Origin of the sequence: Paenibacillus sp. BJ-4, assembly GCF_020404765.1 — a bacterium.
Lineage (GTDB): Bacteria > Bacillota > Bacilli > Paenibacillales > Paenibacillaceae > Paenibacillus.
In genome coordinates this window covers 1-96,515 of record NZ_JAIVEM010000091.1, presented here as the reverse complement: position 1 = coordinate 96,515, position 96,515 = coordinate 1, and the positions used below count along the sequence as shown (strand labels likewise).

Below are 96,515 nucleotides of genomic sequence, written 5' to 3'. Positions count from 1 at the left end.
ATTTCTGTCCTTTTTTAGCCATACAAATATCCCCTTCAAGTTCACTCAATCCTCATGATACCATGCGGACTTTTTTGAGTGTCTACTTGAAGGGGATAATACCATCCTAATGGCTGAGGGACACCTTTTTTTATTCTAGAAATCCGGGGGCGGTGGCGATGGCGATGGGAAGGACCATCCGACTGCGCAGTGGAGCTAAAAGTAACTTTTACATACAGCTTATATAGCTGAAAGTCATGTAAACTTTCCTGTGACGTGAAAAAAATGTATAATCACTCCAATTGAGTACGTAGGGAGTGAGCTTTATGACATGGCAAAACAAGAGAGAGCATCGGCAATTCGCAGAACAGACACGAACCGACGCTTCGCGGGCAGCGTATGAACGGGATTACTCCCGATTAATCCATTCACCAACCTTTCGTCGGCTACAGGGCAAATCACAGGTATTTGGTGCAGGCACGGGTGATTATTACCGCACACGACTGACGCATTCTCTGGAGGTAGCACAAATTGCGCGCGAAGCAGCCCGTAGCTTGCTGCGCCGCCATCCTGAGGTAGAGTTGGAGCAGGCGGATAACGCCGGACTGATCATTGACCCCGAAGTGGTGGAATGCGCTTCGATTGCGCATGATTTTGGACATCCACCCTTCGGGCATAAGGGCGAAGAGGTGCTAGACGGGATTTTGGATCAGCTCATTGAGACGAAGGTGGAAAAAATATCCGCCGCAGGAGGCTTCGCACCGGAGTCCAAGCAGGGGCTGCAGGCATATGCACGCGAGCGTCAAATCTATGAACATTTTGAAGGGAACGCGCACAATTTTCGCCTAATTATGTTTTTGGAGAAGCGGGAGAATGTGGACGGTCTGAATTTGTCGGACGCTGTATTATTGGGGATTAACAAGTACCCGTATCCGGGGATATTGAATAAAAAAGGGATGTACCTGCATGAGTGGGAATACATTCGTTCCATTCGCCAGGATTGGGGAATCCCGGACGGTAAAAAAACGCTGGAAGCCCAGCTGATGGACCTGTGTGACGATATTGCTTATTCCGCGCATGATCTGGAGGATGGGATTAAGGCAGGCAAAATTGAGGTGCACGAGCATTTTTTATATGATCCGTATTTGATTCGTCTGATTACGGAAAAAATCACTACCCTGGAGGATAGCTTCTGGCAAGGCTGGCAGCTGGCTGAGATTGAGCAGAAGGTGGCAGTAGTGCTGAGCGAGTTTTTGAAGGTATGGAATGGCAAAATGCCGATATGTGAACACGATTATTCCCGTACCCGTCGAGAAGTAAAGGCATATTGGGTCAGCTTGTTTGTTAGCAGTCTGGGTGTAATAGATGACGGGACTTGGAAAAAGGTGACCTTTGTACGGGAAGGAAGCGAGGATTTGGATATGCTCCGCACGGTGAGTGTGTTAAAAAGCTTTGCCTGGGTTACGATGATTCGCGATCTGCGCGTACAGCGGCTGCAAAAACGAAGTGAATGGATGCTCAGACGGCTATGGTTGGCTTTTCTGGACCCTGAGACGTCCAAGTCCATTATTCCGACCGACTGGCTCCAGCGCTATGAGCGTGACCAGGCCAAGACGAAACCGATCTGGACATGGGAGCATATGGTCATAGACTATATTGCAGGCATGACCGACGCTTTTGCTGAAAAAATCTATAATGAGTTATATGGCCTGAAGGTGGGTTCCATTTACGATCTGGACTGACCTTTAATTTACCCCTATATAGTAGAAGGAACTGGTTTGTAATTGATAGCAGGGAGGGAGGAATGTCTATGCAATCTCAAACTTTATCTATAAAATCGTTGAATCTCGGTGTGCTCGATATGGTGCCGTTGCTACCTGGCAACCGTCCCGAGCAAGCGGTTCAACGAGCTGGTAAACTAGCGAGACAGGCAGAAGCTTGGGGGGATACACGCTATTGGACCTCGGAGCACCATGATATAGAGGGGCTGGCTTCCTCCAGCCCAGAAGTGCTGCTGTCGCATATCGGGGCGGTGACGAACACAATCAAACTGGGTGCAGGTGCTATTTTGCTCCCGCATTATAGTCCGGTCAAGGTAGCGGAATGGTTCCACCTGCTGGCTGCTCTATATCCGGGCAGGATCGAGCTGGGCCTTGGGAGAGCGCCGGGTGGAGGACCTCATGCTTCGATGGCATTGAGCGGCAACTTTCTTCAGCATGTGGCTGAACTGCCACAGAAGATGGAAGCTCTGCTAGCTTTGCTGGAAGGTACCTATGCGTATGAGCAGGTGCCTGTGTTTGCCCGGCCGATGCCTGAGCAGCCGCCAGCACTGTGGATGCTGGGTACGAACCGTAAAAGCGCCGAATATGCCGCCCGTTATTCAACGGGCTATGTATTCGGTCAATTTATGAGTGAGCAGCAAACGGTAGACATGCTGAACATTTACCGTTCCGGCTTTCAGCCGTCCAAACGTATGGACAAGCCATGTCATGGTTGCTGTAGGGGCGGTATGTGCCTCGACGAATGAGCAGGCGCAGCAATGGGCTTCCCAGATTTCATTGGGTGATCCAGCGATGCGAGCGAGTTGGCTGGTGGGAACGTCATCGGATATTGTCGAACGCCTGCATAGTCTGCAGGTTGAATACGATAATGATGCGTTCCTGTTGGTCACACCGATTCCCGATTATGAACAACGGCTTGAATCCTACCGACTTATAGCAGAGGCCGTACATGCTAGTTGTCATTCTAAATGAAAAGAGATCTTACATGAACAAATATGAAATGAACACGAACGAAACGAAACCAAAGTACATATACACCTATGCTTGTCATGAAACGGAGCGAGAGCTTTGTCTTCTGGAATTAAAATGCTTGTTCGGTCAGCCGCCTATGCATGACTCCATTCTGTTGTCAGAGCGGCGGCTGGAGCCGGGGACCAGCCCATTTATCCATCTTCGGCTGGATATAGCCGTGGATGCAGGTACGCTGGAAGAGCTATGCGAAGCAGCCTCCACGCTGCAGCTTGAAGAGGGAAAAACCTTCAAGGTACTGTGTCTCAAGGAAGGCGACAACGAAGCCGACTATGACGAGCGGCGCAGGATAGAACGCCGGATTGGCGCACGTATTCAGGGACAGGCGCAAATGAAGGAACCGGATATTACTATGGGTGTGATAAGGACAGGACAACGGTGGCTCCTGGGCCAATGCGTGTATAGTGACCGTTCCTGGCTGGAGCGCCGCCAGAAACCGCAGAACTATTCTACGGGATTGCCGGTGTTCGTAGCCAAAGCACTTGTTAATTTGGCAGTTGGTCATGCAGCTGTGCATAAGGCAGATGCTGGCAGACTGAAGCTGCTGGACCCGTGTTGCGGTATGGGCAATGTGATGATTGAAGCATTAAGCATGGGGAAACATATTCATGGTTATGATATCAACCCGTTGGCGGTACGTGGAGCACGCGTCAATTTACGTCATTTTGGCTACGAAGAGGAGCTGGTGAAGCTCGGGGATATGAATATGCTGGAGGGCACATACGATGCGGCTATATTAGATATGCCCTATAATCTGTGCTCCGTGCTCCCTGCTGATGATCAAAAGCAGATGCTGCGCAGCTTAAGACGCCTGGCCGCAAGAGCGGTGATTGTGAGCACGGAGCCGATGGAAGCATTGCTATCCGAGTCAGGTTGGACCCTTACGGAGCAATGCCGCATACACAAGACAAGTATGAGCCGAGAAATATGGGTCTGTGAGTAAGTTGTTTTGTTAATACTGAGCTTTGTAGTTTACCAGATTCAGCGGCAGCTCCTGCTTAGCAGCATAGGCTTTCAAGTTGGTAAGAAATATATCTACCGCTCGTTCAGCATACCGATCTGTGTCGCCTGCAATATGCGGTGTGATCAGGACATGCTCCAGACTCCATAATGGATGCGACGCAGGCAGCGGTTCTTCCTCAAATACGTCCAGTCCGGCAAAGGCAATATGCTTTTGCTCTAGTGAGTGTACAAGCGCATCCGTATGGACGGTGCCGCCACGGCCTACATTAATGAAGAAAGCGCCCTTACGCATGGCTGCAAATGCTTTTTCGTCAAAGAAGTGACGGGTTTCCTCCGTGAGTGGCAAAATGTTCACCACGATATCCGCAGCTCCCAACGCATCATGTAATTGTTCATTTGTGTACATGCGCTCTACATGGGGAGCTTCCTTGCCGGAACGTCGAACCCCGATCACCCGCATGCCAAAGGCTTGTGCAAGCCGGGCTGTTTCACGGCCAATTTCGCCAACACCTGTAATCAGCAGTGTTTTACCACGTAATTCCGTCAGTTGACCTTCCGGTGGCTGCCATGTTTTCTGACGCTGCAAGATAGCTGCTTGCTGTAAATAACGTGTATGCGACAGCAGCATGCCGAAAATCTGCTCTGTTATCGGAATTGCATGTACACCACTTGTATTCGTAAGTAAAATATTGCGCTTTTCCAGCTCGGTAAGAGGCAGCTTGTCAATTCCTGCCGACCAGGTTTGTATCCACTTCAGCTTGCTGTCCGGATGCAGTGCCTCCTCGGCAATATGCTTGGACCAGCCTAAAATAATCTCGGCCTCCCGGATTTGATCAGCCCCTAATTCCTGGGCTTTGCCAATGACCAATTCATAGCCCGGAGCTGCTGTACGAACTTGTTTTTCTTGTTCTTCAGTTAGCTGGTGTAAACTTAAGATGTTTCCCATGACTCATAGCCTCCTCGACTTTTGATTGAGCTTGAAGCTTCCAATATCTTCTGCGAACCATCCTTTCAAGGATAACAGATTGTCGGAAAAATTGCATAAAGCGGGGTAGAAACCGACTTTCCGTGTCACTATAAATATCAACGTCACTATAAATAACAACAAATGGCTTTACCCAAATGTAGGACGTTCCAAACAGCAACTTGTCGGGGGACATACAGGAAAGGAGTCGCAAGTAGATGGAGAACGATAAATTATCAAATAGACCTATATCATCAAAAACGCAGGCGCAAAGACTTTTTACGGCTATTGCCCTTCCAGATGGGCATAAGCAGAAGCTGCGTCAATGGGCGGAGCAGGATTTGAAGGAACTGTCCTTTCGAAAATGGAGTGATTACAGAGACTACCATGTGACACTTCAGTTTTTGGGTGATGTAGCGACTTCGGATATACCCAAGCTGGAGCAGGCCTTAGTTCAAGCAACAGCTGAGCATGCCCCGTTCACGCTTGGGATTGGAGAAGCAGGCTTTTTTGGCCGAGAACAATTTCCACGTGTATTGTGGAGGGGAGTTACCGGGCAGCGAGAGTCACTGGATCAGTTGTTTCATTCCATACTTCGAGCTACCGAACCACTCGGCTTTAAACCCGAGGAACGACCTTATCGGCCCCATATTACCGTAGCGCGTTCATACACAGGGCAACAGCCTGCTCCGTCGTCAGTTTGGCAGCCCAATGATCGAATTGCCGAGCCGTGGGAAGTGGGGGAATTTGTTTTATACGCAACCCGATTGGGGCAAAAACCGATGTACCAAATAATACAAACCTTCCCATTATTAAGGTGAAACCCTTGATCTATCAGCGAATTTAGTGATATAGTGTTTCAGCGTTATTCAAAAAGCGCATTTTAGGTTACATATCTGAGGAATGTGCTTAAAGTTAACGGGAGGAACATTATGGAAATTGTTAAAGAATATCGTTGGTTTGCACCTCTTTTGAGTGTGCTGCTTGTTTGTATATTGGGGATAGGCCTCTACGCTGAGGTTCAGCAAACACAGAAAAATCATAAAAATGCACCTATGCAATCTCTGAGCTGGTCAGGGAACTCTTCGACTCCTTCACATGGCGACAGGATGGGGACCCATTACGGGTCAAACAGGACAAGCCCCGTCTTTGTCACGGCTCATGGGCAGCCAAGCTGGAAAGATATCATGCCGACTCCGTTGCCCGCTTCTCAGATGAAGCAGATGGAACAAGCACGGAATAATGTTGCCGCAGGCTTGAAAAAGCCTGAAGTCCAGCACAGCAAGTCCGCAATCCTAACCCCTCCTACAACCATCTACTTTACGAAGACAAAAATGCTCACTCAGGATGACAAGGCGTTGTCTACCTGGAGCTATCCTGTCTCCGCTAAAGAAGTGCTCCTGCTGCAAAAAATAGTGATGGCAGAAGCAGAAGGCGAACCGTACGAAGGCAAAGTGGCAGTTGCCAACGTTGTCTTAAACCGGCTGCGGTCAGCCTCATTTCCCGATACGATTCAGGCAGTCATTTATCAAAAAGCGCAATTTAGTCCGGTCGCGAACGGGCGTCTTCGTCGTGTCCAACCGAACCAGGACAGCATCCGTGCGGTTAACGCTGCTTTGAACGGCCATAAAGCTGTACCTGACAATACCTGTTTTTTCCTGTCGCTTACGTTGGCCCAGGACCTTACGGTTCATCATTCGCGGACTAAGGTGAAAACAATTGGTCATCATACCTTTTATAAATAAAAGCGGCTTTCTACAAATAACAGTCCTTTCTAAACAACAGGGTCCAGCTTTGTGAGCGTATTTTACATACAGGTGAAGCTTGCATGAAAAAAGTGGTATAATGGATAAAGGAAAGTAACCTAAATAATGAAAGTGACAATGGAGGCGCAGACGATATGAAAATCACCTATTACGGACATTCAGTTGTGCTGGTGGAAGAAGAGGGAAAACGCATTATTATCGATCCTTTTTTGACCGGTAATCCTAAAGCAACCGTACAAGCTGAGGATATTCAGGTGGATGCGGTGCTATTGACACACGGTCATGCCGATCATTTTGGAGATGCTGTTGAAATTGCCAAGCGCAATGATTGCCCTGTGATTGCAGTGGCGGAACTGGCTGACTATTGTTCATCCCTGGGGGCCAAGGCTCACGGTATGAACCTTGGCGGTGGTCACCAATTTGACGGCTTCCATGTAAAATTCACACTTGCGTTCCACAGCTCCTCTTTAACGGTGGACGGACAAACGATATACATGGGAGAGCCAGCAGGGATTTTATTGACCATGGGAGGCAAAACATTTTTCCATGCAGGGGATACTGGCTTGTTTGGCGATATGCGTCTCATTGGAGAAACCAACTCCATCGATGCTGCAGTATTGCCTATTGGAGATGGGTATACGATGGGACCGGAGGACGCATTGCTGGCAGCAAAATGGTTGCGTGCAAGCCGCGTGATACCGGTGCATTACAATACATTCCCGGGGATTGAGCAGGACGGAGACGCCTTCTGTGACCGTCTGCACAAAGAAGGAATTGAAGGGAAAGCCTTAAAGCCCGGTGAAAGTCTTGAATTTTAATTCGCATCGACTGAGTTCCTAGTATACGCCTGATCGTCAGCATCTCTATCAGATATCCTTTGTCAGCCTTTTCTGTTCCCTGGTGGGAATGGAAGAGGCTGATTTTTTTAAAAAAATGAATATTTATACATAAAAATGATATCTTTTTGCATTGATACGTTGATGCTGTGATGTAAAAGATTTATTATCACAATTATAAAAACTTTGAATTGCTAACATGGTAGGTCAATGATAAAATGATAGAACTAATTAGATTCATCAGTGGAATCGACGTATTTTTCAAGTCAAGCCATTGCATAATTATTGAAAAACATGTGCATTCGGCGGACCGTACCGCCTTGAATACGTCATATGTTTTATCCCCCATTCCTCGTTGTTGTTCTTTGATTTACCTCTTGTTGCCACTGTCTTCTATTCGGCCGCCTGTATTTCAGGCCAGCATGACTTTATAACAGAAAGGTTGCGTTCCATGAGACAGACAGGTTTACCACCCAAACAGGGACTATATGATCCCCAATTCGAAAAAGACGCCTGCGGCATGGGCTTTGTTGCCCACATCAAGGGAAAACCATCGCACGATATTGTAAGTCAGGCTTTGACCATGCTCGTCAATATGGAGCATCGGGGCGGTCAGGGAAGTGAACCAAACTCCGGTGACGGAGCGGGGATTATGATTCAGGTGCCCCATCTGTTTTTTCAAGAGGAAGCGGAGCGATTGGGTTTCAAGCTGCCTAAGGCCGGACATTACGGTGTAGGTATGCTTTTTGTATCCAATGATCCAGAGGTACGTGAGGCACATGAGCAGAAGCTAAGAGAGATCATTGTGGACGAAGGTCAAAATTGTTTGGGCTTCCGCGATGTTCCAACTTATGACGAAATGCTAGGCAAATCGGCAAAAGCGGCTAAACCGGGCGTGCGTCAGGTGTTCATCGGCCGCAGTAGCGATTTGAAGGAAGAGCTGGACTTTGAACGGAAGCTGTATATCATTCGTAAACGTGCAGAGCTAGCTATTCGTTATAACCAAGAGGAGCAGAACGGCGAATCGTTCTATATTCCGAGCTTGTCATGCCGCAAGGTTGTATACAAGGGAATGCTGACAACCGAGCAGGTGGGCAAATTTTACTTGGATTTGCAGGATGAGCGGGTGACATCGGCGATTGCGCTGGTCCATTCCCGTTTTAGTACGAATACGTTCCCGAGCTGGGATCGTGCGCATCCATACCGTTTTATGATTCACAACGGTGAAATTAACACCATGCGCGGCAACGTGAACTGGATGCATGCGCGTCAGGCGCAATTTGAAAGTGAAGCGTTTGGCGTAGATATCGCGAAGGTAAAACCAGTCATTAACCCGGATGGTTCAGATACAGCCATGTTTGATAACACGCTGGAATTTCTGTATCTGAGCGGACGTTCCTTGCCGCATGTAGCTATGATGATGGTGCCGGAGCCTTGGAACAAGCATGAGACGATGGACCCGAAAAAGCGGGCATTCTATGAATATCACAGTACCATGATGGAGCCGTGGGACGGCCCGGCTGCGATGGCGTTTACGGACGGTATTCAAATCGGGGCGATTCTCGACCGTAACGGCCTGCGTCCTGCGCGTTACTATGTGACCAAAGATGATCTGATCGCACTGTCTTCTGAGGCAGGTGTACTGGATATCGCTCCTGAAAATGTGCTGTATAAGGATCGTCTACGTCCGGGCCGGATGCTGCTGGTGGATACCCAGGAAGGACGCATCGTTTCTGACGAAGAGCTGAAAGAACGCATCGCTTCCGAGGAGCCTTACCAGCAATGGCTGGATGAGCACTTGGTTGATCTGGATGAACTGCCGGAGGCATTGGAGCAGCCGGAGCCGAAACACGAAAATGTTAACCAGCTTCAGCTCGCTTTTGGATATACGTTTGAAGAACTGCGCAAGATTCTGGAGCCGATGGCACTCACAGGTGCGGAGCCGATTGGCTCGATGGGGTACGATGCTCCACTCGCGGTGCTGTCTGATCGTCCGCAACGTCTGTACAATTATTTTAAACAAATGTTCGCGCAAGTTACCAATCCACCGATTGATGCCATTCGTGAGGAGATTGTAACATCTACGGCAACTACGATTGGACCAGAGCGCAACTTGCTGTATCCGGAGCCGGAAAGCTGTCGTCAGATTCGTTTGGACTCACCGGTGCTGTCCAATGAGGAATTTGCTAAAATCCGCCATGTACACCGTCCAGGCTTCAAGTCGATGACGATTCCGATCTTCTTTGAAGCAAAGGAAGGCGCAGAAGGCTTGCGTAAGGCACTGGAAGGACTGTTTGAAGCGGCTGACCGTGTCATTGAAAAGGGCCATAACATCCTGATTCTGTCCGACCGTGGGGTGGATGCAGACAATGCGGCCATTCCGGCGTTGCTGGCTGTTTCCAGCCTGCATCACCATCTGATTAAACAGGGTACACGCACACGTGTAAGCATTTTGCTGGAGTCCGGAGAGCCAAGGGATGTTCACCATTATGCGGTGCTGCTTGGCTACGGCGTGAGCGCGGTTAACCCGTATCTGGCTTTCGAAACGCTGGATGTGATGATTCAGCAGGGCTTGCTGCGTGGCATCTCGCATGAAAAAGCAGTTAAAAATTATATTAAGGCAGCCACCAAGGGTGTCGTAAAAATATTGTCCAAAATGGGTATTTCCACGATTCAGTCGTACCGTGGGGCCCAAATTTTCGAGGCCGTAGGTCTGAAGCAGGATTTTGTTGACCGTTACTTTACCTGGACGCCTTCCCGTATTGGCGGTATTGGTCTGGAGGAAGTGACTACGGAAGCACTGGCCCACCACAACCGTGCTTTTACCGACAAGGATGGCAACGACAAGGTGCTGGATTCGGGCGGTGAATACCAATGGCGTAACGACGGGGAAGAGCATTTGTTTAACCCGCAAACGGTGCATTTGCTCCAGCAGTCGGTTCGCTCGGGAGACTACCAGCTTTACAAGAAATACACCAAGCTGGTGCAGGGTGAATCTGAACAGCATTTGACAATCCGCTCCATGCTTCAATTGAAGCCTGCCGGTGAGCCTGTGCCGCTGGACGAAGTGGAATCTGCTGCATCGATTATGCGCCGCTTTAAAACAGGAGCTATGTCTTTCGGCTCGATCAGTCAGGAAGCGCATGAAGATATGGCGATCGCGATGAACCGTATCGGTGGCAAGAGCAACACGGGTGAGGGTGGGGAGAACCCTGCACGTTTCATACCGGATGCCAATGGTGATTCGCGTCGTAGTTCGATCAAGCAGGTGGCATCTGGCCGATTCGGTGTAACGTCAAATTACTTGGTGAATGCCGACGAAATTCAGATCAAAATGGCGCAAGGCGCGAAGCCGGGCGAAGGCGGACAGTTGCCAGGACGTAAGGTGTATCCTTGGGTCGCTGAGGTACGCGGTTCTACGCCAGGTGTAGGCTTGATTTCGCCACCGCCGCATCACGATATTTATTCGATCGAGGATTTGGCAGAGCTGATCTATGATCTCAAAAACGCCAACCCGCGTGCTGATATTAACGTGAAGCTGGTGTCAGAGGTAGGTGTAGGCACGATTGCTACGGGGGTAGCGAAGGGCCGTGCTGACATTATTCTGGTCAGCGGCTACGACGGCGGTACAGGTGCTTCTCCGCAAGGCTCCATCCGTCATGCGGGTATGCCTTGGGAGCTGGGTCTGGCCGAGACGCATCAGACGCTGATGCTGAACAACCTGCGCGACCGTGTGGTACTGGAGACAGACGGCAAGATGCTGTCTGGCCGTGATTTGGTGGTAGCTGCCCTGCTGGGTGCAGAAGAATACGGTTTCTCTACAGCGCCACTCGTGGCACTGGGCTGTATTATGATGCGGGTATGCCAAATGGATACATGTCCGGTTGGTGTGGCTACGCAGAATCCGGAGCTGCGCAAAAATTATATGGGTGATCCTGCCCATGTGGTGAATTTTATGCGTTTTATCGCAGAAGATGTCCGTGAAATTATGGCGGAGCTTGGCTTCCGCACGATTCAGGAAATGATCGGACGCACGGATTGTCTGGATACCGTGAACGCCGATTCACACTGGAAGAAGAAGGGCATAGATCTAAGCCTGCTGCTGCATGTTCCTGAGCTGGAAGATGGAAGCGTGCGTTACCGTGTACAACGCCAAAATCACGGTCTGGAAGAAACGCTTGATATGCAGAAGCTCGTACCGATGGCTGTGGAGGCGCTGGAGAACGGAACGCCTGTAGAAGGTACCCTGCCTATAACGAACGTGAATCGGGCGGTAGGTACAATTCTGGGCAGCGAGGTCACCCGTAAGTATGGCGCAGCGGGTCTGCCTGAAGATACGATTCGCTTTAACTTCATTGGATCGGCAGGTCAGAGCTTCGGGGCCTTTATTCCGAAAGGCATTACGCTGAGTGTGGAAGGCGACAGCAATGACTATGTCGGTAAAGGGCTATCTGGCGGTAAGGTCATTGTGAGAAAATCTCACCAAGCGACCTTTAAGGCAGAAGAGAATATTATCATTGGAAATACAGCCTTGTATGGAGCGACCAGCGGGGAAGCTTATATTAGCGGAATTGCTGGAGAGCGCTTTGCCGTTCGGAATTCCGGAGCACGTATTGTTGTCGAGGGTGTCGGCGATCATGGCTGCGAATATATGACGGGCGGACGTGTAGTTGTACTGGGCGGAACCGGACGGAATTTTGGAGCCGGGATGTCTGGAGGAATTGCATATGTCTATGACCCTGAGGGGACATTCCTGAACCGTTGTAATCTGGAAATGGTGTTGCTGGAAGGCGTGGAAGACCCTGCGGAAGCAGCGGAGCTTCGTGGCTTGATTCAGCGCCATGTCACTTATACGGGCAGTGAGGCGGGACAGCGTATTTTGGATGACTGGCAGACTGCGGTTCAGCAGTTTGTGCGGGTAATTCCAAAGGACTACAAGCGTATGATTGAACAGATACAAAAAGAAGAAGCAACTGGTTTGAGCGGGGATGAAGCTCTGCTGGCAGCGTTTGAAGCCAATATGCGTGAATTGGCGCGTGCCGGAGGTTAATGAAGCTCCCAGTTTATTGAAAAAGGACTTGTTGAATACCGCTGTTATAATTACGGTGGTACCAGCAAGTCCCTTTTTTAGTTTAATCAAAAATGTGATTTATTCCCTTGACAAACGTCATAAATTCTGACATTACCCCGAAAATGTTTTCCTGAAACGGTAAGTATGTTATAAATAGTACCAAATTTTTTAGAATGTAACCGTTTACGTTAGAGTTTATGTCTTGTTATTTATTTTTGGATTGGTTATGATTTTTTTATAGTGCACAAATCAAACCCAATACGCCCATCGTCCCTTCAAAACACAGAATAGGGTGACAGGATGAAGTTGAAGAAGTCAGCAGAAGACAAAATGATTTTTTTGTACCGTTATGTATCATTATCTTTAACGTCACTTGTTTTTCTGTTCGAACAATCCAGATTAATCGTGTGGCAGAAGTTATTACTGATTGTGTTTCTATTTTTTTCTGTTACATTATTTACGTGGATTTACCGCAAGTTCAGGCTTCATAATATGGTCTTGAAGTGCAGTATTGCGTTAGAAACCGCAGGGATCATTTTGTTGCTGTTTCCGACGGGAGGGATGGGTAGTCCATTCAAATGGTATGTTATTACCCCTATGTTGGTGGCTTGCGCCCACCTATCTATGAGGTATAGTTGGACCCTTCTCCTTTCTTATATCGGCTTGGTGCTCACATTTTGTTATATCTTTTTTACGCCAGGTCAATATTTTTTATGGGATCTTGTACTGCAAAACATCAATTTGTTTTTAGTACTGATTGTGACTATGATGGCCATGCAGGTTGTCGGTGTCATGAAAGACGAACTGAAGGTGGCAAAGGAACAAGCCAATGAGACGATGGATCATATCAAGTCGATTTACCACATCATGGAGACGACCAGTCACAATGAGGCATTGAATCTGGGGCAAGTCATCTCGGACTATACCGTTAAGCTGACGAAGCAGAGCCGTGCCTTCTTCTGGTTAGATAGTCAGGAGGAGGATGCGCCGGAAAGCAGCCAGACTGGCTGGACGGTAGAGGAAGAGGAGCAGCTGTTCGAGGTGCTGGGGAATTATCGGGAGGAATTCAGGGAAGAGCGTGAACCATTTTTCAAACACTTGCCGGAATGGGGCGATTTTCTGATGATCACAGTACCGATGACGACCCGTTTTGTGGCAACGATTGGTCTCCAGCTGGGTCCGGATCAAAGTCTGACAGGAAGACGCTGGCTTGTGCAGCAACTGATTTTCTTGGCCGAGCTGAGTGCTGTGTTTCTGGAGCGCTACGAGCTGGAGCGTATTGAAAATCAGCTGATTGTGACGAACGAGCAAAACCGGATTGCGAATGAGATGCATGATAATGTGTCACAAAGTCTGTTTGGCATTGTGTACGCAACGCATTCTCTCCGGCAAACCTGGTGTCATCAGCCTAAGGAACAGGTGGAGGAGCAAATCGAGCTAATTCAGCAATCGGCCAATCAAGCGGTCAGGGAGCTGAAGGGGGCAATTCATAGCCTAAGCTCGAAAAAAAGCGGAGGCTCAACTTGGTTAGGGACGGTGAAAAGCCATCTGCATACGCTCTCCAAGCTGAACCATGTACAAATCGACTTTGATATTCATGGTGATCATTATTCTCTTCCTTACTTGTACCAAAAGGCTTTGTTCCGCATCATTTCCGAGGCGGCGGGGAACGCAATCCGGCATGGATTAGCCAAACGAATTGATGTGAAGTTAAAATTGACGCCCCAAGTGATTAGGCTGTCTATTCATGACGACGGAGTAGGGTTTGAGACGGCGAGAATGGTAGCAGGAGGTGAGGCTGTCAGTACAGGCGGGGGCCTGGGCATGATGAATATGGAATATTTAGCTCAATCGATGGGAGGCGAATTTGATATTTCTAGTCGAATCGGAGAGGGAACACAAATCCGATTGTCCATTCCGGTAAATGCTTATGAATAGGGATTTTGCAAAATCCTTGAATAAAATAGTGTGAACATTCTGCAATACACAATCTGCGGTAACAATCGGATACATAGGGATTATGCAAATCCTGAACTGTAGACAGGAGGCCGAATCATGAAAATTGTCATTGTCGATGATCATCCTTTAGTACGGAAAGGACTGGCTGCGGTTATATCCATGCAGCCCAATGTTCAGTTTGCGGGAGAGGCCCAGAATCAACAGGAAGCGCTTGTAGTGATTGAGGAAACAGATCCGGACCTGGTGCTGCTGGATTTAAAGCTAGCGGACGAATCAGGTCTGGATATTATCAAGGTCGCGCGCGGGCGCGGGTTCAAAAGCAAATTTATTTTGCTGACTTCTTCTGCAACACGTGAAGATTTTCTGAAAGCGGAGGAAGCTTCCGTGGACGGTTATGTGCTTAAGGAGGCTTTGCCTGAGGAACTAATTTACGCGATTCACCTTGTCAACAAAGGACGCAAATATTATGATCCGGCTATTCTCGAAAACAAGCTGCGCGAGGATGCGGGCAATCTAACGGACGACCTGACACCGAAGGAGAAGGAAGTGTTGGTGGAGCTGGGGCAGGGTGCCTGCAATCGCGAAATTGCATCCCGGTTATTTATCAGTGAGTTTACTGTCAAAAAACATGTCAGTCAGATTCTGGCCAAGCTGCGGCTGGCGGATCGTACGCAAGCAGCGTTGTATGCCAATGCAATTGGTCTGGCGAAGTACGAGCCAACCAATATGATGATGCGCTGACTTCATAAGCTGCGCTGCACTTCCATGTGCGAGTAGCAGAAAAAAGCCTCAAAATCACCAACTCCGGTGGTTTTGAGGCTTTTTTTCGATTTCTTTTTTCGTAATCGACAAAGCATGGTACAAAAGTATACCATGCCGTAGCCAAAAGTATACAATCCCCTTCCCCTGTAGTGAGGGAGAAAGTGCCATTCGGTTCCATGTCGTCCACAAAGCAAATTGTTACAATAAAGTCATACTTAAAATAAGAAGAGAAATTGTATAGGAGGGAGGATTTTTGTGGAGAAAACCATTTTGGATTATCTGGTCCTGATCAAAAAAAGATTGTGGCTGATAGCGATTTTTGTCATCCTCTCATGCGTAACGACTTATATTGTGAGCGACAATATCGTGAAGCCAGTCTACTCTGCTTCAAGCCAGCTGCTGGTTAATCATATTTCCGGCAAGCAAGGAAGCAACAATCTGAATGACGTCAACACAAGTCTTAATTTGGTGGAAAGCTACAAGCAAATTCTCACTTCACCTAAAATTATGGAGGCTGTCGTAGCGACTCATCCTGAGTTCGATTTGACGCAGGAAAAGCTGGCAGAGAAGCTCCAGATTAAATCCTCGGATAAAAGTCAGGTTATCGGCTTGACGTTTGAGGCAGGGAGCTATCCACAGGCCGCGGCTATTGTCAACGCGGTAGCCCAGAAATTCGTGCAGACGGTTCCGGGATTGATGGAATTGAATAATGTGAAAATTCTGAATGAAGCGGACCCGCAGGCCAATCCTGACCCGATTAATGGAAGTCCGCTCATGAATATTGCGATTAGTTTTCTCGTATCGCTGATGATTGCACTGGGTACGATTGTGTTCCTGGAAAGCATTAACGGTACGCTGCGGTCGGAAAAAGAGGCAGATGCAGACATCGGCCTTCCGGTGATTGCATCTATACCTGTCATCCGCAAGAAGGACACCGACGGGGCCATCGGAAACTCTAAAGAACGGGTAGGGGAGCGTAAATATGCTGCGATTGAATGACATGTTGATTACAGAAAGCAATCCTTCATCGTATATCTCTGAATCATTTCGTTCCCTCCGTACATATATCCGGCAGCAGGTAATTGGGCATAAGGACCGTGGAACGGTTCTACTGCTGACCTCGCCGGAAAGCGGAGCGGGTAAAACAACGCTGCTCGCTAACATCGGAGTCACTTTTGCACAAGAAGGCAAGAAAGTGGCTTTGGTGGATTGCAATCTGCACAAACCGGCGTTGCACGAGATATTCGGAATGGAGAATACCGGAGGATTATCGGCTTATTTGCGCGGCGGCGCTTCTTCCAAATCCATCGTTAGACATGGCGGACTGGAGCTATCGATTATTCCCGGTGGAGACACCTTGTATAACGCAGCAGATCTGCTGGGTAGCGAACGCATGACAGATCTGCTGGAAGAGCTTAAACGTGAATACGACATGATCCTGCTCGATTCGGCTCCAGCGTTGAACTACACGGATGCCCGCCTGATTGCAGGCATGACGGATGGTGTGATTCTCGTTGCTAAACATGGCAGGACCAAACGTGATGATCTACGCAAAACAAAGCAACTCATGGAGCAGGCCAGTGCGACACTGGTTGGAATTGTGATGAATCAGGTGAAGTAAGCAACACCAAAATTCAAATGAAGCAAGGAGAATGAGTGCGATGATGAAGAGAGTGAAAAAAGCTATTATTCCAGCAGCAGGGTTGGGTACACGCTTCCTCCCTGCCACAAAAGCAATGCCAAAGGAAATGCTTCCGATCATCAATAAACCCACGATTCAATATATCGTTGAAGAAGCGATTGCTTCTGGTATTGAGGACATTATCATTGTTACGGGTAAAGGCAAACGTGCCATTGAGGATCATTTTGACAACGCATTTGAGCTGGAATCGAAGCTTTTGGAGGACGGCAAGCTGAAGCTTCTGGAGGAAGTACAGCGCTCTTCGGGAGTGGAAATTCACTACATTCGCCAGAAGGAACCCAAAGGTCTTGGACATGCGGTATGGTGCGCAAGACGTTTTATCGGGGACGAGCCGTTCGGTGTATTGCTGGGCGATGATATCGTAACAGGTCAGAAGCCTTGCCTGCGCCAATTGATGGATCAGTATGAGGAAACGCAAAATTCCGTGATCGGTGTGCAGCGGGTTCCGCAGGAATTCACGAACCGCTACGGCATCATTGAACCGGATCAGCAGGACGGACGGTTGTACCGAGTGAATAATTTTATAGAAAAACCGGCTCCAGGCACAGCACCATCCGACTTGGCTATTATGGGTCGCTATGTGTTCTCGCCGAAAATTTTTAAATATCTCGATCTTCAGGAAAAAGGAGCTGGCGGCGAAATTCAGTTGACGGATGCGATCCAAAAGCTGAATCAGAGCGAGCGCGTGTACGCCTATGATTTTGAAGGCACACGTTACGACGTAGGTGAGCGACTCGGATATATTCTGACCACACTTGAATTTGCACTCGCCAGCGATGATCTGAAGTATCCGGTTATGGAGGCCATGAATGAATGGTTAAAAAAGACCGAGAAAGCAACTACAGCAGGTTGAGAGGAGGTACGTCAGCATGAGCATGGAAAATTTACCGGAGGATGGCGAGGCTGTCATGTCAGGTAAAGCGTTTTACATGCCATACGGAAATACACAAATTCAGGATAAAACGTCTTACCTGGTCACAAAGCGTCTCCTTGATATGCTGCTGTCTTTCGTGGGCTTGATCATCTTGCTTCCGCTTTTTGTGGTGGTGGGCGTACTAATTAAGCTCGAAGATCCAAAGGGAAGCGTGTTTTTCAAGCAAATTCGGGTGGGCAAGAATGAGAAGTTATTCAACATGTATAAATTCCGTTCCATGGTGTCCAATGCCGAGGAACTGAAAAAGGACTTAATGGAGCTGAATGAAGTGAGCGGCGCCATGTTCAAAATTAAAAACGACCCTCGGATTACGAAGATTGGCAGCTTTTTGCGCAAGACGAGTATTGATGAGATCCCGCAGCTGTGGAATGTATTGGTCGGGGACATGACGTTGGTGGGTCCTCGTCCCCCACTGCCCAGCGAGGTTGAGCAATACTCCGATTACGACAAACAACGCCTGATTGTAACGCCGGGATGTACCGGCTACTGGCAGGTGAGCGCACGTAACAGCGTAGGCTTCGAAGAAATGGTGCAAATGGATTTGAAGTATATTCATGCTCGCAATACGTGGCTCGATCTTAAAATTATCATGAAAACAGGCGTTAAAATGCTGTTCTCCAAGGATGCTTACTGATGGATGCATTCAAGCGATGTCCCGCAGTGTCCGTCGTTATTTGCACCTATAACCGGGCGGACCTGCTGGAAAAAACGTTAATGTCCCTGTTGGAGCTGGAGGACCTTGCACTGGCTGAGATCATTGTGGTTGATAATCGATCCACTGATCATACAGCGGCAACGATCAAACGATTTGGTGTTGCACATGGTCAGGATATTCACCTCCGATATCATTATGAGCGCGAACAAGGATTGTCGGCTGCTCGTAATGCAGGCATTACGTTATCGAGAGCAGAAGTCATTGCTTTTCTGGATGATGATGCGATCCCGTGTGTTACATGGCTGCAAACAATTATGTCGGCCTTCGGGAACAATCCCGAGCTGACGGCTATGGGTGGAAAAATTGAGCCTATGTTTGAGACGGAACGACCGGGTTGGCTAACAGGTCCGCTTGAACTTCCCTACACGATTATTGATCTGGGGAAAGCGGTTCGCGAATATCCGGTGGGACTGAATCCATTTGGAGCCAATATGGCTATGCGCAAAACGGCCTTTGCTGCGGTCATGTTCCCGCTTCACTTGGGCAGAAAGGGAGATATCCTTTTGTCTGGTGAAGAATCGTGGGTATTTGAGCAAATTCGTAAAAATGGTGGGACGATCATGTACCATCCTCACATGGCTGTAAAGCATTTTGTTCCGGCTACACGGTTAACGAAGGAATGGATCATGAACCGCTACTACTGTCAGGGCATGTCTAACGCTGCTCAGGCTGTGGGCGTGCTCGGCAACGTCGTGCTGATGGCAAAGACGGCAGCCAAAGTGTTATACATCACGGTGGATTCCCTGCTGGCACGTACTGAGGGCAGGAAGCTGTTGAACCGGTGCAGATTTGAAAGTATTCGTGGGACGCTGGATACATTGCGCAACCGGAAAAGCGAGTCAGCTGCGGGGTGAAAGATTGAACATGAGTAATTATCCTTGGACTTCCAGAATAAACACCATACAGCATGTTTTTATTTTTCTGCTGGGCGCTCTAGCAGTAGGAGTTGCGGCTACTTATCAGCCGGTAGTCAGTATTGCTGCGGTATGCTTGCTGCTTCTACTGGTCGTTTCGATCCATCACCCGGAGCGCATCAGCTATGCGGTTTTATTGAGTACAGCGGTATCGGTAGATTCCCTGTATCAGGGCGGCGTGTTCGGCATCGAGATTTTGTCATTGTATAAATTGGGCATTTTGGCTTTGCTGGTGCCTTGTATGCTCGTATACGGCATACGTCTTAAGTTCAGCTATCCGGTCTGGGCATTGGTAATCATGCTGGGGATTACATTTGGATTTTCAGTATGGCTGCCTTTGCTGACGACCTCGATTGCAGTGAAGGCGTTCGTTGGATTATCACTCCCCTTCATTTTTCTATTGATTCAGTGGAAAAAGGATGTGGCGGATAAACATATCCGGCTGATCAGTCTACTGCCAATCATCAGTGTGATCATTGGATTGGGCTTACAGACCGTAGGGCTGCATTCCTTTACCGATGTGGAATTTACGGGCGCGGTGAGAATACAAGGAGCGAACATACCGCCGCATCTGGCGATGCTCTCCTTTCTCGGAATTGCCGTCTCTCTGATTGAGGTCAAGCGCAAACCGAAGCAGGCTGCCTTTTATTACACTGTACTGGCATTGAATTTTCTGATCTTGATCGCCACCGGTACACGTGGACCGATTCTGGCATTGCTGTTGATGTTTGCTGTGTATCTGTTTGATATTGCCCGTCAGTACCTCAAGGGTAGAGTCAATTATTTGCTACCGCTGGCCGGATCGTTTTTGGTTGCTCTGGGGGCGGTGGCCCTGCAATGGAACAATTTAAAAAAACGCTCCTTCGAGCGGGAGACCGATACAGGCATTGACCTGTCGGGGCGCTCGGAGGCATGGGAATATTTTTTGAACAAAGTACATGATTACCCGTGGTCAGGCAGAGGGCTTGGTGCCGTAACGGTCGCGAACGACGGGACGCTATTCAATGGCTTTGTTGTACCGCATAACGAGTATATACGCTTTTATTTTGACACGGGATATATCGGCTGCGGGCTATTAATGCTTTCATTGCTGGTCGTGTTCGTTCTCATTTACCGGTCGCTTGCCAAATCGATCAAACCTTATTTTGCAAGCTTAATTGCGGGCTTTCTGATCTATTCGTTTTCAGATAACACGTTGTCGACGGTTCAGATGATTATTCCGTTTTGCTGGTATTTGAACGCGTTATACCAGACATCTACTCAAACCGATTTTCGCAAAGAGAAGTGATACGATGAGCAGAGTGAACATGTTCGATGTCAACTTTGATAATTATGATTTTAACGATCTACTCGAATTTATAGATACTTCGATTGTGCATCAGCGTCATTCCTACATTTTGACCTGTAATGTCGATCATGTAATCAAGCTTCGCAAAGACGATGAATTCCGCAAGGTATATTCGGACGCAGGAGCTGTAGTGGCCGATGGAATGCCTATCATATGGGCGTCCAAGCTGCTGAAAAAGCCCCTCAAGCAAAAGGTGTCGGGATCGGATTTGTTCACCCGGCTGGGAGAGGCATTTGAGGATCGCGGCTATCGACTGTTTTTTCTGGGGGCAGCTGACGGTATACCGGAGAAGGCTATGCGCAATCTCCAAGAATCATATCCGAATATGAATGTGGTGGGCTGCTACTCTCCTTCCTATGGCTTTGAGAAAAATGAGGAAGAGAACAGACACATTGTCCGTTTGCTTCAAGAAGCTCGCCCGGACATCGTTTTTGTAGGCGTAGGTGCACCTAAACAGGAAAAATGGATTTACAGATATTATGAGACTTACCGCGCTCCGATTTCGATTGGGGTGGGGGCGACCTTTGATTTTCTGTCTGGAAATGTGAAGAGGGCACCGAGGCTGATGCAGAAGACGGGATTTGAATGGTTTTGGCGGTTGGCTCAGGAGCCTAGACGTTTGTGGAAAAGATATTTGATTGAGGATTCCCAGTTTCTTGTTCTGCTGTTTAAGGAAATGTTCAAGCAGGAGCGGATGAAGGGAGGTCAGGGGTGAGAAATATGAGTCGGTTGGCAGATCAGCAGATTTCCATGTTGTTGGGGAATCGGCGTGGAATCGGAATGATCGGCGTGGGGCTGCTGGCTTGCATGCTGCCACTCGCCATCGGATTTGTCAGCGCCAAGCTGAATCCCACCATGAGCCAGCAGGGAGCCATATTGCTAGCACTCGTTTTTCCAGCCTTCCTGCTGGCGATCTTTCAATCGCGGTTACTGATTCCTTACACATTGCTGGTGTGGGCGGTGGGTCCGGAAATCCGTCGCATTGTGGACTGGATGGAAGGGACGTATCATTCGGTTTCCTTGTTGAGCCTGGCACCACTGCTGGTGAGCAGTATGTTGATTATTCCCGTGCTGCGGGGCCTTCATGAGGTGGAAAAACCCCTGACCCGGATTGCTGTGTTCTTTGGCCTAGAATTGGGCTATGGAAGTGTGGTCGGGTTATTCAAAAATGGTATTGTTTTTGCTTATGATTTAGCCAACTATGTGATTCCTTTGCTCCTGCTGCCTTATCTTGCGATTAAGCCTATGAAGGCGAAGGAGCTGGACCGACTGCTGTATTCATATGCCAATATTGCTGTTCTTGTGGCGATTTACGGTATTATTCAGTATTTGACGGTTCCTCCCTGGGATGCCTTCTGGATGAATCATGTAGAAATGAATTCCATTGGTTTACCGGAGCCGCTTCAAATTAGAGTTTTCTCTTCCATGAACTCGCCTGGTCCCTGCGCTATTTTCCTGGCGATGGCCCTTGTACCGATGCTGATGGAAAAACGGTGGCGCGGCACTTTGGGATGGATTGGCGTCCTGCTGACGGTCGTGTGTCTCTTGGTCACGCTGGTACGCTCGGCCTGGCTGATTGCATTCGTCATGCTGCTGGCTTATATTCTCAGTTCATCCTCCAAAGGAAAGTGGAAGACCTTAGTTCAACTAGCTGTCGTCGGTCTTCTTCTCTATATTATTGTTCCCAAACTCCCGGGAGCAGAGGGTCTGGTGGCCCGCATGCAGACATTGACGGATATTCAAGAGGATCATTCGTACAATGAGCGCTTGGATCTGCTAAATACGATGATTCCGGCAATTGTGGGCAACCCGGTTGGACAGGGGATCGGGAGTGTAGGAATTGGAACCAAGCTGGATAACGGCGGCGATCTCGGCGAACTTGGGATTATGGATAATGGCTATATTGCCATTTTCCTCACCTTCGGTATTTGCGGAGCATTCTTTTTCTTCGGTGGCCTGTTCGTTATCATCAAGCGCCTCCTTGTCCGTATTGCCGAGCGAGATTCCACTCAGCCTTACATCAGACTAGCGCTGGCTACGTGGGCCGGAGCTGTAGCCAGTCTGATATCGGATAACGGTTTTCCCGGTATGCGCGGCTATCTGATCTGGATGATGATCGGAATAGGACTGTGGGCGAAAGATGTCATCGCGGAAAGAAGGTAAAGGCTGTGCAAAACTTACAAACATTATCCGCACCTGTCCGGACACTATGGTCTACGGTGATCCGCTTTGCCAAAAGCAAGGATAACAGTTCGGCAGCAGTCAAAACGATGATATTCAGCATGCTGATTCTCGTCGTGAATATGCTGACTGGCGTGCTGACGGCCCGATTCTTGGGGCCTACCGGACGCGGGGAACAGACCGCAATGGTGAACTGGTCCCAGTTCCTCGCCTTCTGCATGAGCTTCGGTGTACCGTCTGCCTTGATCTACAATGCGAAAAGAAAGCCGGAGGAAACGGGCAAGCTGTATGGACTCGCCTTGCTGCTGGCTACGATGTTCGGCGGCTTGGCCACACTCGTCGGGGTGTTTCTGATTCCTTATTGGCTGCGTTCCTTTTCCTCAACGGTCATACTGTTTGCACAATGCTCCATGATGATGTGTCCGCTCATTGCGATTTCACAAATCAATAATGCATTGTTACAAGTTCGATCGGAATACAAGCAGTACAATTTGTTTCGTTATCTCGTACCGCTCTGTACGCTGCTTGGTCTGGTGATCCTGATTCTCACGGGTCATATAAGTCCGTACACCTCAGCACTGGCCTATTTGCTGCCAGGGTTGCCGATTTATATCGGAGTGACGATTCGAATGATCCGGCTGTACAAACCAAAGGTAAAGAACAGCTGGACACAATTCAAAAATCTCTTTACCTACGGTATGGGATCATACGGAAACGATCTGATGGGGCAGGTTTCTACTTATATTGATCAGATTCTGATTGCAGGCCTGCTCAGACCGGCTGATCTCGGTTTATATGCGGTAGCGGTTAGCCTGGCCCGCATGGTAAATGTATTTTCAACCTCGATTATTGTCGTGCTCTTCCCCAAAGCCTCCGGGCTGAATAAGGATGAGGCGGTAGCAATCACGTTTCGGGCATTTCGCGTGACTTCGACAGTAACCGTTCTGGCTGCTGGAATGCTGATGCTGATTGCTCCATTCGTATTTACATTGTTATATGGTCCAGAGTTTAAACAAGCACTTACGGTATTCCGGTTTCTGGTGCTTGAGGTTGCTATCAGTGGAGGAACTATGGTACTGGCACAACAATTTATGGCGCTGGGTAAGCCCAAGCTGGTGACCATTTTACAAGGTGTCGGCTTGGCGCTCGTTATTCCATTGTTGTCCATACTTGTTCCAAGATACGGTTTGACGGGTGCAGGGATAGCTATGCTGTCCTCGGGGATTCTACGGTTCGTTTTCATTTTATGCAATGTTAGATTCGTTCTAAAAATGAAAATTCCAAGACTGGTTATTTCCAAACAAGATTTTCAATGGCTCCGATCAACAATGTCACATTACATCCGGAAAAAGCCAGTTAACGGTTAGATAAAGAAGGAGGCACCCGCTAATGAACCACATGTCTAGCGTTCCCGCGGACAATCGGATATCCGTAGTTATTATCGCTCAGGATGACGGCATTCGCATCTCAGCTGCGATTGAATCCTGCAAGCCCTTTGCGGACGATATCGTCGTCATTGACGGAGGGAGCAAGGACAATACGATTCAGGTAGCAGAATCATTGGGCTGTCGGGTGTTTTCCAACCCGTGGCCAGGCTATGCAAAGCAGCGCATGTTCGGCGTTGATAAAGCGGAATTTGATTGGATTTTTCTGATTGATACGGACGAAGTGGTAGATGCAGAGCTGCTTGGAGATTTGCTGAAGGTGAAGGAAACACTTCATGATCCGGCCAAAGCATATTCCGTGTTTCGGATTGGCGATTTTCTTGGCAAATGGATGAACAAAGGCGAGTACCTCGTTCGTCTGTACAATCGGCGTATTTATGGCATTACGAACAGTCTTGTTCATGAAATGCCGGATGTTGCTTCTTCACAGATCATCAATCTGAACGGGGTGCTATGGCACTACGGCTTCCGCAGCATCAGTGATCATATGACCCGTTTTAACAAATATACGGACCTGGAAGCGGAGACGGCATTTAACAAAGGCAAATCCTTTCGGATTACCAGACTGCTGTTACGGCCTCCTGCCCGCTTTGTGCAGAAGTATTTTGTTCAGGGTTTATACCGCAAGGGGTTGGCAGGTTTTGCCGTAGCGGTCTTCTGGGTGATGTATGAGTTTCTCGTCTGCTTCAAGCATTATGAGCTGACCAAGCGGCGAAAAAAGATAGAGATTGTGGATGACGGACAGACCGACCAGAAAGGAGAAACCAGCTATGTCGTACAATAACGGATTTCGCATTGCGGCAACGGGGCTTAGCTGGCCGTCCCTGCAGCCAGGTGGTCTAAACACGTATTTCAAATCCATCTGTGAGCAGTTGACGGCAGAGCGCAATACGCTGGATGCTTTGATCTGTACTGACGAGCAGCCGCAGGCGCAAGGACGTATCCGAATTCATTCGATTGGGAGCAAGCAGCAATCCATTTGGAAGCGTAGAGACCTGATGCAAAAATATGCAGCAGAGCTGTTCGACAAGCAGCCTGTGGATGTGCTTTATTCCCATTTTGCCCCCTATGGTGTCGGACCGGCACTGGAGGCAAAAAAACGCGGGATTCCCGTAGTTACTACCTTCCACGGCCCGTGGACAGAGGAAATGAAGATCGAAGGGCAGGGCCTTAAGCATCTGCTGAAAACGACATTGGCTAAATCCATTGAGATGAAGGCCTATGGTTTGGCGGACAAATTTATAGTGCTGAGTGAGACGTTTCGGGATATTTTGCATGAGCACTATAAGGTTCCGCTTAGCAAAATCCATATCATTCCCGGTGCGGCGAATGTAGAAAGGTTCCATCCGGCAGAGGATCGGGGAGCGGTGCGGGAACGGCTGAATTTGCCACAAAATGCGACGATTGTGCTGACCGTTCGCCGTCTTGTTAACCGAATGGGCCTGCTACAGCTGCTGGAAGCATGGCGACGGGTAACTGAGCGTCATCCTGATCATCTGCTGCTGATTGGGGGGAAGGGCCCCTTGATGGAGGAATTGGCTTCCAAGGTAGTGGAATACAATCTTCATAACCACGTAAGGCTGCTCGGTTATGTATCAGATGAGGAGCTTCCGTTGTATCATCAGGCTTCAAATCTATTCGTGGTGCCGACACAGGCGCTGGAGGGCTTCGGCCTGATCACGGTGGAGGCGATGGCTTCAGGGCTGCCGGTAATGGCTACTCCTGTGGGCGGCAACAAGGAGATTTTAAGAGGATTCCGTCCCGAGCTATTGTTCCAGGGAACAGACAGCGAGGCCATTACTCAGGGACTACTGCGTGCGCTGGATCATCCTGAGCTGCTTCCGAATGCAAGGGAGTGCCGGGACCATGTGCTGAGCAAATATACGTGGGGACATGTAGCGGAGCAGGTGGAAGATGTGTTCCGGCAGGTCCTTGACAGAAAGGCGGCGGCGAAATGATGAGAGTGGCTTATATTGACCATACGGCAAGATGGAGCGGCGGCGAGGTCGCGTTGTATAACATTTTGACGAATATCGGAGAACATATCGACCCGCTTGTCGTTTTGGCGGAGGAGGGCGATTTGGCAGATCGGCTTCGGCAGCGTGATATTGACGTGCGTATTGTTCCACTGGACGATTCGATTCGTAATCGGGGACGGAACGCCGTGAATCTGGGTGCGCCTGCGGCAGCCTACCGACTGCTTGCTTACGGTAGAAAACTTGCGCCTTTGCTCCGCGAGGAAAAGGTCGTGTGTGTCCACACAAACTCGCTCAAGTCTGCGTTGTATGGTGCAGTGGCTGCCAAGTCGGCAAAGCTTCCGTTGATCTGGCACATCCGTGATCACATTGGTCCGCCTTACCTGAAGCCGATCGTAGCCAAAGGCATTCGGCTGATGTCGCGTTTTTTGCCCAATGGAGTCATTGCCAATTCCAAATCCACGCTAAGTGCGTTGGAGTTGCCCCCGGACAAAAAGACGCTCGTCGTCTACTCCGCTTTTGCCAAAGCCATCACGGCTCGTGATGCGTCTGCAAGCTCACGGAATGATGACTCGTTTAACGTCGTACTGGTCGGCAGGCTGGCGGAATGGAAGGGGCAGCATATTTTACTGGAAGCAGCCCGCTCCTTTTTACCGGATAAGCGGGTGAAATTCTGGCTGGCCGGAGATGCATTGTTCGGTGAAGAGGAATATAAAAGCCGCTTGGAATCCACGATGCGCGAATACGGGCTGGATAATGTCAATCTGCTGGGACACGTCGACGACATTCAAGGTTTGATGCAACGCTGTGATTTGCTGATTCATACCTCTATTACGCCGGAACCATTCGGTCAGGTCATCATTGAGGGCATGGCGGCAGGACTGCCGGTGATTGCCTCAAATGAGGGTGGACCCAAGGAAACCGTGGTACCGGGCGAAACCGGACTACTTATTGAACCGGGTGACCCAGCCAAGCTGGAGACCGCCATCCGCTGGATGCTGGAGCATCCACAGGAGCGTCAGCAAATGGGTGAGAAAGGGATGGAACGGGTCAAGCAGCATTTTGTCATCGAGAACACGGTGAAGGATATAGTTCATTACTATAAGGGTTTGTTGGCAGGAGTCTGACCGACATTCGCGTTAAAGGATGATTCAGATGAAAATAGCGATAGCACACGATTACTTAATCCAAATGGGCGGGGCAGAAAGGGTGGTAGAGGTATTCCACGATATGTATCCGGAGGCTCCGATCTTCACAACGGTGTTCAGCGACGAACGCCTGTCGAGCAACTTGAAGGATGCAGATATTAGAGCCACCTGGCTGCAGAACCTCCCGGGAGTGAAGGCCAATTTCAAAGGAGTGCTGCCGCTGTATCCCATCGCTATCCGTGATTTTGATTTTAGGGATTTCGACATTGTTTTAAGCTCCAGCAGCGCATTTATGAAAAGCATCCAGGTACCTAAACATACGTTTCACATTTGTTACTGTCACACACCGATGCGGTTTGCCTGGGATTACGATACATATATGGCCCGGCAGTCCAAATCCAACCTACTCAAAAGCATGCTAAAGCTGTACATGAATCGGTTGAAAACATGGGATGCCAAAACTTCTCGCAACGTAGACCAGTTTGTCGCCAATTCTTCCGTTGTCAAGCGGAGAATTCTGCACTACTACCAACGGGAGGCGGATGTCATTTTCCCTCCTATTAATACATCCCGTTTCGAACGTGCTACAAGCATCGGTGATTATTACCTGATCGTATCCCGATTGGTGTCCTACAAGCGCATCGATCTGGCGATCGAGGCATTCAAACGCAACGGTCTCAAGCTACGCATTGTCGGTGAAGGACCGGACCGTAAAAGACTGGAGGCCATGGCTTCGCCGAACATTGAGTTTCTCGGCAGGCTTGAGGATCAAGAGGTTAACAAGCTGATGGCAGAATGCCGGGCGCTCGTTTTTCCGGGTGAAGAAGACTTCGGTATTACGCCTTTGGAGGCGAATGCAGCCGGAAGGCCTGTTATCGCTTTTCAGGGCGGAGGCGCGCTGGATACCATTGTCCCTAATGTGAACGGTGTGTTTTTCCGCAAACATCAGGTGGACGATGTGCTAGAGGCAGTCGCTAGGGTCGAGCAGCATGCATGGAATGTGGATGACATCATCTCCCATGCCCGTAAATTTGATGAAAATACGTTCAAGGATCAATTGAAAAAGTATGTAGAGCAAGCCTATGTGAACTTTCTAAAAGGAGGATGAACGGAATGAAGCTGGCTGTAATCGGTACTGGATACGTTGGGCTCGTCTCGGGCGTGTGTTTTGCACATAAAGGTAATGAGGTGATTTGTGTCGATCTGGAGCAGTATAAAATCGACATGCTGAACCGGGCAGAATCTCCGATTTATGAACCTGGCATTGAGGAATTGATCTCGCTAAATCTGGAAGCTGGCCGTTTGGAGTTCACTTCGGATTTGGCCGATGCGGTACGTCGGTCGGATATCGTCATTTTGGCGGTAGGAACGCCTTCTCTGGCTAACGGTGAGGCAAATCTGTCTTACATTGAGCAGGCGGCTGCCGATGTCGGAAAAGCGATGAACGGGTACAAGATTATTATGACCAAGAGTACCGTACCTGTTGGAACGAACGAAAAGATCAAAGGCGTGTTGGCTCAGCATACGAATTTGTCCTTCGACATCGTATCCGCGCCGGAATTTCTGAGAGAGGGCTCTGCCATCAACGATACACTTCACCCGGATCGCGTCATTATAGGTCTGGACAACGCAGGGCTACGTGAAACGATGGTTACGCTGCATCAGGTGTTCACAGATAAAATCTATGTGACGGATATCCGCAGCGCTGAAATGATCAAATATGCATCCAACGCATTTCTGGCAACCAAAATTTCATTCATCAATGAAATTGCCAATATTTGCGAAAAGGTTGGCGCGGACGTTACCTGCGTGGCTGACGGTATGGGGATGGACAAACGGATTGGCTCCTCTTTCCTGCAAGCAGGTATCGGGTACGGAGGCTCTTGCTTCCCGAAAGATACCAATGCGCTTATCCAAATTGCGGGTAATGTAGATTATGAATTTAAATTGTTAAAATCAGTGGTCGAGGTTAACACCGATCAGCGCTTCATGATCGTATCCAAGCTGCGTGAATCGCTGGGTCAGCTGCATGGCGTGCCGATTGGTATTTGGGGCTTGGCTTTCAAACCGAATACAGATGACATTCGTGAAGCACCGGCTTTGGAAATTGTAGAAACGCTTATTCAGGCAGGCGCTATTGTGAAGCTGTATGATCCGATTGCGATGGATAAGTTCAAGGAGCGTGTGGATCACCCGAATATTGTATGGTGCTCATCCCCGCAGCAAGCCGCCGAAGGAAGCGATGCCGTGTGCTTGCTGACAGATTGGGAAGAGTTCAAGAAAGTTGACCTCGTACAACTGGCTTCCCTGTTGCACAAGCCTGTTCTGATTGACGGTCGTAACGTATTCACAGAGGATCAGATTCAAAGCTCCGGGCTGGAATACTACTCTGTGGGTCGTCCGCGGATGAGCGGGTGGAACAGAGATAAGGTTGAGGCTTAAAAAGTGACTTTGGCGGTGTTAGAGGCGCTGCGCGTGCAGATTGTTCTTCCGATTGCTGTTACCCCCGGATTTTCTTGATTGTATAAACATTCAAAGGTTAAAATCCGGGGATAAAGGCAAACGCTGACGCTTCTTCAGAACAATTCTGCCCGCTCCGCTGCTTTCCGCCGTGGGGTCACGATTTTTAACCTCCCACTTTATGTGGGGAGGTAGAAGAGGGTATCGTAAGAAGCGGCACGGCTGAAGGCGCTCCTTACGATCAAGCACGCCATGCAGCTGCTGAGGGCAATCTTGGCGAGGCGTTATAAAAAAACCTTGATTACTTGAAGCTTGCAAGCACGGCAGGCAAGCGCCGAGTTCCCGAATGTCTTTACAGGCTGACCGGACATGAATAGTCCGGTCGTGCCTTTTGCAATAAACGGTATGATCGGCATGATGCATTTTTGAGTAGCGCAGGGATGGATTTGAATCTGGAGAAGCGTAGTGTTCGCCTTTGGGCCGGGATTCAAACCTTTATACGATTTTATACAATCGAATGAATCCCGGTCCAATAGCGATCATAAGATCAAATGCATTCCGTAGCGGGTAGTCAACTCATCATCAGAACGATCATACACACATTATAGAGAGGAAGTGGAGAGTTATGAAGCTCGTACTTTTGTCTGGTGGTTCCGGTAAAAGATTATGGCCTTTGTCCAATGATTCCCGTTCCAAACAATTTTTGAAGGTTCTGGAGAGCCCGGAGGGGGTTTCGGAATCTATGGTACAACGGGTATGGAGACAGTTGGGGGACAACCAATTATCCCATTCCTCGTTTATTGCGACAGGGAGAGCTCAAGTCGAAATGATCCAGAGTCAGGTCGGACAGAATACGCGCATCATCGTTGAGCCTGAACGCAGAGATACCTTTCCTGCCATTGCGCTGACAGCGACTTATCTGTATTCCATCGCTGGTGTTTCGCCTGATGAAGTTATTGCTATATTGCCTGTAGATCCTTATGTAGAGGATGCCTTCTTTGCTACAGTTGCCCAGTTGGAGCACACACTGCAGGAGAGTGAAGGCAAGCTTGCATTAATTGGGGTCGTCCCTTCCTATCCATCTGAGAAATATGGTTATATTATTCCGAAAAATGATGCCGTACAAGGTAGCACAGGCTACCGCGAAGTAAGCCATTTTCAAGAGAAACCCGACCGTGAGCAGGCGGAGCGTCTAATTGAACGCAATGCTCTATGGAACTGCGGGGTTTTTGCATTCAAATTAAGCTATTTGCTTGATATTTTGGCAGCCAAGGGCTTGCCGCTGAACTATGAAGAAATGCAAAAGCAATACGCATCTCTGGAAAAAATCAGCTTTGACTATGAAGTAGTCGAGAAGGAAAAGGACATCGTGGTTCTTCCGTATGATGGATTCTGGAAGGACTTGGGTACCTGGAATACGCTTACTGAGGAAATGTCCCATCAGCAAGTGGGTAGAGGGGTAGTGACGGAGGATTGTGTCAACACAAGTCTCATTAACGAGCTGGACATTCCTGTAGCGATTATCGGGACCAATGATCTCATTGTTGCAGCCAGCCCGGACGGCATTCTTGTCACTAATAAGGCGGAAAGTCCACGCATTAAGGAAGTGCTCAAAGCTCATGATCAGCGGCCGATGTACGAGGAGCGTCGTTGGGGGCAGTATCGGGTTGTGGATTATGTTAAGTATGATGAAGGCAACGAAGTGCTGACCAAACGAATCCGTGTGCGGAAAGGTAAAAACATCAGCTACCAGTTGCATTTCAAACGCAGTGAAATTTGGACCATTATTAGTGGTGAAGCGGAAATTATTTTGAATGAAAAGCTGCACAAAGTGAAGGCTGGTGATGTCGTGCGTATTCCTGAAGGAACGAAGCATAGCATTTTGGCCGTGACCGATGTGGATTTGATTGAAGTGCAGACGGGGTCTGAGCTGGTCGAAGAGGATATTGTACGTTTTTGCATGGATTGGAATGAAATTTCCCGTCACCAATTTATTTCATAAATTTTTTCGTAAAAATGAAAAAAAATACGAATTGACGAACGTTTATAACCCGAAATGTCGAAAATGCGCGAAAACCTGTAAATCCATGAACATGTCCTATTAAATTTTGGCAAAAGAAAGTCGATACTTAGGGTAAGAAGGAATCCAAACTCCTTCCAACGATAAACGCAGCCCTGTCGAAAGGCAGGTACGCAAAGCTAAAGGGCCTTCCGCAGGGATGGCAGCCTGGCTACCGAAAGGAAGAGCAAAAAGTGAGATTCAATTTTATTCCTCTGTATCGACTGATACGTCATGCACTCCCCGTAGTTATGCTTTTTTCTTTGTTGCCCGTCGGTTTTGGTGAATCTCTGTCTGTGGCGAATGCCGCTGCATTACAACCTGTTAATTCGGACGCTTCTACTCAGGCCCGTGAACTATACAGCTATTTACTCAGCATCTCGGGGAAAAAAATAATCACCGGTCAGCATGATTATTTGGAGAGTCCGGATGAATTAAGTAACAAGGTCCAAAAAATCAGTCAGGCGAATGTGGGTGTGCACGGCTATGAGATGGGAGCCATCTCAGGTCAATCTGCCGCTTCGGAAGCAGCACAACGTAAAAATGTTGTCGATAGCGCGATCCGCTGGAGCAGATCCGGCGGTATTGTGACGATGACTTTTCATGAAGCGCTGCCGGGTAGACCACTGACTTGGGCCAATGTGCAGGCGAAAGTAAGCCAGACGGAGTTCAATAAATACGTGACGCCAGGCACTGCGCAGTATAACCTCCTCATTGCCGATCTGGATAAGGTCGCTGTATCGCTAAAGCAGCTTCGTGATGCGGGTGTTCCGGTTTTATGGAGACCTTATCACGAAATGAACGGTGACTGGTTCTGGTGGGGAAACAAAAACAATTTCAATCAGCTATGGAATATCATGTATGACCGTTTTGTAAACACACATCAACTAGACAATCTGCTGTGGGTATGGAGCCCGAATGCTCCTAATTCATATACCTTCCCGTATACCCCTAAATATCCGGGGGATGACAAAGTAGATATTTTGGCTGTAGACATTTACAACAATGATTTTGAACAAAGCCATTATGAAGGTCTGCTCGGGTTGGCAGGAGATAAGCCGATTGCCATTGGGGAACACGGTGAGATGCCCAGCTCTGAGGTATTACAGACTCAGCCCAAATGGGTGTATTCCATGACTTGGGGAAAGATGCTGACCGAGAATAACACAACGGATCAAATTCAGAATTATATGAATGGTTCGAGGAGCTTGACGCGAGATGATGTGAAAAATGGATTGGCAGCAGTTCAACAACCTGGGACGGATGTACCAACCCTACCGGACGAGGGGCAAAGCGAGCCTATCCCGGCTCCGCCAGTAGTGATCGTTCCCCCACCTCCGGCTCCTCCTTCTGTTCCGGATATGGTTTATGCGAATGGGCTGCGGGGTGAATATTTTAACAACATGAATCTGGATGGTAGTGCTGCTTTGACCCGTACAGATAGCAAGCTGGACTATAACTGGCGTGCTGTCGCAGCTGATGCAAGGGTGAACGCTGATCGGTTCTCCGTTCGCTGGACAGGTAAAATGAAGCCACAATATAGTGAGACCTATACGTTTACAACGATATCCGATGATGGAATCCGGGTATGGGTAGACGGCAAGCTGATTATTGATAGCTGGTTTAAGCAAAGCTGGACAGAGCGCAAGGGCAGTATCACCTTGCAAGCAGGTAAAATGGTAGATTTAAAAGTTGAATACTATGATGAATATGGCGACGCGATGGCACGTCTGATGTGGGAAAGTCAGCATGAAGCGAAAGCGGTGGTTCCCGGTAACGCTTTGTTTCTTCCTTAATAGATTCTCTTTCCCGGTCAAAAATTTTGAGGAGAGAGGGTGGATCATATGATGAAAAAATGGTTGACCCACAGGTATACGCCAGTATTATCCGGGCTGCTGGGGGTCGTAGCTATAGCGCTGATCGCTTGGTTGATTTACACGCCTTCAAGGAGCGTAGAACTGCCGACGGATAAAGTAGCGGCAGCCAGTCCAGTATGGAAGCTGGGACAGAGGGATGATTCTTCAGCGGAATTTAGAGGAGTGGTTGGTAGAGACAATATCAACATTCCTACAGCCTCTGCTTCTACCGAGTCGTCGGCTAAAGGGGTATCGTCTGCAACGTCCATAGCAGAGAATACAACGGCCCCAGTATTGCTCAGCAGTGGAGATATTCCTCCCGGCTTGAATGCGTCCACGAATCCTGAACTGTCGCTCCAGTATAAGCTGGATCAAGTTCCTCCCAATGGGGTGATATTCCGTGTACGGATTTTGGATGCGGGCAAAGCTGTTCCACAAATGGCTGTATTTTCAAATTATCAGCTGTCCGGTATCATTCAAATCGCCGGGGTTTCCGGTACGGGCAGTGCATATAATTACAAAAGCAACTACGAACTGTATATCCCCAAAGAGCAATTGCAAAGCGGTGTTAACGTACTCAAGCTAAAGACAGCGCGCTGCCTATACTGCTCCTCTGCAGAAGATAAAAATGTGTGGTGGACTTGGGATGACTTGAGCTTGGAGACGTTAGCTTCACCTGCTACCGAGCCGATACACGGTAAATATATACTGACCGGAACAAATGTGAACAACAAAGAGTTCTATTATGATCAGGGTGCGGTTAAGCATTTACCATACGTTCTTAAATGGCTGGGAATTGCTTATAGCGGCAATGTCATGAGGGTCACCTGTGCCAGTAATGTGGGCAAGGCATGTACAGACGTGGATGATTACTATCAAACGCTGAAGCAGTATAATATGCAATCGTCCGCTTTGTACTTATATACAGGCGATATCAAGCTGCAAAAGGATGGTTCTCTGCCGGAGACGGCCAAGCAAAAATTGCGCGATTATGTAAAAAAATATGGTTCATACCTTCAATATTATGAAGTAGATAACGAACCCGGATTGTTTAATCGCTCGAAGGCAGTCAATCTGGCTGTGGCTCAGTGGTTGAATACGGAAGGCAAGCAATTGGCACCGCATCTCAAAACCGTAGCGCCGGGATGGGCCTATTGGCCTACGTATTCCACAAAGGCGTGCAAAAATCAAGCCGGAGGTACGCTTAAATGCGGTGACCCGGATGGATGGGAACGAGATCCGGCTCAGCGTAAGCAACTGGAAGACGTCACCGACCTGACCAACGGACATGCCTATGGCGAATCCTATAACGAAGAGGGTGGAGGCAGCTTCGTTCAAAATCTGAAAACCTTTGGCGGTTCGAGCAACGGGCTGGCCAAGAAGATGCTGAACACGGAGTTCGGTACGAACGATACGCATCGGGACAACCCGGATTACGGGGCTAGTCAGCCGCAAGCAGCCGCTTTTGACCGGATTATGCGTTCGCAAATCGGATTTGTTGATATGTTTATCCAGCATGCTGCGTTTTATAAGGATTATACGCTCTTTAAAACCGGCTTTGATCTGCAAAACCACAACCCGGCTAGCACCGAAATCTACCCGTTTGGGCAAGGACAGGATAGTCGTGTAAAGATCATGAGACGCTTGAGTCTGGCGTATGCTACCCATGGTAAGCCGCTGACTTATACGGTGCTGAATCCAGAGGATACCAAGGATAAGATGGTCTATGTTCGTGCAGTGGACACGTCCAAGCTTAAACCGCTGGCAGGCAGCGGTGCCACCTCGGACAAATTGCTGGTGAATCTGGTGAATTTTGAAGATTCAGCACAGACCATTCGTGTACGAGTAACGATGCCGAAAGCTGGTGTGTACACCGGTGAACGTTTTGGAGCCGGGGCTACCTACAGCCAGGCACAGCGTTCCATATCAGGACTCAAGGCTTCACCTGCCCTTGATTTTGAAGAAAAGCTGGGTCCTGGTGAATCGGTACAATATATTTTGAAATTAAAGAGTACAGATCAGTCTACAGCTTCAGCCCCAACAGGGGTAGAAGCCGTCCCTGTTCAGGATGGGGCAGTAAAGATTGACTGGCTTCAGGCAGAAGGCGTATCCTCCTATGATGTACTGCGTGCGGATGGGACAGACGGGGCGTATCAGGTAATTGCCTCGCAAGTAGCGGGAAGCACCTATACAGATCGTACGGTGAAAGTCGGTAGCCACTACGCATACAAAGTCCGAGCGACTGGAGGCACCCAGGTTTCCAGGGCTGCCGAGGTCGCTTAATCACCCCCAGGCAGTATAGGACCTTGACTGAGGAATATCTGTTTTGACGTCGCAAAAAAACAAAAAAGAACCTATCAGGAAAAATAGGACCTGACAGGTTCTTTTTTTATTCGTAAATCGTACTGAATTGGCAATACATTACGTATAATGGAGAAAAAAACACGAAAATCCTTTAACATTCTCGCCATAAGACGACAACATTACAGGTATGTATTCATATATAATAGGTTTGTTCATGGCTATACATACATGGTTTGTAGGGAATTCTTTTTCCATTGACCAAGAATAATAAAGTGAGGTTAGTGCTGAATGAACAAGGAGACAGAATCAAGGGGGAACAGCCCTCTTCTTCGAAACAACGCACGGAGAGCAGATAAACCAATCATCCACCTAGACATCCGTGACATCTTGCTCCAATGCGGCATCACGATGCCAGAATGTCTAGAGAGCGACCCAGATAAAATCAAGTGCCGGAAGGACAAGCGCGTGTAAATTCCTTCCGGCTGCAAGCACTATTGAAAAGACATGAAGTGGCGGCAGCCATTCTTATTCCATCATTCGTTCCATACGCACAAACGCGATAAAGCGCTTAGCTTCTTCCTCAGACAAGGTCCGTCCGTCAATTGTCAGGTTGAAACGTCGCAGAATATCCTCATCGGACAGTTCCAGCTGATCCACAAACTCTCTCACATCTGAATCCAATATCGCTGTAGGCTGGCTTGTGCGTCCTACCAAGTAATCAATGGTTACCCCGAAAATATCGGCAAGCTTGTTCAGGATCTCAAAGTCTGGTTTGCGTCTATTTTTTTCATAGTGAGAAAGAGCCGCCCGCGTAATTCCGAGGGATTGTGCTAGTTCCTCTTGTTTTAATCCCTTATGTTCTCGTAATTCAGCGATGCGGGTTCCATAATTCATCTGTTTTTCCTCCTGAATCCAAGGTTAAGAAAGATGCAATTTTACGCTTGACAAGATACGATTTGTATCATAAATTAAGTTATATAAGTTACAAAAGTTACATAATGTATCTATATTTCGTATTTTTAACGTAAATCATGGTTTATATACCTTAACAGGCCACCGACAATTAAGCAGTTGTGCTTATTCGCTGGCTAGACCTTCTGTGCGCTATTATATAACATTTTACTATAGATTAGAGGCTCATGCACCGTTCTTTTCCCCGGTATGCAGAGGATCAGTACAAGCGTTATCACATCGAAAACAAGTCAATCAGGGGAGGTCTGGTCTTGTGCAGTTGAAAGAGTATATCCGTGTGATCCGAAAAAGAATGTGGTTAATTGGTGGTATCGTGCTGCTGGTGTGTGCTGTAATGGGCATAAAAAATGTATATTTTACCCCTCAGGTTTATGAAGCGACCGCAAAGCTCATTATCAACCAGACGCCGCGGCCGGATCGGGCAGGTGTCGTCGATTACAGCGTCGTACAAACGAATATAGCCTTAACGAACTCCTATAAGCAAATTATGATCTCCTCGGCGATTATGGATCAAGTGGTCGCCAGCTTCCCCGATCTTAAGGTTACTCCGTCAGTTCTGGCGCAAAAATTAAGAGTGAACACCGCCGGTGATTCACAGGTCATGGATGTGACAGTCCGCGACTTATCGTATACGAAGGCTGTGAAAACCGTCAATGCGGTAGCCAAAGTATTCAAACGACAAATTCCCTCTATCATGAAAATGGACAATGTCACAATTCTAAGTGAAGCCAGCTTGACTGACCCGGCAATTCCCGTGAACAGTAATCCCGCTGTACAGATGTTTATTGCCTTTGCCACCTCCTTGTTGCTGGGTATAGGCTTGGCGTTTTTGCTGGAGGTATTGGATGACACCTTTAAGAATGAAGAGGATATTGAAAAAGAACTCGGTCTGCCTACCCTGTCTCTGATTACGAAAATGAAAAAAGAAGATAAACGCTCTGACAGCTCCACTACAACTCCAAAACAGGTAGGTGAAGGACAATATGCCGCGATTAATCAATAATCAGCTGGTCACATCCCTGCATGCCCAGTCTTCCGTTTCGGAGGAGTATCGTATGCTTCGCACAAACATCCAGTTTTCCTCTATAGATGAGCCGATTGAGGTTATGATGGTGGCGTCTGCCCAGGCAGGTGAAGGGAGGACGGTCACGATTAGCAATTTGGCTGTAACCTATGCGCAAGAGGGAAAAAAGGTGCTGGTTATGGATATGGATTTGCGTCGCTCCTCCTTGCATCATATGTTTGGCTTGCGCAATCATACGGGGCTGACACGGGTGCTTGCCAATCAACAGGCGTGGCAGGATGTAGTTCAGGAAACCGGGATTGACCAACTATATACAATTACGGCCGGACCGAACCCGCCTAATCCTTCCGAGATGCTCAGTTCCCGCAGAATGAAGGCTCTACTGGTTGAGTTAAAAGAACATTATGATGTGATCCTGATGGATACGCCACCATTACTGTCTTTTCCGGATGGTCTCATTGTTAGCGCCATGTGTGATGGTGTCATTTTGGTAGTGCAGGCAGGGAAGGTCAAAAAGGATGTCGTTAAGAAGGCGAAGGCAAATTTAGAAAGAGTCAAGGCGCGCATTTTGGGCGTAGTACTCAACAATGTGAAACGATCGAATCCCCGCACGCAGCGTGGTATGGAGGAACGCAACCTGACATAACTAAAAAGAGGGAGAATGAGAAGAGTATAAAATTCTTTTAACAATGTATAAATAAAACTTATCAATAAGAGATCGAGGTGATGAGACGTGTCTTCTTCCCGCTCGAACGAGGCCGAAGTTTTGGGCGCGTCAGTGGATGTATATTCAGTCGCTCATGGGCTTGAACGGCGACAGGGATTGGGCCTATACCCGTTCGTGAAGCGCAGCATGGACATTATATTGTCTTTCATCGGCATCATCGTGTTATGCCCGGTATTCCTGCTTGTCATTTTGCTGATTAAGCTAGAAGACCCGAAAGGAAGCGCGTTATTTTATCAAATTCGTATTGGTAAAAATGAGCGTCCGTTTCGCATGATCAAATTTCGTTCCATGGTATCGGATGCTGAGGAAAAATTGTCTGCACTACTGCTGGAAAATGAAATCGAGGGTGCAATGTTCAAAATGCGGAACGATCCCCGAATTACCCGTGTGGGCCGGTTTCTCCGTAGAACGAGCATAGACGAGCTGCCGCAGTTGTTCAATGTGCTGCGCGGGCAGATGAGTCTGGTAGGCCCCAGACCACCGCTGCCAAGAGAAGTCCACGATTATACAGTGAGGGATAAGCTGCGTCTGACGGTTACGCCGGGCTGTACCGGGCTATGGCAAGTCAGCGGTCGCAATCATCTGAGCTTTAACGAGATGGTAGAACTGGATTTGGAGTACATATCCAGACGCAGCTTACGCACGGATATGATCATCATGCTAAAAACATTTCGTGTACTGCTGGGCTCCAAGGATGCGTTTTAAAGTTTTTTAATGAAGAAGGGTAGGGGATAAGTATGGATCTTCATTCCAATATATATGTAGCAGGGCATAACGGACTGGTGGGTTCCGCTATTGTCCGAGCGCTTCAGGGAGCAGGTTATCAACACATCATTACTCGCACCAGTCGTGAGCTGGATTTACGCAACAAGGAGACCGTAGACCACTTTTTTGCAACAGAGCCTGTGGATTATGTATTTCTCGCAGCGGCCAAGGTTGGCGGGATTTTGGCGAACAACGAATATCCGGCCGATTTTATCCGTGACAATCTGCTTATACAAACGAATGTGATTGATGCGGCATACCGGGCCAATGTAAGCAAGCTGTTGTTTCTCGGCTCCACATGCATTTATCCCAAATTTGCTCCGCAGCCCTTGCGGGAGGAGTATCTGCTTACCGGTGAGCTTGAGCCTACCAACGAGGCTTATGCTATTGCTAAAATTGCCGGAATTAAAATGTGTCAATCCTACAATCGTCAGTATGGAACTCGTTTTATTTCGGTGATGCCGACGAATTTATACGGTCCGGGCGACAATTTTGACCTCCAGACCTCTCATGTGCTGCCCGCGCTTATTCGCAAATTTCATGAAGCCAAGCTGAATCAATCTCCAACTGTAGAAGTATGGGGCTCCGGCACGCCGCGTCGGGAATTCCTTCACTCTGATGATTTGGCGGATGCCTGCCTGTTCCTGATGAACAACTATGAAGGAAATGAAATTGTAAACATCGGCGTGGGAGAGGATATTTCTATCCGTGAGCTGGCTGAACGGGTGAAGGATGTGGTCGGTTATGAGGGTGAAATTACCTTTAATACCTCCGCTCCCGATGGAACGCCACGCAAGTTGGTAGATGTGTCTCGAATTTCCGGTTTGGGCTGGTCGGCGCGTATTTCACTGGAAGCGGGATTAAAGTCTGTGTATCAGGCATTTCAAGGTCTAGATCTGGTTGGAAAATAAAAAAATGGTGGAGGAATTGGAATGAAAAAAGCGCTGATCACAGGCATTACCGGACAAGACGGATCCTATTTGGCTGAGTTGCTGCTGTCCAAGGATTATGAGGTGTACGGAGTACGCAGACGCACCAGCACGCCGAATTTTGAAAATGTAGCCCATATCCAAAATGATATCCACTGGATTTCCGGTGATATGACCGATCTGGCTTCCCTGATTGAAGCTGTCCGTCAATCCGACCCGGATGAGGTCTACAACCTGGCTGCTCAATCCTTCGTAGCGGCTTCATGGCCGCAGCCATTGGCTACAGGACAGATCACAGCGCTATCCGTCACCAATGTGCTGGAGGCGGTTCGGATTGCCAAGCCGGAAGCGCGGTTTTATCAGGCGTCGAGCAGTGAGATGTTCGGTAAGGTAGTGGAGACACCACAGACGGAAACAACACCGTTTTATCCGCGCAGTCCTTACGGTGTCGCCAAAGTGTACGGTCATTGGATTACGGTGAACTACCGCGAAAGCTTTGATATGTTTGCTTGCTCCGGTATTTTGTTCAATCATGAATCGCCCCGTCGGGGACTGGAATTTGTAACGCGCAAGGTATCGGATGCTGTAGCCCGTATCAAGCTGGGATTGCAGCAGGAGCTGCGTATGGGGAATTTGGATTCACTGCGGGACTGGGGGTTTGCAGGGGATTATGTAAAGGCCATGTGGCTGATGCTTCAGCAGGATCAACCGGATGATTACGTCATTTCCACAGGAGAGATGCATTCGGTACGCGAGTTGCTGCAAATTGCCTTTTCTCATGTAGGTTTAAATTATGAGGACTACGTCGTTATTGATCCGCAATTTGTCCGGCCGGCGGAGGTAGACCTGCTGCTCGGCGATTGTGCCAAGGCAAAGGAGAAGCTGGACTGGCGATTGGAAGTAGGCTTCGAGCAGCTCATTCATATGATGGTGGATACAGACCTGGAGCGGGTAAAAAGGCAGGCTGCAGTCGAAGCTTCCGTCGTCGTGTAAGACATGGAGGGGCCATCCGTGTAGCCGGGAGGTCTCTTCGTTGTACATGATTGCAGCTCATCGACAAGTAGGCATGCTGTAAAGCCGTACGCAAGGTTATTTTTCAAGATGGAGTAAAACTTATGACATTAGTCAAAAACCGCGCCAAACCGCGCAGAAGTTTGCTGGTGAATACATCCTGGTTGTTCGGTGACAAAATGATTCGCATGGTGTTCGGGCTGGCGGTCAGTATCATCATGGCAAGAGTGCTGGGACCGGAGGAGCTTGGGAAATGGAATTATGCGGAATCCTTTTTTGGGATGTTCCTGATTTTCACGACCCTTGGTTTTGATTCCATATTGGTACGCGATCTCGTTAAAGATCCCAAGGATGAGCACGAGCTGCTGGGTACGGCGGTTCTGTTGAAGCTATTGGGCACTCTGGTAGCCATCGTACTGTCCTATTCCTTTATTTCGCTGCTCAGACCGGAGGACAGCTCGGTGCGGTTGATCAATCTGATCCTGGCCACGGCCTCGGTGTTTCAGCTGTTTGATATTATCGACTACTGGTTCCGGGCGCAGATGTTGTCCAAATACACGGTCATTGCCAAAAATACAGCCTTTGTCCTCAGCTCGACCGCCAAAATCATTTTGTTGTTAACCGGTGTTCCGATTTGGGTGGTGGCGCTGTGTGCTCATGGAGAGTTCCTTCTGGGGAGCCTGCTGCTGCTGTATTTCTTCCGCAAGGAAGGACGGCGTATGAACATGTGGACGTTCCGCCTGACCATAGCCCGGCGGATCATGAGTCATAGCTGGCCGCTTATTTTGTCATCTTCAGCTGTATATGTACAGGCACGGATTGACCAGGTCATTATCGGTGAACTGTTAGGAAATGCGGCAGTCGGACAATACTCTGTTGCGCTCCGACTTATCGAAGTGCTGGGCTTTATTCCGGTCGTTCTTACGACGGCCTATGCACCGGTGGTGACCCGTTCCAAGCTGAAAGGAAACGACGAATACAGACAGACATTGTCTAATGTGTATCGGCTGATGTTTATCTGTTTTCTCGTGACCTCGGTCCCGTTATTTTTTTTATCCCAATGGGTGGTGATTGTGCTCTACGGGAGGGAATTCACCGAAGCAGGCTCACTGCTGTCCCTGTTTGCGATTCGTCTGTTTTTTACCAATTTCAGTGTTGCCAAAAGCTTGTATATTACCAATGAAAATTTGTTCAAATACACGCTGCTGACCTCGCTGGTGGGCGCAGGCACGAATGTAGCTTTTAATTACGCGCTGATCCCGCTGCTCGGTGTGCGGGGGTCGTTGGTGGCGACGATCTTGTCTTTCACAATATCTGTATTTCTATTAGATGTGCTGTTTAAAGAGGTCAAAGCCAATCTGGGTTGGATGATGAAGTCCATTCTAACCTTCTGGCGTGTTCATATTACAGTACCGAAAGTTGGAGAGAACGATCATGATACCCATTAAACCGTTTGTTCGTCATGAAGATCAGTGCCCGCATTGTGGAGGCAAGGTACGCGGTGGAGAGGTGCTGTGGCAGGGAATCCACGTATGTGTCAGCACTTGCTGTGAGGACTGTGGACGTGAGTATATCGAGGATATGCGAGTCGGTCATGCTACATATTCACCTTATCGAGTGGAAATGCCCGATTATATCCTGACCGGTGATGCGAAGTCGAGAAAATGGCTTGGAGAGCCTTTGCGGCAATCGTTGATGAATCCTTCCTATGATTTAACGGTCGGCATGACCGTGCATAAAATGAAGGCTTTCGAGCGCGTCATCATCGTCAACACGGTGGATTATTTGTATGGTCATGCTTTGCTCAAGCTGCTCAATGTGCAACGTGAATACGAACAATCGCCGGAACTGGGGATCATCGTCATTGTGCAAAAGCCGCTGGAGTGGATGGTACCCGCTTATGTGACGGAAATCTGGACGGTCGATGTGCCGTTCAGCAAGGCACGAAACTTTCATCCTGTGCTGCATCATCGGATGATTGAGGAATTGATGCGCTTCGAAGAGGTGTATGTCAGCCCGGCGTATTCACATCCCAATCAGTTTGATATTGAGCAGTTTACGGGTATCCCCCGCTATGACGAGGAGCGTGAGTCAGAGCCACGCATTACCTTCGTATGGAGGGAAGACCGCTTGTGGAGCGGCAGCCATCATATTGCAAGGGCGGTGCAGAAATTTCCGCAGCTCAAGCGTGGATTGAAGCCGCTGATTTATCATCAGCGCAGCAAAATCATCCGTTTGTTCCGCAGACTGCGGGAATCCTTTCCCGATCAACGATTTACAGTCGCCGGACTAGGGCGTACTGGGCGCTTCCCGGCATGGATTGCCGACGAGCGTGTTGCACGTTTTGACCGCGAAAGTGAGCTGCGGATATGCAAGGTATATGCAGCCAGCCGATTGGTCATAGGCATTCATGGCTCCAATATGCTGCTGCCCTCTGCACATGCTGGTATGACGATTGATCTGATGCCCAAGGATCGTTGGGGCAATTATGCACAGGACATTTTATTTCACGAAACGGATCATCGGCTAACAGCCTACAAATACCGCTTTGTGCCGATGGAAGCGAGCGTGACTTTGGTGGCGGATATGGCAGCCGCCCAGCTTAAAGGGGCAGACCACTTCCGAATGCAGATGACAGAGGAAAGACTGCGACAGGGCGAACATTCGGTTTGGAGGGGGGAGACCGCTTCGGGACGGATTTGATCTTCCGATGCTGTTGACGTGGGATTCCTTGGATTAATAGGCTCTGTAGGAGGGCGGAATCCCCCGTCAAAGGCGAACGCTGCCGCTTCTCCAGATTCAAATCCTACCCTCCGCTACGTCCTGCCGCCGCCAAAAAGAATTTCCCCCAGCTTACAAAGTGGGGGAGGGAAGAGCCGTCCGGCGATAGCTGCGCCCTATCGCCGCGAACTTCACGCCGGGCATGCATCCCGCGTAGTTAACGCTTGGTATAGTGCTCTGTCAAGGTGACAGAGCTTGATGAATAGCACTCCCGGTAGGCAACAATCCAGCATAGTTAAGGCCACTTGGTCAGCCCGGTGATAGTATGCCATGCTGGCTTGTGAGCTTGGTACGGGTTATGGCAAGCTCGCAAGCCGTTCGGCGCAGTCAATACCCGCGCACATCTGCCCGCCACCCGCGCAGCGGGGCATTTAATGCCAAAGCTCCCTTTTTAAAAATAGGGTGACTTTATGGATACGGCGGTCAGCAGCGGAGTGAATGGAATCGTTCTGAAGAAGCGATAGCGTTCGCCTTTATCCCCGGATTTTACCCTTTAAAGGGTCTATATAATCAGATGAAATCCGGGGGTAACAGCGATCGGAAGAATGATCCATCCATGTAGCGCCCTCACCCCGCACACCATAACTCACCCAATATGTAATGGCAGGAGCCTGATGATGATTCAAAAAATATTGTATCTTCGCAACTTTGCCAGCAAGGTGAACGGAGCCTCATACAATCTGCAGGAAGTCGGCTTGGGTAAAGCGCTCGTTCGTAAAGGCTACGATTGCGATATTGTCTACTACAACGATCACAAGGAAACCCGTCTGGAACAGGTCTACTGTCATGAAGACTGCACCTTGCGCATCATCTGGCTTCACGGACTTAAGTTCCTGAGCAACAGCATCTACCGGGATGTCCTCAAAGATTCGTTTTTGGCTGCTTATGATTTGGTTATCACCACAGAATACAACCAGATGATGACCTATCTGCTTTCCCGCAAATGTCCCGAGAAGCTGGTGCTGTATCACGGCCCATACCGGGATCATACACATGCGCTGGTCCGCAAGCTGTACGATGCATTACTGCTGCCGAAGGTAGCAAAGTCCGTTCGCTGTACCTACGCCAAATCCGATCTCGCCAAGCGTTATCTGGAGAATAAAGGCTTTGACAACGTGGTTACGATTGGGGTCGGACTGGATCGCAGCAAACTGGATCGCAGCAAAGTAGAGAGAGCATTCAATAGTGCCGACCATGAGAACAGTAACAACGACGGTAGCGACGAACATGATGAAAACCACGAGGTCGCGGATGAGCTGAGACGAATTGGGAATCGCCCTGTGCTGCTGTACGTCGGCGTACTGGAGGAACGAAGAAATATACGTTTTATGCTGAGCATGTTCAAAGAGTTACTCCAAAAGCATCCCGATTGCCTTTTGCTAATCGTCGGGGATGGACGGAAGGCGGATACAGATCGCTACTGGACCTATGCACATGGGCTGGGGCTGACAGACAGCATTTTGCATTTTTCAAGAGTCGAGCAGCGTCATCTGTGGCAGATTTACGGTGCGGCTGACCTCATGCTATTTCCGACGCATTACGACATTTTTGGGATGGTACTGCTGGAAAGCATGCTGTTTCGCGTCCCGATTATTTCTTCGGTGAACGGTGGTTCGGTTACCTTGATTGAGGACGGAGTGAGCGGTGTAATGCTAAGGAGCTTCTCGGAGGAGGAATGGGCTGGCCGAATATCTGCTTTGCTGGACAACACTGAGCTGAGACGAAGCATGGCTGAGCAGGCATTTCTTACCGTTGAGCATATGTCGTGGGACCGGATTGCAGATGAAATATTAAGCCATCAGCCGATGAAGCCGGTGGATTCTGGACGTCCCCTACAATCAACGCAGGAAAGAGGGGCAGCTACGTGAGAGAACAGGTCAGCAGACGGATGAATCCTCCTGTGAGCAAGGTGCTAATCATACACAACTTTTATCAGCAAAGCGGAGGAGAAGACAAAGTTGTCGAGCAAGAGTCGGCCATGTTGCGTTCCAGAGGCATAGAGACAGAGCATTATTATGTGCATAACGACAACATTCAGAGCAAAGGGCTGGCGAATATGGCAAAGCTGGCAGTGGAAGCGGCATGGTCCCTACCGGAATTCAAAAGAATCAAAAAGCTGCTGTTGCAGGTAAAGCCAGATGTGGTGCATGTGCACAATTTTTTTCCGGTCATTTCTCCTTCGGTCTATCATGCCTGTGAACGGCTGGGGATTCCTGTTGTCCAGACACTGCATAATTACAGGCTGATTTGCCCGGCGGCGACCTTTATGCGGGGAAATGAGGTTTGTGAAAAATGCCTGCACGGCAGCCTGCTGCACTCCATTCGTCATGGATGCTACCGGGGCTCGCAGCTTCAGACGATTCCGGTGGCGGCGATGATTAAGTTCAACGAGCTGATCGGTACATGGCAGCACAAGGTAAGTCGCTACATTGCGCTGACGGAGTTTGCACGGGACAAATTTGCAGAAAGCGGCATTCCGCTGGACCGCATCGCAGTAAAGCCGAATTTTATCCACCCTAAAACAATGGAAGCCAAGTATGACCCCAATGATCGTTATCTGTTATTTGTAGGACGGATCTCACGGGAAAAAGGGGTGCGCAATCTGCTGCAAGCCTGGTCACAGCTGGGAGATCGGGGCGGATTGAGACTGGTCATCATTGGGGACGGCCCGGAAAAGGCTGAACTGGCCGCCGCTTACCCGCAAGAGGATATTCGGTTTCTCGGCAAGCAGGACGGAGACACGGTGCTGGATTGCATGAGTCGGGCCATGTATGTCATGGTGCCTTCCATTTGGTATGAAGGCTTTCCCATGACGATTGTAGAGTCCTATTCGGTCGGAACTCCGGTGCTGTGCAGCCGAATCGGTGCACTGGAGGAAGTGGTAGAGGATGGGGAGACGGGTTTCCATTTTCAACATGATGATTTGGAAAATATAAAAACCGTGATTCGCCGTGCAGTAGCCTATGAAAACTACACAGCGATGAGACAGAAGGTATCGGAAATATATAATGCACGCTATACGGAGGAAGTAAATGTTAAGCAGTTGATGGCGATATATAGCGAGGCCATGGAGGAGCGTAAATATGAAGCAGCTGCCCCAGTATAGAGTCGGAAGGATCGCAGACGCAGAAATCGCGGCGCTTACGTTTCAGGAGACAGTGCACACGCTGGAGCAATGGGCAGCCGGACGAAAGAATAGCTATGTCTGTATTTGCAACACGCATTCGATTGTCACGGCGGGGAATCAGCCTGAGTTCCACGAAGCGCTCACTTGTGCAGATTTATGTACTCCGGATGGTATGCCGCTGGTATGGGCGCTTAAAATGTACGGATTTGAGCGTCAGGATCGGGTGGATGGTCCCAGTCTGATGCTCAAGTTGTGCGAGCGTGCGCAACAGACGGAGGTGAGCGTATATTTTTACGGCAGTACGCCGGATACGCTGGATAGCTTAAAGGAAAGGATGAGACAGGATTACCCTGGAATCCGCATCGCAGGCAGCTTTTCACCGCCATTTCGAGAGCTCCAGCCGGAAGAGGAGGAACGGGTCATTCATGAAATCAATGCGTCAGGCGCACATATCATATTCGTCAGCTTGGGCTGCCCGAAGCAGGAAATATGGATGTATCGCAACAAAGATCGCGTTCGTGGCGTGATGATCGGGGTAGGAGCAGCCTTTGACTATATTACCGGAAAGGTTCGCAGACCGCCGTTAACGGTACAAAAGCTGGGACTGGAATGGCTGTACCGTCTGATCTGTGAGCCAAAGCGTTTATGGAAGAGGTACGCCTATAACAATCCGGTGTATATCTATCGTTTTCTCAAATCCTATCGGCGAAATAAACGGCTCACGCTCTATGATAATCAGCATTCAGGGAGAGGCGTAGAGAAGTGAAGCGGGCAAAAGCATGATGCAGTGAGACAGCATGTAAAAGGGGGAATTGCTTTGAAGTTATGTGTATTGGGTGCCGGGTATGTCGGACTGGTGTCGGGGGTCTGTTTTGCTGCACTCGGCAATACCGTCGTCTGTATCGATCAGAATGAGGACAAAATTCGTCAGCTGCGTACAGGGGGAGTACCGATTTATGAACCGGGATTAAAGGCCTTAATCAAAGATAATGTCGAGCAGGGCCGACTGAGCTTTACAACAGATACAATTGCTGCGGTGAAGGACGCGGAGATTATTATTTTGGCGGTCGGTACACCTTCACTGCCGAACGGTGCAGCCAATCTGTCCTATATTGAAGGAGCCGCCTGCGAGGTGGCAGATGCCATGAATGGCTACAAGGTGATTGTTACCAAAAGTACGGTGCCTGTCGGAACGAACGAGCGTATTCAAAATTGGATTGCGAGTCGCACGAGCTATCCCTTTGGCATAGCCTCGGTGCCTGAATTTTTGCGTGAAGGCTCGGCAGTCATAGACACGCTGCAGCCCGATCGCATCATCATCGGAGCTTCCGACCCGCATGTGGCTGCAGTGCTGACTGCGCTGCACGAGCCGCTCACCACCAATATCCTAACCACAGATATCCGTTCGGCGGAAATGATCAAGTACGCGTCGAATGCTTTTTTGGCGACCAAAATTTCGTTTATTAATGAGATTGCAAACATTTGCGAAAAGGTGGGCGCAGACGTTACACGCGTGGCACACGGCATGGGACTGGATCAGCGGATCGGTTCCTCATTTTTGTCAGCGGGTATTGGCTATGGCGGCTCTTGTTTTCCCAAGGATACACAAGCGCTGATTCAAATTGCGGGCAATGTGGACTATGAATTCAAGCTGCTGAAATCCGTGGTGGAAGTGAATCAGGGGCAGCGCTTTAATGTGATTCGCAAGCTGGAAGAAGCGCTGGGTGATCTGGAAGGAGCAACGATCGGCATATGGGGGCTGGCATTTAAACCGAATACAGATGACGTAAGAGATGCCCCGGCGCTGGATATTATGCAGTCGCTGCTGGAGGCAGGGGCGCAAATTCGTGCATATGATCCGATCGCTACCGCTAACTTCCGCAAACTGCTGGACAGCTCGGAAGTAACGTGGACGGATAGTGCACGGGAAGCGGCAGAGGGCTGCGACGCACTGTGTCTGTTGACAGAGTGGGAGGAGTTTGGTGAGGTGGGGCTCGGTGAGCTGAACGAGCTGATGAAGCATCCTATAATGATCGACGGACGCAATGTGTACAGTGAAGAGCAGATCAGGAAGTCCGCCTTTGCCTATTATTCGGTCGGCAGGCCGCAATTGAACAAGATGGATGTAGATTATCAGCGGTCCGTAGTGAATCCGTAAAGGGGAGGCTCCGTATGAAACGATGGCTGAAAATAACATTGGGTGCTGCGGCGCTGTTATTCGTAGGTGCTGCTGCCTATACCGCTTATATGTACCATTCCTTTAAAACGGCGGCCAATGCAATGTATCATCCGCGCAGCATTGTGCAGCCCGGGGTGGTCTCTGCTGTTGCGACAGGCGGAGCAGTACGCTCAACAGGTATAGACACAGGAATGAGTGCACCCAATCCCGCAGCCATTTCCCAGTTCAAGCCGTTCACCGTGCTGGTGCTGGGCGTAGATCGGCGTCCTCATGATTCGGGCCGCTCGGATACCATGATCGTTCTGTCCGTGAATCCGGCCGCAGGCTCTATGCTGATGTTCAACATTCCGCGTGATACGCGAACAGAGCTGATCGGCAGGGGACGTGAGGACAAAATCAATCACGCTTTTGCGTTCGGCGGAGTGGATATGTCGATCCGTACGGTAGAGCATTTTTTGAACCATCCGATAGATTACTATGTACAGATGAACATGGAAGGGTTTGCAAAAATGGTAGATCTGGTGGGGGGAGTCACGGTTAACAATCCACTTGATTTTCAGTATGGGGGACATCATTTTGCACAGGGAAATCTGAAGTTGAGCGGAACGGAGGCGTTGGCCTATGCTCGTATGCGTTTTGATGACCCGCGTGGGGATCTCGGGAGAAACGCACGCCAGCGTGAGCTGCTCAAGCAAATTCTTGCACAGTCAGTTAGCAAGGAAGGACTGTTGAAGACAAAACCGATACTGGAGGCAGCGGGAGAACAAATTCGCACGGATATGACCTTTGACGATATGACAACCTTCCTGACCCGGATCGGCCCGTCCCTCAAGCAGACAGATACGGTTGAGTTAAAGGGGCAAGGGCGCAAGATCAACGGAGTGTATTATTATATCGTGGATGATCAGGAACGTCAGCGTATTCATGACCTACTGGAGAAGCATCTGCTCACCACGGCCGTATCACTTTAAGCAAGCTCAATCCAAGGCGGGTGCTCTTTAAGGAGCGAACCCGTTATTTTCTTCTAAACTCAGCTTGTCCCACATACATCTGTAGAGTATCCAGTAGATCGTCCAACAGAGGGAGGGACAATGGGTGTTATTTAGAAGGAGAGCAGCTTCAATGTTCATGTTCATCCGCAAGCTGCTGTATTTTGCATTGATATGTGGATTGTTATGGCTGCTGTGGCTGGGACTGCGTGGAGTTATGGCTACGGGGGAGGATGAACAAGCGGTAAAAGTGCTGAACGAATTTTACGCCATGGAGCAAGCGGGAAATTTCGGAGGCTCATGGGAGCTTTTTCATTCACAAATGAAGAAAAAATTCGAGAAGTCTACGTATGTGCAGCAGCGTGCGCACGTTTTTATGCAGGATATGGGGACGGATACGTTTACGTTTGAGCTGGGAGAGCCGCAGGCTGAATATGATATTCGTACAGATCAGGAGGAAGAAGAGGTAGGTAAGGCCTACCGTATTAAAGTCACCCAGCATTACAAGACCCGATTCGGCATTTTTGATATTGTACAGCCTTGTTATGTGACGCAGGAAGGTGAGGAGTGGCGGGTCCTTTGGGTATACAAGGAAAAGGAATAGACGTGACAAGGTGTTTCTGAAAGGATAAATATGGTACAATACTTCCAAAACCGGAAATGAACAGTAAAAAACGCTGGGCTTCACTCCGGATGGAAGGAGTTTCATAGGATGCAGCAAGCGACAGGACAGGTTCCCGTCATACGTATGGAGGGTGTGAGTAAAATCATCTCCTCGAAAGCGATTGTGGACAATCTGACGCTGGAAGTTCCGGCAGGACAGGTATTTGGTTTTCTCGGACCCAACGGTGCGGGAAAAACGACCACGATCCGTATGATAGTGGGGCTGATTTCGATAAGCAAGGGCGATATTCATATTTGTGGAGACAGTATAAATACGGATTTTGAAAAGGCTATTTCTCATGTCGGTGCGATTGTTGAAAATCCGGAGATGTATAAGTTTTTGACTGGCTATCAAAATTTGCAGCATTTTGCACGAATGTCTCCGGGGGTAACCCAGAAGCGCGTGGATGAGGCGATACGCTTGGTAGGGCTTGAAAACCGGATTCACGATAAAGTCAAAACCTACTCGCTTGGGATGCGGCAGCGACTCGGAGTAGCTCAGGCGATTTTACATCGACCGAAGCTGCTTGTGCTGGACGAGCCGACCAATGGCCTCGACCCGCAGGGTATTCGCGAACTGCGGGATTATTTGCGTCAATTGAGCCGGACCGAGGGAATTGCCGTATTCGTATCGAGTCATTTGTTGTCCGAAATGGAACTGATGTGTGACCGTGTAGCCATTATTCAGAGTGGGCGGCTGGTTGACATCAAGCAACTGAAGAGCGCTCAGGGAGAAGTACAAACGACTGAAATTGCTTTTGAAGTAAATGATGCCGAGCAAGCCTATACGCTTGCCGGAGCAGGTCGCATCGAAAGCAATCAACTGCTGCTTCATCTGGAGCGGGAACAGATCGCAGAGATGAACAGCCTGCTGGCTGCAAACGGAGTTAAAGTATATGCGATTCGCCCGGTTGCCCGTACGCTGGAAGATCAATTTTTGGAAGTGACGGGAGGCGGGTCCATTGGCTGATTTCTTCAAGCTGGTACATAATGAAAATCTGAAAATTTACCTGCGTGTGCGCACATGGATTATGCTGGGACTGCTGGCGGTCATTACTGCTGCGATCCCGATGCTGATTTCCCTGGTTTCCGATCAGGTCAGTGTGTGGGATGGGATTGCGTTGACGACGTTGTTTACATTTTTCCTCAATACGACGTTTACGGTCATTGTAGCCGCTGATTCGGTGGCCGGTGAATTTACTTGGGGAACGATTAAGCTGCTGCTCATCCGGCCCTGGACTCGCAGCAAAATACTGTTGTCCAAGTATATTTCCGTTATTTTGTTCAGTTTGCTTGGAACGATCATTTTGATCTTAATGGTTACGCTGTCCTCTTGGCTGATGTTATCCAAGGATGCACCAGCAGGTTCTGTTCCGTTGTTCAGTGATCCGATATCTTACGTCACGTTGAACTTCTTGTATAGCTATATCGCTTTATTTGTGACGATGGCCTTTGCTTTTATGCTGTCCGCTGTTTTCCGTTCCAGCGCCTTGGCGATTGGGCTGTCGCTGTTCATGATGTTCACCAAAACAGTCTATAACTCTATTGGCTTGTTTAACACCGATCGTTTTGCATGGACCCAATACGTACTTTTTACACATATGGATCTGAAAAAATATCTTGATATGCCGCCGGGGACGGTAAGCTCTGGTCTTACCTTTTCCCTAACCGTGCTGGCCGCTTATTATGTGGTATTTATAGCCATTGCCTGGGTGGTTTTCGTAAAACGGGATGTTTCAACCTAAATCCGTGTACCTGAGAGGTTCTGTTTTTCATAACATCATAATTTTTGCAAAATGCTGAAATCACAAAAAGGACGTTCAAATGCCTACCATTTGGACGTCCTTTTTTCGGCATTTTCTTTGTGCCAGGGTATATTGCAATCTATTTTCAGCAAGAATCAATCAGTAGGGTCGTTTTGCGTTTAAAAGGGTAGAGAGAAACAGATCAGAGGGGGCCCGCGATATGCTGCAAAATAATCGTTTTTTTCGTCTGACTACAGGTATTGTCATGCTATTACTCATCATTTATTTAGGCACCAAAGTAAGCTTTATATTCAGTCCCATCGTGTCCCTGGTCAGCTTGCTGATCGTACCGTTGATGCTGTCCTTTTTCTTCTATTATTTATTGAGACCCATAGTGGATATGATGGAACGGAGAAAAATCAAGCGGCCCATCTCCATATTACTGATTTATTTGGTCATTGCTATGCTGCTTTTTATTTTCTCATGGGGTGTGTGGCCTACGCTGCGGGATCAGGTAACCAATTTATTTGAAAATGCGCCGAAGCTCATTAAAAGTCTGGTTGATCAATTGAGCCAATGGCGGCATAATCAATCCTTGAGGCAAGTGCTGCCTCCGGGTGAAGACCCGCTGTCACGACTGTCGGATACGCTTAACGAAGCCTTATCTGCTCTGTCCGATTATTCGGTCAAGCTGGTATCGTTCGTGTCCTACTTTTTTATCGTGTTGGCTACTTTTCCGATTTTGCTTTATTACATGCTGAAGGAAGGGAGCAAATTTAGTCCTAAAATGCTAAACTTCTTTCCTAAAAAATATCACAAGGACGCACTGGAGGTTATGGAGGATATCGATAGTGCGCTCAGCAGCTTTATCGTCAGTCGGGTGCTGATCAATGTCGCACTGGGTGTGATGATGTTCCTTGGATTTCTGATGATTGGCTTGCCCTATGCCTTGCTGCTCGCCGTTATTTCGATTTTTCTTAATTTTATTCCCTATGTGGGGGCAGTGGCGGCTTCCATACCTGTGCTTATCATTGGATTCCTCGAATCGCCTTCCATGGCGCTCTGGTCATTGGTCGTTGTCATCGCTGCCCAGCAAATTCAGGATAATTGGCTGTCTCCTATAGTTTTTGGCAAGCAGCTGGATATTCATCCGTTGACTGTTGTCATTTTACTGCTGGTTGGTGGTGACCTGCTTGGTATACTGGGTATTATTCTGGTTATTCCGCTGTATATGTGCGCTAAAATTGTCATACGCAAGGTATACCATTTATTTTTGGAGCGCAGAGTGGAGGATATCATGGAATGAGTAGAGGATGGGGATGATTTAAAGGCATGTCGCTAGCTGTTATCCCGCTTCTGATTGCAGGGGAGCTTGGTTATTTTCCTGACTTTTGTCGGAACGGGCTAAGGATTCGTCGTTCGAATCATTCGAATCATTCGCTGAGGTCAACGGCTCAGCATCCTTCGTGCGGATCATTTGAGATGTGCCGTCCAGTACGCCGCCTTCTGAAATGACTAATGCGGTCGCCGCCGTATTCCCGTATAGTTCGCCTGTCGGCGTAATGGTCAGCCGTCCCTCTGTGGTGATGCTGCCGAATACCTTGCCGGCAAGAACGACGTCCCGTGCAATGATGTCTGAGCGTACAACAGCGGTTTCTCCAATGATAACGGTACGAGTGCTGCGGATATCACCTTGAAAATGGCCGTCAATCCGAATATTGGCCTCTGCCTCAACAGTACCTTCAAAGCTGGTGCCGTTAGCCAGCAGCGTATCTGTTACAGGGGCGGAGAGCTTTTTTTTCGATTCTTTGAACATGATGGTTTCCCCCAATCTTTTATTGTACATACAGTAATGGATCGACAGGCTGGTTTTGCTTGACGATCTGAAAATGAAGATGAGGTCCCGTGCTTCTTCCGGTGCTTCCCAGCAGGCCGATGGTCTGTCCTTTTTGGACACGATCTCCCGGAGCCACCTGCATTCCGCTCAGGTGCATATACCAGCTCTGGAGTCCGTCAGGATGCTGGATGATAATGCACTTGCCGCGGGCTCCGCTGGAATTGGCCTCCAGTACGGTGCCAGCCCCTGCCGCATAGACGGGATCTCCCGTTTGTCCGGCGATGTCCACGCCTGAATGGAAAGCTGATTTGCCCGTAATTGGATCGCTGCGATAACCGAAGCTGGAGGACATTCGGCGTGAGCCTACAGGCCAAACGGAGGGCCTCCCTTGCTCGGCAAGAGCCAGCCTGCGGGTCTGGAGTAGTTGCGCAGCTTGTTTACGCTCCAGATCTTGTTGTACGGCATTTGCCTGCTGAATAGAGCGGGGAACCGTGCGCTCCACCGTGTCCAGCAGGGATTCGATCTCCTGAAAATCATCCATGGCCTGGCGAGCCAGCAGGGCTGTATTTTCATGAACTGCAATGAGTTCGCCCCCGGTATGGCCGGAGGCATCCCAGGAGAGCGGAGTTATGGTTGATTTATTGCTGCTTGCGCTAGATGAATTTCCGTGTTTACGAATAAATTGCTGCATTTGCTGTTCCAATTCCGTTATGCGCTGGAGGCGTTCACGAATACTGGTCGCTTGATTCGTCAGCTCCATGACCTCGCGTCGTAGTCGCCCGATGGCTGCATCCTTGTCTGCTACTGTAACCTCCATCTGCAAACTCTGGACAGCAAGATTCGTTTCCATTTGGGAAATAATATGGGAAGAACGGATTTGCAGCCCGATCACGAGTGTAGAGATGGACGCGATCACAAGGGTCGGGACGAGAATGACAGCGGCTGTAGAGCATTGCAGCTGCTTGGGTGGTTGCTGTGCATCCCGAATGACAAGCAAGGTCATCCGGCGATTTAGGCTTCCTTTTTTCATAATCGCTCCTTTCCGGACATCGCTCCTATAGTGCTTGGTTACTATCTATTCAGCTAAAGGGGCAAACATGTCAAAAAAATTGGAGAGCTTGGTATAAAACGTAGATATACAAGGAGGCTTGGACATGCTGTGGTTGCTGTTGGTTTTAATCGTTTTTATTTTTCAGACCGGAACGATCCTGCTCTTTGAATTCCGGAAGCCGTCCAAAGCAGTAGCCTGGCTATTCATTTTGTTCTGCTTTCCGCTTATTGGCTTTGTCGTGTACTACTTTGTAGCACAGGATTATAAGAAGCGCAAAATGATTCGAAAAGCAGGATCACAGCTGTTTCGTGAATTCCGGGAGCGCCTGTGGGCTCAATCGAGGGTGATTGAGCAGGTGGAACAAATGCACAATCCCCATTTCAGACATCAGGAGCGTCTGTTTAACCAGTTAATTCGCATGTCTGAAAATCCGTTGACTGGATGCAATCGTACGCGTGTCCTGACCAACGGAAAAGAGACCTTTGAAGCGATGCTGACCGCGATGGAGCAGGCGCAGCATCATATTCATGTGGAGTTTTACATATTCCGGGCGGACGAAATCGGAAGAAAGTTTCAGGAGGTCATGATCCGCAAGGCACGTGAGGGAGTAAAAGTACGATTTGTGGTGGACGGCGTGGGAAGCTACAATTTGCCCTATTCTTTTATCCGCACTTGTACCGAGGCGGGAGTAGATTTTCATTATTTTCTGCCTCCATTTTTTGCTACGCTGGATCGGCGGATCAACTACCGAAATCACCGTAAAATCTTGGTGGTGGATGGAATCATTGGATTTGTGGGCGGAATCAATGTAGGCGACGATTATCTCGGTAAATATCCTAAGGTAGGATTTTGGAGGGATACGCATTTGCAGATTGAAGGAGATAGCGTCTATTTTCTGCAAAATGTATTTCTGAGCGACTGGAAGCTCGCCTCGGGCGAGAGGCTGATGGATGCAAATTTGTTTCCGCCGCATACCTGTTCAGGAGATGAGGAGGTACAGATATTGAGCAGCGGTCCCGATCAGGTATGGGATACGATTCAGGAGATGTGCTTTGGAGCGCTGTCGGTTGCCAAGGAGCGGATCTGGATTACGACACCGTATTTTATTCCTGACCCGGCTATTTATGAGGCGCTTAAGCTGGCAGCGGTTAGCGGTGTGGATGTGAAGATTATTATTCCATATCAATCAGATTCGAAGCTGGTTCATCTGGCGTCTGTGTCCTATGTGCAGGAACTGCTGGAGGCGGGAGTGGAGTTCTACCAATATCGAAAAGGATTTATTCACGCCAAAGTGGTGATTGTGGATGACTTACTTGGCTCGGTTGGGACTGCCAATATGGACATGCGCAGCTTTTTCTATAATTTTGAGCTGACTGCTGTACTTTTTGCGCATTCAGTGCTGGAACGTCTTTCCACTGATTTTGAAGAGGACATTTCCAACTCCTCGCGCATAGATTTACATGTATTCCGTAGACGGTCGCGAGCGCAGAAAACAGCTGAAATTCTAGCTCGCATGCTCTCTCCACTCCTTTAAAGGCGATTTTCGCCGTTTTTATCAATAAAATCCCGCTTTATTGAGATTTATGTGCTTTTTACTAACTTTTTTACGCAAAATCACAATTTTATGATATACTATATATATAAATAACGCGGTAAAGAAGAGGGGCTGCGGATAGCAGCCCCTTTTTTGTCCAATATTATCATACTGTAACGGGGGGATTTATATATGAGTGTAGTGAGCAAGGAAGTCCAAAATTTATCTGAGATCACAGATGTGACCGGAGAGTTGACCAAGATCAGCAAAATTCCAGCTAATCCGAAGAACAAAGCAAAACGCCTGTTGCAGCGTGCAGCCATGATTGTGGTTGGTGCGGCTCTGATGGCAGTGGGCCTGGAAATATTCCTGGTTCCCAACGGCGTTATTGACGGAGGCGTTACAGGTATCTCCATTATGGCCTCCAAGATTACTGGCTACCCGCTCGGTATTTTCCTGACCCTGTTGAACCTTCCATTTCTGGTTATCGGCTACAAACAAATCGGTAAAACCTTCGCTTTATCCACATTATTCGGCATTATTGTAATGTCCATCGGAACCGCATTACTTCACAATGTAAGTGCATTGACTCCTGGCGAACCGCTGCTCGGCGCTATCTTTGGCGGTGTTATTCTCGGCGTTGGGGTCGGGCTTGTGATTCGGTCCGGCGGCTCGCTGGATGGAACAGAGATCGTAGCTATTCTCGTCAGTGAAAAAACTCCTTTTTCGGTCGGTGAGATCGTACTTTTCGTTAACATCTTCATTCTGGGAAGTGCAGGCTTTGTATTCGGCTGGCCGAATGCCCTCTATTCCATGATTGCTTATTATATTGCCATGAAAATGATTGATATTACGATTGAAGGTCTGGATCAGTCCAAATCGGTCTGGATTATTAGTGATAAATACCGCGATATTGGAGATGCTCTGACAGACCGTCTTGGACGGGGCGTGACCTATCTGGAAGGTGAAGGCGGCTTTACAGGCGAAAGCAAGAAAGTCATTTTCGTCGTTATCACCCGTCTGGAGGAAGCGAAGCTGAAGAACATCGTTGAAGACTGGGACCCCCACGCTTTTGTGGCGATTGGTAACATTCACGATGTGAAGGGCGGACGCTTTAAGAAAAAAGGAATACACTAGCTCAAGGGGACAAATTCTCGGCCGTTACGGTTGTAGGATTTGTCCCCTTCTTTTGTTCTGTGTAGGCAGCCATCAGATTGGACCAGCCTTGGCACGCATATGCTTTAGAACATCCTCGACAGGCTGGGGAGGAACCTTGCCGATCAAGTCGCCTATCTGATTTAGCCGTTCCTCAATATTCAGCAAATGGTAGTCAAGCGGTGATACATCCCGCCGTACCTCTTCCCATGTTAGCGGAGTGGATACAGTTGCACCGGGGCGTGCCCGCGGGGTATAGGGAGCAGCCAGCGTTTTCCCCTGATAATGCTGTAAATAATCAAAATAGATGGCTGTTCCACGATCCTTCTTTAATCGTTCCAGTGTGAACAGATGCGGGTGTTTTTCCGTCACAAATTGTCCGACCAGCAGTCCGATGCTGCGAAGCTCGTCGAAGGTTACGCCTGTTCGAATCGGAACGATAATTTGCACTCCGGTGGCTCCGGATGTTTTGGGGACCGATTCCAAACCAAGCGAAGCCAGCACTTCACCGACGATGGAGGCAGCCTCCATAATGCGTGGCTCTACTTCTCTGGACGGGTCCAAATCAATCATCCATTCACACGGCAAATGGCTTCCCGCTTGATGCAGGGAGGGATGAAATTCCAGCGCAGCTTGATTGCCGAGCCATAGCAATTGTGGCAGCTTGTTAAGCACGATATATTCAATACCGTCATGCAACGTGGTTTCAATATAATCTGGTCGAGGATGTGGAGCATTTTTCTGATAAAAAAAATCCCCGTGAATGCCATGTGGCCAGCGGATGACGGTCAGCAAGCGATGCTGGCAATATTTGAGCAGGAAAGGCGCCAACACTGCAAGCTTGCGAAGATATAACGCTTTGGTCACACCGGCTTCCGGCCACAGTGGTTTATTCGGGTTGGTGATGGGAATTTCCTGACCTTCAATGGTAATCGTACCTTTAACAGCTTGTCCCATAATGCTACGCTCCTTCTTTAACCTCACATAAGCTGAGCTGAAAAGTTACATGTGGCGACCGCTATCGCCTGTACAAGATGCACTTATGGATTAGGATGAGCGTCATGTACACAATTTATCCATCAAAGGGATTGACAAGATACATTATGTATCATAAATTTATAATAAAATACGAAATGTATCTATTAAAGTGTCTTGAGCAGAGCAAGAGGAGGAGTATTCTTGATTGAAAAGCAAGGTGGGGGTCTGATATTCCTACTGAGTGTCCCACGGAGCGGAAGCTCACTGCTTACCACCATTTTGCAAAACCATTCACGCCTGTTTGCCACGCAGGAAATGTGGTTTTTACTCAGTCTGCATGATCTTCCTCAGTCCCATACACGACCGTATGGAGGAACGGGAATTCTTCGGCAATTTTTTAAAGGTATGGTCCCTCCGCATGTATTGGAGCAGGCCTCTCGTTCATATGCGCATGAAATCTATAATGGTCTGCTTCAAGGCACAACGGCAGATATGCTTATTGATAAATCTCCTCGTTACTATGCGGTGCTGGAATTTATAGACCGTTTGTTTCCGGCAGCCCGCAGGGTATGGCTTATTCGCAATCCCTTGGCTATTGCCGCTTCATTCAAAAAGGTCAATCAGCTACGAGGTGGGCGTTTTCGATTGCTTGAGGAGCTGGAGAGCCCCCATTTTAATATGAAAATGACGGATATTACCGTTGGTCTGCTCCGTTACGCCCATTATTTTTCCACACCTCATCCACTTGCATACCCGCTTGTGTATGAACAGCTCGTAACCAATCCGGCGCTGGAGATCGAGAAGCTGTGCGGTTTTCTAGGAATCGATTATGAGCCGGGAATGGAAAAATACGGGAATTTCGAAGATACTCCCAAATCCGGTTTGTTTTATAGCATGGGAGCAGGTGATCCGTTCGTTGGTGAGCATGTACAGCCGCATCAGGATTCGGTACATAGCTGGCAACACCTGTTGAGTAAAAAGGAAATCGAGTCGTATTGCAGAAGCATCGGGTCTCGAATATTTAGGCAGCTTGGCTACGCGGAGGCGCTGGAGCAGGCCGAGCAGATTACTGGAGTACGCTTTGAGGATGAGGCCGATGTAGAGCTGCTTAGCCGACGTACTCACCAGTTTCTCCAGCAGAGCGGTTTTGAATGGAAGACTGCTTATCGAATGCTGGATGAGCAAGGTGCAGATAACAGGGAACTTACGAAAAACGAAATAAAAGCAATGAATGAAAGACATCATGCTACCCCTCTTGATCCTGCAAGGATGGACATGGTACAGATCGTGAATGAACGACGGATTCAATCACTGGAAAACAGGCTGGCCCATAGTTATGAGGAACGTAAACGGCTTATCGCTCAGCTCGAAATCTATCAAGGCAGTAATCAAGGTCCTCGATCTCGTAGCCTGTTTGCCCGTAAGCTGGGCCGCTGGGCGTCTATGGCGTTATCAAGTATAGGAAAAGATAAAGGGGGGAGAACGTGAGTGCAATTGCCGGAATCTACAGCTTTGGGCATGAGTCCGTAAGCACCGAAGAAGGCGGTAAAATGATGCAAGCTCTTCGTAAATATCCCGCGGACCGTGTATGTGCCTGGTATGAAGGCTCCATTTTTTTAGGATGTCATGCCCAGCATGTAACCCCGGAATCTGTCCATGAACATCTTCCCTTTTATGATGAGCAGCGAGATCTGGCTATTACCGCGGATGCGATTATGGACAATCGTTCCGAGTTGTTTGAACGGCTGGGGGTCAGACAGGAAAGGCGGCAGGAAATCACGGATAGCGAGCTGATTTTACTGGCATATGACAAATGGGAGGTGAATACGCCTCAATATTTGATCGGTGATTTTGCCTTTGTCATTTGGGATGGCAAGCGACAACGTTTATACGGCGCACGAGATATGACGGGAAGCCGTACGCTGTATACCTATCAACATGACCGAGCCTTTGCATTCAGCACAGTTGTAGCTCCGCTTTTGGCCTTATCCTCTCTGCGAAGAGAACTGCATGAACCGTGGTTGGCCGAATTTCTGTCCATCCGCGCCATGCAGGAATCCGTCGATATCGGCACGACCGTCTACAAGCATATTAACCAGCTTCCTCCTGCACATTGGTTCACGATGGAGGAGGGAAAGCGAACTCTCCATAAATATGCATGTCTGGATGAGGTAGAGCCGCTGCGGCTCAAATCGGGAGGCGAGTACATAGAAGCATTCCGCGAGGTATTCTCACAGGCGGTCACTGCCCGATTACGAACGCATCGCGCCGTAGGGGCTGCCTTGAGCGGGGGATTGGATTCTGGAGCGGTTGCCAGCTTTGCCGCACCATCGCTGCAATTGCAGCAAAAGCCGCTGTATGCGTACAGCTATGTACCTGTTCAGGATTTTAAGGATTGGACATCGCCTGCATTGCTGGCGAACGAGCGAAGCTATATTCAGTCTACGGCTCGCTATGTAGGCAACATTCACGAAAATTATATGGATTTTGAGGGGAAAAGCCCGTTTTCGGAAATTGATATTTGGCTGGAGCTCATGGAAGCTCCCTACAAATATTTTGAAAATTCCTTCTGGATCAGAGGTTTTTATGAAAAAGCACAGGAACACAATGTCGGTGTACTGCTGACCGGGGCACGAGGCAACTTTACCGTTTCATGGGGCCCTGCACTGGACTATTATGCCCGTCAGTTTCGCCGTTTGCACTGGTTGCAATCCTTTCGGGGCTTGTGGCACTACAGCAGGCTGACTGGAAGACGTATGTCTCGTCTATTGCCCATGATGCTGAAAAAGGCGACTTCGCTCGATTCCCGTGCATCGTTATTTCGTGGTCAACGAAGTCCGGTTCCTTCGCTGATTCACCCAGAGTTTGCCAAACGGATGCATGTAGAAAATGTTCCTGTATTAAGCGGAACAGGCTGGATGAAGAATGCCGATCAGACGAGAAGAGAGAAATTTTCGAACCTGGCGATTGCCAACAAAAATGGTGTAGTTGCGACCAAACTTTCTTTGCGTTATGGCCTGTGGGAACGTGATCCGACCGGAGACAGCCGAGTGATTCGCTTTTGCTTATCCGTACCTTTTGAGCAATATGTGCAAAACGGTCGAGACCGGGCGCTCATTCGTAAAGCTATGCAGGATCATCTGCCTGATGATGTTCGGTTGAATCAGCGTGTGCGCGGCGTGCAGCCTGCAGATTGGTTACACCGTATGATCCCTTGCTGGGATACCTTTATGGGGGAGCTTCAATTGATGTGTCATGATTTACGAGCCGCCGAATATCTCAATATAGAATTTATAAAGACGGCCATGTCGAAACTCCGCGATCCCCGTCCTGAACAGGCATCCGATCCCCATATACGACTGCTTATGCACAGTCTGATCGTGTACCGTTTTCTTTGTGGATTGAATTGATTTCGATTTGATCCCGTCGGAGCGTTGGTCATCCGTTGGAAGGGAGGTGATGAGATGAGTAAAAAAGAATGGCAGGAACCGACGATAGAGGTGCTGGATATTAACCAGACGATGGCTGGTAAAGGTTGGAAACAGATTGATTGGGTGTCCGATCACGATGCCGATCTTTATAATCCAAGCTAACAGAAATCATACATTACAGCCTATGTGGGCTGGGAGTCATAAGATAGACATTGCTAACCGTCTTTATTTCTCTTGGGGTAGAGGTAGAGATGCTACTCAAGGAAATAAAGACGGGATTTTTTAAAGGGCAGAGGGAGTGAGTCCTATCGTGCATGACAGGAGTGCAAGTGTCGGTTGGGCCCAATATACAGCCTTTGGACTTAGGATTGCGAGTGAATTGAAGCTTCCTGAGCTGATACGATCATCTTCCGGGATGGTAGAGGATGTGGTCATTCGTCAGGCAGATTTGACAGCATGGAGTGATCGGCTTGAGCAGACCAATTTTGTGATGCAGGGCGAACGCTTTATGTTTCAAATACCCGGCACGGCCATATATGCCGTCAGGGAAGGCAAAGAGATCGAGGTATGCATTCACTCCGGGGCCGATATGGAAACTGTGCGGTTGTTTGTGCTAGGTACATGCATGGGTGTTCTTCTGATGCAAAGACGGATATTGCCTATTCACGGGAGCGCGATAGTCATCGGGGGCAAGGCCTATGCTTTTGTAGGCGAATCCGGTACGGGAAAATCGACGCTGGCGGCTGCTTTTAGACAGGCAGGCTATCAGATGGTTAGCGATGACGTTATTGCTGTGAAAACTACGGCATCTGCGCCTATTGTTTATCCGGCTTATCCGCAGCAAAAGTTGGGGCTGGACAGCTTGCTTCAACTGGAGACTTTACAGGGCAATAAGCATGTACGCTCCCCAAAGAACAGGCTTGTTCTAACTGACGGCAATCCTGCGATGCCACAATACGGGGATCTGCGTAAGCTTACAGGTGAATTGAATAAATATGCCGTTCCCATAGTAGACGAATTTTATAACGAACCGCTTCCTCTGGCGGGCGTATTCGAGCTTGTGGCAGAGGCTCACAGCCGTAAATTGCAGTGCGAGGGCGAGATACCCGCAGTTACGGAACAGTCCTTAAACGTACTGGAGTGCTTGCATACATTACTACTGCATACATATCGTAGGGTGACTATTCCGCGAATGGGTTTGGGTGAATGGTATTTTGGAACGTCGGCCCAGATGGCTCGGAAAGTGGAGGGCTGGCGGCTGCTTCGGAATAGCTCCGCTTTTACCGCGTCCGAGATTGTACAACGGGTACTTGAACTCATTCATAAGGAGGAAGATAGCTATGGCAGCCACTGATCCAGCCAAGGACCATCACCGCGTCATGTACAGTGAAGAGGTCTATGTCAGTGACATGGACGGGGAAAAGGTCATGATGAGCATCAACACTGGAAAATATTATAACCTGGGCTTTACGGGAGGACGTATCTGGGAATTGGCGGAGTCCAGTCCTTCACTCGGAGAGATCGTAGCTATCCTGACAGATGAGTATGAGGTGGACGAGGAACAGTGCAGACAGCAGGTACATGCCTTTGTGGCTGAGCTGGAACGGGAAGGACTGCTAAAACTCCAGCGGGAGATGTTCTAATATGCGGATACAACGGCTTCTTCTCCTGGCTCCAGAAGTCAGGAGATTATTGCCAGAGGCCTGGCTGGCGCTGGGCTGGGCGAGGCTTCGCCAGCTTCGTTCTTTTGAGGATTACTCAGGCCAATGGGGGACACGTATGGAAGAAACCTCTTGGCAATGTGACACGCAGCAGGAAAAGTCCATTCGGCATATTTCACACGCTGTGGAGCTGGCAAGCCGTTACACCCCATGGCGCAGTAGCTGTCTTGTACAGGCCTCCGCCGCAATGACGTTGCTGGGGCGTAGAAAACTGGACTGCACGCTGTATCTGGGTACAGCCAAAAATGCTGCGGGACGGTTAGCGGCCCATGCTTGGGTACGAAGCGGACCGATATATGTTACAGGTGAACGGGAGATGGAGGCGTTTACTGTGGTGGGTCTATTCGGGAGACGAGCTGTGGCGGCTACGAATACAAAAATGGCGAATAAACGCCGTTCTTTGTTTTAATGCGATGAGACAAAAGGATGTTTAAAGAATCGAAGGAGAAGAAAGTATGCCCACCAAGTCTCTTCTGGAACTTGCCCATTGGAAAGAGGATCAGGAATTAACGCTGTTACTCTCTTTATTGCAAAAAGACGCTGCTCCATGGCAGCAGACGTTCATTGCTGCCCATATTTATGAGCTGGATTGGGCTCGCCTGTTGCGTCTGGCAGATCATCATCGGGTAGTGCCGCTCATATATCTCGAACTGAAAAAATTGAATCATCCGGTCATTCCCTCACAATTGCTGGGGAGTCTTCAGGCGCAATATCATCGAAATACGCTGCGTATGCTCCATCTCCAAGCAGAGGCTGTGCGTCTGACCAAGCTACTTATGGCCCATGGCATCCGTGTACTTATACTCAAGGGGCCTGCACTGGCGCAGCAATTGTACGGGGATGTTTCCCTGCGTACCTCCAAGGACGTAGATTTGCTCATTGCGCCGAATGATATGGATGAAGCCGAGCATTGGATACGGGAAGCCGGCTATGAGTCCAAAAGCGGTGAGGCGCGTGTCCTTGGCAGCTGGAAGTGGAAGGATCATCATACATCCTTCCTGCATTTGCAAAAGCGAGTGGAGGTGGAGCTGCATTGGCGTCTTCACCCGGATGCGAGCGGGGAACCCTCATTTGATGAATTGTGGAACCGCCGACAATTCAGTGAACCTGCAGGTGCGAGTCGGAGGGTACAGTCGACATCCGCTGACAACATGACGGCGATGGCAACCAGTACGTACACACTCGGCTGTGAGGATCAGTTCATGTACTTGAGCGCCCATGGGGCCCGTCACGGCTGGTTCAGGCTGCGCTGGCTAATCGACATCGACAGGCTTGCAGTACGTGCTGTCGATTGGGAGGCGCTGCTGCTGTTGCTGCGCCGCTATGGGGGGCTGCCTGCGGGCGGGCAGGCTTGGACGCTCGCCGCTGCGCTGCTGGGTACGCCAATACCGGAGCCGATGCGTCCGATATCGGCGACCCGGCAGGCGCATAGGCTCGCGCTAAGCGCGCTGGCCTTCATGCAGGCCAGCGTACCCGCACCGTACCCGGTTGCCAGCGGGCCGGATACGAACGGAACGGCTGCGTCAGAGCTGTTGCACAGCATAGCTTTGACGCAGCCGATGGAGGACACCCCTACGGGTGGCCTTGCCTCAGTCGGCGCTGCAGTAGCTGGCGGTGCTTCTGGTGAAGCCACCCTGCACGCCGTATGTCACGCTACTAGCATCGAAAAAGATGCCAGCAACGTGACAGGTAACACGGTGAACACTGCTGTGAGCAGTCTCACCGGATCCATGGGGGCTACTACAATCGCCTCCAGCTCTGGCGTTGCTGAAGCTACAGCTACAGCGGTCAGCTCTCAGTCCATTAGCCGAGCTTACTTGCTTTCCTTAAAGGAGCCAAGACACAGATTGCTTTATCTGATCAGCCGCTTGTTTCCTTCTACGGGTGATCCGGTTATGTTGCCGCTGCCTCGCAAGCTGCATTTTTTGTACATCCCTTTACGTCCATTTCTATGGCTGAAACGGCGATTTTCAAAGCACTGACCCGATAAGGAGTGTGCGTTATGGTTCACCTGCGATTGTATATAACCAAGCTGTACACCGTGAACGGCGGTGCGTTATTGCTCAATATCGGATGTATGATGATCATCAGTCTGCTGGAGGGCTTTGGCATTTATATGCTTGTGCCTATGCTGGCGGCTATCGGCGTATTTGCCGATCATTCAGGGCTACCGTTTCTGTCCGGTGGATTGGATCATTTCTTGCCATATATTCCTAAAAACTGGCTATTGCCGGGGATGCTGCTGCTTTTTGTGGTGCTGCTTACCGGGCAGGCTTTGCTTCAGCGTTACCAATCTATTCTGAACTCACAGATTCAACAGCGTTTTATGCGTTCGCTTCGAATAGACGTGTATACCTCCTTTATGAAGGCGCAGTGGACTTTTTATTTGCGCCAGCGTAAATCTGATTTCAGCCATGTGATGACGACCGAACTGGCTCGTGTCAGTCAGGGAACCAATTTGCTTCTTCAACTCACCACAGCCGTCATGTTTACGCTGATCCAGATTGCACTGGCTTTTTGGCTGTCCCCTTCCTTAACCGGATTGGTATTCCTGAGTGGCTTGGGGCTGTTTGTCGTGTTCCGCCGCTCCATCCGAAATGCTAAGCAGCTAGGTGACCGTACCACTGAGCTTTCACAGATTTATTTTGCCGGCATCACCGATCATATGAATGGAATGAAGGATATTAAAAGCAATTTGCTGGAGGCTGCCAATATAGATTGGTTTCGCTCCCTGACGCGTCGTATGGAAGATAATTCGACCCAATTTGTCCGGCAAAATGCCACCACGCAGTTTTTGCATCGCACAGCGGCAGCTGTATTTGTCGTTTGCCTTATATTCGCGTCCCTGCAATGGCTGCATGTCTCACCTGAAAAGCTAATCGTGTTGATCCTCATATTTTCCCGCTTATGGCCGAGGTTTGCTCTTATTCAAGCGAGTTTGGAATATATCATGTCCATGATCTCTGCTTTTGAAAGTGTGAGCAAAGTCCAGCAGGAATGCGAAGCTTTCTCAGATCCGTCGTTGCTTGCAATTACATCCTCTGCGGCCCGCGTTCCATCCGCTGCATCGGGACTTTATGTATCTACATCTGCACGTCCCCCCTTGTTCCTGCGTAGCGGGATTGAATGCAATGGTCTGGATTTTCGCTATGATGGTACAGCAGAGCCTGCACTGCGCCAAATTAATCTGTTCATACCTGCCCAAGGGATGACAGCCATTGTGGGAAAATCGGGAGCAGGCAAGAGTACGCTGGTCGATGTGCTGATGGGTTTTCTGCGTCCAACCCAAGGGGAGATTAAAATAGATGGACGTGTTTTGGATGACGAACTCCTACCACAATGGCGGCAATCTTTTGGATACGTATCACAGGACCCTTTTCTGTTTCATGCCACCGTTCGTGAAAATCTGAAGCTGGCGGATAAGGAGGCGAGCGAGAAGCAGCTATGGGAGGCGCTGCATTTTGCTGCCGCAGACAGTTTTGTTGCCAGACTGCCCCAAGGGCTGGACACTGTCATTGGGGATCGCGGGATTCGTCTGTCTGGAGGGGAACGTCAGCGATTGGTATTAGCACGGGCTGTGTTGCATCATCCTCCGGTACTCATATTGGATGAAGCTACAAGTGCGCTTGATGGTGAGCATGAAGCCGCAATTCAGGCGGCGCTGGAGCGGATGAAAGGTCAAATGACGCTGATCGTCATCGCTCACCGCCTGTCAACGATTCGTCATGCGGATCAAATTGTCGTACTGGAGCAAGGCGAGATCATACAGCAAGGGAACTATCGGCAGCTGGAACAAGAGGAGCGGGGGGCGTTCAGCCAACTGCTGTCGTATCAAAGCAGTGTCACCGCCACCCCTTAGCCAGTTCTCAGTATTTATCTTAAGTTTCATTATCAACTTTCATCATCAAGTTTCTTTACGTTTGGCAGTGCTTCTTCTCTTTTTGACTGGAGTCGGAGAGATGTTATCGCCTGCCACCGCCTGCTGTGCTGTTGGGGCTGCCGGTTTACGCGCAGGGCGTTTTTTCGCGGCAGCAGCAGGACCGGGATCGGTAACGACGGGCTTCACGGCCTCAATACTAGCCTGAAGAGCAGCCATTAAATCCACGACATTGGTCTGCGGCTGTGTTGGGGCGACTCGCACCTCTTCTCCGGCCACTTTATGCTGAATGAGATCCAGTAGGCGCTCGCGATACTGATCCGTATACTTGGCTGCGTCAAAAGGTGTAGATAGCTGCTCAATCAGCATTTTTGCCATCGTCAGCTCCTTCTCTTTAACCTCCTCCTGCCCCGGTAAATTAGGAACTTGAGCAATGGGACGAATCTCATCCGGGTAAAACATCGTCTCCACCGCCAAACATTCATCCAGCACTCGAATAGCTGCCAGGCTGCTTTTGGAACGGATAGCGATTTGGGCAATACCGATTTTTCCGGTATCCTTCATCGCATTCATAAGCAGCTTATACGCATTCGAGCCAGCCTGATCCGGGGACAAATAATATGTTTTTTGAAAATAAATCGGATCAATTTCCTGCAGATCCACAAAATCCAAAATGACGATATTTTTATCCGCTTGTCCGCTGACCTGCTCCAGTTCCTCCTTGTCGAACATGACGAATTTTCCCTTCTCATATTCGTACCCTTTTCCAATTTCCTCCCATTCAACCTCCTTATCACAAACGGGACACTTTCGTACATAGCTTAGTGGACTTCCACACTCCTTGTGAATATAACGCATGGAAATATCCTTGTCCTCCGTCGCTGAAAACATTTTAACTGGCACATGAACCAGCCCGAAGCTGATCGCGCCTTTCCAGACCGTATGCATACCGCCAGTCCTCCTTTTCTTTAATCCGCATTTGCATCATTCGATTCTCAACGCTCGGCTGTGAGCATATCATTTTTCACTTAGTATGCTTCGTACAAAGGATTGTATGAGGTGTAAATGAAGGCTGCGAATTGCTTTCACTAGCGCATGGTTGCTGCTTTTTTGGTGCATAGTAAGGCATATCCGATTCAAAAGGAGGTCACAATTTATGCCCGGAAAATCCTATCCTCGGCAGATCAGTCATCGTGTGGGTCAAAGTCACATCGCCTTTCGGGGGCCCGCCGGAGGCGAACAGGATGCATTGCCGCCCGAGTTTGCCCTTTCCCATGGAATCCGGCCGCCTTTTCCCGTAGCTGTGGGTCATGTGGATTTGGAGGCTGTGGTTTCAACTGCGCCTTCCCATAGCATCCCTTCATTGGACGTTGAACGGATTATAGATGAGGACTAGGTCACCTATATTAATGCGCACAAAAACAATCAGCAGGGGGAGAATAGCATGAATGCAGAACGAGCAAAAGCGATTTACGATTCGCCCGATACCATTGCCGTACAATTAGATGGCAAACCGATCTGGATTGAGCATGTAGACGAAGCGAACGGTATGGCCACTGTACAGATAGGCAGCAGACCCACCAATACCCAAACCGTCAGTGTGGATCGTCTGGAAGAACAATAGGAGATGGCCCCAACATCTGCTGATCGCAGGCTTGCATCGTGTGAATGAAGAAGCGGCGTAAAGGCTGAAGTAGAGCATATTTCACTGACATTTAGTCTGCCCGTCTCTATCTTTGCTGGGTATAAGCACCTGCGCTAACAAAAAGCTTCTCTCTTGATCTGGGAGCTTACTTGACAAGCTGTCCTAGTAGGCTCCCAAATTGGCTTTTAGTAGGAGAATACTGCTTCATGTTCCACTCCAACAAAAAAGGCTCGCAATTGCTCAATGAGCAATTAGCGAACCCTACTTGTAAAAATGAATGCAACCGAGAGAACTCGAGCCTCCTTAGGGATCAATCCACACAGGCCTTGCAGCCCCCCCATTGAAGACGTGACGGTGTCCTTTGCCAAATCAATTAAGTTTCGTCGACAAGTTTACACTGCAATGGCCTTCAAATGTGGTGAAACTATCAGTTCAGCCTCTGTTACCATTTGAACGTCTTCCACCGTTAAACCTGGAGCAATTTCCTTTAACATCAGCCCTCTACCGGGAATAACATCGATGACAGCCTTTTCGGTTACTATGGTCTTTACAACATTTACAGCAGTCAGGGGCAGCTTGCATTGTTTTAGTATTTTCGGCGCCCCATTTTTGTTCACATGCTCCATGGCTACAATCACTCTCTTGGCTCCGACCACCAAATCCATGGCTCCCCCCATGCCCGGCACCTTTTTCCCTGGGATCATCCAGCTTGCAAGGTTGCCTTTCTCATCGACCTCCAGTGCGCCCAAAACAGTGATATCCACATGCCCTCCGCGGATGATGGAAAATGAAAGCGAACTGTCAAAAAAGCAAGCTCCTTCCACAGTTGTAACGTAGTTTCCGCCTGAATCGATACAATCGAGTCTTTCTTTTCCCTGGGCCGCTTTGGGGCCTACACCGAGGATTCCGTTCTCAGCCTGCAGCATAATATGAATGTTGTCGGGGATATAGTCCACTACCATTGTAGGCATTCCAACACCAAGGTTGACAACTTCGCCATTTTTGAATTCCTGGGCTATTCTTCGGGCAATGAATTCTCTGTTATTCATGCGTTTTCACCCACCTTTACAATTGCGTCGACAAATATTCCGGGAACATTGACATGATTGGGGTCAATTTCTCCCGTCTTTACGTATTCGTCTGTCTGAGCAACTACATACTCTGCCGCTGTAGCCATAACTAAATTGAAGTTGCGTGAAGAGCCATTGATGACAAGATTCCCCGCTTCATCAGCCTTATGGGCTCTGATTAGCGCCACATCCGCTTTGAGCGGGAGTTCGAGCAAATATTCCCTTTCGTCAATTTTGATTTTCTTTTTTCCTTCCTCTACAATGGTGCCTACACCTACAGGTGTTAAAATACCGCCCAAACCGGCTCCTCCTGCGCGTATTTTTTCAGCGAGCGTGCCTTGCGGGAAGAGTTGAACCTCCGCTTCTTTCGTCATAAGGAGCCTTCCCGTTTCCGGATTGGAGCCGATATAGGATGCAAAAATCCGCTTTACTCTGCCGCTTTTTACAAGGTTATAGATAGATAATTCCGGTGTACCTGTATCATTGGAAATAATCGTAAGATTGCTTGCGGAATTTGTGTCGACAAGCGCACGCACCAGGTCCTCCGGAAAGCCTCCTGCCAGAAAACCTCCGACCATCACCGTGTCTCCGTCTTTGACCTTCTTAACTGCTTCTTCAGCGGAGATTACTTTGTTATTCATGGTTCCGTCTCCTTATATCTATTTTTAGGAAAGTAAACTTTATTGGAGATAATCGTAGAGGACTCTTCCATATGGAAGCGTTAAATCGGCAATAAAATGTTTTCCGCCAATATAAGCCTTAACCGGCAAATCTGCCACAGGAGCGTTGACATGGGGGATCAGGCTTAATCTGGCAGGCCCTGACCAGGCGCCTTTTACAGTAATATTTTCGAGATTATACGCCACTAACTGAGCAATTTTAGGGGTACCGTCAACATCAGGAATTAATTTTAAATTAACTTGCGTTTTTGCGATGGCTTTAGCCGTTTCCTTTTCATCAAGAATGTTATATTTGAAAGGGGTGGTTCCCATGGCCACCAGGACGTTATTATAATGCAATGTACCCGTCAGCGTCTCCGTATCCTCAACGATCAGGCGAGGCTTCGCCCATTTTTTAGGAAATCCCCAGATTTCACGTCCCCCAAGAATAGCAGGTGCGTTATCCAAATACATTTGGGCAACAAAATTACAGGGTTCTCCGTGAAAAGTACAGGGAATGACAATACCGCTTTCCTCATAGCTTCCTAAACCGGATGAATCGGGCATCTTGATCCATTCATAGGCAACCGTATTGCTTCCATCCGGCTGTAGAGGTTCCGGGACCGCCTGTCTAATCGCAGCGGGATCGGATTCATAGGTAATGATAAAAAATTCCCGGTTGATGAAGCGGCATGGCGGGCGCCCATAACTGCCGCTGGCCGCAGGCATGGATTGGAGTGAAAGTACATCTTTTTGATTCATAGCGATCTTCCTTCCTTTTAAGAGGTTGTTCAAAAGTCATCTTGAACACGCACTTTAAATGAGTGCATTTTCAACCAGCATCGCTATACCCATTCCCGTTCCGATGCATAACGAGGCTATGCCGTAACGTGAAGATCTTCGCACCATTTCATGAACCAACGTAACTAATATCCTAGCACCGCTTGCACCGACAGGATGCCCGATCGCGATCGCGCCGCCATTGACATTCACCTTCTCCGGACTGACCCCAAGCTCTTTCAATACAGCTAATGCTTGTGCGGCGAACGCTTCATTAATTTCAAAAAGATCAATGGCATCGATGGATAATCCCTGTTGCTTAAGAAGTGACGAAATGGCTTTCACCGGTCCCATTCCCATATATGCAGGGTCAACGCCAACAAGTGAATAACCCTTGATATATGCCAACGGCTTTAACGCATGTTCCTTACATTTGTCTTCCGACACTACAAGCATAGCTGCTGCGCCGTCATTGATTCCCGAAGAATTTCCGGCGGTAACCGTTCCGTTCTCCTTAAACGCAGTTTTTAAATGAGAAAGTTTTTCTTTCGTTGTATTTCCTCTTATGTGTTCGTCCTCCGTGAAATACATAGTTTCTTTTTTGGTTTTAATCATGACCGGAACAATCTGCTCTTCAAAAACCTTATTGTTTTTTGCTTCTACAGCCTTTATCTGGCTTTCATAGGCAAATTCATCTTGCTCAAGTCTTGAAATTCCATATTTCTCGGCAACATTTTCTGCGGTAATTCCCATGTGGTAATGGTTGATCGGGCATGTTAGGCCGTCGGCCACCAGGGAGTCTACCAATTCACCGTTGCCAAGCTTGTAGCCGTTTCTTGCATTTCTTAACAGATAAGGGGCATTCGACATGCTCTCCATGCCTCCGGCCAAGACGATGTCGCCTTGTTCCGCCAATATTGAATTGTAGGCTAAACCGACGGCATGAAGTCCTGAACCGCAAACCGTGTTTATCGTTGATTCGGGTACATCAATGGGGATACCGGCTTTTAGTGCCGCCTGTCTGGCAGGATTTTGGCCATTGCCCGCCTGAAGAACATTTCCCAAATAAATTTGATCAATCAAAGAAGGCTCTAATTTACTTTGCTGAAGGCATGCTGTCATCACAATTGCTCCCAGTTCAGGAGCGCTTAGGGGCGCAAGGGTTTTGTTAAAAGAGCCGACCGCTGTTCTCAACGGGCTTACTAAAGCTACTTTTTTCATAAAAACTCACATTCCTTTCGCTGTGTTCAAGACACAATACATCCATGACTGCACTTCAATTCGTAATTTCCGCTCTTAACCTAAGAAACGCAGCGACTGCAAGATACATTTGCTTGCGGGCATATCATGGTGCCTAAGACGGTGAGTGTGACGGTTCGATCGCCTTCTTTCGTTGGAAATTAAAACCAGTTTCATCATAGTTCTAATGCAAATTTTGCTCAATGTTCAAATATTTACATATATCTATATACAGATGCTTATAAAGCCATATACTCCAAAATAAATAGGCCATTCTAATGTTTTCTGTTAATTTCTTGGCTTTTCTGAAATTAATGATTATTAATTGAATTTTATGTTAAAAATGAAATTTCCAATCAACATGTGAAAAAACGAGGCCAATCGTTGAGTTTGCACACCTTCCTCTTAATCACGTCCTTCCTTTTCTTCGCAAATAGCATCTAACTCATCGCTGGGAAATAAAAAAAAGCCCTCCAGAATTATCTGAAGACGGCTTTACCTTTAAATATTCATGATCTTCGTCATAATTGTGCCAGCTTGCTTCTTGCTAACGGTGTCTCTCGAAAGGGTGCTTTTTTATATTGTCTAATTCAGGAAACCGGGTGTATAGTATGATTAATATTTATAGGGAAGTGAGCCGTATGGACTTTAACATATGCTTGTTCGATGATTTTGAAACATTGGATGTATTCGGACCCGTTGAGATTTTTGGTCGCCTACCAGAAGTTTATGACTTAAAATATTTCTCTATGGATGGGGGGATTATTGAGAGCCGGCAAAAAACCAAGATTGTTACAGACCCCATTGCACAAGCAAACCCCGATGGTATATTCATGATCCCAGGCGGACAGGGGACAAGAAGTTTAATCCATGACGATCAATTTATGAAACAGGTCAAAGAGATTGCCGAACAGTCCTATTTTTGTATAACTGTCTGTACAGGTTCTGCACTACTTGCCAAAACAGGCTTGTTAAAAAACAGGCGTGCCACATCCAATAAATTAGCCTTTGATTGGGTCAAATCTATCGACACGGAAGTTGACTGGATTCCAAACGCAAGATGGGTAGTAGATGGAAAGTTCTATACTTCATCCGGTGTATCTGCTGGAATGGATATGTCCTTAGGCTTTGTTTCTGACCAATTTGGTCTTGAAAAAGCTCAACAAGTTGCCAATCAAATTGAATACATTTGGAATGCCAATAAAAATGATGACCCTTTTGCGAGATAGCAAAAAAACCTGTGAATTGAATCAAATAGAGCTTTATTTACTGCTTTTTATAAAATTAAGTTTAATGTCTCCACGATTGTTTAGCCACATATCTAATATTGTTTTATATGTCAACATCCTGTGCTTATTTTTTGGAGGAATTTTATGAACCCTTTAAGTATACGTTGTCGCCTTGGTGATATTATGCGAGAGCGGGGACTGCAAAACAAAGATGTAGTGGATTTAACAGGAGTGAGTCGAAACACCATTACTTCGCTTGCTGGTAACGCAACCAAACGGATAGATTACGATACACTAGGTGCATTGTGTCGAGGATTAGGTGTAACTCCGGGTGATCTTCTAGAGTACATACCGAATGCCAAAGAAAATATTGAATAAACTTATGTAGAATCCATATACCTGAGTTACCAATAGCATTGACGTTATAACGTCAGTGTTTTTTTATTCTGCGGTTTTTTGGGGTAAACAAAAAAGAAGCCGACTTGCTTGAAGGCAATCGGCTTGGAATGTAGAAGTTTCACTTCAACAACTCATGAAAAATGTACATCCGCTGTCGCAAGCAAACGCACAAAACGATTGCCAAGCATCGCATTGTGATGAGCTACAATTTGTTCACCGCTCAGCACCTTGCTATCAAATGTACTATGCGCATCCGATACGAGCACGTTGTTCTGGTATCCCAGACTATAGGCGCTTCGGCAAGTCGTGTCGAGGCAGAACTCAGTCTGCATTCCCGCGATTACGAGTTGATCGGCCCCCAGTTCCTTCAGCACATCGCCCAATTCGGTTTGATAAAAGCTGTCCCAGGACGATTTACGCACAATTCGTTCATGAGGAAGAGGACGCACCACGTCGGCGATGGCCCAGCCTGTACTGTTCTCCCGGAAATCCTCATCCGCTTCCTCAGTATGCTGCACAAAAATCACCGGTGTGCCTGCCGCTCTGGCTTTGGCCAAAAGCTGCTGTAAATGTGCTATAATTTCCTGCTCACGATACAGCTTCTCATCATACATGAACATAGCCTGCTGTGCATCAATAATGAGTAAAACGGTTTGTCCCATCGAATCGATTCCCTCCTTGTGTGTCTTACTTAACATACAATAGCATGTCTTCATGCCTTGCGGCGACATAAGGTGAACTATATAATAAAGGACAAGTTGGAACGGTCCGATCGGACGAAAGGTGATTAAGACATATGACAATTTCGCAGGAACAGTTTACGTTTCGTTCTGTCGCAGAGGCGCAGACCGGGGCTTTGGCTGGTTTTTTGGCTGCACAAGCCGTTCCCGGCACGGTAATCGTGCTGGACGGAGATCTGGGAGCAGGTAAAACTGCCTTTTCCAAAGCTTTTGCCAGCCATTTGGGTGTCCCGGGTATAGTAAACAGCCCGACTTTTACGCTAATCAAGGAGTATGAAGGCAGATTGCCCTTGTACCATATGGATGTGTATCGCATTACCCAGGATGAGGCAGAGGATCTTGGGCTGGATGAATATTTTTATGGGACTGGAGTATGTCTGGTGGAATGGGGGAGTATTATACCCGATATATTGCCGAAGCAGCGGCTTCACATGTATATAGAGACGACAGATGTCGGTGAGCGCTTAATTCATCTAACCGGGTATGGCGAGCCTTATGAACAATGGTGCCGCAGTTTGCGGGAGAATGGAGTTTGAACCATGCAAAGAGAGCATACAGATGTGAATGTAAAGCCGCGTGAGCGGTTTTTGGTGTTAGATACAGCGACGACCGTAATGGCAGCTGCCCTGATGAACGGAAGAGAGCTGCTGGGAGAAAGTAATGTGTATGGCGAACGAAATCACTCGGTGCATGTCATTACCGAGCTGGAACGTCTCCTGGGTGAAGAAGGACTGACACGCAATGATGTGGACGGTATTGCAGTCGGTGTTGGACCGGGTTCTTATACCGGTATTCGGATTGCGGTGACTGCTGCCAAAACCCTCGCTTGGGCCTGGGGCATCCCCGTGACATCCATATCCACTTTGCATGCCTTGGCGTGGGGAGGGTGGAATCGTGGTGTCGTAATACAGGAGCAAGAAGGGAAAAGTGAGTCGGTGAGTGAAAGTCCAGCCGGGGTGCAGGCAGCAGACTGGATTGTGCCTGTGCTGGATGCGCGCCGTGGACAGGTCTACACGGGGCTGTTCGCCGTGAATACAGTTAACGGCACTGACAGCCCGCAGCGGCTGGAACCGGATGCGATTCGGCTGATGTCCACTTGGACAGAGGACCTGCTGCAACGACTGGAGGCTTTGCCTTCCGAAGAGCGGCCAGCAGCTATTTGGTTAGTCGGTGAGACAGCGATTCACGCTGAAACAGCCGAGCGCCTGCGTGCATGGAGCGTGCTTCATATTGTACCTTATGAACTGGAAGGAAGATGGGTTGGCCGCCTTGGGGCGGATAAGCTGCTTCGTCAGGAACATGACGAGCTACATACGCTGGTTCCGAATTATACCCAGCTGGCGGAGGCGGAAGCCAATCTGCTTCGTCAGCGCTAAAGAGAGCGGTGAACAACATGGCAAAGAACATACAACGGGAAGAGAAGCTTGAGTTTCGCTTGATGCAACTGGATGATATTCCCGATGTGCTGGAGATTGAGCATGAAGCGTTCACGCTGCCGTGGACGGAAGAGGCATTCCGCAATGAGCTGACAATGAATCATTTCGCCAAATATATGATTATGGAACTGAACGGACAAGCCATTGGCTACGCGGGCATGTGGACGATTATGGATGAGGCCCATATTACGAATATTGCAGTTCGTGAGGCTTTTCGCGGGCGCAAGCTTGGTGACAAGCTATTGGATGAGCTGATGCAGACCGCCTCATATTTAGGGATGGAACGCATGACGCTGGAGGTGCGGGTAACGAATCGGATCGCTCAGGGTTTGTATGAGAAAAAAGGTTTTAAGCCCGCAGGTGTCCGCAAAGGCTATTATTCGGATAATAACGAGGATGCCGTGATCATGTGGGCGGATCTTCCCGCGCATAAGGCATCCGATGAACAGGAAGGAAGCGTGCAGGAGCAATGACGCAAGAGGAAAAAGCAGGTACAGGCACCGCGTCCGGTGAGCCTTGCTATATACTGGCAGTGGAAACGAGCTGTGATGAAACGGCTGTTTCCGTCGTGAAAAATGGTACAGAGGTACTTTCAAATCTCATTTCCAGTCAGATTGAAACACACAAAGCCTTTGGCGGTGTGGTGCCAGAGGTGGCATCGCGCAAGCATGTGGAGAGCATTACGTACATGCTGGACGAAGCCATGCAAGCATCTGGTATTACTCCACGCGAGCTTTCGGCAGTTGCCGTGACACAAGGTCCGGGACTGGTCGGCGCGTTGCTGGTTGGTATTGTTGCCGCCAAGAGCGCCGCCATGGCGTTCGGCAAGCCGTTGATTGGGACGCATCATATTGCGGGACATATTTATGCCAATCAGCTGGAGCATGAGATCGTATATCCGTGTATCGCACTCGTTGTGTCAGGAGGACATACGGAGCTGGTAATGATGGAGTCCGAAGGCCAGTTTCAACTCATTGGCCGCACGAGGGATGATGCAGTAGGGGAAGCCTACGACAAAGTAGCACGAGCCATTGGCTTTCCGTATCCCGGCGGTCCGCATGTGGATCGTGTGGCCCATGAATCGAAGGAAGTCGTCACTTTGCCGCGTGCTTGGCTGGAGCCGGATTCTTATGATTTTAGCTTTAGCGGTTTGAAATCTGCGGTGTTGAATGTGATTAACCAGACGAAAATGCGTGGAGAAACCGTTCAAGCCGGAGCTATCGCAAGAGGCTTTCAAGAGTCGGTTGTAGAGGTATTGGTGGAAAAGGCGATTCGTGCCATGCGTGAATACCGGGCGAAGCAGCTTCTGCTCTGCGGCGGTGTCGCTGCCAATCGTGGACTGCGTTCAGCATTGCGTGAGCGCTGCGAGCGTGAAGGCATCGAGCTGCTTGTACCGTCCATGAAATATTGTACAGACAATGCAGCCATGATCGGTGCTGCGGCCTACGCCAAGTGGAAGCGCGGGGAATTTACATCACTCGACATGAAGGCAGATCCAGGGCTGTCTCTGGAGGAATGGTCTGTCCAATCTTAATTGAACAAGAATGAGCAAGACACGGCACAGTTGAGGCTGTGTCTTTTTTGTTCCATCCTGGTTAATATAAAAACAACATAAATTCAAGTGGTCTAATTACAGGAGTTTTTAGCTGATCAATGATAGCATCTTATTCTCCCGCAGTGTTCGTCATAATCGTTCACGGTTTTTCATGATTCACCAAAAAACTCAGAGATTTTAATACTCCTCGAACAATGATATGATTTGTCAAGTTGTGAACAAAGTTATCCACATATACCGTCGAAAATGTGGATAATAATGCTCAAAGCAAGCAGGCCAAGACTTTTTGGAGGTAGCAAGCTAGGGGATATTTTGCACCTCTGACTTTTGTGAAAACTGTGGATAATGTGGATAAAAAGGTGGATAAATTTGGTTTTCATTTGAAGATGGCTTTTTGACAATAAAAAAATGGCCTAAAAGGCCATTTTTCAATATCACTCATACACATAAGTTGTGGATATCTCTGTGTACAAAAAGAAGGAAGAGGCAAATGTGAAATTTCTAGGGCTGAGATTTTATGCAGTAGCTTTTAATCCTCTAACAGTTCTTCCCATGCCGCATAGGTTTGAGCCAATTCCTGTTTATGGTTGTCGAGTTGTGCCTGAATTTCCTGAAGCGCCTCGTAATCCTGATAAATCTCGGGTAGGGTCATTTGCTCCTCTAGCCCTAAAATTTGCTCCTCCAACACTTTGATTTGGTTTTCCAGGGCTTCCAGCTTACGCTGACGGCTGCGTTCCTCGCTCTTGGCTTGTTTGTCTGCTGCATAGGTAGCTGCGCGTGATTTAGGTGTAGTCTCGTCTGTTACGGATGCAGAGGCAGCCGATGTTTTGCTGCGGGTGGCCTGACCTGCCTCCAGAGCTTCCAGCGCTATCTCCTCCAGCTCCTGTTTTTTGGCTACATAGTCATCATAATTCCCCAGGAAATGTTGTATCCCTTCAGGATGAAGCTCAATGACACGCTCCGCCATTTTATTCAGGAAATAACGGTCATGGGAAATGAATAGCAATGTACCGTCATAGTCCATCAAAGCAGCTTCCAGCACTTCCTTGCTGAACAGATCCAGATGGTTGGTAGGCTCATCGAGAATCAGTACATTGGCTTCGCGAAGCATCAGCTTGGCCAGAGATACACGGGCTTTTTCACCACCGCTTAGTGTAGATACCTTTTTTAGTACATCGTCACCGCTGAACAGGAAATTACCCAGTACCGTACGTATCCGTGCTTCCTCCATATGAGGGTACTCGCTCCACAGCTCCTCCAGCACGGTATTGGCCGGGTTCAGATTCGTTTGCTCTTGGTCATACAGGCCGATTTTAATTTTTGTGCCCCAGTGAATGGAGCCGGCAGCAGGCTTTAACGATCCGGTCAGGCACTTGAGCAGCGTCGATTTTCCAATCCCGTTTGGACCAATCAGTGCCACCGTATCTCCACGTTTTAAGTCAAAGGATGCATGCTGGAATAAAGGCTTTTTACCTTCATACGCTACGGAGAGGTCGCGTACCTCCAACACTTCCTTACCCGACATAAAGGCTGTTTCAAAGGAAAAATGTGCTTTTTTCAAATCGCCCATAGGACGATCCATACGCTCCATTTTATCCAGCTGCTTGCGGCGGCTCTGGGCACGTTTGGTTGTGGAGGCTCGCACAATATTGCGTTGTATAAAGGCCTCCATACGGGCGATTTCCCCTTGTTGCTTTTCGTAATGCTTGAGATTCGTTTCGTACTCGGCAGCCTTCAACTCCATATAGCAACTGTAGTTGCCTGTATAGCGGGTGGAGCGGTGGCGCTCGATTTCAATGATAGTCGTTACCAGTCGATCCAAAAAATATCGGTCATGTGATACGACCAGCAAGGAGCCGGAGTAGCCGCGCAAATAGTCTTCCAGCCAGGTCAATGTCTGGATATCGAGATAGTTGGTCGGCTCATCGAGCATAAGCACGTCCGGGGCAAGCAGCAGAATGCGTGCCAGTGCGAGACGTGTTTTCTGTCCGCCGCTCAGTGTAGCTACAGGCGTCTCCGGTGCAAATGAACCAAAGCCCATGCCATGCAGCACGCTGCGAATACGGGTCTCCATTTCGTAGCCGCCGTGATCCTTGAACCAGTCTGAGCGTCGTGCATAGCGTTCGAGCAGATCAGCATAGCGCTTTTCGTTCTGCGCATTGGCCGGGTCAGCGATTTCCTGCTCCATTTGCCGCAGCTCCTGCTCAGCCTCAATCAGCGGAGCGAAGACCAGCATCATTTCTCCCCAGATAGATCGGTCGGAATTCAAGCCGCTGTTTTGTGCCAGATAACCGATGCTGGTCTCCTTTGCTTTGAAAATTTGTCCACTGTCATAGGATATTTCACCAGCAATGATTTTGAGTAGGGTCGATTTGCCTGCACCGTTCACACCTACCAGTCCAATGCGTTCACGTTCCAATATTTGAAGGTTAATCCCGTCGAGAACGGGCTCAATTCCATAGGATTTTGTAATTCCGGTTACTTGCAATAGCATCGCGTATCGTTCCTCCATTACATTTTGCACAGTTTCCCTGCTTTCCCTGCAGGTGCCTTCCTTCCAGTTTACATGAAAATACCCACTATTGCACTGCTATTACCTCGTAAACCCTTGAGCCACGTGTAGTCAATTTGTATAAACAATGATAAACTTAAATGAGGACTGAAAAAGAATGAAAGAAACTTGCAACGTACAGCACTTACTGACAAATGGGTTAATTGTAACGTTTTGAAGCATTATCAACGATTGTGCGGGAGGGCGGATATGTGGATGTCTGTAGTGTAAAGAACGCGCTCCGTTTGCAACAACGAGAAGCACGGGACTCCATGGACCCGCTGACAAGGCAGAAGGCATCGGCTGTGGCCTGTCGGCATGCAATCGAGGCATGGGAGCAGCTTAGAATAAACAGAAACGGAGATAAGCTAACGTTATTTAGCTATCTCTCATTTGGCAGCGAGATTTCGACAGCTCCCCTCATTGAGCATTGCTGGTCACAGGGGGATCGTGTTCTGGCTCCGAGAGTGGATACGGTAACCCGGACCATGGAGCTAAGAGAGATGGATCAGCACGGGGATATCGTGTCAGGCATTTGGAACATTCCTGAGCCTGCACCCACATGCAAGGAATGGACGCCTGAAATGTGGGCGCAAATCGATTGGGCTGTTGTGCCCGGCCTGGCCTTTGATCGTCGTGGGGGCAGAATCGGCTACGGCGGGGGCTATTATGACCGCTTTACTGTACAGCTTGAGGCAGGGAAGCGTAACAACGGCTGCGCAGGTCCGCTTTATGTTTCGCTGCTGCTTCCGGGACAATTGCTGGAGCAGGTGCCCATGGAGCCGGGGGATTTGAGAGTGAATGTTCTTTTTACCCCGGAAGGGTCTTTAAATTGTGATTATGCATAACTGACAAATGACTAATGAAACGAAGTTCTGGCATGTGAAAGGAGCTGTGAGGGAGTCATGGATTCCTTTACTCATTTTAACGAACAGGGACGGGCTCGTATGGTGGATATTTCGGGCAAAACGTCGACGGTTCGTACAGCAGTCGCTGTGACACGGATTACAATGAATCCGGCAACATTGACGGCTGTGAAAGAAGGCAGGATCGGCAAGGGCGATGTACTCGCTGTAGCGCAGGTCGCAGGGATTCAAGGTGCGAAAAAAACGTCGGACTGGATTCCGATGTGTCATCCGCTGGCCCTGACAGGCGTGAATATTACTTTTTCCGATAATGGGCATGATGTGCTCCATATTGAAGTTGAAGTGAAGACCGAGGGTAAGACAGGTGTAGAAATGGAAGCTTTGACAGCGGCTTCAGCCGCAGCGTTAACCGTGTATGATATGTGCAAGGCGCTGCAAAAAGATATGATCATCGGCCCTACCATGCTGCAATCGAAAACAGGCGGCAAGCATGGGGATTTTCAAAGGGAGGACCACCGGGAACCTTGACATAGATAACATTGTCGCCGAGAGGGTACTGTGATGTGATGGAGGATGCAGCGTGGCTGTTTCTGATTTTCAGAAGAGAAAGTATTCTTTCATGATAGGAGAAGGGTGATCTTATGGTGTGGAAAACGGCGATCCTGACAGCCAGTGATAAAGGGGCAAGAGGAGAGCGTGAGGATACAAGCGCACAGGTCATCCGGGAGCTCGTCGAAGAAGAACTGGGCGGAGAGATTGTAGAGTACCGGATCGTTCCCGATGAACCGGATGAAATTATTGCGGCTTTAATCGAAATGACCGATTATTTTCATGCAGACCTGGTACTGACTACAGGCGGAACCGAACTGGCGATCCGTGATGTGACACCCGAGGCAACTCGGCGGGTCGTGGAACGGGAAGTGCCAGGTATGGCGGAAGCTATGAGAATGATCGTGATGCAGAAAAATCCGGCGGCTATGCTATTCCGAGGGATTGTGGGAATACGTGGGCGCACACTGATCGTAAATTTGCCGGGAACGCCCAAAGGCGTACATGAAAATTTGGCGGCTATTATGGATCAGCTCCCGGAGGCGCTTCTTATGGTGACAGGTCAGTTCCGGTAGAAGACAGCATTTGTGTGTGGTATGATACCCTTAAGGATTGATTAAGGAGGATTGCTACACATGCCCAATATTGGAGCACCGGGTTATATTTTGTTGATTATTCTGGCCCTGCTGCTATTTGGCCCGAACAAGCTGCCTGAGTTGGGACGAGCTGTGGGCCGTACATTCCGTGAGTTTAAAAACGGGGCACGCGATATTTTATCCGAAGACGAACGGACGGAGCGTAAAGGCGCCAAAGATAGTGTGGTTCAGGCAACCCAGCCGACGCCTTCAGAAGTTCAGACTCAGCCTGAGGATAAACGGTTGCCGTAAAATTATTTTTTAGTATGAGCATGAGCCTCTTCTTTAGGGAAGGGCTTTATTTTTTAGCGTTTCTACAGTACAGCATTCCGTTCGGAAAGGAGGAGTGGGTTTGACCTCATCAGAGCATGAAATGTCGCTAGTGGAGCATCTGGGCGAGCTTCGTCGCAGAATTATTTATGTGCTGATTGTATTTTTCCTGGCGCTGGTTGGCGGCTTGTTCGCGGCGGGGCCTGTCTATGACTGGCTTATTCGCTCCGGTTCGGCGCAAGCTTTTCAGCTGAATGCATTTTCCTTTTGGGACGGGATCGGTATCTACATGAAGATCGCTATGATCATCGGGATTGCGGTGGCGCTACCGTTTGCATGTTATCAGCTATGGAAGTTTGTCAGTCCCGGATTACGGCCGCAGGAGCGGAGTGCGACTTTGCGTTATGTGCCTTATGTGCTGCTGTTGTTCATCATGGGCACAGCTTTTGCTTATTTCATTATTTTCCCGATGGCGATTCAGTTTACGTCGTCTGTCACCAAGAGCATGGGCTTGCATGAAACATATGGTATTGCACAGTATTTCACCTTTATGTTTAATATTGTGCTGCCTGTGGCGCTCTTATTTGAACTCCCGTTGCTAATCATGTTTCTGACAGGGATTCATGTTTTAACTCCGATGAGGCTTCGCAAATGGCGGAAAATTTCTTATTTTCTGCTTGTATTCGTCGCGGTTGTCATTACCCCACCGGACTTTATATCCGATTTTTTGGTGGCAATCCCGTTGCTGGTGCTATATGAGGTGAGCGTGTACTTGTCATCCGTCGTGTATCGCAGGCAGCTGCGTGCACAGGAGGAACGTGAGGCCCAAATGAATGTAGAAAAATAAGCATCTGCCTAAGACAGCGGTTATTTTTAAGTCAGATGGAAATAATCGAGAAGGGCTATCCATAAAAATTCCCATAAAAAATACATTAGGGACTTGAAATTCAATCTCAAGTTGAGTATCATAAAGTTGGTTGTTAGCACTGACGACTGTCGAGTGCTAATACATACAACATAACAACCAAATTACAGTATAAAACACTTAATAAGGAGGCTATTTTTTCATGATCAAACCTTTGGGTGAACGCGTATTGGTGGAAGCAATTGAGCAAGAGCAAACGACTTCCTTCGGGATCGTACTTCCTGACTCTGCCAAGGAAAAGCCGCAAGAAGGCAAAATTATCGCGGTTGGCGCAGGCGCATTGAAAGACGGTGCCCGTATTCCTCTGGAAGTAAAAGAAGGCGACCGTGTCATTTTCTCTAAATACGCTGGAACGGAAATCAAATATGAAGGTAAAGAATATTTGATTATGAAAGAAAGCGATATCCACGCGATCATCGGTTAACCGGAATCCGGACAGGACCTGAATATAGGAATCGAACAAATCATTCATAATCCATAGGGAGGTTTTACACAAATGGCTAAAGACATTAAATTCAGTGAAGACGCTCGCCGCTCCATGCTGCGCGGGGTAGACGCATTGGCTAACGCTGTTAAAGTAACACTCGGACCGAAAGGCCGTAACGTTGTACTTGAGAAAAAATTCGGTAGCCCGCTCATCACAAATGACGGTGTAACGATTGCAAAAGAAATCGAGCTGGAAGACGCATTCGAAAACATGGGTGCTCAACTGGTTAAAGAAGTAGCAACCAAAACAAATGATGTGGCTGGTGACGGTACAACTACCGCTACGGTATTGGCTCAAGCCCTCATCACTGAAGGTTTGAAAAACGTAACTGCTGGTGCAAGCCCAATCGGTATCCGCAAAGGGATCGACAAAGCGGTTAAAGCGGCTGTTGCTGAACTGCAATCCATCTCCAAGCCTATCGAAAGCAAACAATCCATTGCACAAGTAGCCGGAATTTCCGCTGCTGATGATGAAGTAGGCGAACTGATCGCTGAAGCTATGGAAAAAGTGGGCAAAGACGGTGTAATCACTGTTGAAGAATCCCGCGGTTTTGCAACAGAGCTGGAAGTCGTTGAAGGTATGCAGTTTGACCGTGGCTACATTTCCCCGTACATGATTACAGATACGGACAAAATGGAAGCTGTACTGGACAATCCATATATCTTGATCACAGACAAAAAAATCACGAACACACAAGAAATCCTGCCATTGCTTGAAAAAATCGTACAACAAGGCAAGCCACTCGTTCTGATCGCTGAAGATATCGAAGGCGAAGCGCTGGCGATGCTGGTTGTCAACAAACTGCGTGGTACATTCAATGCTGTAGCTGTTAAAGCTCCAGGCTTTGGTGACCGTCGCAAAGCAATGCTGCAAGATATCGCTGCCCTGACAGGCGGTCAAGTGATCACGGAAGAGCTGGGTCTGGACCTGAAATCTGCTTCCGTAGACCAACTGGGTACAGCACGTCAAGTGCGTATCACGAAAGAAAATACGATTGTGGTTGACGGTGCTGGAAACAAAGCCGACATTGACGCTCGTGTTAGCCAAATCCGTACACAATTGGAAGAAACCACTTCCGAGTTCGACAAAGAGAAGCTGCAAGAGCGTCTGGCTAAATTGTCCGGCGGCGTAGCAGTAATCAAAGTCGGTGCGGCTACTGAAACAGAATTGAAAGAACGCAAACTGCGCATCGAAGATGCCCTGAACGCAACCCGTGCTGCGGTTGAAGAAGGTATCGTATCCGGTGGTGGTGTAGCGCTCCTGAACGTATACAAAGCAGTTGCAGCTGTTGAACTGCAAGGTGACGAGCAAACAGGCGTGAACATCGTGTTGCGCGCTCTGGAAGCTCCAATCCGTACAATCGCTGCTAACGCAGGTGAAGAAGGCTCTGTAATCGTTGAGCGTCTGAAACGCGAAGAAGTTGGCGTAGGTTTCAACGCAGCTACTGGCGACTGGGTAAACATGATCGACGCTGGTATCGTTGACCCTGCGAAAGTAACTCGTTATGCATTGCAAAACGCTGCATCCGTAGCAGCCATGTTCCTGACTACTGAAGCGGTTATCGCTGACAAGCCAGAACCAGAAAAGGCTGCAATGCCTGATATGGGCGGCATGGGTGGAATGGGCGGCATGATGTAACAAAGGGTATCAAAACCCTGTAATACCGCTATTTAAAAGGCTCCCGAGAGGGAGCCTTTCTTCATTAAATCACGAAAAAATCACATTTCTTGCAAAGGGAGATGATCTTTCGTGAAATTGAAGTTCAATATATCTGCAAAGTGAATTCTTATTTTCTCATTAGCATCCTTTTTCATCTTTTCTGTGACGTGTGTGTAGATCTTTAGAGTTGTTTCTGGGTCATCATGTCCAACGCGCTTCATAATCGTTTTTAGGTCTACTCCAGCCTCTGAGAGCATGCTTATGTGGGTGTGTCTGAAGATATGGGGAGTGGCTTCTTTTTTGATTGATGTTTTCTTTAAGATTCTATCCATTCTAATCAAGATATTTTTTTGGATGAATGGATATCCATTGTCACGACAGAATACGAAATCCTTGTCATGATAGTCAGGGTACATTTTTCTGTTTTCCTGAACTATTTTTTGCTGCGTATTTCTATAATCGGCAAGCAAGTCCATAATGGTTTCGTCCAAGTCGAAAGTGCGGATAGACCCTTTAGTTTTAGGTGGGGTGAGTTTATATAGCTTCATATTGTTTTGCTCATTATAGAGAGTCTTGGTCACTCGAATTTCATTCGTTTCAAAATTAATATCCGTCCATTTTAAGGCACATAGTTCCCCTGAACGCATGCCTGAAAAGGCGAGAAGATAAAAACGCTCTAAATCCATTGGTAGGCCATGCAGGTATACTGCCTGAAGGAATTCCGTTATTTCAGGCTTTTCTAAAAATTCGTCTTCAATGGTCGTATTTTCAATTTCTTCTACAGTCAGCATTTTGGCTGGTATGACTGCACCGGTGCAAGGATTGTCCAATCGCATTTTATTTTTTATTGCATATTTCATAATCATATTCGCAGTGACATGTACCCCTTCAATTGTAGTTCGGGCATATTTTTTATCATCGAGATCATTGAGTATGTTTTGATACTGCTTATGCGTTACCTTGTCAATATTTACTTTGGGAATGTATCTCACCAAAATTTTAATTTCTTTGCTTCTGACTCTGACGGTGCTTTCTTTGACCTCCCCTTTAGAGTAGGTTTTCAGCCAATCCCATGCAACTTCCTCGAAAGGGAGCTTTTTTACTTTCTTCGCATCCACGCCATGTTTAACAAGATCATCTAGAACTTTTTGAGCACGAGCAAGAGCTTCCTTCTGCGTGTCTCCCCTACGAGGTATCTGCTTGCGCTTCCCCGTCACAGGATCAGGAGGGCCTTCCAAAGTACATATCCACTTATAACCCTGCTTATTGTTTGCTTTAATTTTAGTGAAAGATGCCATACATTCTATCTCCTTATATAGGTACAAATGTTCGCTTTAATGGTGAAAAGAAAAGCCCGAAAGGGCTTAAGTTATGAATTGTTTAATTAATGTTATTGTACTGAAGATCTTAGCGTTTGAAAATTTATTTTATTATTCTTTGTCTTTCATGTCATCAGGCAGCCCCGTTTTTTCAAATAGCATAGTCACATATATTGTATATTCTTGAGAAAAATCTTTTGCATTCATCATTTTCTGATTAAATATATCTATGTGTGTCTCATCTGACTCCTTAATGTACTTTAATAAATGTTCGTATGCTATAAAGCGAGAAGTATAGTATCCATTTGAACTTCTTAACATGTTTTCCAAATCGTATTTTAGGTCATTATGTAACCCGTTAGGAATTTCTATTGAATTAATTTTTTTGATTGTTTCTTTATATTTCTCATTGACTTGTTGGATTTCCTTACAAATGGCAGAATCATCGATTTTATCAGCCTTCAACATGTCAAAAACCCCATTGCCTTGCTGCTCATAGGGAGCCATTTCTTTTTCATATTTATTAAAGATACTCTCAATTTGAAGAGCGTTTTTCTTATCAGCGTCACTGTATGAAGGTACTCTCTCACCACCTTCATTGCTTACTTTAGGAGATACATCAGCTTGTTCTTGAGATGAGTCTCCCTTAGATACTGGTTTGGACTGATCGCTAGTTGCAACTATACAAAGTATTACTAGACTCAAAAGTGAGATTAGAAAACTCCACCTAGCCTTTTTAGTGCGCCTAAATGAAGAGATTATTCCCCAAAGGAGAAAAAGCACAAAGCAAGCGGAACTGATTACAATTAAAAGCGTATAAAACATTTTTCTTTACATCCTTCTATGACCCCATCGGCTGGGAATTTGCTCATTTTATCTTGTTAATTTTATTATCGAAAACTGACAATGAATATGTAATACTTTGTAGGTTGTTACATGCTGTTCTATCATAAAGTAAAAAACAACTTACAATTAACGTTTAATATTCTGCCAGTCGATGAGAAAGCCACCCGCCTTGCGGTGGAGGAATATTTGGAGACAGTTCGGCAGTATCGGCAGATTGGTTTAGTCCGGCGTGAAGCGGCGATTACGCAGGCGTATACCTATAGAGAGCATCAATCAACAAACGTGATCAGCAAGCAGACGGAGGACATTGCCACTTATAACGTAGATAAAGAGGCTGAGCTTCAAGCGAAGGATAAGCTGCTAGAACTGGCAATGAGTAAGCTGTCCAGTATGCAACGGGAGGTTATTCAACGGAGCTATTTGGACGATGAGGGTGAGTTTGATTATATCAGTTGTGGAGAGATGGGAATCAGCGAGAGCTCCTTTAGACGAATCAAGACCGACGCAATCGGCATTTTGGCTGCTTCGCTAAGGCTGATTGTGATAAAAGAAAATAGTGAGGGAATAGCAGCATCATAGATCGACGTAATGTCGGTCTACTTTTTTTTGTGGAAAAATCCGATATATAACAAAAAAAGGAGGGGTATCATGTTAGAGGCGCTCAAAGGGTATTCTGATGCAAAAGATTACTTTAAAAGGAGATTTGATGTAAAATTTCGTAAACCTAATCTTAAGAAAATAGATGAAATTAGAGATATATTAATGAATGAGTGTACTTTAGAGGATTTGAAGGTCCTCAAGGTTGCGTCTAAAAGCGAGTTAGATGAAACAATGGTTTTTAGTTCTACGATTACTGCATTTGGGGCTGTAGCAACAATAATAGGGGTTATAATTAATAATAGCCTAGAAAAGAATGTATTTATTTTTATTATTATACTATTCGCTTTACTTCTCATCATTTCAGCAGCCATTTTTATAAAGGAGATAGGAAGATTGTCTTTACTCAATGAGATAGTTATCCAAAGCTATGAGCAACGAAAAGCGGAAGAACTGGAAAGCTCGAAAGAAAAAGAACCTACAAATATAATAGAAAAACCCTCTACCTGCCTGATAGTTATGAAAGAATAGTGACCGTTTTTTGATCTGAATTTAACCGTTTTATGAACCGCTACTGGATTTTTCATGTGGTAAATTTGTATCATAGAAGAATTGGTGATCAGGAAACTTTTCCTTAGCTTCACCAATCCATAAGCAAGCATAAGGGGGGACGAAAATTCGTCCTCCTTTTTGTTATGCCATAACAAGAAGCTATTCTAAATTTGTACGATTAGATAAAATAAATCACTGTAACAGAAATCCCCATCTTTTGGTTATAATGATATATATAATTATTCATTTGGAAGTGGAGGTATGGAACTGGAATAAAAGAATGATATATCAGTTAGCGTATATCATGTCGGAGAAGAATTTATATGAAAGGGGTTTTCTTTAATGAAATTATATGGGGATATAACCAACGGGTACGAAGGTGAAGATGGGCTTAGAGCGCTGTTAAAACGAGTTTTGGAAGTCTACAAGGTAACTCCAGACACCCTAAGTAAAATTTCTGGAATTGAAGAAGACGTAATTTTGGGATATTTAAATGGTAGGAATGATTTTTCTGAATTAGGTAGTTCGCATTCTAAACTGAATTTCGATAGTTTGATTTTTATGCTCGCCAATGGAATCCAAATGATAGACGAAACTGAGCGAGTAAAGGGCGTTATTGATATTTTGAATCAGCATTGGGGTATTTCATATGAAACCATAGCGCTGTATGCCAAGTTGGATACGAATGATGTACAGCAATTTATGAAAGACCCAAAGTCAATCTCAATAGATAAAAAATATAGTTTATCTGTTACAAGTCTTTTCTTACACTACTTGTTTAAACCAACTCTATAATAGAAAAGAAGCTTATAGTCATTGACTATAAGCTTCTTTATATAATTCAACTCTAATATTACCAATTATGTGTCCAAGTAATCCCGTTTGGGTTAGTGCGAATATAAGGAATTCCAAGTAAAGTGCCTGTACCGTCCAAAGAAGCGCGGTACATATGATTCTTATAACCAGAATAAGCAACTTGACCTGCTAATCCAGATACAACTGCATTCCCATTACTCAATCCAGAAGTCAAATCTGTGATACTCATTATTCCAGTGAAATTATCTATTGGAACCGACGGAGTTATTCTGTAAAAGACATAATTGGCCCCAGCAGTTAAGGAAAGGATTCCCCCAGTGCCAGGGAAATCAACATTGGGATGAACCGTTCCTTCTTTTGGGATTAATGTAAGAGGTATTTCAACAGTTTCTCCTTTAGCCAATTCGATGTCGGAATCACCAACACTGATGGAGTATTTTGCATCTTTCTGGTTAGTAGGTGTCGCTTCTTCTGCAAATGCTGTTACGGACACGGATAACAAAAGGGCAAATGTGAGCAAAATAGAAACCAACTTTTTCATTCTTAAAAATCTCCTCTCACTTTTTTTGATAGCCGGATAGTTTCCAGCTACCATTAAGAGGATTATACAACTATCAAAATTAAAAAACTCGGGAAATATGTAAATAAATGTCGATATATAAAAATTTATTTTACGTGATTACATGTTGGGATGTAAAGAAATCCGGTGACGAGGATAAACTGGGTGAGAGAATTGTCTGGGACGAGTAATATCCAGAAAGTGAGCAATAGCCAGCTTATTATGGTTTAATTGCCCATTTTCCAGTATTGTCCGGTTTTTGTTCTTTGACGGCCATTTTTAGCAATTTGTAAAATGGTCTTATCACTCCTCTCTAGTTACTAAGTACAAATGCTTTTATGCAACAGCGTAGCGTTTTGCATCCCGCTTACGGGAATAGACCCAATCGCTGTTTCTTTTTTCGGGTTCTAAATAAGCGCCTCAGTTCATTTGGTGCTGTAAATACATAGGCAGATACAAGTCACTCATTTGGGTGGCTTTTTTTATTGCCTTGAAAGGATTTTTGGTTTGAAGAAGAAGCAGAAGAAAGGAATTTTGCTATACATGAAAGGCCCACCAAAACAGCCGAAAAAATGCAAAGGTTGTGTTTGGGGAAAATGGGATGGCGTAAAACAGTTTTGTTTACGTCCATGTGTTAGAGAGGGGAAATCTTCTTGAATGTCGAATTGTGGTTTCAGGAGGGGGAGCATATGTTTGATATAATAGCGAATATAAAAGAGCTAAAGGGACTTAGTATTTCAAAGGTCTTAGTCTTCAGTTCATTTATTTTAATCGTTTTGTCATTTATTAGGAAAAACATACCTGATGTAAATGGTGACTTTTTAAAAACGTTATCTTTTTTTTCTAAGAAATTTGGATATGAAAATTGGAGTTCAATTCTTCTAATTTTTCAGATAGTTTTAGCAGCTATCGTGGTGGTGTTGTTTTTCTTATACCTGTTTTGTTTGATAGTTTATTCAGTTTACTGGAAGCGACAAAGAAATGCTCCTTTTCTGAATGCTTTAAGAGAAGATTGGATGTTAAATAAACTTCCTGCTTATTTAGTTTTATCAAGTGTGAGTTACTTAAATTTAATCGGATATTATTTTGTTTTAGAAATTAAAACGATTGACTATTTTATCCCTATGATAATTTCGATATCCTTTTCATTTCTCTTGTTTTTAGCCTTTTTAGGAAAATATCTAATTCAAAATTCTGATTAGTAGGCACTTTCGAGTGCTTTTTCTTTTGCCCTCATATGACAGAATGTGAGCTATTTTGAGCGTTCTTTCTGTTACATGAACGAATGCCGGAAGGAGTGAAGCAAAGAGCAGATAGAGGGCATACACACGCTCTGACAGCCTATCAGCTTGTTACCCGAATATCCAAAACCAACTCAACACAAAAGAGCGCTAATTTCATTCTTGACCACCATCATTTATTGTCTGATACTGGAAGATGTTGTGTCAGATATAGATGAGGAGTGGTCAGATGAGAAAGATTTATATTGTATTGATTGCTTTAGGGATTTTTGGAGTGTGGGCAGGTTCAGGATAGGCTATTAATACATGGATAAACGCTAGTTACCGTGGAACGTTTGGAGATATGTTCGGAGCAGTGAATGCACTGTTCTCAGGCCTTGCTTTTGCCGGACTCATTTACACTATTTCAGTCCAGAGAGATGAACTGCAGGAGCAAAAGAAAGCCATAGAAATGCAGACAGAAGAATTAGCGCTCCAAAGGCAAGCCATTGAGATGCAGACTGAAGAATTAAAGATGCAGAGAGAGGAAACAGCTCGGTCTGCAGATCAATTGGAGGGCCAGAAGAACTTATTAAATCTTCAGATGGCGATGAGTGTGGTAAATGATTTGATCCAAACAAAAAATAAGAGACTTGAAGAAATCATTAATTTTTTGCCTAGAGAGAGGCTTAGAGGGTATAATGCAATTTCTGACTTAATAAAAACTAATGGTCACGATGGTTCTTATAAAATTACAGAAGACGAAAATTACTTACAAGGTTATCTCAATACTATATTTTTCATTCTGAAATTCATACAGAGTTATGATTTACAAAATGATCAGAAAGATATGTTAAGTAATTTGGTAATCATGAACTCTACAGATGATGAAGTGAAACTTATATACGTTGCAGTAGCGAAAAATCAACATCGGTTGATGATGCTCAAAGTCCATGGTTTTTACCCAAGGTATAAAAAAATAACTGAATCAGAGACAATGCCATCCTAATGAAGGGTGGCATTTTTAAGAGGTGTTGAAATGGAAATTAGAGTCCTGCCGATAGAACAAATCAACGCAGCAGCATATAACCCACGGGATGACCTTCAGCCTGGTGATCCAGAATACGAGAAACTGAAGGCCAGCATTGAATCCTTTGGTTATGTCGAGCCCATCGTCTGGAATGAGCGCACCGGGAACATGGTTGGTGGCCATCAACGCTATAAGATCATGGTCAACGAGCTGGGTCATACGGAGCTGACTGTAAGTGTTGTTGACCTGGACGATCAGCAGGAAAAGCTTCTCAACCTAGCGCTTAATAAGGTCAGTGGAAGCTGGGATGATGAAGCACTATACCGTCTGCTCGGTGAGCTTCAGGAAAGTGGAGCGGATCTGGCCCTGTCCGGTTTCGATTTGGAAGAGTTCGAGGACCTGGCGGGAGAGTTTGCTGTTCCACAGGATGAAGCTTTGGACCTTCCCGTTACCGACGATGATTTTGATGTCCAGCGTGCTCTTGATGAAATCAAGGAACCAGAGACCAGGCGCGGGGATGTATGGCAGCTTGGTCGGCACCGCTTGGTGTGTGGAGATGCAACGAATCCTGATGATGTTGCACTTCTGATGGACGGAGCGAAGGCGGCGCTGGTGGTTACTGACCCGCCTTATAATGTAGCGGTAGAGAGCACTTCTGCCCGTTTGGCTGCTGATGGTCGCGGCTCCATAATGAACGACAACATGCCCGCTGAGGACTTCGCGGGCTTTTTGTATGCCGTTTTTTCCAACTATGCAGTGGTGATGCAGCCAACTGCAGCTATATATGTATTCCATCCTTCGTCCTATCAGCGGGAGTTCGAGGATGCGATGAACGCAGCCGGCATCGTCGTCCGGACACAATGCGTCTGGGTGAAGAATGCGGCTACCTTCGGCTGGGCGCAGTATCGCTTCAAACATGAACCTGTCTTTTATGCTCACATGAAGGGCAAAGCTCCTGCCTGGTACGGTGATCGGACACAGACAACGGTATGGAAGGCTGGTCTGCCTGTGGAGGAGCCATTGCCAGAGACGGTATGGGAAGTTTCACGGGGCGATGTGAACAAGTATGTTCACCCCACTCAGAAGCCCCTTGACTTGCTGGCTATTCCAATTAAGAATAGCAGCCAGCGTGGTGACGAGGTTGTCGATTTCTTTGGCGGCAGCGGCTCCACGCTTATGACATGTGAACAGATGGACCGGACATGCCGGACTTTGGAATTGGACCCTGTGTTTTGCGATGTGATCAAAAAACGATTCCTAGAGAGCACTGGTATTGAGCCCGTTCTGTTAAAACGAACCGATGCCACGGTATAATAAAACGCCGTATTTAACTTTGCTAAAAGTAAACTTCTTAAGCTATACCAGCTAATAGCTTGTTAACATTTCCAGCAAAACAATTTAGAAACCTTATGGTATAGTGAAAAATAAGCATGCCAAACACCCTTCCAATTCGAGTTGTATTGGAAGGTTATACCATTAACTTTTTTTTATGTCGGACGGAATGATTTCTTACTTTTTAAAATGGCATACAGCCAATGAACCAGCTTATTTGCACATGCCACTAGAGCAACTTTGTGAGGCTTTCCTTCGGCTCTTTTGNGTGTTGCGAGAACGGATCAACCCACACTGCACGGCCATAACTAGGACATATCGAAGCTGCCGGGAACCGCGTTTGGTGATTCGATTTCGAGTTGCTGTGAACTTACCTGAAGCAAAAACACTGGGGTCAATGCCAGCAAACGCGACCAGTTTCTTTGGATGATCAAATCGGTCGACTTCTCCAATTTTCGATAAAATTGTTGCAGCAATTTTATGGCCAATACCGGGAATAGTCTGGATTAAATCATACTCTTCAATCTCTTTAGCCAGGGCATCTATGTTCTGTTCTAACTCAGCAAGATGCTCCTGGTACTGAAGAATACGGGCGATCAGGATCTTTAGATTAATCAAGTGGCTTGAGTACATCGTTTGCTGAAAGGGATTTTGTTTTGCTGCATCGAGCAATCGTTGGACTCTTTGTTAATCCAATTTTCTGAACGACCTCGTTTTGAAGAAAGTAGAAGGCTGATCTTGGACACCTTTATATGCAGGGAAAACCTGATCCAAGACAGCTTGGAACTGCAGCTTTGTTTGCACACACATCTTTGAAAATGCCTCATATTACCGAGTCAGATAGCGCAGATTAAGCAGCTGCACACCCCTTTTTTTGTAAGGTTCGAATTCTTCCCTATAGT

Annotated in this window: 87 protein-coding genes, 2 pseudogenes and 1 riboswitch; of the genes and pseudogenes, 73 read left to right on the top strand and 16 right to left on the bottom strand. The window is 47.7% G+C overall.

Features of this window, described 5'->3' with window-relative positions:
- Positions 1-305 precede the first annotated feature (305 nt).
- The 3 genes and pseudogenes from LCF57_RS16470 to LCF57_RS16460 all read left to right on the top strand — a co-directional run bounded on the left by LCF57_RS16470 (position 306) and on the right by LCF57_RS16460 (position 3,732).
- A complete protein-coding gene (locus LCF57_RS16470; RefSeq protein ID WP_226001675.1) occupies positions 306-1,721 on the top strand; it encodes a deoxyguanosinetriphosphate triphosphohydrolase family protein in 1,416 nt (471 codons plus the stop codon).
- Between the two features lie 68 nt (positions 1,722-1,789).
- Positions 1,790-2,732 (top strand): annotated as a pseudogene (locus LCF57_RS16465) (MsnO8 family LLM class oxidoreductase).
- Positions 2,733-2,745: 13 nt separating this feature from the next.
- On the top strand, positions 2,746-3,732 hold the full coding sequence (locus tag LCF57_RS16460; RefSeq protein WP_226001674.1) for a TRM11 family SAM-dependent methyltransferase: 987 nt from the start codon (positions 2,746-2,748) through the stop codon (positions 3,730-3,732).
- A gap of 9 nt (positions 3,733-3,741) precedes the next feature.
- On the opposite strand, the gene LCF57_RS16455 is transcribed toward LCF57_RS16460, so the two are convergent.
- Positions 3,742-4,698: a D-2-hydroxyacid dehydrogenase gene (locus LCF57_RS16455; RefSeq protein ID WP_226001673.1), complete on the bottom strand. Its 957-nt coding sequence runs from the start codon at positions 4,696-4,698 to the stop codon at positions 3,742-3,744.
- 236 nt (positions 4,699-4,934) lie between these two features.
- Between LCF57_RS16455 and thpR the strand changes: the two genes are divergently transcribed.
- From thpR to LCF57_RS16340, 23 genes are all read left to right on the top strand, one after another.
- Positions 4,935-5,537, top strand: a complete 603-nt coding sequence (gene thpR / locus LCF57_RS16450; RefSeq protein ID WP_226001672.1) for an RNA 2',3'-cyclic phosphodiesterase — start codon at positions 4,935-4,937, stop codon at positions 5,535-5,537.
- A gap of 111 nt (positions 5,538-5,648) precedes the next feature.
- The gene (locus LCF57_RS16445; protein WP_226001671.1) at positions 5,649-6,461 is read left to right on the top strand and encodes a cell wall hydrolase; all 813 of its coding nucleotides are present in this window, start codon (positions 5,649-5,651) and stop codon (positions 6,459-6,461) included.
- Positions 6,462-6,616: 155 nt separating this feature from the next.
- Positions 6,617-7,300 carry a metal-dependent hydrolase gene (locus tag LCF57_RS16440; protein WP_010349837.1) on the top strand — a complete coding sequence of 228 codons (684 nt, stop codon included), beginning with the start codon at positions 6,617-6,619 and terminating at the stop codon, positions 7,298-7,300.
- Positions 7,301-7,769: 469 nt separating this feature from the next.
- On the top strand, positions 7,770-12,368 hold the full coding sequence (gene gltB, locus LCF57_RS16435; protein ID WP_226001670.1) for a glutamate synthase large subunit: 4,599 nt from the start codon (positions 7,770-7,772) through the stop codon (positions 12,366-12,368).
- Positions 12,369-12,689: 321 nt separating this feature from the next.
- Positions 12,690-14,327: a sensor histidine kinase gene (locus tag LCF57_RS16430; protein WP_226001669.1), complete on the top strand. Its 1,638-nt coding sequence runs from the start codon at positions 12,690-12,692 to the stop codon at positions 14,325-14,327.
- 117 nt (positions 14,328-14,444) lie between these two features.
- Positions 14,445-15,089: a response regulator gene (locus LCF57_RS16425; RefSeq protein ID WP_226001668.1), complete on the top strand. Its 645-nt coding sequence runs from the start codon at positions 14,445-14,447 to the stop codon at positions 15,087-15,089.
- A 276-nt stretch (positions 15,090-15,365) separates the two neighbouring features.
- Positions 15,366-16,109, top strand: coding sequence for a YveK family protein (locus LCF57_RS16420; RefSeq protein ID WP_226001667.1), 744 nt, complete (start codon positions 15,366-15,368; stop codon positions 16,107-16,109).
- Positions 16,093-16,731 carry a CpsD/CapB family tyrosine-protein kinase gene (locus LCF57_RS16415; RefSeq protein WP_226001666.1) on the top strand — a complete coding sequence of 213 codons (639 nt, stop codon included), beginning with the start codon at positions 16,093-16,095 and terminating at the stop codon, positions 16,729-16,731. Before LCF57_RS16420 ends, LCF57_RS16415 begins: the two co-directional genes overlap by 17 nt.
- A 43-nt stretch (positions 16,732-16,774) precedes the next feature.
- Positions 16,775-17,665, top strand: coding sequence for a UTP--glucose-1-phosphate uridylyltransferase GalU (gene galU, locus LCF57_RS16410; protein WP_025720577.1), 891 nt, complete (start codon positions 16,775-16,777; stop codon positions 17,663-17,665).
- A 16-nt stretch (positions 17,666-17,681) separates the two neighbouring features.
- Positions 17,682-18,380, top strand: coding sequence for a sugar transferase (locus LCF57_RS16405; protein ID WP_025720579.1), 699 nt, complete (start codon positions 17,682-17,684; stop codon positions 18,378-18,380).
- Positions 18,380-19,315 carry a glycosyltransferase gene (locus LCF57_RS16400; RefSeq protein WP_226001665.1) on the top strand — a complete coding sequence of 312 codons (936 nt, stop codon included), beginning with the start codon at positions 18,380-18,382 and terminating at the stop codon, positions 19,313-19,315. Before LCF57_RS16405 ends, LCF57_RS16400 begins: the two co-directional genes overlap by 1 nt.
- Positions 19,316-19,325: 10 nt before the next feature.
- Positions 19,326-20,663 (top strand): O-antigen ligase family protein, encoded by a 1,338-nt coding sequence (locus LCF57_RS16395; protein WP_226001664.1) that lies wholly within the window; start codon positions 19,326-19,328, stop codon positions 20,661-20,663.
- A 4-nt stretch (positions 20,664-20,667) separates the two neighbouring features.
- Positions 20,668-21,438 (top strand): WecB/TagA/CpsF family glycosyltransferase, encoded by a 771-nt coding sequence (locus LCF57_RS16390; protein ID WP_226001663.1) that lies wholly within the window; start codon positions 20,668-20,670, stop codon positions 21,436-21,438.
- A gap of 5 nt (positions 21,439-21,443) precedes the next feature.
- A complete protein-coding gene (locus LCF57_RS16385) occupies positions 21,444-22,886 on the top strand; it encodes an O-antigen ligase family protein (protein ID WP_226001662.1) in 1,443 nt (480 codons plus the stop codon).
- Between the two features lie 5 nt (positions 22,887-22,891).
- Entirely contained in the window at positions 22,892-24,271 is a 1,380-nt protein-coding gene (locus tag LCF57_RS16380; protein WP_226001661.1) for a lipopolysaccharide biosynthesis protein, read from the top strand.
- A gap of 22 nt (positions 24,272-24,293) precedes the next feature.
- Entirely contained in the window at positions 24,294-25,133 is an 840-nt protein-coding gene (locus LCF57_RS16375) for a glycosyltransferase family 2 protein (RefSeq protein ID WP_226001660.1), read from the top strand.
- Positions 25,120-26,307 (top strand): glycosyltransferase family 4 protein, encoded by a 1,188-nt coding sequence (locus LCF57_RS16370; RefSeq protein ID WP_226001659.1) that lies wholly within the window; start codon positions 25,120-25,122, stop codon positions 26,305-26,307. Before LCF57_RS16375 ends, LCF57_RS16370 begins: the two co-directional genes overlap by 14 nt.
- Positions 26,304-27,452, top strand: a complete 1,149-nt coding sequence (locus LCF57_RS16365) for a glycosyltransferase family 4 protein (RefSeq protein ID WP_226001658.1) — start codon at positions 26,304-26,306, stop codon at positions 27,450-27,452. Before LCF57_RS16370 ends, LCF57_RS16365 begins: the two co-directional genes overlap by 4 nt.
- A gap of 28 nt (positions 27,453-27,480) precedes the next feature.
- Entirely contained in the window at positions 27,481-28,581 is a 1,101-nt protein-coding gene (locus tag LCF57_RS16360) for a glycosyltransferase (RefSeq protein ID WP_226001657.1), read from the top strand.
- Positions 28,582-28,586: 5 nt separating this feature from the next.
- Positions 28,587-29,915 carry a UDP-glucose dehydrogenase family protein gene (locus LCF57_RS16355; RefSeq protein ID WP_226001656.1) on the top strand — a complete coding sequence of 443 codons (1,329 nt, stop codon included), beginning with the start codon at positions 28,587-28,589 and terminating at the stop codon, positions 29,913-29,915.
- 643 nt (positions 29,916-30,558) lie between these two features.
- A complete protein-coding gene (locus LCF57_RS16350; RefSeq protein WP_226001655.1) occupies positions 30,559-31,935 on the top strand; it encodes a sugar phosphate nucleotidyltransferase in 1,377 nt (458 codons plus the stop codon).
- Between the two features lie 156 nt (positions 31,936-32,091).
- Positions 32,092-32,172: riboswitch (cyclic di-GMP riboswitch) on the top strand.
- A gap of 14 nt (positions 32,173-32,186) precedes the next feature.
- Positions 32,187-33,788 carry a glycosyl hydrolase gene (locus tag LCF57_RS16345; RefSeq protein ID WP_226001654.1) on the top strand — a complete coding sequence of 534 codons (1,602 nt, stop codon included), beginning with the start codon at positions 32,187-32,189 and terminating at the stop codon, positions 33,786-33,788.
- A 48-nt stretch (positions 33,789-33,836) separates the two neighbouring features.
- Positions 33,837-36,131, top strand: coding sequence for a hypothetical protein (locus LCF57_RS16340; protein ID WP_226001653.1), 2,295 nt, complete (start codon positions 33,837-33,839; stop codon positions 36,129-36,131).
- A gap of 546 nt (positions 36,132-36,677) precedes the next feature.
- Here the strand turns inward: LCF57_RS16340 and LCF57_RS16335 are convergent.
- On the bottom strand, positions 36,678-37,046 hold the full coding sequence (locus tag LCF57_RS16335; protein ID WP_226001652.1) for a helix-turn-helix domain-containing protein: 369 nt from the start codon (positions 37,044-37,046) through the stop codon (positions 36,678-36,680).
- A gap of 331 nt (positions 37,047-37,377) precedes the next feature.
- Between LCF57_RS16335 and LCF57_RS16330 the strand changes: the two genes are divergently transcribed.
- From LCF57_RS16330 to LCF57_RS16255, 16 genes are all read left to right on the top strand, one after another.
- Positions 37,378-38,127: a YveK family protein gene (locus LCF57_RS16330; RefSeq protein WP_226001651.1), complete on the top strand. Its 750-nt coding sequence runs from the start codon at positions 37,378-37,380 to the stop codon at positions 38,125-38,127.
- Positions 38,108-38,794 carry a CpsD/CapB family tyrosine-protein kinase gene (locus tag LCF57_RS16325; RefSeq protein WP_226001650.1) on the top strand — a complete coding sequence of 229 codons (687 nt, stop codon included), beginning with the start codon at positions 38,108-38,110 and terminating at the stop codon, positions 38,792-38,794. The genes LCF57_RS16330 and LCF57_RS16325 overlap by 20 nt, the downstream gene beginning before the upstream one ends.
- A gap of 87 nt (positions 38,795-38,881) precedes the next feature.
- Positions 38,882-39,580, top strand: a complete 699-nt coding sequence (locus LCF57_RS16320) for a sugar transferase (protein ID WP_226001649.1) — start codon at positions 38,882-38,884, stop codon at positions 39,578-39,580.
- Positions 39,581-39,612: 32 nt separating this feature from the next.
- The gene (gene fcl, locus LCF57_RS16315) at positions 39,613-40,551 is read left to right on the top strand and encodes a GDP-L-fucose synthase (protein WP_226001648.1); all 939 of its coding nucleotides are present in this window, start codon (positions 39,613-39,615) and stop codon (positions 40,549-40,551) included.
- A 21-nt stretch (positions 40,552-40,572) separates the two neighbouring features.
- Complete coding sequence (gene gmd / locus LCF57_RS16310) at positions 40,573-41,562, top strand: GDP-mannose 4,6-dehydratase (RefSeq protein ID WP_226001647.1); 990 nt, start codon at positions 40,573-40,575, stop codon at positions 41,560-41,562.
- Positions 41,563-41,684: 122 nt separating this feature from the next.
- Positions 41,685-43,028: a flippase gene (locus LCF57_RS16305; protein WP_226001646.1), complete on the top strand. Its 1,344-nt coding sequence runs from the start codon at positions 41,685-41,687 to the stop codon at positions 43,026-43,028.
- A complete protein-coding gene (locus LCF57_RS16300; RefSeq protein WP_226001645.1) occupies positions 43,015-44,283 on the top strand; it encodes a hypothetical protein in 1,269 nt (422 codons plus the stop codon). Before LCF57_RS16305 ends, LCF57_RS16300 begins: the two co-directional genes overlap by 14 nt.
- Before the next feature lie 695 nt (positions 44,284-44,978).
- The gene (locus LCF57_RS16295) at positions 44,979-46,229 is read left to right on the top strand and encodes a glycosyltransferase family 4 protein (RefSeq protein ID WP_226001644.1); all 1,251 of its coding nucleotides are present in this window, start codon (positions 44,979-44,981) and stop codon (positions 46,227-46,229) included.
- Complete coding sequence (locus tag LCF57_RS16290; RefSeq protein ID WP_226001643.1) at positions 46,226-47,467, top strand: glycosyltransferase family 4 protein; 1,242 nt, start codon at positions 46,226-46,228, stop codon at positions 47,465-47,467. Before LCF57_RS16295 ends, LCF57_RS16290 begins: the two co-directional genes overlap by 4 nt.
- Positions 47,445-48,254, top strand: a complete 810-nt coding sequence (locus LCF57_RS16285; protein ID WP_226001642.1) for a WecB/TagA/CpsF family glycosyltransferase — start codon at positions 47,445-47,447, stop codon at positions 48,252-48,254. The genes LCF57_RS16290 and LCF57_RS16285 overlap by 23 nt, the downstream gene beginning before the upstream one ends.
- Before the next feature lie 51 nt (positions 48,255-48,305).
- Positions 48,306-49,646 (top strand): UDP-glucose dehydrogenase family protein, encoded by a 1,341-nt coding sequence (locus LCF57_RS16280; protein ID WP_226001641.1) that lies wholly within the window; start codon positions 48,306-48,308, stop codon positions 49,644-49,646.
- A 14-nt stretch (positions 49,647-49,660) separates the two neighbouring features.
- Positions 49,661-50,638 (top strand): LCP family protein, encoded by a 978-nt coding sequence (locus LCF57_RS16275; RefSeq protein ID WP_226001640.1) that lies wholly within the window; start codon positions 49,661-49,663, stop codon positions 50,636-50,638.
- Between the two features lie 124 nt (positions 50,639-50,762).
- The gene (locus tag LCF57_RS16270) at positions 50,763-51,260 is read left to right on the top strand and encodes a hypothetical protein (protein WP_318840700.1); all 498 of its coding nucleotides are present in this window, start codon (positions 50,763-50,765) and stop codon (positions 51,258-51,260) included.
- A gap of 108 nt (positions 51,261-51,368) precedes the next feature.
- Positions 51,369-52,289: an ABC transporter ATP-binding protein gene (locus LCF57_RS16265; protein ID WP_226001638.1), complete on the top strand. Its 921-nt coding sequence runs from the start codon at positions 51,369-51,371 to the stop codon at positions 52,287-52,289.
- Positions 52,282-53,064, top strand: a complete 783-nt coding sequence (locus tag LCF57_RS16260; RefSeq protein WP_226001637.1) for an ABC transporter permease — start codon at positions 52,282-52,284, stop codon at positions 53,062-53,064. Before LCF57_RS16265 ends, LCF57_RS16260 begins: the two co-directional genes overlap by 8 nt.
- A gap of 220 nt (positions 53,065-53,284) precedes the next feature.
- Complete coding sequence (locus tag LCF57_RS16255; protein ID WP_226001636.1) at positions 53,285-54,370, top strand: AI-2E family transporter; 1,086 nt, start codon at positions 53,285-53,287, stop codon at positions 54,368-54,370.
- A 39-nt stretch (positions 54,371-54,409) separates the two neighbouring features.
- Here the strand turns inward: LCF57_RS16255 and LCF57_RS16250 are convergent, their stop codons facing one another.
- Together LCF57_RS16250 and LCF57_RS16245 are read right to left on the bottom strand one after the other, a co-directional pair.
- Complete coding sequence (locus tag LCF57_RS16250; protein ID WP_226001635.1) at positions 54,410-54,880, bottom strand: bactofilin family protein; 471 nt, start codon at positions 54,878-54,880, stop codon at positions 54,410-54,412.
- 19 nt (positions 54,881-54,899) lie between these two features.
- Positions 54,900-55,931: a M23 family metallopeptidase gene (locus tag LCF57_RS16245; RefSeq protein WP_226001634.1), complete on the bottom strand. Its 1,032-nt coding sequence runs from the start codon at positions 55,929-55,931 to the stop codon at positions 54,900-54,902.
- 124 nt (positions 55,932-56,055) lie between these two features.
- On the opposite strand from LCF57_RS16245, the gene cls reads away from it, so the two are divergent.
- On the top strand, positions 56,056-57,486 hold the full coding sequence (gene cls, locus LCF57_RS16240) for a cardiolipin synthase (protein ID WP_226001633.1): 1,431 nt from the start codon (positions 56,056-56,058) through the stop codon (positions 57,484-57,486).
- A 192-nt stretch (positions 57,487-57,678) separates the two neighbouring features.
- Positions 57,679-58,623 carry a YitT family protein gene (locus LCF57_RS16235; RefSeq protein ID WP_226001632.1) on the top strand — a complete coding sequence of 315 codons (945 nt, stop codon included), beginning with the start codon at positions 57,679-57,681 and terminating at the stop codon, positions 58,621-58,623.
- A 72-nt stretch (positions 58,624-58,695) separates the two neighbouring features.
- Here LCF57_RS16235 and ligD read toward each other — a convergent pair whose 3' ends face one another.
- On the bottom strand, positions 58,696-59,598 hold the full coding sequence (gene ligD, locus LCF57_RS16230) for a non-homologous end-joining DNA ligase (protein WP_226001631.1): 903 nt from the start codon (positions 59,596-59,598) through the stop codon (positions 58,696-58,698).
- Between the two features lie 222 nt (positions 59,599-59,820).
- Between ligD and LCF57_RS16225 the strand changes: the two genes are divergently transcribed.
- The 8 genes from LCF57_RS16225 to LCF57_RS16190 all read left to right on the top strand — a co-directional run bounded on the left by LCF57_RS16225 (position 59,821) and on the right by LCF57_RS16190 (position 68,630).
- A complete protein-coding gene (locus LCF57_RS16225; RefSeq protein WP_226001630.1) occupies positions 59,821-61,107 on the top strand; it encodes a sulfotransferase family protein in 1,287 nt (428 codons plus the stop codon).
- Positions 61,104-63,029, top strand: a complete 1,926-nt coding sequence (locus LCF57_RS16220; protein WP_226001629.1) for an asparagine synthase-related protein — start codon at positions 61,104-61,106, stop codon at positions 63,027-63,029. The genes LCF57_RS16225 and LCF57_RS16220 overlap by 4 nt, the downstream gene beginning before the upstream one ends.
- Before the next feature lie 54 nt (positions 63,030-63,083).
- The gene (locus tag LCF57_RS16215; RefSeq protein ID WP_013369856.1) at positions 63,084-63,212 is read left to right on the top strand and encodes a paeninodin family lasso peptide; all 129 of its coding nucleotides are present in this window, start codon (positions 63,084-63,086) and stop codon (positions 63,210-63,212) included.
- A 136-nt stretch (positions 63,213-63,348) separates the two neighbouring features.
- A complete protein-coding gene (locus LCF57_RS16210) occupies positions 63,349-64,404 on the top strand; it encodes a serine kinase (protein ID WP_226001628.1) in 1,056 nt (351 codons plus the stop codon).
- Entirely contained in the window at positions 64,391-64,693 is a 303-nt protein-coding gene (locus LCF57_RS16205; protein WP_226001627.1) for a lasso peptide biosynthesis PqqD family chaperone, read from the top strand. The genes LCF57_RS16210 and LCF57_RS16205 overlap by 14 nt, the downstream gene beginning before the upstream one ends.
- A 1-nt stretch (position 64,694) precedes the next feature.
- Positions 64,695-65,180, top strand: a complete 486-nt coding sequence (locus LCF57_RS16200; RefSeq protein WP_226001626.1) for a lasso peptide biosynthesis B2 protein — start codon at positions 64,695-64,697, stop codon at positions 65,178-65,180.
- Between the two features lie 46 nt (positions 65,181-65,226).
- Positions 65,227-66,753, top strand: coding sequence for a nucleotidyltransferase family protein (locus LCF57_RS16195; protein ID WP_226001625.1), 1,527 nt, complete (start codon positions 65,227-65,229; stop codon positions 66,751-66,753).
- A gap of 20 nt (positions 66,754-66,773) precedes the next feature.
- A complete protein-coding gene (locus LCF57_RS16190; protein ID WP_226001624.1) occupies positions 66,774-68,630 on the top strand; it encodes an ABC transporter ATP-binding protein in 1,857 nt (618 codons plus the stop codon).
- 45 nt (positions 68,631-68,675) lie between these two features.
- Here LCF57_RS16190 and LCF57_RS16185 read toward each other — a convergent pair whose 3' ends face one another.
- The gene (locus LCF57_RS16185) at positions 68,676-69,596 is read right to left on the bottom strand and encodes a Ku protein (RefSeq protein WP_226001623.1); all 921 of its coding nucleotides are present in this window, start codon (positions 69,594-69,596) and stop codon (positions 68,676-68,678) included.
- Positions 69,597-69,804: 208 nt separating this feature from the next.
- Here LCF57_RS16185 and LCF57_RS16180 point away from each other — a divergent pair, with 208 nt between their 5' ends.
- A complete protein-coding gene (locus LCF57_RS16180; protein ID WP_226001622.1) occupies positions 69,805-70,044 on the top strand; it encodes a hypothetical protein in 240 nt (79 codons plus the stop codon).
- Positions 70,045-70,092: 48 nt separating this feature from the next.
- Complete coding sequence (locus tag LCF57_RS16175; protein WP_226001621.1) at positions 70,093-70,272, top strand: H-type small acid-soluble spore protein; 180 nt, start codon at positions 70,093-70,095, stop codon at positions 70,270-70,272.
- Between the two features lie 413 nt (positions 70,273-70,685).
- On the opposite strand, the gene LCF57_RS16170 is transcribed toward LCF57_RS16175, so the two are convergent.
- Genes LCF57_RS16170 through LCF57_RS16155 form a run of 4 tightly spaced genes read right to left on the bottom strand, consistent with a single transcriptional unit; the run spans position 70,686 to position 74,023 of the window.
- Positions 70,686-71,342 carry a 3-oxoacid CoA-transferase subunit B gene (locus LCF57_RS16170; protein WP_226001620.1) on the bottom strand — a complete coding sequence of 219 codons (657 nt, stop codon included), beginning with the start codon at positions 71,340-71,342 and terminating at the stop codon, positions 70,686-70,688.
- Positions 71,339-72,004, bottom strand: a complete 666-nt coding sequence (locus LCF57_RS16165) for a CoA transferase subunit A (RefSeq protein ID WP_226001619.1) — start codon at positions 72,002-72,004, stop codon at positions 71,339-71,341. The genes LCF57_RS16170 and LCF57_RS16165 overlap by 4 nt, the downstream gene beginning before the upstream one ends.
- 39 nt (positions 72,005-72,043) lie before the next feature.
- Positions 72,044-72,784 carry an acetoacetate decarboxylase gene (locus tag LCF57_RS16160; protein WP_226001618.1) on the bottom strand — a complete coding sequence of 247 codons (741 nt, stop codon included), beginning with the start codon at positions 72,782-72,784 and terminating at the stop codon, positions 72,044-72,046.
- Positions 72,785-72,838: 54 nt separating this feature from the next.
- Positions 72,839-74,023: an acetyl-CoA C-acetyltransferase gene (locus tag LCF57_RS16155; RefSeq protein WP_226001617.1), complete on the bottom strand. Its 1,185-nt coding sequence runs from the start codon at positions 74,021-74,023 to the stop codon at positions 72,839-72,841.
- 659 nt (positions 74,024-74,682) lie between these two features.
- On the opposite strand from LCF57_RS16155, the gene LCF57_RS16150 reads away from it, so the two are divergent.
- Both LCF57_RS16150 and LCF57_RS16145 read left to right on the top strand, forming a co-directional pair.
- Positions 74,683-75,270: a DJ-1/PfpI family protein gene (locus LCF57_RS16150; protein ID WP_226001616.1), complete on the top strand. Its 588-nt coding sequence runs from the start codon at positions 74,683-74,685 to the stop codon at positions 75,268-75,270.
- A 144-nt stretch (positions 75,271-75,414) separates the two neighbouring features.
- Positions 75,415-75,648: a helix-turn-helix domain-containing protein gene (locus LCF57_RS16145; RefSeq protein ID WP_226001615.1), complete on the top strand. Its 234-nt coding sequence runs from the start codon at positions 75,415-75,417 to the stop codon at positions 75,646-75,648.
- Positions 75,649-75,800: 152 nt separating this feature from the next.
- Here the strand turns inward: LCF57_RS16145 and LCF57_RS16140 are convergent, their stop codons facing one another.
- Positions 75,801-76,331 (bottom strand): cysteine hydrolase family protein, encoded by a 531-nt coding sequence (locus LCF57_RS16140; protein WP_226001614.1) that lies wholly within the window; start codon positions 76,329-76,331, stop codon positions 75,801-75,803.
- A 134-nt stretch (positions 76,332-76,465) separates the two neighbouring features.
- Here LCF57_RS16140 and tsaE point away from each other — a divergent pair, with 134 nt between their 5' ends.
- Genes tsaE through tsaD form a run of 4 tightly spaced genes read left to right on the top strand, consistent with a single transcriptional unit; the run spans position 76,466 to position 79,379 of the window.
- A complete protein-coding gene (tsaE, locus tag LCF57_RS16135) occupies positions 76,466-76,945 on the top strand; it encodes a tRNA (adenosine(37)-N6)-threonylcarbamoyltransferase complex ATPase subunit type 1 TsaE (protein ID WP_152380793.1) in 480 nt (159 codons plus the stop codon).
- 3 nt (positions 76,946-76,948) lie between these two features.
- Positions 76,949-77,785 carry a tRNA (adenosine(37)-N6)-threonylcarbamoyltransferase complex dimerization subunit type 1 TsaB gene (gene tsaB, locus LCF57_RS16130; RefSeq protein ID WP_226001613.1) on the top strand — a complete coding sequence of 279 codons (837 nt, stop codon included), beginning with the start codon at positions 76,949-76,951 and terminating at the stop codon, positions 77,783-77,785.
- A 17-nt stretch (positions 77,786-77,802) separates the two neighbouring features.
- The gene (gene rimI / locus LCF57_RS16125; RefSeq protein ID WP_007429263.1) at positions 77,803-78,318 is read left to right on the top strand and encodes a ribosomal protein S18-alanine N-acetyltransferase; all 516 of its coding nucleotides are present in this window, start codon (positions 77,803-77,805) and stop codon (positions 78,316-78,318) included.
- The gene (gene tsaD, locus LCF57_RS16120) at positions 78,315-79,379 is read left to right on the top strand and encodes a tRNA (adenosine(37)-N6)-threonylcarbamoyltransferase complex transferase subunit TsaD (RefSeq protein ID WP_226001612.1); all 1,065 of its coding nucleotides are present in this window, start codon (positions 78,315-78,317) and stop codon (positions 79,377-79,379) included. The genes rimI and tsaD overlap by 4 nt, the downstream gene beginning before the upstream one ends.
- A gap of 550 nt (positions 79,380-79,929) precedes the next feature.
- Here tsaD and LCF57_RS16115 read toward each other — a convergent pair.
- Entirely contained in the window at positions 79,930-81,894 is a 1,965-nt protein-coding gene (locus tag LCF57_RS16115; protein ID WP_226001676.1) for an ABC-F family ATP-binding cassette domain-containing protein, read from the bottom strand.
- A 269-nt stretch (positions 81,895-82,163) separates the two neighbouring features.
- Between LCF57_RS16115 and LCF57_RS16110 the strand changes: the two genes are divergently transcribed.
- From LCF57_RS16110 to groL, 7 genes are all read left to right on the top strand, one after another.
- Positions 82,164-82,799 carry a 5-formyltetrahydrofolate cyclo-ligase gene (locus tag LCF57_RS16110; protein ID WP_226001611.1) on the top strand — a complete coding sequence of 212 codons (636 nt, stop codon included), beginning with the start codon at positions 82,164-82,166 and terminating at the stop codon, positions 82,797-82,799.
- A gap of 57 nt (positions 82,800-82,856) precedes the next feature.
- Positions 82,857-83,345, top strand: a complete 489-nt coding sequence (gene moaC / locus LCF57_RS16105; RefSeq protein ID WP_226001610.1) for a cyclic pyranopterin monophosphate synthase MoaC — start codon at positions 82,857-82,859, stop codon at positions 83,343-83,345.
- A 113-nt stretch (positions 83,346-83,458) separates the two neighbouring features.
- A complete protein-coding gene (locus tag LCF57_RS16100; protein WP_013369877.1) occupies positions 83,459-83,941 on the top strand; it encodes a molybdenum cofactor biosynthesis protein B in 483 nt (160 codons plus the stop codon).
- Between the two features lie 60 nt (positions 83,942-84,001).
- Positions 84,002-84,253 (top strand): twin-arginine translocase TatA/TatE family subunit, encoded by a 252-nt coding sequence (locus LCF57_RS16095; RefSeq protein WP_226001609.1) that lies wholly within the window; start codon positions 84,002-84,004, stop codon positions 84,251-84,253.
- A gap of 100 nt (positions 84,254-84,353) precedes the next feature.
- The gene (gene tatC / locus LCF57_RS16090; protein ID WP_226001608.1) at positions 84,354-85,118 is read left to right on the top strand and encodes a twin-arginine translocase subunit TatC; all 765 of its coding nucleotides are present in this window, start codon (positions 84,354-84,356) and stop codon (positions 85,116-85,118) included.
- Positions 85,119-85,338: 220 nt separating this feature from the next.
- Positions 85,339-85,620 carry a co-chaperone GroES gene (gene groES / locus LCF57_RS16085; protein ID WP_025685233.1) on the top strand — a complete coding sequence of 94 codons (282 nt, stop codon included), beginning with the start codon at positions 85,339-85,341 and terminating at the stop codon, positions 85,618-85,620.
- 72 nt (positions 85,621-85,692) lie between these two features.
- On the top strand, positions 85,693-87,321 hold the full coding sequence (gene groL / locus LCF57_RS16080; protein WP_226001607.1) for a chaperonin GroEL: 1,629 nt from the start codon (positions 85,693-85,695) through the stop codon (positions 87,319-87,321).
- An 80-nt stretch (positions 87,322-87,401) separates the two neighbouring features.
- Here the strand turns inward: groL and LCF57_RS16075 are convergent, their stop codons facing one another.
- Together LCF57_RS16075 and LCF57_RS16070 are read right to left on the bottom strand one after the other, a co-directional pair.
- Positions 87,402-88,640: a tyrosine-type recombinase/integrase gene (locus LCF57_RS16075; protein WP_226001606.1), complete on the bottom strand. Its 1,239-nt coding sequence runs from the start codon at positions 88,638-88,640 to the stop codon at positions 87,402-87,404.
- 132 nt (positions 88,641-88,772) lie between these two features.
- Positions 88,773-89,486 (bottom strand): hypothetical protein, encoded by a 714-nt coding sequence (locus tag LCF57_RS16070; protein WP_226001605.1) that lies wholly within the window; start codon positions 89,484-89,486, stop codon positions 88,773-88,775.
- A gap of 111 nt (positions 89,487-89,597) precedes the next feature.
- Between LCF57_RS16070 and LCF57_RS16065 the strand changes: the two genes are divergently transcribed.
- The 3 genes from LCF57_RS16065 (at position 89,598) to LCF57_RS16055 (ending at position 91,451) form a co-directional block, all read left to right on the top strand.
- The gene (locus tag LCF57_RS16065; protein ID WP_226001604.1) at positions 89,598-90,086 is read left to right on the top strand and encodes an ArpU family phage packaging/lysis transcriptional regulator; all 489 of its coding nucleotides are present in this window, start codon (positions 89,598-89,600) and stop codon (positions 90,084-90,086) included.
- A 69-nt stretch (positions 90,087-90,155) separates the two neighbouring features.
- Complete coding sequence (locus LCF57_RS16060; protein ID WP_226001603.1) at positions 90,156-90,635, top strand: hypothetical protein; 480 nt, start codon at positions 90,156-90,158, stop codon at positions 90,633-90,635.
- Between the two features lie 363 nt (positions 90,636-90,998).
- Complete coding sequence (locus LCF57_RS16055) at positions 90,999-91,451, top strand: HTH domain-containing protein (RefSeq protein WP_226001602.1); 453 nt, start codon at positions 90,999-91,001, stop codon at positions 91,449-91,451.
- Positions 91,452-91,509: 58 nt separating this feature from the next.
- Here the strand turns inward: LCF57_RS16055 and LCF57_RS16050 are convergent, their stop codons facing one another.
- On the bottom strand, positions 91,510-92,013 hold the full coding sequence (locus LCF57_RS16050; RefSeq protein ID WP_226001601.1) for a hypothetical protein: 504 nt from the start codon (positions 92,011-92,013) through the stop codon (positions 91,510-91,512).
- 707 nt (positions 92,014-92,720) lie between these two features.
- Here LCF57_RS16050 and LCF57_RS16045 point away from each other — a divergent pair.
- From LCF57_RS16045 to LCF57_RS16035, 3 genes are all read left to right on the top strand, one after another.
- Positions 92,721-93,233: a hypothetical protein gene (locus LCF57_RS16045; protein WP_226001600.1), complete on the top strand. Its 513-nt coding sequence runs from the start codon at positions 92,721-92,723 to the stop codon at positions 93,231-93,233.
- 382 nt (positions 93,234-93,615) lie between these two features.
- Complete coding sequence (locus LCF57_RS16040; protein WP_226001599.1) at positions 93,616-94,260, top strand: putative phage abortive infection protein; 645 nt, start codon at positions 93,616-93,618, stop codon at positions 94,258-94,260.
- Between the two features lie 30 nt (positions 94,261-94,290).
- On the top strand, positions 94,291-95,595 hold the full coding sequence (locus LCF57_RS16035; protein ID WP_226001598.1) for a site-specific DNA-methyltransferase: 1,305 nt from the start codon (positions 94,291-94,293) through the stop codon (positions 95,593-95,595).
- A gap of 173 nt (positions 95,596-95,768) precedes the next feature.
- Here LCF57_RS16035 and LCF57_RS16030 read toward each other — a convergent pair.
- A pseudogene (locus tag LCF57_RS16030) lies at positions 95,769-96,515 on the bottom strand (IS110 family transposase); the annotation flags it as partial.

What these genes read in the sequence shown, in the direction of transcription:
- LCF57_RS16405 (WP_025720579.1), top strand. Translation starts at nt 17,682, where the DNA reads ATGAGCATGGAAAATTTACCGGAGGATGGCGAGGCTGTCATGTCAGGT.
- LCF57_RS16150 (WP_226001616.1), top strand. Translation starts at nt 74,683, where the DNA reads ATGGACTTTAACATATGCTTGTTCGATGATTTTGAAACATTGGATGTA.
- LCF57_RS16360 (WP_226001657.1), top strand. Translation starts at nt 27,481, where the DNA reads ATGAAAATAGCGATAGCACACGATTACTTAATCCAAATGGGCGGGGCA.
- LCF57_RS16350 (WP_226001655.1), top strand. Translation starts at nt 30,559, where the DNA reads ATGAAGCTCGTACTTTTGTCTGGTGGTTCCGGTAAAAGATTATGGCCT.
- LCF57_RS16440 (WP_010349837.1), top strand. Translation starts at nt 6,617, where the DNA reads ATGAAAATCACCTATTACGGACATTCAGTTGTGCTGGTGGAAGAAGAG.
- LCF57_RS16155 (WP_226001617.1), bottom strand. Translation starts at nt 74,023, where the DNA reads ATGAAAAAAGTAGCTTTAGTAAGCCCGTTGAGAACAGCGGTCGGCTCT.
- LCF57_RS16215 (WP_013369856.1), top strand. Translation starts at nt 63,084, where the DNA reads ATGAGTAAAAAAGAATGGCAGGAACCGACGATAGAGGTGCTGGATATT.
- LCF57_RS16415 (WP_226001666.1), top strand. Translation starts at nt 16,093, where the DNA reads ATGCTGCGATTGAATGACATGTTGATTACAGAAAGCAATCCTTCATCG.
- gltB (WP_226001670.1), top strand. Translation starts at nt 7,770, where the DNA reads ATGAGACAGACAGGTTTACCACCCAAACAGGGACTATATGATCCCCAA.
- LCF57_RS16265 (WP_226001638.1), top strand. Translation starts at nt 51,369, where the DNA reads ATGCAGCAAGCGACAGGACAGGTTCCCGTCATACGTATGGAGGGTGTG.
- cls (WP_226001633.1), top strand. Translation starts at nt 56,056, where the DNA reads ATGCTGTGGTTGCTGTTGGTTTTAATCGTTTTTATTTTTCAGACCGGA.
- ligD (WP_226001631.1), bottom strand. Translation starts at nt 59,598, where the DNA reads ATGGGACAAGCTGTTAAAGGTACGATTACCATTGAAGGTCAGGAAATT.
- LCF57_RS16340 (WP_226001653.1), top strand. Translation starts at nt 33,837, where the DNA reads ATGATGAAAAAATGGTTGACCCACAGGTATACGCCAGTATTATCCGGG.
- LCF57_RS16165 (WP_226001619.1), bottom strand. Translation starts at nt 72,004, where the DNA reads ATGAATAACAAAGTAATCTCCGCTGAAGAAGCAGTTAAGAAGGTCAAA.
- LCF57_RS16375 (WP_226001660.1), top strand. Translation starts at nt 24,294, where the DNA reads ATGAACCACATGTCTAGCGTTCCCGCGGACAATCGGATATCCGTAGTT.
- LCF57_RS16180 (WP_226001622.1), top strand. Translation starts at nt 69,805, where the DNA reads ATGCCCGGAAAATCCTATCCTCGGCAGATCAGTCATCGTGTGGGTCAA.
- rimI (WP_007429263.1), top strand. Translation starts at nt 77,803, where the DNA reads ATGGCAAAGAACATACAACGGGAAGAGAAGCTTGAGTTTCGCTTGATG.
- LCF57_RS16140 (WP_226001614.1), bottom strand. Translation starts at nt 76,331, where the DNA reads ATGGGACAAACCGTTTTACTCATTATTGATGCACAGCAGGCTATGTTC.
- LCF57_RS16200 (WP_226001626.1), top strand. Translation starts at nt 64,695, where the DNA reads ATGCGGATACAACGGCTTCTTCTCCTGGCTCCAGAAGTCAGGAGATTA.
- LCF57_RS16325 (WP_226001650.1), top strand. Translation starts at nt 38,108, where the DNA reads ATGCCGCGATTAATCAATAATCAGCTGGTCACATCCCTGCATGCCCAG.
- LCF57_RS16040 (WP_226001599.1), top strand. Translation starts at nt 93,616, where the DNA reads ATGTTCGGAGCAGTGAATGCACTGTTCTCAGGCCTTGCTTTTGCCGGA.
- tsaE (WP_152380793.1), top strand. Translation starts at nt 76,466, where the DNA reads ATGACAATTTCGCAGGAACAGTTTACGTTTCGTTCTGTCGCAGAGGCG.
- groL (WP_226001607.1), top strand. Translation starts at nt 85,693, where the DNA reads ATGGCTAAAGACATTAAATTCAGTGAAGACGCTCGCCGCTCCATGCTG.
- LCF57_RS16055 (WP_226001602.1), top strand. Translation starts at nt 90,999, where the DNA reads ATGAAATTATATGGGGATATAACCAACGGGTACGAAGGTGAAGATGGG.
- LCF57_RS16070 (WP_226001605.1), bottom strand. Translation starts at nt 89,486, where the DNA reads ATGTTTTATACGCTTTTAATTGTAATCAGTTCCGCTTGCTTTGTGCTT.
- LCF57_RS16425 (WP_226001668.1), top strand. Translation starts at nt 14,445, where the DNA reads ATGAAAATTGTCATTGTCGATGATCATCCTTTAGTACGGAAAGGACTG.
- LCF57_RS16095 (WP_226001609.1), top strand. Translation starts at nt 84,002, where the DNA reads ATGCCCAATATTGGAGCACCGGGTTATATTTTGTTGATTATTCTGGCC.
- LCF57_RS16035 (WP_226001598.1), top strand. Translation starts at nt 94,291, where the DNA reads ATGGAAATTAGAGTCCTGCCGATAGAACAAATCAACGCAGCAGCATAT.
- LCF57_RS16250 (WP_226001635.1), bottom strand. Translation starts at nt 54,880, where the DNA reads ATGTTCAAAGAATCGAAAAAAAAGCTCTCCGCCCCTGTAACAGATACG.
- LCF57_RS16170 (WP_226001620.1), bottom strand. Translation starts at nt 71,342, where the DNA reads ATGAATAACAGAGAATTCATTGCCCGAAGAATAGCCCAGGAATTCAAA.
- LCF57_RS16045 (WP_226001600.1), top strand. Translation starts at nt 92,721, where the DNA reads ATGTTTGATATAATAGCGAATATAAAAGAGCTAAAGGGACTTAGTATT.
- LCF57_RS16390 (WP_226001663.1), top strand. Translation starts at nt 20,668, where the DNA reads ATGAGCAGAGTGAACATGTTCGATGTCAACTTTGATAATTATGATTTT.
- fcl (WP_226001648.1), top strand. Translation starts at nt 39,613, where the DNA reads ATGGATCTTCATTCCAATATATATGTAGCAGGGCATAACGGACTGGTG.
- LCF57_RS16305 (WP_226001646.1), top strand. Translation starts at nt 41,685, where the DNA reads ATGACATTAGTCAAAAACCGCGCCAAACCGCGCAGAAGTTTGCTGGTG.
- groES (WP_025685233.1), top strand. Translation starts at nt 85,339, where the DNA reads ATGATCAAACCTTTGGGTGAACGCGTATTGGTGGAAGCAATTGAGCAA.
- LCF57_RS16065 (WP_226001604.1), top strand. Translation starts at nt 89,598, where the DNA reads ATGCTGTTCTATCATAAAGTAAAAAACAACTTACAATTAACGTTTAAT.
- LCF57_RS16160 (WP_226001618.1), bottom strand. Translation starts at nt 72,784, where the DNA reads ATGAATCAAAAAGATGTACTTTCACTCCAATCCATGCCTGCGGCCAGC.
- galU (WP_025720577.1), top strand. Translation starts at nt 16,775, where the DNA reads ATGAAGAGAGTGAAAAAAGCTATTATTCCAGCAGCAGGGTTGGGTACA.
- LCF57_RS16235 (WP_226001632.1), top strand. Translation starts at nt 57,679, where the DNA reads ATGAGTGTAGTGAGCAAGGAAGTCCAAAATTTATCTGAGATCACAGAT.
- LCF57_RS16255 (WP_226001636.1), top strand. Translation starts at nt 53,285, where the DNA reads ATGCTGCAAAATAATCGTTTTTTTCGTCTGACTACAGGTATTGTCATG.
- LCF57_RS16060 (WP_226001603.1), top strand. Translation starts at nt 90,156, where the DNA reads ATGTTAGAGGCGCTCAAAGGGTATTCTGATGCAAAAGATTACTTTAAA.
- LCF57_RS16455 (WP_226001673.1), bottom strand. Translation starts at nt 4,698, where the DNA reads ATGGGAAACATCTTAAGTTTACACCAGCTAACTGAAGAACAAGAAAAA.
- tsaB (WP_226001613.1), top strand. Translation starts at nt 76,949, where the DNA reads ATGCAAAGAGAGCATACAGATGTGAATGTAAAGCCGCGTGAGCGGTTT.
- LCF57_RS16190 (WP_226001624.1), top strand. Translation starts at nt 66,774, where the DNA reads ATGGTTCACCTGCGATTGTATATAACCAAGCTGTACACCGTGAACGGC.
- tsaD (WP_226001612.1), top strand. Translation starts at nt 78,315, where the DNA reads ATGACGCAAGAGGAAAAAGCAGGTACAGGCACCGCGTCCGGTGAGCCT.
- LCF57_RS16430 (WP_226001669.1), top strand. Translation starts at nt 12,690, where the DNA reads ATGAAGTTGAAGAAGTCAGCAGAAGACAAAATGATTTTTTTGTACCGT.
- LCF57_RS16385 (WP_226001662.1), top strand. Translation starts at nt 21,444, where the DNA reads ATGAGTCGGTTGGCAGATCAGCAGATTTCCATGTTGTTGGGGAATCGG.
- LCF57_RS16185 (WP_226001623.1), bottom strand. Translation starts at nt 69,596, where the DNA reads ATGCATACGGTCTGGAAAGGCGCGATCAGCTTCGGGCTGGTTCATGTG.
- thpR (WP_226001672.1), top strand. Translation starts at nt 4,935, where the DNA reads ATGGAGAACGATAAATTATCAAATAGACCTATATCATCAAAAACGCAG.
- moaC (WP_226001610.1), top strand. Translation starts at nt 82,857, where the DNA reads ATGGATTCCTTTACTCATTTTAACGAACAGGGACGGGCTCGTATGGTG.
- LCF57_RS16145 (WP_226001615.1), top strand. Translation starts at nt 75,415, where the DNA reads ATGAACCCTTTAAGTATACGTTGTCGCCTTGGTGATATTATGCGAGAG.
- LCF57_RS16470 (WP_226001675.1), top strand. Translation starts at nt 306, where the DNA reads ATGACATGGCAAAACAAGAGAGAGCATCGGCAATTCGCAGAACAGACA.
- LCF57_RS16460 (WP_226001674.1), top strand. Translation starts at nt 2,746, where the DNA reads ATGAACAAATATGAAATGAACACGAACGAAACGAAACCAAAGTACATA.
- LCF57_RS16175 (WP_226001621.1), top strand. Translation starts at nt 70,093, where the DNA reads ATGAATGCAGAACGAGCAAAAGCGATTTACGATTCGCCCGATACCATT.
- LCF57_RS16050 (WP_226001601.1), bottom strand. Translation starts at nt 92,013, where the DNA reads ATGAAAAAGTTGGTTTCTATTTTGCTCACATTTGCCCTTTTGTTATCC.
- LCF57_RS16115 (WP_226001676.1), bottom strand. Translation starts at nt 81,894, where the DNA reads ATGCTATTGCAAGTAACCGGAATTACAAAATCCTATGGAATTGAGCCC.
- LCF57_RS16400 (WP_226001665.1), top strand. Translation starts at nt 18,380, where the DNA reads ATGGATGCATTCAAGCGATGTCCCGCAGTGTCCGTCGTTATTTGCACC.
- LCF57_RS16075 (WP_226001606.1), bottom strand. Translation starts at nt 88,640, where the DNA reads ATGGCATCTTTCACTAAAATTAAAGCAAACAATAAGCAGGGTTATAAG.
- LCF57_RS16365 (WP_226001658.1), top strand. Translation starts at nt 26,304, where the DNA reads ATGATGAGAGTGGCTTATATTGACCATACGGCAAGATGGAGCGGCGGC.
- LCF57_RS16295 (WP_226001644.1), top strand. Translation starts at nt 44,979, where the DNA reads ATGATTCAAAAAATATTGTATCTTCGCAACTTTGCCAGCAAGGTGAAC.
- LCF57_RS16100 (WP_013369877.1), top strand. Translation starts at nt 83,459, where the DNA reads ATGGTGTGGAAAACGGCGATCCTGACAGCCAGTGATAAAGGGGCAAGA.
- LCF57_RS16205 (WP_226001627.1), top strand. Translation starts at nt 64,391, where the DNA reads ATGGCAGCCACTGATCCAGCCAAGGACCATCACCGCGTCATGTACAGT.
- LCF57_RS16395 (WP_226001664.1), top strand. Translation starts at nt 19,326, where the DNA reads ATGAGTAATTATCCTTGGACTTCCAGAATAAACACCATACAGCATGTT.
- LCF57_RS16275 (WP_226001640.1), top strand. Translation starts at nt 49,661, where the DNA reads ATGAAACGATGGCTGAAAATAACATTGGGTGCTGCGGCGCTGTTATTC.
- LCF57_RS16245 (WP_226001634.1), bottom strand. Translation starts at nt 55,931, where the DNA reads ATGAAAAAAGGAAGCCTAAATCGCCGGATGACCTTGCTTGTCATTCGG.
- LCF57_RS16355 (WP_226001656.1), top strand. Translation starts at nt 28,587, where the DNA reads ATGAAGCTGGCTGTAATCGGTACTGGATACGTTGGGCTCGTCTCGGGC.
- LCF57_RS16285 (WP_226001642.1), top strand. Translation starts at nt 47,445, where the DNA reads ATGAAGCAGCTGCCCCAGTATAGAGTCGGAAGGATCGCAGACGCAGAA.
- LCF57_RS16300 (WP_226001645.1), top strand. Translation starts at nt 43,015, where the DNA reads ATGATACCCATTAAACCGTTTGTTCGTCATGAAGATCAGTGCCCGCAT.
- LCF57_RS16195 (WP_226001625.1), top strand. Translation starts at nt 65,227, where the DNA reads ATGCCCACCAAGTCTCTTCTGGAACTTGCCCATTGGAAAGAGGATCAG.
- LCF57_RS16445 (WP_226001671.1), top strand. Translation starts at nt 5,649, where the DNA reads ATGGAAATTGTTAAAGAATATCGTTGGTTTGCACCTCTTTTGAGTGTG.
- LCF57_RS16335 (WP_226001652.1), bottom strand. Translation starts at nt 37,046, where the DNA reads ATGAATTATGGAACCCGCATCGCTGAATTACGAGAACATAAGGGATTA.
- gmd (WP_226001647.1), top strand. Translation starts at nt 40,573, where the DNA reads ATGAAAAAAGCGCTGATCACAGGCATTACCGGACAAGACGGATCCTAT.
- LCF57_RS16370 (WP_226001659.1), top strand. Translation starts at nt 25,120, where the DNA reads ATGTCGTACAATAACGGATTTCGCATTGCGGCAACGGGGCTTAGCTGG.